Raw genomic sequence first — 106,357 nt, 5'->3', positions numbered from 1 at the left:
GGGGGGGGGGGGGGGCCCGCCCCCCCCCCCCCCCCCCCCCCCGGCCGGGGCGCCTTAGCCGTGCAGCTTGTCGTAAGCGGCGGTGTAGTGCTCGCGGCCGGACTCGCCGCCGTTGGTCTTCCAGGTCTCGACCATGTCGGGGATCGAGGAGAGCTCGGCGCGGCCGAACGCGATGTCGTTCTGCTGGTCCGTCAGCACCTGGCCGGCGGACTTGAAGTCGGCCGGGCCCTCGACGCGCATGCCCTCGAAGATGTTCACCTCGGCGAACTCCTTCAGGGAGGCGTTGTACTCGAAGCGGGCCTGGACCATGTCCGCAGACCCGGTCAGGAACTGCTGCACGTGGCCGGACATCGTCTTGTGGTTCACCGGGGCCTGGACGACGGTGGTGCCGACCTCGTTGAAGACCGGGAAGCCGTCGGGGCCGTAGGTGAAGTGCGTGCCTTCGACGCCGTAGTTGAGGAGCTCGTACTCCGTGGTGCCGTAAGGCGCCGAGCAGAAGTTGGCGAAGTCCAGGAACTCCTCGACCTGCTCCTGCGAGAGGTCCTTGCTCAGGAACGTCCAGCTGTCGACGCCGGTGTTGACGTGCACGAGGGGCTTGCGGCCCTTCGCGGCGAGCGCGCCGAGCGGGGCGATGGTGCCGCCGGTGCCCTCGGCGGTGGACTGGTCGATGAAGCCCTGCCACCACGAGATGCCGTCGAGCTGGAAGACGATCGTCCCGGCCTTGTGCAGGGCCTGGCCGTCGAGCGTGCCCGAGGGAATGTCCGGGTGGACCAGCTTCTCGTCCCACAGCAGGCGGCGGAACTCGAGCCACTCGGTGTACTCGGGGCGCTCGCAGTTGTGCACGAGCTTGCCGTCGATGTAGGCCCAGCCGTCGCCGCCGGCGAGGCCGAACCAGGACGGGGTGAGGTAGTCGAGGCCGCCGAAGGCCCAGCGGCCGTTGGCGTCGTCGCTGACGGCGCGGGCGACCTCGATGAGCTCCTCGACCGAGGTCGGCATGGTCTGGCCGGCCGCTTCGAGCAGGTCCGTGCGGGCGAACATCGCGTTGTTCGAACCGCCGGAGAAGGAGCCGGGGATGCCGAAGACGCGAGCGGTCTCCGGGTCCTCGGGGTCGGTCGACCAGACCGACTGGCCCCAGGAGGCGGTCGGGAGACCGGCGAGCAGCGGCCAGCGCTCGGAGATGTCGCCCTTGACGATGTCGGTCAGGTCGTAGAACGAGTTGACCACCGTCTCCTGGAAGTTCGGGTGGGCGTAGAGCATCCAGCTGAAGAGCATGATGCCGTCGCCGAACTCGTTCGCGTTGAGCCACTGCACGGAGGTCTCGGCGAAGGTGTTGCCGTCGGCCTGGCGCAGGTTCACCGTGGTGCCGCCGCTGGCGTCGGCGACCGCCTGGAAGTACGGGTCGTCGTTCGAGGGGGCCTCGCCCCACATCGGCACGGTGATCTCGAAGGTCCCGCTGTTGGAGGGGAGGTTCTCGATGGCCGGGGCGGGCTCGGGATAGGTGGTGAAGCCGGACGGGTGGTTCGGCGGCTCGCCGACCAGGTCGGGCTCGACCGGGAGGGGCCATTCCTTGTAGGTGGGCAGGAAGTCGAAGCCTTCAGTGGTCTGCGAGGTGCCGCTGCCCGATTCGATGTCGCTGCACGCGGCGATGAAGGGAAGGCCCGCGGCACCAGCCGCGCCGAGGCCGGCTGCCTTGAACAGGGAGCGGCGCCGGAAGATCGACCCGTCTGAGGGAGTAGCCACGTTGCTGTCCTTTCGGTCGTACTGCACTGTGAGGGTCTTATGGGGGGTCTGGCCGATAATTAGTTCGGCTATTCGATAAACTAAAGTAGCGCACGGTGACACCCGGCACAAGCCAGGGGTCAGGCGAAACGGACGCGGATTGGTCACGATTCGGGAACGGCCCTTGTGGTGAAACGCTTCGCTGCGCAACGGTCAGGGACCGGCCGGCGACCAGTTGTCGACATCCCCGACAATGTTGGGGACATGCACAGGAGGAACACATGGCGATGCGCATAGCGTCGAAGTCGGCCGGGACCGACGGCGAGGAAGCGCGGGTCCGGGCCAAGCGCGCCGACTTCACGGACGTGCGGGCCAACAACCTCGGCTTCGTGCTGCGCCAAGTGCGCGCCGAAGGCCGTTGCTCCCGTGCGGATCTCGCCGCGAAGACCGGCCTCAACAAGGCCACCGTCTCCTCACTCGTGGCCGAGTTGATCGAACGCCGCGTATTGCGCGAGTCCGGTTCGGTCATCGGCAACATCGGCCGCCCCGCAGTGCTTCTCAGCGTCGACACCGGCTACTACGCCTCACTCGGCGTGGAAGTCAATGTGGACTACATGACACTCGTCGCAGTGGACCTCGCCGGGAACCGCCTCCTGTCCTGGCGCCGCGCCCACGACGGCGCCGGCTCGACCCCCGGCCGCTCCGTCTCCGCCCTTGCGGGCCTCGCCAAGCGCGCGGTCGACAAGATGGACGCCGAGGGCCGCCAGATCCTCGGCCTCGCCGTCGCCGTCCCCGGCATGATCGACAACGACGGCGTCGTCCAGCGCGCCCCGATGCTCGGCTGGGAGGACTTCGACCTCACCGGCCGCCTCCGCCAGGCCATGCGCGACCCGAAGTACGCCGTGACCGCGGACAACGACGCCAACCTCGGCGCGGTCGCCGAGCAGCGCTTCGGCTCGTGGGCCGGAGTGTCCAACATGATCTACCTGACCGGTGAGATCGGCCTCGGCGCCGGCCTCATCGTGGACGGCGAACTGCGCCGCGGCGCAACGGGATTCGCCGGAGAGATCGGCAACCTCCTCATCGACGTGGACGGCCGCGTCGGCCGCGTCGAGGACCTCGCGGGCATCAGCGCGGTCCTGAAGGCACTGTCCGAATCGGAGGACATCGCGGGAGCCGAAGTCGAGGCCGAGGTCGAGGACGTGGTCACCCGCGCCCGCGCCGAGGAGCCCGGCGTCCTCGAGGCGCTGGACCGCATCGGCCGCTCGCTCGGCGCGGGCATCGCGCTCGCCGTCGACCTGCTCAACCCCGAAGCGGTGGTCCTCGGCGGCCACTACCAGGCGCTGAGTCCGTGGATCGGCCCGGCGGCCGAGCGCGAGCTGGCCGCCCGCACCCACGCCTCCGGTGCCGGCGGCGCCGAGATCGTCGTCTCGGCGCTCGGCCACGAGGCCCCCGCGCTGGGCGCGGCCACCGGCATCCTCAATGACATCGACGCCGGGAAGATGCCCACGCCGCTGGGCTCCTAGCGTCTGTTTCACGATTGTTACCCCGCCTGTTACCGCAGGTCAAAGACCTCCGGAACGGGTCAAACCCGTCAATTGCGTACGTTGTCGCACCTCACCCGCCTTGACTTGGGTCACGGCCAAGGTGTAGAAATCTTGCATCCTCAATCGAAGCGCTTCGACAAGACCATTTCCAGTTGCAGATCACGGACGTAACCTCCTGATCATCGAAGCGCTTCGACGGACGGACCCTCACACGACAGCGACGTCCAAGCAAGGAAGTCCACCCATGAGCGACATCGACCCGCGTCCCGCCTTCCGCGACCCGAACCTGCCGCGCGCCGAGCGCGTCGCCGATCTCCTCTCCCGTCTGACGCTCGACGAGAAGATCGGCCTGCTGCACCAGTACCACCGTCCGGTCGAACGCCTGGGCATGGGCCCCTTCAAAACCGGCACCGAAGCGCTGCACGGGCTCGCGTGGCTCGGCGAGGCCACCGTCTTCCCGCAGGTGGTCGCCCTGGGCGCGACCTGGAACCCCGAGCTCGTGGAGCAGGTCGGCGCGGCCGTCGCCGACGAGGTGCTCGCCTTCAACCACAACGACCCGGTCAAGGTCGGACGCAACGTGTGGGCCCCCACCGTGAACCCCCTGCGCGACCCCCGCTGGGGCCGTAACGAGGAGGGCTACTCGGAGGACGCGGGCATGACCGGGCTCATGGGCGCCGCGTACGCCCGGGGCCTCAAGGGCGACGGCCCCGTGTGGAAGACCGCGCCCTCCGTCAAGCACTTCCTGGCGTACGGCAACGAAGCCGACCGCTGCATCACCTCCTCGAACATGCCGCCCCGGGTGCTGCGCGAATACGAGTTCGCCGCCCACCGCCCCGCACTGGCGAACGGCGACGCGGTAGCGGTCATGCTCTCCTACAACCTCGTGAACGGCCGCCCGGCGCACGTGACGCCCCTGGTGAACGATGAACTGCGCACCTGGACCGACGACGAGGTGTTCATCGTCTCGGACGCTTACGCGCCCAACAACCTCGCCGAACTCCAGGGCTACTTCGAGGACCTCCCGACCGCCTACGCCGCGGCCTTGAAGGCCGGGCTCGACTCCTTCACGCAGGACGACGAGAACGCGCCCGGCGTCCTCGCCCACATCGAGACCGCGCTCGAGCGGGGCCTTCTCGACGAGGGCGACATCGACACGGCCGTGCGCCGCAACCTCCACGTGCGCTTCGGACTCGGCGAGTTCGACCCCGAGGACCCGTACGCGCACATCGGCGACGAGGTCGTCAACTCGCCCGAGCACCAGGCCCTCGCCCGCGAGGCCGCGACCCAGTCGATCACGTTGCTCGACAACGACGGCCTCCTCCCGCTCAAGGCCCCCAAGAAGATCGCGGTCATCGGCCCGCTCGCCGACGTCCAGATGCAGGACTGGTACTCCGGCACCCTGCCGTACGCGGTCACCGCCCGCCGGGCACTGAGCGAGCGCGCCGAGGTCGTCCACAGCGAAGGCGTCGACCGCATCCGCCTGCGCCACAAGACCGGCTACGTGACCGCGGTCGAGGACGGCAAGGCGCTCGAGCTCACCGACACCACCGGCGCCGCCGCCCAGTTCGACCTGTTCGACTGGGGCGGCTGGTCCTACATGGCCCGCAACGTCGCCACCGGCCTGTACGTGGACGGCCGCCTCGACGGCACGGTCGGCGCGGACTCGGTCGGCCCGCACGAGTTCGACGTGCACGAGACCTTCAAGATCGTGGAGGTCGAAGGCGGCAAGGTCGCCCTCCAGCAGATCCACCGGGCCGAAGGCACCGAGGAGAGCAAGTGGTTCGCACTCGAGGACGGCCGTATCACCTTGAGCGACAAGCGCACCGACGCCGTCGAACTCGACTTCGAGTACGTCGTCAAGGGCCGTGAAGTGGCCGCAGGCCTCGCGCGCGAGGCCGACGTCGTCATCGCCGTCCTCGGCGACCACCCGCTCGTCAACGGTCGTGAGACCGAGGACCGCAAGGACCTCTTCCTGCCGCAGTCACAGGAGCTCCTCCTGCGGCAGGTGATGGAGGCCAATCCGAATACCGTTCTGGTCATGTCGTCCTCATACCCGCTCTCGGTGAACTGGGACACGACGCGTCCGTCGGCCGTGGTGTGGTCGGGCCACGGGGGCCAGGAGTGGGGCAACGCCCTCGCCGACGTCCTCTACGGCGACCGCGACCCCGAGGGCCGCCTCCCGCAGACCTGGTACACCGACGCGGCCGAGCTGCCCGCGATGCTCGACTACGACATCGTGGCCTCCGACGCGACCTACCTCTACTACCTCGGCCAGCCGCTCTACCCGTTCGGCCACGGCCTCTCCTACGCGGACTTCAAGTACGGGAACCTGAAGACCGACAAGGCGAACGCCAGGCCCGGAGACGAGCTCACCGTCACCGTCGAGGTCACGAACGCGAGCGACCGCGACGGCGTCGAAGTGGTGCAGCTCTACACGCACCAGTGCGGCTCGCGCGTCAAGCAGCCGCTGCGCCAGCTCCGCCGCTTCGAGAAGGTCCGCCTGGCCGCGGGCGAGACCCGCACCGTCGCCTTCACGCTTCCCGTGGACGAACTCGCCCACTGGGACAACGTGACCGGGCGGATGGTCGTCGAGAAGTCCCGCCAGCGCCTCATGGTCGGCCGCTCCGCCGCGGACATCGTCCTCTCGGCCTCGGTGCGCGTCGACGGCGAGACCGTGGGCGCCCGCGACCTCTCGCAGCCCTTGGCCGCCACCGCGAACGACAGTTACGAGGGCGTGCTCTGGCGCGACGAGAACCGCACCTCCGGCGACGTGATCGCCGCGGAGGAGGCGGGCGGCTGGATCATGCTGGGCGACTGCGATTTCGGGCAGGGCGACCCGGAGTACTCCACTGTGACCGCCCGAGTCGCGGGCCGGGCCTCGCAGCTCACGCTGCGCGTGGACGACCCGCTCGACGGCGACGTGCTCGCCAAGATCGACACCCCGTCGACCGAAGGCGTGTACGACTACACCGATGTGACGGTCGAACTGGGCCGTATCGAGGGCGTCAAGGACCTGTACGTGTCCTTCGAGTCCGGTCCGGTCCGCCTGGCCTCGCTGACCTTCGGCGGGGAGTCGTAGTGGCCGGCCGGGGCGTCACGATCGCCGACGTCGCGGCACGCGCCGGGGTCGCCGCCAGTACCGTCTCGTATGTGCTGAGCGGGAAGCGGTCGATCTCCCCGGAGACGGCCGACCGCGTCATGGCGGCCGTGGCCGACCTCGGCTACCACCCGCACGCCGGGGCGCGCTCGCTCGCCTCCCGGCGGGCCGGGGTCGTCGCGATGATGTTCCCGATCCGCGACGGCATGCACCTGCCGGTGCTCATGCAGTTCGCGGCGGGGGCGGTCGCGGAGGCGCGCCGCCACGACCAGGACGTGCTGCTCATGACCGCCGACGAAGGGCCCGCGGGCCTGGCCCGCGTCGCCGCTTCAGCCATGGTGGACGGACTCATCCTCATGGACGTCGAAGTCCGGGACCCGCGGGTGGAGACCCTGCGCCGCCTGGGACTGCCGAACGTCCTGATCGGATTCCCCGCCGACTCCGAGGGGCTCACCTGCGTGGACCTCGACTTCACCGCGGCGGGCCGGGTCTGCGCCGACTACCTGGCCGAGCGCGGCTGCGGCGAGATCGCGCTGCTGGGCGCCGCCGAAGCGGTCTACGAGCGGCGCACGGGCTTCGCCGAGCGCGTGCGGGAGGGCTTCCTCAGCCGCCCCGGCCTGCGGGCGGAGGTCCAGCCCTGCCCGAACTACCCGACCGAGGTGCAGCGCACGGTGAAGGAGCTCCTGGCGGCGCGGCCGGAACTGACCGGTCTCGCCGTCCACAACGAGCCGGCCGTCGGCCATGTCATGCACGCCCTCGCCGACGCCGGCAAGCGCGTGGGGGAGGACTTCCACGTGGTCGTCATCGGCCCCGACGAGGTCGCCGAGCGGGTCCACCCGCAGCTGCCGTCCGTCCTCGTCCCGGCCGAGACCCTCGCGCAGACCGCCGTGCGCCACCTGATGCGCAAGCTCGACGGCCGCGACGTCCCCGACTCGACGCTCATCGAACCGCAGCTCACCCTGCGCTAGACGGAACAGGACGGCGGCCGCAGGGGAGATGCTGTGCATCTGCACGGCTCGCAAGCTTCGCCGTGGCCTGCGGCCGCCGCCGTCTATTCACTTGTAAGGAGAGAGAAAGGTCGTTGCGGCGTCAGCCGACGTCGACACCCTGCTTTTCGAGCCAGGCGAGCGAGTCGACCTTCTCGCCGTCGATGAGCACCTCGAAGTGCAGGTGAGGACCGGTCGAGCCGCCGGTGTTCCCGGAGATGATGACGGTGTCGCCCTTGGAGAGCTTGTCGCCGACGCTGACGGGGACCTCGGAGGCGTGCGCGTAGCGCGTCTGGATGCCGTCGCCGTGGTCGACGTAGGCCACGTTGCCGTAGCCGCCGGCCTCGTAGCCGACGTACGTCACGGTGCCGTCGCCGACGACCGGGATCTTGTCGCCCTCCCAGTTGGCGAAGTCGGTGCCGCCGTGCAGCCTGCCGTTGCGCATCCCGTAAAAGGACGTGACGGCCGCTTCAGAGGGCGCCATCCACGGGTTCGCGGCCTCGGCGGCCTCCGCGGCGGCCTCGGCCGCGGCGCGCTCCGCCTCTTCAGCGGCCACACGGGCCGCTTCCTCGGCGGCGGCCTTCTCAGCGGCCTCCTTCGCGGCCTGCTCGGCGGCGAGGCGCTTCGCCTCCTCGGCGGCGGCCTCCTCGGCCTTCTGGCGGGCGGTCTGCTCGGCCACCCACTCGGTCTCCATCCCGGCCAGGACGCTGTCGACCTGCCATTCGGATTGGACGACCGTGTCGTTCTGCTGCTCCTCGGCCTCTGCGGCCTGCGCCGCGGCGTTGTGGCCCGAAAGGGCCGCGAGTCCGGAGCCGACGAGGATCGCTGCGGCGAGCCCCGCGTTCACGAAACGCCAACTGTGACGTTCGCGATGAATGCGGCGGCGCCGGAGTACGGCCCGAAGTCGGCGGCTGGTCATTTCTCTGCCAGCGGATTCGCTGGTGTCGTCATGTTTGCCCATAGCGAGGGGAAACCTAACAGACCCGATTTGGACAACAAGCCCATGACCAGGCGATACAACGCCGGAACTGGTCCTCTTGCGGCAGAGGTCGGCACCTCGGGGCGGCCGCGCCTCCCCTGAACGGAGGAGGTCGAGCACGGAATGTGACCGCGTGCCTCCGCATCGTGGCACCGGCTATATCGACATGACCGTGACGTACGACGCCGCCTAAACTTGGAAAGTCTGCGGCAAAGGCGCTCGTACGACCTTGCCCGCCATCACCCGGTCGCCGATCTCCGGCCGCCATCGCCTGAAGGAGTCCCCACATGATCACTGCCACCGGTCTCGAGCTGCGCGCCGGTTCGCGCATCCTCCTGTCCGGGGCCGATCTGCGGATCCAGCCCGGCGACAGGATCGGCCTCGTGGGACGCAACGGCGCCGGCAAGACCACCACCATGAACGTCCTCGCCGGGCTCACCCAGCCCTATGCCGGCAAGATCGAGAACAGCGGCCCCTTCGGCTACCTCCCGCAGGACCCGCGCTTCGCCGACCTCACGCAGACCGCCGCCAACCGGGTCCTCTCCGCCCGCGGCCTCGACCAGCTCATCGCCGACCTCGCCAAGACCGAGGCCGCCCTGGCCGAGGTCGCCGACGACGCCAAACGCGACAAGCTCGTCAACCGCTACTCGCGCCTCGAAGAGCAGTTCTCCGCCCGCGGCGGCTACCAGGCCGAGTCCGAGGCCGCCCGCATCTGCTCCAAGCTCGGGCTCGAAGACCGCATCCTCGCCCAGCCGCTCTCCACGCTCTCCGGCGGCCAGCGCCGCCGCGTCGAGCTCGCCCGCATCCTCTTCTCCGACGACGGCGACGGCATCCTCCTCCTCGACGAGCCCACCAACCACCTCGACGCCGACTCCATCAACTGGCTCCGCGGCTTCCTCGCCAACCACAAGGGCGGCCTCGTCCTCATCACCCACGACGTCGAACTCCTCGACGAAGTGGTCAACACGGTGTGGTTCCTCGACCCGACCCGCTCCCTCATCGACATCTACAACCTCGGCTGGACCGCCTACCAGCGCCAGCGGGCCGAAGACGCCGAACGCCGCCGCCGCGAGCGCGCCAACGCCGAGAAGAAGGCCGCCACGCTCACCAAGCAGGCCGCCAAGCTCGGCGCCAAGGCCACCAAGGCCAAGGCCGCCAAGGGCATGATCCGCCGCGCCGAGGAGATGCTCGACAACCTCGAAGAGGACCTCCTCCAGGAGAAGGTCGCCGACGTGCGGCTCCCGCAGCCCGCCCCGTGCGGCAAGGTCCCGCTCACCGCCTCCGGGCTCTCGAAGTCGTACGGCTCGCTCGAGATCTTCACCGGCGTCGACCTCGCCATCGACCGCGGCTCCCGCGTCGTCATCCTCGGCCTCAACGGCGCCGGCAAGACCACGCTGCTGCGGATGCTCGCCGGGACCCTCGAACCCGACACCGGCCAGGTCGAACCCGGCTACGGCCTGCGCATCGGCTACTTCGCGCAGGAGCACGACACCCTCGACCACACCGGCACCGTGCTCGAGCAGATGCAGTCCGCCGCCTCCGACTCCGGCGCGGACCTGCCCGACGCCGACCTGCGGAAGATCCTCGGCGCGTTCCTCTTCCCCGGCGACGACGTGCACAAGCCGGTGCACGTGCTCTCGGGCGGCGAGAAGACGCGGCTGGCGCTGGCGAGCCTGGTGTGCTCGGGCGCGAACGTGCTGCTGCTCGACGAGCCCACGAACAACCTCGACCCGGCGAGCCGCCAGCAGGTGCTCGACGCGGTCGACGGCTTCACCGGCGCGATCGTGATGGTGACGCACGACCCGGGCGCGGTGGAGGCCCTGCGCCCCGAGCGCGCGATCCTGCTCCCCGACGGCGACGAGGACCTCTGGTCCGACGACCTGATGGAGCTCGTGGAACTCGCGTAGGCGAGCGCCGCGTTCCGCGGCCCGTCCCCTACGGACGCGCTGCCCCGCTCTTTCGGATGACACGAGGGCTGCGAGGCCGCCGTCGTGTCGTACCCGGGCGGGAAGGTTGGGGCGGTCCCTCGCTCCCCTCCAGTGGGGGCTTGTGGGCGGGGGCCGCGGGACCGCCTGGTCGAAGCCCCGGCTCAGCCGGAGTACATGAGCACGATCGCCGCGCAGGCGCCCGCTCCGGCGGTCATCAGCGGCGCGCGCACCGATCGCATGCGCTGCTCGCCGACCCTGCCGGTGCCGTGGGCGCCGTGGAGCCCCGGCGCGGTCGCGGCCACGATCAGCCACGGGCACAACGCGATCCAGCCGTACTCGGGCTGCTCGGGGTTCGATCCGCTCAGCGGCGCGATCATCAGCGCCAGCAGCGGGCCGATCATGAGGGGCCATGCCACGCTCGATCCGAAGCGCCGCAGGCTCTCGATGATCGCCGGGCCGCACGCCACGCACACCAGCGCGGGCATGAGCGCGAGCCACCACAGCTGGCCCGGGTGCGCCGCGATCTCGCCGATCGCCGCGTTGTAGGTGTCCACGAGCCCGTACGGCCACGAGTTTCCCAGGGCCGCGGCCATTCCCAGCACCGCCAGCGCGGCGGCCGCGGCGACGAGGATCTGCGCGGACCGTCGCCGGGCGAAGAAGAGGCAGAGCAGCGAGACCGCGAACCACGCCGCCCCATATGAAAGCAATGCCGCGATGCCGAGCAGGCCGCCCGCGGCCGCCGCGCCCCAGAACGCGTCCGCGCTCCGGACCTTCCGCTCCGAGACGACCGCGCCGCACGCGAGCACGGCCGCGCAGGCCGCCGCCGAGATCCCGTCGATGCCCAGGGTGGTCCAGGCCGCCCACGGCCCGAGGATGAGCACCGGCGAGAGTGCCCGCGCCGCAACGGGTCCGGCCACCGATTTGACGGCGACGAGCGTCAGCGGCACCGACAGGCACGAGATCGCGATCACCGTGATCGCCAGGCCCGCCTGTGAGCCGGTGTACGAGACCAGGAGCGCGATCGCCTGCCGCGCACCGGCGGTGGCGGTCGACATCGTCGTGGGGTCCACATTGGTGTGCAGCGCGCCCGACCAGGTGATCGAGGCCAGGTAGGAGAGCACCAGCAGCGTGTTCCAGGACATGCGGGCCGCCGCGGGCCGCGAGGCCGCCGCGAGCACGGCCGCGGCCGTCAGCGGCGCGACCACCATGCCGGCGGTGACGTGGAACTGGAGGTTCTGCGCGGGCCACCAGGGAAGCGTCGCCGGACCGACCACTTCGGACGTCTCGACCGCGATCGACGCGAGCGTCAAGGTCGCCACCAGCAGGGTGAGCCAGATGGCGATGTCACGCAGCCGCCCATGGCGCTGCCGGGCCGGGGCGAGGGTCTCGACCCGGTCGGTGAATGAGCTCTGCGGTGCGGTCACGTTACGAAACTATCGGGTATCCGACACAAGCGACCGCCGGGCGAGAAAACTCCGGCAAACTTCACAACGCACCTTCATTACCCTCCGTGCATAGGAAAGGACACATGGCACCAGAGGTTCCACCCCGCAGCAGTGGTGTTCCCGGCCTCCCCACGGCCGAGTCCACCAGGACCGACCCGAACCGGCAGGTGAGGGGCGATGAGCGCCGAGAACTCACCGAGTTCGTGAGCGTCGAGTACGAGCAGGGCAAGAGCATCCGGGACATCGCCTCAACCATAGGGCGCTCCTACGGCTTCGTGCACCGGCTCCTCGCCGAGTCCGGCATCGAGCTCCGGACCCGGGGAGGGGCCAGGAAAGGCCCGCGGAAATAAACCGGGCGGGGCCGGGCGTTGACGGTGTCGACTAGACAGCAGCTCGAGCTCCAGCCCAAGCCCGCCCGCTCCGCCTTGCAGGCAGACGACGAGCGCGGCCGACGAACGCACTTGGGCAATACCTGAACACAGGAGGCCCAGTGTCATCGATGGGACCCGCCGGATGGGACGCGATGCGCTCCATGCGGCGCGCCGACGACCTCAAAGGCGTCAAACTCTCCCGCGGCGTGAAGCGCCGCATCCTCCGCTTCGCGAGGCCCTACCGGCGCGACATCGGGTGGTTCATCGGGCTCGTGACGCTCATCGCCGCGATCGGCGTCGCCACCCCGGTGCTCGCCGGCGACATCGTCAACGAGCTCACGGGCGCGAACGGCACGCAGCGCGGCGTCGTCACGATCGCCGCGATCATCGCCGGGCTCGCCGCGGTCGAAGGCCTCCTCAACCTCGCGATGCGGTGGTACGGCGCGAAACTCGGCGAGGGCATCATCTTCGACCTGCGGCGGGTCGTGTTCGACCACGTGCAGTCGATGCCCGTGGCGTTCTTCACACGTTCGCAGACCGGCGCGCTCGTGTCGCGGCTGAACAACGACGTGATGGGCGCGCAGCGGGCGTTCACGAGCACCCTCTCGGGACTCGTCTCGAACGGCATCGCCGTCGCGCTCATCATCGGCGTCATGTTCTTCCAGTCCTGGCAGATCACGCTGCTCTCGCTCGTGCTCGTGCCCGTGTTCCTGGTGCCCGCCAAGTGGGTCGGCCGCAAGCTCGCGGCGCTCACGAAGGAGGGCTTCGACCTGAACGCGGCCATGAACACGCAGATGGCCGAGCGGTTCAACGTGGGCGGCGCGATGCTCGTGAAGCTCTTCGGCCGCCCCGCGACCGAGTCCTCCGACTTCGCCGACAAAGCCGACCGGGTGCGCGGCATCGGCATCACCACCGCGATGTACGCCCGCACGTTCATCGTCGCGCTCACCCTCGTCGCGGGCCTCTCGCAGGCCCTCGCGTACGGGCTCGGCGGCGCGCTCGTGTTCGCCGGGCAGCTCAGCGCCGGCACCGTCGTCACCCTGGCCCTGCTGCTCACCCGCCTGTACGGCCCGCTCACCGCCCTGTCGAACGTGCGCGTCGACGTGATGAGCGCGCTCGTCAGCTTCCAGCGCGTCTTCGAGGTCCTCGACCTCCAGCCGCTCATCCGCGAGAAGGACGACGCCCGCGAGCTCCCGCCGGGCGCCGCCTCGGTCAGCTTCCGCGACGTGCGGTTCCGCTACCCCGGCGCCGACGAGGTCTCACTCGCGAGCCTCGAGGACCTGGCCCGGCCCGACCGCTCGGACAACGGCCGCCAGATCCTCGACGGCGTCTCCTTCGACGTCGCCCCGGGCGAGCTCGTGGCCCTCGTCGGCCACTCCGGCGCCGGGAAGACCACCACGGCGACCCTGGTGCCGCGCCTCTACGACGTCACCGCAGGCGCGGTCGAGGTCGGCGGCGTCGACGTGCGCGACCTCAAGGCCGCCTCGCTCGCCGCCCACATCGGCATGGTCACCCAGGATGCGCACCTGTTCCACGACACCGTGCGCGAGAACCTCCGCTACGCCCGGCCCGAGGCCACCGACGAGCAGATCTGGGAGGCGCTCGACCGCGCCCAGATCGGCGACACCGTGCGCCGCCTCGAATCGGGGCTCGACACCGTCGTCGGCGAACGCGGCTACCGCTTCTCCGGCGGCGAGAAGCAGCGCCTCGCGATCGCCCGCGTCCTGCTGAAGGCCCCGCCGATCGTGATCCTCGACGAGGCCACCGCCCACCTGGACTCCGAGTCCGAGGCGGCCGTCCAGCGCGCCCTCGACTCGGCCCTCGAAGGCCGCACCTCCCTGGTCATCGCCCACCGCCTCTCGACGGTGCGGCGGGCCGACAAGATCGTGGTCCTCGAGGACGGGAGGGTCGCCGAGTCCGGCACCCACGACGAACTCGTGGACCGCGACGGCCTGTACGCCGAGCTGTACAAGACCCAGTTCGAAGGAGCCGGAGTAATGTAGGGTGCAGAAGCCGGTTCGGAGTATTTTTCGCCGAAGTGGTGAAAGGCCAGCAATGGCAGCACAGACAGGCCTTGCCGCCGCAAGTCGTGCCGGGTTTCCGGAGCGAGTGGACGGCAGGTCTGGAGATCAACATCGCAAGGAAACGCAGTAATGGCGCAAGGCACTGTTAAGTGGTTCAACTCCGACAAGGGCTTCGGCTTCATCGCTCCCGATGACAACGGACCCGACATCTTCGTTCACTTCTCCGCGATCACCGGCAGCGGCTACCGCTCGCTGGAGGAGAACCAGCGGGTCGAGTTCGACGTCGAGCAGGGGCAGAAGGGCCCGCAGGCCGCCAACCTGCGCGCGCTCTAAAAGCTGATCAGTCGAAGCCGCTGCCCTTCCGAGTGGAGGACAGCGGCTTCTGTGGTGTCCGGGACCTACCAGGGGTAGTAGGTCACCAGCTCCTCGACCTCCCCGGCGAAGTCGCCCGGCAGGTCCCGCTGGTCCACGACGTCCCCCTCGGCGTCGACGAGGTACTGCGTCGCGACCCCGTCGGCGTGGGACAGGATGAGCATCGTGCCGTCGTAGAGGAACGTGACCTGCCGGTTCTCGCCGTCGACGGGCAGCGTCAGCTCCTGCCCGGTCGCGGTGTCGACGTAGACGTCGCAGAACCGGCCCCGACCGTCACCCTGCGACTCCTCGAACTCGTCGAAGCACGCTTCGCCGCCGTCAGCCGAGATCCCCGCGTCGAGCCAGTTCTCGGTCTCGAGGCTCTCCGCGAGCGCCGGCAGCTCCTGCGCGACCGTGCCGTCGAGATTCAGGATCGCGGTCCGACCCGACCAGATGCGCTCGCTGTCGGCCAGCCACTCGCCAGCGCAGAACGCGTCACCCTGCGCCCGCGAGAGCTCGGTGAGTTCGCCGGAGCTCACATTGAGCACATACGTCTTGGCGTCCTCGAACACGGTGGGCTCGGTGAACAGGAGCTTGTCCGAATCCGGCGACCACGCGATCGGGCAGTGGACCGGCTCGATCGAGAACTCAACCGCGCCTTCGAAGTTCGAGTCGAACCCGATCTCGATGTAGGCGGCGCCGCAGCCGTCGGCGCGGTCCACCGCGACCACGCGGTTCCCGTCGGGGGCCGGGTAGTACTCGAAGTCGCCGGTGATGTCGATGCCCTCGATCTCGCCCGCGTCGGTGAACTGCCAGGTCGACTCACCGAACTCGTCATGCAGTACGCGGTAGCTCATCCGGTCCGGCAGCGCCCCTTCCAGGTCCCGCTCCGTCCCCGAGTCGCCCCGCTCCGGGATCTCGACGCCGTTGCCGGCCCAGTCCTGCGGGCGGGCCCCGCACCCGACCCACTCGCCGGTCTCCTCTTCGAAGGACTCGGTGTCCTCGACCGTGGTCGGGTCCCCGGCCGGTGGCGTGCCACCGTTGTCCCGGCCGTTGATCAGGCCGGCCGTTCCGGCTCCGGCCAAGGCGAGCGCGGTGACCGCGCCGATCGCCCCGGCCGCGAAGCGGCGGCGCCCGATGGAGCGGGCGCGGTTCACGGCGCCCGCCGCGAGGTCCCGCGAGGGCCCCGGGTCGTCGCCCCCGATGTCGTGCAGCAGCGTGCGAATCGACTCAGGCATGGCGTTCTCCTCTCTCGGCCTGGAACTCTCGCTCCCATTGGGCGAGTTGCACTTCGGGGTCCCCCTCGAGCACCAGCTCGGGCAGGGTGCTCCGGAGCCGCCGCAGGCCCCGCTGGACACGGGACCGCAGGGTCGTGACCGGGCAGTCCAGGATCGCCGCGGCCGCCGTCTCGGTCCGGTCCTCGAAGTAGCGCAGCACGATCGCCGCCCGCTGCGTCGCGGGCAGCGCCAGCAGCGCCGCGTGCACGGCGAGGCGCAGCGCGGTGTCCGCCTCGCCGCGGGTGTCGGCCCGGTCGGGCACCGCGTCGGTCGCGAACTCCGCGACCTTCTTGCGCCTCCAGAAGCTCACATGCAGGTGGTACATGGTCCTTCGCGTGTACGCCTCCGCGTTCGCGGTGCGGTGCAGGCGCTTCCACGAACGCCAGGTGCGCGCGAGCGCGTCCTGCACGAGGTCCTCGGCGAGGCCGCGGTCGCCGGTCAGCAGGTAGGCCGAGGCGCAGAGCGCCTTCGAACGGCCCCTGACGAAGTCCTCGAACTGCGTCCTAGGTGGAGGTTCCGGTGGTGCCCCTGACGGGTAGGTCGATCCGCTCACGGTCGGTTCCGTTTCTCTCGGGTGGATGCGGTGGAGATACCTGCTAAGACGGGAAAGCGAGCACCCTCCCGCATCCTACGAACGGTCAGCCGCACCTGACCGAATGGACGAGGCCCGAGCATCCACCGATATGCGATTGAGACCGTCGGTCCCGCACGGCACACTGTCCCAGTGGAAATCATCGAAATGAACCCCGAAGCCACCGACCTCGTCGAACAGGCCTTCACGGTGCTGGCCGCCGCCCACCGCGCGGACACCCCCGAGAACCCCGCACCCGTCGAACGCTTCTTCAAGACCCTCTTCACCCACGCCTTCCCCGGGCGCGAGAACCACTGGTTCGCCTGCGTCGAGGACGGCGCACTCCTCGGCCACACCCGCCTCACCTTCTTCACCGACGAGAACCGCGAACTCGCGATGCTCCGCTTCGGCGCCGTCCACCCCGACCACCGCGGCCGCGGCGTCGGCACCGCACTCCTCGACCACGTCGAGCGCTTCAGCGCCGAGCACGGCCGCACCACCGTCCTCACCGGAGCGCCCGTCTACTGGGAAGGCGGACCCGCGCGCCGCGAGGACTTCGCGCGGCTCCTCGAGGACCGCGGCTACGCCAAGGCCCTCACCACCGTCAACCGCCGCAGCCCCGTCGACCCCCTCGGGCCCGAACGCGAAGCCGAGGAGTACGCGAAGGCGCTGGCCGCCGCGGGAGACGCCTACGAAGTGCGCCAATGGATCGGCGCCGTTCCCGACGACCTCCTCGACACCATGTGCCGCATGGAGACCATGATCATCAGCGAGATCCCCTTGGGGGAGATCGAGATGGAGGTCGAGCAGATGACCCCCGAGAAGCTCCGCGGCCGCGAGGCCGTGTACGCCGCCGAAGGCCGGATCATCGCCCACTCCGTCGCGCTCGACCGCGCCGGCGAGATCGTCGCGTGGACCGAGGTCGGCGTCGACGAAGGCGACTACCGCGATGCCCACCAGGCCATCACCATCGTCGCCCCGGGCCACCGCGGCCACCGCCTCGGCCTGCTCCTCAAGCTCGCGAACCTGCGCCAGATCCGCGAGCGGTTCCCGCACGTCGAGTACATCTGGACGGACAACGCCGACGTCAACGCCCCGATGATCGCCATCAACGAACTCCTCGAGTACACCACTGTGGATGCCAGCGCCGAGTACCAGAGGAAACTGGAGGCCTGATGGCCGAGATCCGCCGCGTCCTCCCCGCCGACCGGGAGCTCCTGCGACAGGTCCACGAGGTCTTCGAGGCCGTGCGCGCCGCCGAGACCCCCGAACTCGCGCCGGTACCCGCCGAACGCTACGGCGGCACCCTCGAACACCCGCGGCCGAACTCCGAGTTCCGCTGCTATGCCGCCGTTGAAGACGGCGCCGTCCGAGGCCAGACCTGGGTCTACCTGCCGCACGACGAGAACGCGCACTACACGGAGGTCGAACTCGCGGTCCACCCCGGCCACCGCCGTCGAGGCCTCGGCGGCGCGCTCCTCGACCACCTCCTGCGACTCGCCCGCGACGAGCGGCGCAGCGAGATCGTCGTGACCGTCCGCACCGCCGTCGACGGCGGCCCTGACCGCCCCGACACCGGGGCGAGATTCCTCGAGCAGCGCGGCTTCACCGCCGCCCTCACCGAGATCCACCGCAGCCTCGACCTCGGTGAGGCCGACCTGGAGGCCGAATCGCGACTCTGGGACGAATCGATCACCTCGGCCGCCGACTACGAACTCGTCTCCTGGACCGGTCGCACTCCTGAGCACTACCTCGACGGCCTCGGCCGCATCGACTCGCAGATCTTCGCCGAGATCCCCCTCGGCGAGGTCGACCTGCGGCCGCGCGCCATCGACGCGGCGTACGTCCGCGCCCGCGAAGACCGCGCGGAAGCCCAGGGCCACACCATGGTCCGCACCCTCGCCGTCCACAAGCAGAGCGGCGACGTGGTGGCGAACACCCTCATCTACGTCCACGGTGAGGAACCGCACGCGAACCAGGCCATCACCATCGTCGACCCGGCCCACCGCGGCCACCGCCTCGGCCTGCTCGCCAAGCTCGCCAACCTCCGGCAACTGCGCGAGCACCACGGCGGCGTCACCACCATCTGGGCCGGCAACGCCGACACGAACGCCGGCATGGTCGCCATCAACGACCGTCTCGGGTTCCGCCCCGTCGACGCGCTCGTCTCCTACCGACTGAAGCTCGAAGCCTGACCGGCCCGCCCGTGCCGGAGGCCCCACCGGCACGGGCGACCGCATCGCCCTTGGCACCGGATCCGCGCGCAGGGAACCGAAATTCGGTTGCCGCACGTCACCGCCGATGTCCACACTGACGTCATGGAGATCATCGAACTCGACCCCGCGGACGGCGACCTCGTCTCCGGCGCATTCGACGTCATGCGCGCCACCCACGCGGCCGACACCCCCGAGAACCCCGCCCCGCACCGGGCCGCCTTCATCGCCGGTCTCGGCTACCCGCCGCCGGACGAGGACGAAGCCCACTTCGTCGCCGTCGAGGACGGCCGGGTCGTCGCCATGCTCGGCATCGGCATGCCCAACCGAGCGAACCTGCACTTCGCCTGGGCCTGGATCAACGTGCACCCCGACCACCGCCGCAAGGGCATCGGCTCGGCCCTCGTCGACCACTTCATCGCGTACGCGCGCGAGCGCGGCCGCACCGAACTCACCCTCGACACCCATATGAGCTGGGAAGGCGGCCTCGAGCGCTCCAAGGCCGGGCAGCTGTTCCTCGAAAGGCACGGCTTCAAACTCGCGCTCACCTGGATCAACCGCCGCTGCGCCGTCGACGCCCTCGACGCCGACACCGAGCAGGCCCTCCTCGAGAAGGCCCAGGCCGCCGCCGGCGACGAGTACGAGATCATCTCGTGGATCGGGCGCACCCCCGAGGAGCTCGTCGAGACGATGGCCCGCATCGACTCCACGATCCTCGCGGAAGTCCCGCTCGGCGACCTCGAACTCGAACCCGAGACCGTGGACGCAGAACTGAAGAACGCCAAGGCCGACCGCAATGAGGCCATGGGCATGAAGATGATCCAGACCGTCGCCCGCTACCGCGGCAGCGGCGAAGTCGTCGCCAACACGTGCGTGATCATCCACGACGACGGCGAGTTCCCGGACGCCTACCAGGGCATCACGATCGTGGACAAGGACCACCGCGGCCACCGTCTCGGCCTGCTCCTCAAGATCGTGAACCTGCGGCTCGTGCGCGAGAACTTCCCGCACATCCGAGCGATCTGGACGGACAACGCCGACGTCAACGCCCCGATGATCGACATCAACGTCACCCTCGGGTACGAGATCGTCGACGCCGGAGGCGAGTTCCAGCGCAAGTTCGAGGCCTGACCCCGCCGCGGGGCCGGTCCTCAAGAAGACGCGGCTTCGAAATGGTGTCTCTAGGCACAAGCCGGCCGTGAAGGTAGCGAGGTTCCTCCGCGGTCGGCTATTGTTCATAGCTGGCCCTCTTTGTGGCCCGATCAGGCGCGTCCCGCCCCATCACCGTCGGCTCATGGTGAACCAAATCTCCGCGGAACGTGCGTCACTTACGAAGTCGTTCTCGCGGAAGGCGAACCATGACCCTTGACAAAACTGTGCCGGATGCTGCCATCAGTCAATCTGACACGGCGCTCGAAACCCCCGAAACCACCGACGTCCAGGCCGCCGAGGCCGCTGCCGTGACCGAGGCCCCGGCCGAGGCCGCCGCTGCGAACCCGGTCGAGACCGGCGTCGACACCGCCGAGGCCGCCGCCGCGGAAGCGGCTCCCGCCGAGGAGTTCATCGTCGAGACCGACGAGGTCCCGGCCTACACCGGCCCGTCGTTCGACGAACTCGGCCTCTCCGAGAAGATCACCGCCGCGCTGGCCGAGCAGGGCATCGTCACGCCCTTCCCGATCCAGGCCGCGACGATCCCGGACGCCCTCGCCGGACGCGACATCCTCGGCCGCGGCCAGACCGGCTCGGGCAAGACCCTGGCCTTCGGCCTGCCGACCCTGTCGCGTCTCGCCGCCGGCGGCCGCACCCGCGCCAAGCGCCCCCGCGCGATCATCATGACCCCGACCCGCGAACTGGCCATCCAGGTCGCCGAGTCGCTGCAGACCTTCGGCGACGCCGTCGGCATCGACATGAAGGTCGTCTGCGGCGGCACCGCGTTCAACCGCCAGATCGACGCGCTCCGCAGCGGGGTCGACATGCTCGTCGCCACCCCGGGCCGCCTGCGCGACCTGATCCGCCGCGGCGAGTGCTCGCTCGAGGACGTCGAACTGGCGATCCTCGACGAGGCCGACCAGATGGCCGACATGGGCTTCCTGCCCGAGGTCGAGGAGCTGTTCGACCAGCTTCCCAAGGGCGGCCAGCGAATGCTGTTCTCGGCCACCCTGGAAGAGGAGATCGACGTTCTGGTGCGCAAGTACCTGAACGACCCGGTCACCCACTCGGTCGACCCGTCGGCTGGTTCGGTCACCACCATGACCCACCACCTGATGCTCATCGGCCCGCGAGACAAGGCCACGATGACCGCCGCCGTCGCGTCCCGTCCGGGCCTGACGATGGTGTTCGTCCGCACCCAGCTCGCCGTCGACCGCATCGCGGACGAACTGCGCGAGGCCGGCGTCAAGGCCGAGGGCCTGCACGGCGGCATGTCGCAGGTCGACCGCTCCAAGGTCCTGGACCGCTTCAAGAACGGCCGCCTGGACGCGCTGGTCTGCACCGACGTCGCGGCCCGCGGCATCCACGTGGACGGCGTCGACATGGTCCTCCACGTCGACCCGCCGAAGACCCACAAGGACTACCTGCACCGTGCCGGGCGCACGGCCCGCGCCGGCCAGTCCGGGCATGTGGCGACCCTGGTGCTCCCGCACCAGAACCGCAGCATGTTCAGCCTGATCGAGCGTGCGGGCGTGGAGGCCCAGCGCCACTACGTCAACGACAACTTCGACCCCGAGCTCACCAAGCTCATGGGCGCCCGCAACTTCACCGACCTGCGCGCGGTGGCGGCGGACCACCAGGCCTCGCAGAACGACGCGGAGGCGGCTCGTCTCGAGCAGCAGATCCAGCGTCTGAAGGAGGACGCCGAGGGCCTGCGCGCCCAGGCCGCCCGACTGCGCGAGCAGGCCGAGCGCGAGATCCTCGACCCGCCGAAGCGCCGCGACCGCGATGACCGCGGCCCGCGCCGCGAGCGCGACGACCGCGGTGGCGGCGAGCGTCGCGGCGGCTACCGAGGCAACCGCGAGGGCGGCTCCGGCGGCGGCTACCGGGGCAACCGCGAGGGCGGCTCCGGCGGTGGCTACCGGGGCAACCGCGAGGGCGGCTCCGGCGGCGGCTACCGGGGCAACCGTGAAGGCGGCTCTGGGGGCTACCAGGGCAACCGTGACGGCGGCGGCTACCGCGGGAACCGCGAAGGCGGCTCCGGGGGCTACCAGGGCAACCGTGACGGCGGCGGCTACCGAGGCAACCGCGAAGGCGGCTCCGGCGGCTACAGCGGTGGCGGCGAGCGTCGCAGCTACGGCGACCGCGACAACCGCGGCGGCGGCTTCCGAGGCGGCGACAACCGCAGCGGCGGCTACTCCGGTGGCGGCGAGCGTCGCAGCTACGGCGACCGCGACAACCGCGGCGGTGGCGGCTTCCGCAGCGACGACCGCGGCACCCGTGGTGGTTTCCGCGGCGACGACCGCGGCGAGCGCGGCGGCTTCCGAGGCGACCGCGAGCGTCGCGACCGCTGGTAGGCACCGAAGCACCGGTCAGCACTGACTGAGCAAGCGGTCCTGGGGAATGCATTCCCCAGGGCCGCTTTCGCATACCTGGGACGGCTTGACGGGCGTTACCGGGCGAGGTACCGGGTCGTCGCGGGGCCTCGGGCCTGCGGTGGACCCAGCGCCAGGTGTCGGGCGCCGAGCTCGCGGCGGGCGTCGGGCCGCGGCGGCGGCATAGGGGGGGGTCGACCCCCGATTCCTTGCCGCCGAAAGTGACCGATCGGCGCGTCGCCGCGCCCGAGTACGCTGGGGCGGTCCCGACTCCCCCTCCCAGAAAGCTCGGCATGGACTCCGCCCCTCGAACGGCAGCCGCGCTCGGCATCGACTTCGGCACCCACCACACGGTCGCCACCGTCCTGCGCGAAGACGGCCGCCGCCATCAGCTGCTCTTCGAAGGCACCCCACTCCTGCCTTCAGGGATATACATCGACTACGAGTCATCCATCCTCGTGGGACGCGACGCCGCGCGTGAGGGCCGCCGCCGTCCCGAGCGCTACGAGCGCAACCCGAAGCTGCGCCTCGACGCCGCCACGATCCTCCTCGGCGACCAGGAGATCCCCGTCCGCGACGCGGTCGCGGCGGTCCTGCGCCGGGCCATCGCCGATTGCGGCACCGCCGCCGGGGTGCCCCGGTCGGTCACCGTGACCGTCCCCGCTGGGTGGGGCCCGGCCCGCCGACACGTCATCGCCGACGCGGCCGGCGGCGCCGGAGCGGTGTCCCCGGTCCTGCTGCCCGAACCCGTCGCCGCCGCCCGCTACTTCGCCGACGTCCTCGGCCACGACCTCGCGTCCGGCCAGTCCCTCGTCGTCTTCGACCTCGGCGCGGGCACCTTTGACGCGAGTGCCGTGGCGCGCACCGATACCGGCTTCGAAGTGCTCGCCGTCGACGGCTCCGACCGCATCGGCGGGCACTACCTCGACCAGTCTCTCGTCGAGTACCTCGGCGGTCGCTTCGCCGGGTCCGAGGAGCGCGCCGAACAGTGGGCCGCACTCCTGGATCCCGACGCCGGATCCGAGCGGCTCCGCCAGCGCTTCGCGCTCTACGACGAAGTGCGCGAAGCGAAAGAGCGCTTGTCGCGTCGCACCAGCACCGAGATCGCGGTGCCCGGCTTCGCGGTCGAGGAACTGCTCACGCGTGCCGAGCTCGAACTCCTGGCCCGTCCGCTCATGACCCGGGCCGTCGCGATCACCCGGGCCGTGATCCGCGAGGCGGGGCTCGCGCCCGAGCAGCTCGCAGGGGTGTTCATGGTCGGCGGGGCGAGCCGGATGCCGTTGGCCGCCACCATGATCCACCAGGAACTCGGCGTCGCCCCGACGCTCATCGAGCAGCCTGAACTGGTCGTCAGCGAAGGGGCCGTAGCGATCCACGCCGCGCCGCCGGCTGCGCCGATGCCGCCGGTCGACCCTGCGATCGTGCCGTACACGCCGGGCCGGGCCGGGGCCGCCTCGCCGCACGCCTCGGTCCCGCAGCCGCCCGCCGTGAACGGCCTCCCGACTCCCGAAGCAGCCCAAGGACGCTCCAAGACACCGCTGACCGGCGCCCTGCCGCCGCCCACGCCCCGGCCGGTCAGGCGGTCCCCGCGCCCGCTCACCGTCTTCATCATCGCTCTGCTCGTCGCCCTCGTCATCGGAGCGGTCCTTTCCGAGCTCTTGAACCGCGACGACGACCCCAACGGAACCGGCGGGGAGGATCCGGCAGACGGCACCAGCGAAGACGTGAGCGCCGAATCGGCATCCGATGCCGCCCCAACCGATGCGGCCCTCCCGGACTGGCCCGGCGAGGTCGTCGAGGTCGTCGTCGGAGTCTCTTCGCTCACCGTCACCACCGACGCCGATCCGGAGTCGACCGGCTGTCGGGTCGATTACAGCGGTACCAGTGACCAGGGCTCGCTCGAGGACGTTTCGTGCGCCGGGTTCACCATCGAAGGCCTCAACGCCTCGGACACGTACTCCTTCTCGATCCACAGCCCCGCGACGGATATCGATCCGGTGACAGGTACCGGCCACACCACCACTGTGGTGGGAACCGTGCACTGGGACTGCCCGCAAACGCGCACCTACTGCCAGAACCAGGGCGGCAGGCCCGGCATCCGAGGCGTCCCGGATGATGCGAAGGCCGTCGACTACGCCGGCGTCGGCGAGCAGTTCGAGCTCGCCTGCTACACCGCCGCCGAGACCATCGACCCGAGAGGCTGGGAGGACGAGGGCTTCTGGGACTACCACCCCCACAAGGCCGCCTCGGACCTCATGGTCGAGGTGGAGCTCTCCGAGGGTCGCGGCTTCATACCGTTCGTGTGGCTCGTGATAGATCCGGACGACCTGAACTCCCTCGGCGGCCTCGCCGAATGCTGAACACCGGTCCTAGTCGGCCTTGAAGCCGAGCCGCGGGCCCGCGCCCTCCTCCGCCTTCGCGTCGGACAGGTTGTAGATCGCGCACTTGCTGATGGATAGGCAGCCGCAGCCGATGCATTCGTCGAGCTCCTGCTGCAGGCTCCGCAGGCGCGCGATGCGGTCCTCGATCCGCCGGCTCCACCCGGAGGAGAGCCGCTGCCAGTCGGCGCGGTCCGGGATCCGCCCGTCGGGCAGCCGGTCCAGCGACGCCTTGACCTCGTCGAGGGACAGTCCGATCGACCGGGCCGCCCGGATGAACGCGACCCGGCGCAGCTCGGCGCGCCGGTAGCGTCGCTGGTTGCCGCCGGTGCGAACAGCATGGATGAGGCCGAGCGATTCGTAGTAGCGCAGCGCCGAAGCGGTGACGCCGGCGCGGGCGGCGAAGTCGCCGATGCTCAGCAACGTCGCCGGATCATGAGAAGTCATGTGTCCCTGCTCACTTCAAGCTTTACTTCAAGTCGACTTGAAGTTACATGATCTGGGCGTGAACGACACCATCGAACAGGTCCGAGCGCTCGCGCAGCGCACCGTGACCGACGTGCGCTACCCGATCGTCAAGACCTACACGCTCGACGCGATCTGGGTCCTCTACGACCGGGTCCTGCGCGTGGACCCCAAGCGGCCCGACGACCCGGCACGGGACCGGTTCCTGCTCTCCAAGGGCCACGGGCCCAGCGCCTTCTACGCGGTCCTCGCCGCCAAAGGCTTCTTCCCCGTCGCATGGCTCGACCGGATCGCCACCCTCGAATCACCCCTCGGCTCCCACCCCGACGCGACCCTCGTCCCCGGTGCGGAGATGTCCGCCGGATCCCTCGGCCACGGCCTGCCCCTCGGCGTCGGTATCGCACACGGCCTGCGCGCCGACGGATTCCCCGACTCGCGAGTCTTCGTGCTCGTCGGCGACGCCGAACTCGACGAGGGCTCGAACCACGAGGCGATCGCCTACGCCGGGGCCGTCGGCCTCGCGAACCTCAACGTGATCGTGGCCGACAACGGCTCGGCCACCCACGGCTGGAACGGCGGCATCGCCTCCCGCTTCGAAGTGAACGGCTGGAGCGCCGCCCACGTCGACGCCCACGACCACGAGGCCCTGTACCGGTCCTTCACCACCTCCCACCCCGACAGGCCGCACGTCACCGTCGCCGCCCACCGACCCTGAACCGGAGGATCCCGATGGTGTTCATCGCCGACCCGCTGACCCACGAACGGCAGCCCCTGACCATGCGCGACGCCTGGGCCGCGCACCTCACCGACCTCGTGGACGCCGACCCGCGCCTCGCCGTCGTCCTCGCCGACATCTCCGCGGACATGTTCGACCAGGCCATGAAGGCCCATCCGGACCGCGTGATCAACGTGGGCATCCGCGAGCAGCTCCTCATCGGCGTCGCCGGGGGGCTGGCGCTGGCCGGGATGCGGCCGGTCGCCCACACGTATGCGCCGTTCCTGGTGGAGCGGGCGTTCGAGCAGGTGAAGCTCGACTTCGAGCACCAGGGCACGAGCGGCGTCCTGGTGAGCGTGGGCGCCTCGTACGACTGGGCCGAGGGCAGCTTCACGCATTTCAGCCCGCGCGACGTGGCGCTGTTCGACACGCTGCCGGGCTGGCGGGTCTTCGTACCGGGCCACGCCGCCGAGGTGCCGCCGCTGCTGGACCGCGCGGTGCGCGCCGACGGTGGCGTGTACCTGCGTCTCTCGCTGCAGCACAACGAGAATCCGCACGCCGTTCCGGACGATTCCCTGCTCGTCCTGCGCGAGGGCACTCGCGCGACGGTGGTCGTGGTCGGCCCGCTGCTCGACAACGTGCTGGAGGCGACGGCCGATCTCGACGTGACCGTGGCGTACACGAACACGCCGCGCCCGCTCGACACCACGGGTCTGCGCGAACTGGCGGCGGACACCGGTGACGCGATCGTCATGGTCGAGCCGTACCTGGAGGGGACCTCGGCCTGGCTCGTCTCGAAGGCGTACGAGGACCGGCCGCACCGGCTGCTGTCGATCGGTGTCGGCCGAGAGGAGCTGCGCCGCTACGGCACCGCGGTCGAGCACGAGCGTCTGCACGGGCTCGACGCGGAGGGCGTCCGCGCCCGCCTGCGGCGGTTCCTGGCGTGAACGGCCGGAGCCTCCGAGCGGGACCGCTCGGAGGCTCCGGGTGCCATCGGCACGCAGGCTAGGCCATGCTCTCTGCGGGCGCCGGTTCGTCGGACTTCTTGTCGCCCACTTTGTTCAGCCAGAGCTTGTCGACCGCGAGCGCGCCGCCGCCGGAGAATCCGATGGCGATCGAGAGCGCGGCCAGCAAGAGCACGTACTCGTAGCCGCCCTCCTGGGAGAAGAACGCGCCGTTGAGCGGGTGGACGAAGTACATCGCGCCGAGCATGACACTGGCGAGCCAGAGCCCCGCGAGCGGTAGGAGCGCTCCCACAATAAGCAGGGAACCGCCGATGATCTCGGCGCCGACCGTGAAGTAGGCCGACAGCGTGGGTGCCGGGATGCCCAAGCCCTCGAAGCCTTGCGCGGTCGCTTCCATGCCTTTCGCGTTGAACTTCTGCCATCCGTGTGCGATGAAGACGACGCCGAGGACGACGCGTCCGATGAGGAGTCCGATCGGTTGGAGTCGGGTGATCATTCATGCCCTCCAATAGGGGGTGCGGCGTCGCGACCGGCCCGCGAGCGGCACTGGAACGCGGTCGGTGGACCGCGCGGCGGAGGAGCCGGAGGCGACTGGTTGGCGATTCAACCAAAGGAAAGTTTAGCAAAATGTAATGATGAATGTAAATATCTGCTGGCTGGGAATGCCATGGGCGTCTTGTGTCGCGATGACGCAGTGGCTGATGCCGCGAGGGCGGGCATCATGCCCGCCTCCGGGGCACCGTTCGCCCCGCACGGCAATCGGGAGCGGTGATCCGAGCCCGCCGCTCGGCATACGGGAGAGGAGCGGGCTCGCGCCTATGCGCGGGATTCGCGATGCGCATCGATGGGCTCGTCGGCTGTCAGTGGCGGCGCACGGCCTCTTCCACGAGCCTGAGGATGCGGGTGATGTCGAGGTCGTCGCGGCCCGTCGCCAGATAGCGCACCAGGCCGTCGTACATCAGCTGCAGGAACCCTGCCAGGACCTCGATGTCGACGTCCGTGCGCAGCACCCCGATCTCGCGCTGGTGCTCGAGGCGCTCCCGGCTCGCCTCCGCGATCGCCTCGCGCCGCCGCCCCCAGGCCTCGGCGAACTCCGGGTCGGTGCGCAGTCGCCGCGCCACTTCCAGCTGCGTCCCGAGCCAGCCCGCGATCTCGGGCTTGTCCGCGCCCGTCGTCAGGTCCTGCATCACGCCCACCAGGCCACGTTCGGCCACCGTCGCCGCCATCTCCGCGGCGTCCACGGACGCCACGGCGAGGAACAGCGCGTCCTTGTCGCGGAAGTGGTGGAAGATCGCCCCGCGGGAGAGCCCCGTCGCCTCCTCCAGCCGCCGCACCGTCGCGCCCTCGTATCCGAACTTGGCGAAGCACGAGCGGGCGCCGTCGAGGATCTGCTGACGGCGGGAGTCGAGGTGTTCTTGGCTGACGCGAGGCACCCGGCAATCTTGCCACCTGCGGTTGGCCCCGACCCACGGAGTCGCCTACCGTTGTCCCCGTGGAACGGCGGGAACGGCGCACCGAAAGGTGCTGGAAGCGGGGGAGCGGCGCATGAAGCAGAGCGATTTCTGGGACCGGATGAACGAGACCTTCGGAGCCGCCTATGCCCGGTCGGTCGCCTCCGATCACTCGCTCGGGCAGCTCGGCGGTCGCACCATCGACCAGGCGCTCGCCGAGGGCGAGAACGCCAAGGCCGTGTGGATGGCCGTGTGCCGCGCCTGGCCCGAACGGATTCCGTCGCGACTGGTGCGCTGACGGACCTGCTGAACCGGGTTCACTGCCGCCCGCGACCTGACTCCGCCATCGCCGCGACCTGAGCCTCTGCCGCCTCTGCGAACGGTGCTTTCTTCATCTCTGCGAGATGTGCCCTGTTCGAACAAGCCGTTGTCCTAGGTTGTCGGTGGGTGCGACTACCGTAATCAGCATGGCTAAGCAGACAGGAACCAGGGGAGGCGGGATGAACTCCGCTCAGGACAAGTCGAAGGCGCTCGATCTCGCCTTGGCGCAGATTGACAAACAGTTCGGCAAGGGCTCGGTCATGCGGCTGGGCGAGAAGCCGAAGCAGAACGTCAAGACCATCTCGACCGGTTCGATCGCGCTCGACGTGGCGCTCGGCGTCGGCGGCCTGCCGCAGGGCCGCATCATCGAGATCTACGGTCCCGAGTCGAGCGGTAAGACCACCATCGCCCTGCACGCCATGGCGAACGTCCAGGCCGAGGGCGGGGTCGCGGCGATGATCGACGCCGAGCACGCGCTCGACCCGATCTACGCCGAGAAGCTCGGCGTCAACGTCGACGACCTCCTCGTCAGCCAGCCGGACACCGGCGAGCAGGCCCTGGAGATCGCGGACATGCTGGTCCGCTCCGGCGCCGTCGACCTCATCGTCATCGACTCGGTGGCCGCGCTCGTGCCGCGCGCCGAGATCGAGGGCGAGATGGGCGACTCCCACGTGGGCCTCCAGGCCCGGCTCATGAGCCAGGCCCTGCGCAAGATCACCGGCGGCCTGAACACCACCGGCACCACGATGATCTTCATCAACCAGCTGCGCGAGAAGATCGGCGTCATGTTCGGCTCGCCCGAGACCACCGCCGGTGGTAAGGCGCTCAAGTTCTACGCCTCGGTGCGCCTGGACATCCGCCGGATCGAGACGCTCAAGGACGGCGGCGAGGCCGTCGGCAACCGCACCCGCGTCAAGGTCGTCAAGAACAAGGTCGGCTCGCCGTTCCGCCAGGCCGAGTTCGACATCCTCTACGGGCACGGCGTGTCCAAGGAGGGCTCGCTCATCGACATGGGCGTCGAGCACGGCATCGTGAAGAAGTCGGGCGCCTGGTACACGTACGAGGGCGACCAGCTCGGCCAGGGCAAGGAGAAGGCCCGGACGAACCTCAAGGAGAACCCGGACCTGGCCCTGGAGATCGAGAAGAAGATCAAGGAGAAGCTCGGCGTCGACGCCGCCGCGGCAGACGCCCCGATCGAGGACGAGATTGAAGAACCCCCGGTCGACTTCTAAGCCGAACGACCCCGAGGCGGCCCGGCAGTACTGTCTCCAACTGCTGTCGGGCCGGCCCCGCACGCGCTCCGAACTCGGGGACTCGATGCGCCGCAAGGGCTTCGAGGAAGCGATCGTCACCGAGATCCTGGAGCGCTACGCCGAGGTCGGCCTCATCGACGACGCGGTCTTCGCCCGCGCCTGGGTCGAGTCCCGCCACCGCAGCCGGGGCCTTTCCAAGCGGAGCCTCGCGGGGGAGCTGCGCCGCAAAGGCGTCGACCCCGACTTCGTGGACGCGGCGGTGGAGCAGGTCAGCGACGACGACGAGCGCGAGGCCGCGCTCGAACTGGCGAGACGCCGCTACCGGTCCCTGGCGGGCCAGACCGACGACGCCGTGCTGCGCAAGCTCGTGGGGATGCTCGCCCGCAAGGGCTACGGCTCCGGCGTGGCGATCCCGGTCGTGAAGCAGGTCCTCGCCGAAGCGGAGAGCGACGCGGCGGAGCTCCTCGATGAGGACGCCCACTTCGAGTAGTCGCGCATTTTCGGCGATTGACTACCGATCGGGCATTCGTGGCATCCGCCGATTCCAGTGTGGCGCAAGGGTGCGACATGTCGGAGGAGCCGGCCGTCATCGAAACCGGGGGCGGTGACGACGCCGAGGCGAACTCGCGTCGCGATCGCGACGCGACGAGCGCCGCGGGGCTCACGGCCGGCGAGGCGACCTGCGGAACGCGAACGGTCGCGGGGCTCACGGAACGGGCGGCGACTCGTGAGGTGCGGGCTGTCCCGGGCGTGACCTGTGGGGCCTGACATGCGAGGGGTGTTCCATCATCCGGAACTTGGCAGGTCGGTAAGGCGTCGTTAACGCGTTCGACATACCATTGGCCGCGACGACGCAGCGCCGCGCCCGGTCCTCCGTCTCTCCTTACCTTTGCGAGGTATCCATGACCGAACCGAAACCCGTCGTGGTCATTGCCGACCCGCTCGCGCCCGCCGCGGTCGAGGTCCTTTCCGGTGACTTCGATGTCCGGGAGATCGACGGTACGAACGTGGAGTCCCTCCACGCCGCGCTGGTCGAGGCCGATGCCGTGATCGTCCGCTCCGCCACCACCATCGACGCCGCCGCTCTCGAGCACGCGCCGAAACTCAAGGTCATCGCCCGCGCCGGCGTCGGGCTCGACAACGTCGACCTGCCCGCCGCCACCGAGCGCGGTGTCATGGTCGTCAACGCGCCGACCTCCAACATCGTCTCCGCCGCCGAGCAGGCCATCACGCTGCTGCTCGCCAGCGCCCGCCACATCGCCCGCGCCGACGCGTCGCTGCGCGCGGGGCGTTGGGACCGCAAGAAGTTCACCGGTGTCGAGATCCAGGGCAAGACCCTCGGCGTCATCGGCTTCGGCAAGATCGGGCAGCTCGTCACGACCCGCATGCAGGCCTTCGACATGGACGTCGTCGCCTACGACCCGTACGCCCAGCCCGCGATCGCCGCGAAGCTCGGCGTGAAGCTCGTCGACCTCGACACGCTGCTCGCCTCCGCGGACTTCATCACGATCCACCTGCCGAAGACCCCCGAGACCGTCGGGATCCTCGGCGAGGACGCGTTCAACAAGGTCAAGCCCGGCGTGCGGATCGTCAACGCCGCGCGCGGCGGCCTCATCGACGAAGAGGCGCTCGCGGCGGCACTGCAGGACGGTCGCGTGGCCGCCGCCGGCCTCGACGTGTTCGTCAAGGAGCCGTGCACCGACTCGCCGCTGTTCGCCCTCGACAACGTGGTGGCGGCCCCGCACCTGGGCGCCTCCACCCGTGAGGCGCAGGACAACGCGGGTCTCGCGGTCGCCAAGAGCGTCCGCCTCGCCCTCTCCGGCGAGTTCGTACCGGACGCCGCGAACGTGCAGGCCGGGGGTGTCGTCCACGAGGACGTGCGCCCGCTGCTGCCGCTCGCCGAGCGCCTGGGCCGCACGTTCAACGCGCTCACCGGCGCGCCGGTGCAGTCGCTGACGGTCGAGGTCCGCGGCGACGTCGTCGACCACGACGTCACGGTGCTGCAGCTCGCTGCCACCAAGGGCCTGTTCGTGGACGTGGCCGACTCGGTCACCTACGTGAACGCCCCGCTCGTGGCCGACCAGCGCGGTGTCGAGGTCGGCCTGTTCGCCACCAAGGAATCGCCGGAGTACCAGACGCTGCTGACGCTGCGCGGCGCGCTCGTCGACGGCCGGAGCCTCACGGTGTCGGGCACGATCAGCCCCGGCCCGCACGGCGGCCTGCGCCTGACCGAGATCGACGGCTTCGAGCTCGACATCGACCTGGACGGTTCGCTGCTGTTCCTGCGCTACACCGACCGGCCCGGCGTCGTCGGCCTCATCGGCGGCGCGCTCGGCGACCTGGGCATCAACATCGCGGCGATGCAGGTGGCCCGCAAGGCCGCCGGCGGCGAAGCGGTCATGGCGATGGCCCTCGACGCCCCGGTGCCGTCCGAACTGCTCGGCCGCATCAAGGAATCGGTCGGCGCCAAGGGCGTCAAGACGGTGACCCTGCAGGACTAGGGCCTGTCCGGTGAGCAGGCCCTCGGGCCTCCCGGTGGCCGCTCCTGTGGCGTTCACCGGTCCGGTTCCACCTGCTGAGAGTCGTTCGTCGGAATGCGGGACGGGTGCGTTAAGGTGAACGCACTCGCCCGCATTCCGCGTTTCCCTGGGTAGAACCGGCCGAAGGGGAACGGGCCGGTCTGCGACCGGAAGCGGCGCACCAGTTCGCGTCAGCGACTGAGGACGAAATCAGAGAGGCAGCATGAGCAGGATCGCGGTCATCCCGGGCGACGGGATCGGGCAAGAGGTCATCGCCGAGGCGCAGAAGGTGCTCGCCGTGGCCCTTCCGGGCTACGAGTCGAACGAGTACGACCTGGGCGCCCGCCTGTACAACCGCACCGGTGAGGTCCTCCCCGAGAGTGTGCTGTCCGAACTGGACGGGCACGACGCGATCCTCCTGGGCGCCATCGGCGACCCGTCGGTCCCGCCGGGCGTCCTCGAGCGCGGCCTGCTGCTGAAGCTCCGCTTCGAGTTCGACCAGTACGTGAACCTGCGCCCCAGCCGCCTCTACCCGGGCGCGCCCACGCCGCTGGCCGACGTGAAGCCCGGCGACATCGACTTCGTGGTCGTCCGCGAGGGCACCGAGGGCCTGTACACCGGCGCCGGCGGCAACCTCCACACCGGTACGGCCGCCGAGATCGCCACCGAGGAGTCGCTCAACACGCGCTACGGCACCGAGCGGGTCATCCGCGACGCCTTCGAGCGCGCCAAGCGCCGCCGCGGCCACCTCACCCTGGTCCACAAGACCAACGTGCTCGTGCACGCCGGCGGGCTCTGGAAGCGCACCTTCGACGAGGTCGCCGCCGAGTACCCGGACATCACCACCGAGTACCAGCACGTCGACGCCGCCGCCATGTTCCTGGTGAACCGGCCGCACACGTTCGACGTCATCGTCACCGACAACCTGTTCGGCGACATCCTCACCGACATCGCGGCCGCGGTGACCGGCGGGATCGGCCTGGCCGCCACCGGTTCGATCAACCCCGACCACACGCACCCGTCGACGTTCGAGCCCGTGCACGGCTCGGCGCCCGACATCGCCGGTCAGGGCATCGCCGACCCGGTCGCCGCGATCTCCTCCACCGCGCTCCTGCTGGAGCACCTGGGCCGCACTGACGCCGCCATCGCGGTGAACGCCGCGGTCGAGCGCGAACTCGCCGGACGCGACTCCGGCGCCAAGATCCGCACCGGCGAGGTAGGCGACCGAGTAGCCGCCGACGTCGCCGGACAGCTCAGCTAGCAAACCCAGCTGCATCAAGCGCCCGGCGGGCCAGCGCTCCGACAAGAGCGCCTCGCCGGGCGTTTTTCCGTGTCGAAGCCCGACCGGCCCACGCGCCGCCCGACCACCTGAACGAGCGGTAAGTTAGGCATCAGGACCAAATACAGCACCGCACCCGAGCCACCTGCATTGAAGGACAGATCTATGACCAGCGACGGTCTTCCCGACCTGCGGCGCGAGCCGCACCCGAACCCGACCCCGGCCGCGGAGCGCGACCGCATCCTCGCGAACCCGGGTTTCGGCACCAACTTCACCGACCACATGTTCGAGATGACCTGGACCGAGGGCCGCGGCTGGCACAGCGCCACCGTCAAGCCCTACGGGCCCCTCACGCTCTCCCCGGCCGCGGCGGTCCTCCACTACGCCCAGGAGATCTTCGAGGGCCTCAAGGCCTACCGCTACCCCGACGGCGGCATCGGCCTGTTCCGCGCCGAGGCCAACGCCCACCGCCTCAACCTCTCGGCCGAGCGCATGGCCATGCCGCATCTGCCCGAGGAGTGGTTCCTCGCCTCGATCCGCGAGCTCCTCGCCGTCGACGGCGACTGGGTGCCCAGCCAGGAGGAGGCCAGCCTCTACCTGCGGCCGTACATGTTCGCCTCCGAGGCGTTCCTCGGCGTGCGCCCCGCCAAGGAGTACACGTACCTGGTCATCGCCTCCCCGGCCGCCGCGTACTTCAAGCACGGCCCCAAGCCGCTCACGCTGTGGGTCTCCGAGGAGTTCAACCGGGCCGGACCGGGCGGCACCGGCGCCGCCAAGTGCGGCGGGAACTACGCGGCGAGCCTGCTCCCGCAGGCCGAGGCCATCGAGCACGGCTGCGACCAGGTGGTCTTCCTCGACGCCGTGGAGTACAAGTACGTCGACGAACTCGGCGGCATGAACCTGTTCTTCGCCTACGAGAACGAACGCGTCCTGTACACGCCGAAGCTCGGCACGATCCTCCCCGGCATCACCCGCGACGCGATCTTCACGCTCGCCACCGAAGCGGGCTGGGAGGTCCGCGAGACCGACTACTCGCTCGCCCGCTGGCGCGAGGACGCGCAGTCCGGCGTGCTCTCCGAGGCCTTCGCGTGCGGCACCGCCGCCGTGATCACCCCGGTCGGCACCGTCAAGGGCCGCAGCGGCGAGTTCCAGGTCAACGGCGGCGAGGCCGGCAAGTTCACCATGCAACTGCGCCAGACCATCCTCGACCTCCAGCACGGCCGCGCCGAGGACACCCACGGCTGGGCCACCAAGGTCGTCTGAGCCCACCCTCCTTCCGCGACAGGGAGGTTGAACCGCCCCGTCGCCGGAAATCGGGGCCAATCCCGGTCCCCTTCCCGTACCTTGATATCCACGCGTGTCAAGGCTCGGGGAGGGGACTTTGGGCGAGGCCACCATCCGGTTGAACCGGTTCGGGGTCGAACACGGCCGCATGTGGCAGGCCGTGGTCGCGGCCCTCGCGATCGCACTGCCGCTGGTGTTCTGGATCGGCATCGAACGCGCCCTCGGCGACTCGGTGCAGGACATCGACAAGGGCGAGACCCTCTACCTCCAGTCCTACCCCGTCATCGGCGCCAAACTCGAGTTCAAGCTCCCCGGCGAAGGCTGGACCTCCCCGGGCATCCACATGGCCGACCAGCGCCAGGACTTCCGCCACGGCGCCCTGACCGCCACCGTCGAGGTCGACACCCACGTGGAGAGCCTCAAGAACCTCCTCATCCGCCGCGCCGACCCGATCACCGCCGAACGCGGCTACGCCTACAACAACGAACGGCCCTACGAGAACGCGGCCACCGGCCTCTCGGGCTACCGCGCCGACATCGTCGGCATCGACACCGCCGGGTCGATCACCGTCGTCGGCGAGGACGGCGGCGCCGCCGCGATCCTCATCCTCATCGCCCCCGGCGACGACCCGGCCAGCGCCACCGTCGACCCCGACCCCTTCATCGGCGCGTTCAAGCTGGAGGGCGAGTGATCGTCCGGACCGAACGCGTCGTCGTCGAGAGCCAGGGCGCGTTCGTCCGCATACGGCGCCCCGCCTACTGGCTCTTCGTCGCCTGCCTCGTCTACGGCCTGCTCGAACTCGGCCGCGTCCTCTCGCCCGACTACGGCGACATCGCCACCGCCCTGTGGGCCTCCATCGGCGTGAACGCGGTCCTCGCGTTCTTCTTCCTCGACATCCTCGCCCGCCTCGACCTCTTCGAACGCGAACCGCCCACCGTCCGCGCCGCGGCCATGTGCTGGGGCGGCCTCGCCGCCGTCCCCTTCGCCATGTTCGCCAACGACGCCGCGCTCGTCGTCCTCGCCGAGTTCACCGACACCCAATGGGCCCGCACCTGGGGCCCGCCCATCGCTGGGCCGCTCAACGAGGAATGGCTCAAGGCCATGGGCGTGGCCATGCTCGTCCTCATCGTGCGCGAGCACTTCGACCGGTCGATCGACGGCCTCATCTACGGCGCGCTCGTCGGACTGGGCTTCCAAGTGGTCGAGAACCTCACGTACGCCATCAAGTACGCGGTCATGAACCCCAACTCCGACCTCACCGGGGCGCTCACCGTGACGTTCACCCGGGTCCTCGTCGCCGGGCCCTGGTCCCACCCGCTGTACACCGGCGCGGCCGGGCTCGGCATCGCGTTCTTCGTGACCCAGACCAGGCGGCGTTTCAGCACCCGCCTCGGCGTCGCGGTCGGCCTGTACGCCCTGGCCCTCGCGATGCACGGCCTGTGGAACCTGCCGCTGCCGTCGAGCATGCCGCCCGCGCTGGGGATTCCGCTCAGCTACGGCAAGGGCCTGATCATTCTCGGGCTGTTCTTCGTGCTCTACCATTTCGCGGCCCGCGCGGAATGGCACTGGTTCGTGACCACGATGTCCGATCAGGACGAATCGGTGATCACGGCCGACGACCTCACGGAGATGCGGTCGCTGCGCAGCAGACGCAAGGCCCGGCAGCGCGCGCACAAGCGGTGGGGCAAGGAGGCCTCGCATCTGCTCGGGCAGTTGCACCGGGAGCTGGTGAACCTGGCGACGCTCGTCGCCCGCGACCAGCGGCGGGGCGAGACGGGCGAGGACGGGCCCGACGTGGCCGCCGTCAAGCGCAACATCGCCGCGATCAGGGCCGAGCTGGCCGATGAGAAGGCCTCGTAGCGCAGCACGCGGCGCGCGCCGTTCCCAGGACGTGGGGCCCGGGTCGGCGCGGCACCGGCAGCGCCATGAACGCCGCAGCGCTGCAACGCGATCAGGCGTCAGCCTCCGATGGGGCCCTTGCGGGGGGTCGGTGCCGTCGAGCCGCGCGGGGCCTGCTCCGCCGTCGGTTCGGAGGTCGTCTCCTGCGTGGGGCCCTCGCTCGTGGGCACCGAAGCGCTCGGCGTCGGTTCCTCGGTCGTGGGAGCGTCCGTCGTGGGCTCCTCCGTGGGCGTCTCGCTCGGCGCGCCGGTGGTCGGCTCGTCCGTCGGCTCCTCGGTGGGCTCCTGCGTCGGCGTCGGCGAGTGCTCCTCGACCGGGTCCGAGCCCTCCTCGCCGACCGGCACCAGTCCGGGCGCCTCACCGAGATTCGTGCCCCGCGCATCCGCCGCAGGCGACGAGGACGCGACCTCGGGATCGTCGGATTCCCTTGCAGCGGAAGGCGACTGCGAGGTCTCCTGCTCCGAGGACTCCGCGTCCTGACCGGTCGTGTCGGCACCCAGGCCGAACCAGCCCTCGGTGATGTCCGAGCCTTCGCCGCCGAGACCCTGAAGGCCCGGCACGGGCTCGCGCAGCAGCGCCCCCGTCGCGATCATGCCGCCGGCGACCGCCACCACCGCGATCGCACCGGCCCGCCGGAAGCGCCGCGACTGGCGCAGATCGTAACCGAGGGAACGGAACGCGCCCCTCGTCTCGCGCCCGATGGCGCCGAAGAGTCCCATGGTGTTCCACCGTCCATTTCAAGTCCTTCACTCGAATCAACGAGCGAGGGGACCGGTGGTAACCGTTGCGTCACCCGTGCGGGTGTGATTCAGCCCATTCGGGTGAACCGAAGCGACCGAAAGACACGAAATCCAACGTGGACGGCGGCTAGAAGTCCCGCTTCACGGCCTTGACCAGCAGGCCCGCGAACACCTGCAGCGCCGCCGGATCCACATCCGCACGCGAGTCCTCCAGCGCCGCTTCGGCTTCCGCCGCCAGAGCGCCGATTCGCTCCTCCGTGTCGGCCAGTGCCCCCGTGTCCATCAGGACCGCCCGCAGCCGCTCCACCCCCTCCGCGTCGAGGTTCGGATCGCCCAGACCCGAGTCCAGGGCCGCCCGCTGCGCCGCGTCCGCCGCCGCCGAAGCCCGCGCGATGAGGAACGTGTGCTTGCCCTCCCGCAGGTCGTCCCCGGCGGGCTTACCGGTCTGCACCGGGTCGCCGAACACGCCGAGCACGTCGTCGCGCAACTGGAACGCCTCGCCCAACGGGAGCCCGATCGCCGAATAATGCGCCCGGACCCGCTCGGGAGCGCCCGCCAGGGACGCGCCGATCAGCATCGGCCGCTCGATCGTGTACTTCGCCGACTTGTACCGCGCCACCTTCGCCGCCGTCGCCTCCGAGACGTCCCGGCGCACCTCCGAGAGCACGTCCAGATACTGCCCGGCGCTCACCTCGGTGCGCATCAGGTCGAAGTCGCCCCTCGCGGCCGCGACCGCCGCGAACGGCATCCCCGCCGAGCAGAACAGCTCGTCCGACCACGCCAGGCACAGGTCCCCGAGCAGGATCGCCGCCGCGGCCCCGAACCCGCCGGGCCGGCCCGACCAGCCCTCGGCCTCGTGCAGCGCCGCGAAACGCCGGTGGATCGACGGCATCCCCCGGCGCGTGTCCGAACCGTCGATGAGGTCGTCGTGCATGAGCGCCGACGCCTGCAGCAGCTCCAGCGAAGCCACGCACGCGACGAGCTCCGGGGAATCGGCGAGCCCCGCCCCCCGCGCGCCCCAATACGCGAACGCGGGACGCAGCCGCTTGCCGCCCCGCAGCACGAAATCGCGCACCGCGTCCGCATACGCGCCGAGACTGTCGTCGATCCCGCAGATCACGGCGGCCTGACGGTCGAGGAAGACGGTCAGGGCGGCGTCGATGCGGTCGTTGAGCTCCACGGACCGAACCCTAGGAGACCGGCGCTCCGTCCCAACTATTGGGTGGTCGCCAGTGCAGGTCAGAACACGTGTACCCGAGCCGTTACATTTGCAGGCATGACTCTCGGAGTGCCCAGCGTGATGCCGCAGAAGACCGCCAAGATCGGTGATCTGCTGCGCTCTGGCATGCCGAAGTTCTCCTTCGAGATGTTCCCGCCCCGCGACGAGCAGGCCGACTCGGTCCTCTGGCGCACCATCCGAGCCCTCGAGGGCCTGGGCGCCGACTACGTCTCCGTCACGTACGGCGCGGGCGGCTCCACCAGGCTGAAGACCGTGGAGACCACCGAGCGGATCAACTCCGAGACCACCCTCCTGACCATGGCCCACTGCACGGCCGTGAACCACTCGATCGCCGAACTGCGCAACCTCATCGGCCACTTCGCCAACGTCGGCGTGCGCAACATCCTCGCCGTGCGCGGCGACCCGCCGGGCGACCCGCGCGCCGACTGGGTCCAGCACCCCGAAGGCGTCCTCCACGCCCGCGAGCTCGTCGAACTCATCAAGGAGTCCGGCGATTTCAGCGTCGGCGTCGCCGCCTTCCCCGAAGGCCACCCGCGCGACCTCGACTGGGACACCGGCGTGCGCCACTTCGTCGAGAAATGCCGCGCCGGGGCCGACTTCGCGATCACCCAGATCTTCTACGACGTCGACGACTACCTCCGCCTGCGCGATGCCGTCGCGGCATCCGGATGCGACATTCCGATCGTCCCGGGCATCATGCCCGTCACCAACATCAAGCAGATCGAGCGCTTCGCCGTCCTCACCGGCATGAGCTTCCCCGAAGCGCTGGCCGAACGCCTCCGCGCCGTCGAGGACGACCGCGACGCCATCCGCGACATCGGCGTCGAAGTCGCCACCGACATGGGCGCCCGGCTCCTCGCCGAAGGCGCCCCGGGACTGCACTTCACGACCTTGAACCACTCCCGTTCCACCCGGCGCGTCTGGCAGAACCTCCGCCCTTAGGACTGTCGGCTACCCGATCGAGGGATTGCGGTCACCGCTCGGGCACGTAGAGTCCTCTTTTATGTTCGATGCTGCGAATGCGCGGTTGATGCCGTCTGCTACAACAACATCCATGCGCACCCGTGTGCCCGCCGACTCCCTTGTAGGCAGGGTCATCCTCTCCACCCGGTTCCAGCCCGGGGCCGTTGTCGGCGTCGGCCTCGTCGCCAGCCTCCTCATTCCCATATGCGTCCTCCTCGGGGGACCGATCATCCTGGTCTCCCTGCCGCTCATCGCGATCACCGCGCTGGCCGATTCCTCGTACGCGCTGCTCGCGGCGCGCTCGACGAGCCTCACCCGCCGGGTCCTGGTGTTCGAGCCGCTCGCCGCGCGCCTCTCCGAAGGGTCGTGGCTCCTCGCGCTGTGGTTCCTCGGCGCGCCCGGCTGGAGTGTCACGGTCACCGGCGCGTTGTGCTGGATGTACGTGCTCACCCGCAACCGGGCCCGGCAGGTCGGCCTGCGCGACCTCGGCATGACCACGATGGGGGAGCGGTCGGTCCGCGAACTCGTGGTCGCCCTCGGCTTCGGCGCGGCGGGCGTGATCGCCGTCGCCGGCGGTGGGCAGTACGAGCAGTGGATCGGCGGCGCGATCACGATCGCGGTGACCGCCTGGCTGCTGCTGGCCGCGCTGGGGCTGCTGCAGCTGGTGATCGTGGTCGCGACGGCGCTGCGCAACGACTGATCGCAGGGAATGATCCGAAGCGCGCCTGCGTTGTCCACGGCATGCGCTACGACGACATCACCGACGACCAGATCGCCGCTTTCATCGACTCCGACTCGCGTCCGCGCCAGATCCCGGAGGAGGTTCGGCGGCTGCGCGACGCCGAGGAGATGCTGGCCCTCAAGGACCCGCTCGGGGCCCTGCAGTTCCTCGCGCCGCTGTTGCGCGACCACCCGGACCACCCGGACGTCATGCTCGCGGCCGCGCGCGCGTACTTCAAGTCCGCGCAGCTGAACCGGGCGCTCGAGCTCTCCGAGAAGATGGTCGAGGCCAACCCGGCGGACTTCTACGCCCGCAGGCTGCTCGGCCGCACCTTGCAGCGGCTCGGCCGCGCCGACGAGGCGCGCGGCCACCTCCGCATGATCGACGAGATCGCCGAATAGACCGTTCGAACCGTCGGGCGGCTTAGCGCGGCCGCCCGGGTTCGTTCGAACAACAGGTGTGCCGCAGGCGAATTCCAGGAGCCGCGAACTGTAAGGTTCGCGGCCCTTTTCTGTTGTCGTGCAATGGGAATGCTGTCGGATGCACGACACTCCGTAGCCGTTCGCTGATTTCAGGCGACGATGGGGGTTGGAAATGTCGCACCTCTGTGGTTCCATATTTCTCGAACGCAAGTTCGAACAGGTTTAGGAGGCCCACGTCATGGCAGCTTCTCGACCCGCCGTAACTCGATCCGCCTCGCCCGTGGGAGCCCGCGGCGCGAGCGGGCCCCGACTGGTGCAGGCGGGCACCGTGCAGAACTCGCGCCTGCGCATTCCCGCCGACCAGCTTCCCAACCGCTCCCCGCTCCAACTCCTCGCCACCGCCCGCGTCGACCTTGACGACGCGGCGGAACGCACCCGCCCCGGCGAACGCTATGCGGAGGCTCACCTCGCGGCCCTCAGGGTGGCCGTGGCCGTCCTCGCCGTGCGGGCGGGCGACGCCACGGGCAGGCGGCGGCCCGGCCGCCCGTCGAGCACCTGGGAGCTCCTGCGGGGTGTGGCCCCGGAACTGGAGGAGTGGGCCTCGTACTTCGCCCGCACCGCCCGCAAGCGGGTCCTCGCGCAGGCAGGCATCCCCGACATCGTCACCCCTGAGGAGGCGGACGCGATCGTCGCCGACGCCCGCCGCTTCCTCGACGTGGTGGTGAGGCTGCTCGGCTTCAGTGCGCTCGCGCGCTGAAGCCGAGGCGCAGGAGCGCGCTCGCGGGCTGAAGTAGGAGCTGATCAGCGCGCTTGCGAGCAAGGATCGGCGGGCTAGCGCGCCTGCGCGCCGAAGAGAGCCACAGCGGCGCGTCGATGCAATGGCTTAGCAGCGCGCTCGCGCATCGAGGCGCGAGTGCGGCATGGTAGGTCGGCGTCGACGCTGAAGCGCTGCGGCTTTGCCGCACCTCTCGCTACCGACGAGTACACAGCGCGCGCAGCCGATGCGGCACCCGCTTCGGGAGGAAGCGCAGCCACCCGTTCGCGCGTCAGGCGACCGGCGCCTCCGTCGTCCAGACCTCGTCGCCGTCGGCTCATGGCGTGACCTGCGTGACGTCCGCCGTGGCGGGCGGCACGGCCGAGTCACTGCGCTGCGCGCGGTTATACGATTGCTGCTGGCACCGGATTCTCGAGAGAATGTCATCGTCCCCGGCCCGCGAAGCGGGCCTCGGCGCGGTATTTCGAACGAGCACCGCACGCCGCGAACCGGCTCCGCCGGTCCAATCGACCAACCGTTTCCTTCGAGGAGTTTTGAACCCGTGTATCGGACACACCTCGCCGGCACGTTGAGTGCCGCTGACGTCGACCAGCAAGTCACCCTCGCCGGATGGGTGGCGCGTCGCCGCGATCACGGCGGGGTGGAGTTCGTGGACCTGCGCGACGCCTCGGGCGTCGTCCAGGTCGTCTTCCGAGACTCGGAGGCCGCGGAGGCCGCCCAGAAACTCCGCAACGAGTACTGCGTCTCCGTCACCGGCACCGTCGCGCGCCGCCCCGAAGGCAACGAGAACCCGGACCTGCCGACCGGCCAGATCGAGATCACCGCGACCGGCCTCGAGGTGCTGTCCGAGGCCGCGCCGCTGCCGTTCCAGATCGACGACCACGTGGACGTCTCCGAGGACATCCGCCTGCGCCACCGCTACCTGGACCTGCGCCGCAGCGGCCCCAACGAGGCGATCCGCCTGCGCTCGAAGGCCAACCACATCGCCCGCAACCTCCTGGAGGAGGAGGGCTACGTCGAGATCGAGACTCCGACGCTGACCCGCTCCACCCCTGAGGGCGCCCGTGACTTCCTGGTGCCCGTGCGCCTCCAGCCCGGCACCTGGTACGCCCTCCCGCAGTCCCCGCAGCTGTTCAAGCAGCTCCTCATGGTCGGCGGATTCGAGAAGTACTACCAGATCGCCCGCTGCTACCGCGACGAGGACTTCCGCGCGGACCGCCAGCCCGAGTTCACGCAGCTCGACATCGAGGCCTCCTTCGTCACCGAGCAGGACGTCATCGGCCTCGGCGAGCGCATCGTCGGCGCCCTGTGGCGGGAACTCGCCGACTACGAACTGCCTGGTCCGCTGCCGAAGCTCACCTTCCGCGAGGCCATGGACCGCTACGGCTCCGACAAGCCCGACCTGCGCTTCGGCCAGGAGCTCGTCGAACTCACCGACTACCTGCGCGGCACCGAGTTCCGCGTCTTCGCGGGCGCGATCGACGCCGGCGGCTACGTCGGCGCGGTCGTCATGCCCGGCGGCGCCTCCCAGACCCGCAAGGAGCTCGACGGCTGGCAGGACTGGGCCAAGGCGCGCGGCGCCAAGGGCCTCGCCTACATCACCTTCAACGCCGAGACTGGGGAGCCGAAGGGCCCTGTCGCGAAGAACCTTTCCGAGGAACACTTGGCCGGTCTCGCCGACGCCGTGGGCGCCAAGGCCGGGGACGCGGTCTTCTTCGCGGCCTCCACCGACCGCCGCGAGGCCCAGGAGCTGCTCGGCGCGGCCCGCCTCGAAGTCGGCAAGCGCACAGGCCTCATCGATCCCAACGCCTGGGCGTTCTGCTGGGTCGTCGACTTCCCGATGTTCGAGCGCACCGACGAGGGCGGCTGGACCTCGCCGCACCACCCGTTCACCTCGCCGAACCCGGAATGGATCGACAAGTTCGAGACCGACCCTGAGAACGCGCTCACCTACGCCTACGACATCATCTGCAACGGCAACGAGCTCGGCGGCGGGTCGATCCGTATCCACGACAGCAGCGTGCAGAGCCGCGTCTTCGATTTCCTCGGCATCAGCCACGAAGAGGCCGAGGACAAGTTCGGCTTCCTCCTCGACGGCCTCAAGTACGGCGCCCCGCCGCACGGCGGCATCGCCCTCGGCTGGGACCGCGTCTGCATGCTGCTGGCCGGTTCCAGTTCCATCCGCGACGTCATCGCGTTCCCGAAGTCCGGCGGCGGCGCTGACCCGCTGACCTCGGCTCCGACGCCGATCACGCCCGAGCAGCGCGCCGAGGCCGGCATCGACTTCGTGCCCGAAGAGGAAGCGGGTACCGAGGCGGTTGCCGGTTAGCCCTACGATGTCGTAGTGGGCGGCCCGGGCCTGCGGCCCGGGCCGCCGTTCGTTCGATGCGTGCCCGGTTGCCCCTCAGCCAATTCCGACTGGCAGGAGTCCGTGAAGGCGGCCGCCGCGGACCGCTGACGGCTGCTATATGTAACATCCGGCCGATGCAGGAGTAAGAGGAGCGGGTTCGACGTGCAGAGCGGGACCTTGGTGGCGGGTCGCTATCGATTGGATGAGCGGATTGCCGCAGGCGGCATGGGGGAGGTCTGGAAGGGCACCGACACCCGGCTCGGCCGCTCCGTGGCCATCAAGATCCTCCATGCTGGACTGTCGAGCAACGACAAGTTCCGCACCCGCTTCCAGCTCGAGGCCCGCGCCGTCGCGGCCCTCCAGTCGCCCGGCATCGTCGCGCTCTACGACTACGGCGAAGAGACCAACGACGACGGCGAAGTCTCTTACCTCATCATGGAACTCGTGCGGGGCCGCTCGCTCGCCGAGATCCTCCGCGACCGCGGCACACTGCCCCCCGCGGAGGTCATGAGCATCGTCGCGGCCGCCGCAGACGCCCTCGAGACCGCGCACCGCCACGACATCATCCACCGCGACATCAAGCCCGCCAACCTCCTCGTCGACGAAGAGACCGGCGCGGCCAAGATCGTCGACTTCGGCATCTCCGCCGCCCGCGGCGCCTCCGGCCTCACCGAGACCGGCACCGTCATGGGCACGCTCGCTTACGCTTCTCCCGAGCAGCTCAACGGCGCCGAGCTGACCGGGGCCAGCGACCTCTACTCGCTCGGCATCGTCGCGTACGAAGCGCTCATGGGCCGCCCGCCGTTCGTCTCCGACACGCCCGTCGCGGTCATGAACGGCCACATGACCCAGGCCCCGCCGCCGCTCTCCCGCGAGATCCCGGCCGGGGTCGCCCAAGTCGTGCTCCAGGCCCTCCAGAAAGACCCGCGCGCCCGCTACACCTCGGCCGCCGAAATGGCCCGCTCGGCCCGCGAAGGCCGCGTCGTCACCGGCGGCATCCCCGTCTCGCCCACGACCCCGCCCGACGGCCAGCGGACCCAGTACTTCGGCTCGGACCAGACCGCCCTCCTCGGCGCCGGCGTCGGAGGCGGCGGCAACACCGCCGAGCAGCCCACCGGCGCGATGGCGCAGGAAGAGGAGAATCGAAGCGCCACACCATGGATCATCACCGCGGCGGTGATCATGATCCTGGCCATCATCGGTCTGCTCATCTGGCTCGACGACCGAAACGGCACTCCCAGCGTGGAGATCGACAGCCCCGAGCCGTCGTCCACATCCGTGCAGAGCTCAGAGTCGCCGTCGCCTACGGAAGACGAGACCTCCGAGGAAGACTACGACGACAACGACTGGCATCCCACCACCGAGGAGGAGACCTCCGAGACACCCAGCGAGACGCCTTCGGAGACTCCGACGACTGAGGAGCCGGCCACTGAGGAGCCGACCTCCGACCCGCCGACGTCCGAGGACCCTGAGCCGAGCACGGAAGGTCCGCCCACGACTGAAGGCAGTCCAGCCGCTGATTAACGGCAGCAACGATGTCGGGGTCCGGGATCTTCCCCGGGCCCCGTTCGTCAACGCATTGCGGGCGCTAGCCGCCGATCGGCCGGTATCGCACCACCTTGTCCTGGTCGCCGCCGTTCGAAGTGGTCACCCACAGCCAGCCGTCCGGGCCGAGCTCGACCGTGCGGATGCGGCCGAGCGCCGATTCCAGCACGGCCACAGGGTCACCGGCCTCGCCTCCCGCCACCGGCACCGTCCACAGGCGCTGGCCGCGCAGGGCTCCGACGTACATGGTGTCGCCGACGACCTCGCCCCCTGAAGGCGAGGCCTCGGCGGTGGTCCAGGTGACCAGCGGGTCGACGTACTCCGGATCGCCTCCCGTCCCCTCGACCTCGGGCCAGCCGTAGTTCGCCCCGGGTCGGATGTGGTTGAGTTCGTCCCAGGTGTTCTGGCCGAACTCGGTCGCGTACATCTCGCCGTCCGGGCCCCATGAGAGTCCCTGCACGTTCCGGTGCCCGTAGCTGTAGACCGGCGAGCCTGCGATCGGGTTGTCCTCGGGCACCGATCCGTCCGCGTTGACGCGCAGGATCTTGCCGCCGAGGCTCTCGAGGTCCTGCGAGTTCGCGGTGTCGTTCGCGTCGCCGGTGGTGATGTACAGCTTGTCGTCCGGGCCGAAGGCCAGGCGACCGCCGTTGTGGTTGAGCGCCGAGGGGATCCCGGTGAGGACCGGTTCGGGTTCGAATGTGTCGAGGTGGAAGCGCACCACCCGGTTGTCCTCGGCGGTCGAGAGATACGCGTACACCCAGCCGTCGGTCGCGAAGGTAGGCGAGATCGCCAGGCCCAGAAGCCCGCGTTCGTCGAACTGGCCCGCGCCGGCGACGACCTCGAGGTTCCCGAGGACCACCGGGTCGGCGTCGGTGCCGATCCGGAGCACGTCGCCGGAGTTGCGCTCGGCCACGATTCCGGATCCGTCGGGGAGGAAGCCGAGCCCCCACGGGATCGTGAGGCCGGTGGCGACCGTGTCGCCGGTTCTGAAGTCGAACTCGGGGTCCTGGAGGGGTTCGATCTCAGGGCCTTCCTGGGCTGATGCCGTGGCCGTGCCGACGGCCAGGGCGAGTCCCGCGAACGCCGCGCCGATGGCGGGCAGTCTGCGTCGCATGGCTGCTCCTTGTCTCTCTTGGTGCCGGGTGAAGAAAGCGAAGAAAATCTGATATAGAGGTATATCAATCTAATTGCCATCGTAAGCGCGGATGAGGACGGATGTCCAGGCGGCCGGAATCGTCGAAATCGATCGAGAATCGTGACATTGGAACGTTCGCTTATGCCGAGGGTCGGAATAAGCTGATCGCAGCCCCTGACGGTTACCGATCACGCAGGTTCCGACCTGCATGATCGTTTGAGCGAAGATTGGTTGGACAGTGACGTCTAAACGATTCATCGGCGCCCTCGCCGCCATTGCGGCAGTGGCGCTTCCGGCCTCGGCGGCGGTCGCCGCCCCATCCGACGGCCCGCTTCTCTGGTACCAGTTCGACGAGGCGAGCGGCTCCGTCGTCGCCGACGCCTCCGGGAACGGCCGCGACGGCGCCCTCGTCGGCGGCGGTACTTGGAACGAAGGCCTCCACCTCGACGGCGTCGACGATTACGTCGACCTGCCCGACGACCTCCTCGCCGGTCTCGACGCGATCACCGTGACGGCCGAGGTCTACATCGAGCCCGACCAGGCCAGCCCGTACTTCATCTACGGCCTCGGCAACTCGAGTGGCGACTGGGGCAGCGGCTACCTCTTCACCACCGGCAACGGCTACCGGACCTCGATCTCCACCTGCCACTGGACCTGCGAGCAGAACGCCTCGAGCGGCCAGAACCTCGCCCGCGGCACCTGGAACCACCTCGCCTACACGCTCGAAGGCGGCACGGCCGTCCTCTACCTCAACGGCCAGGAAGTGGCTCGCAACGAGGCCGTCACCATCACCCCCGGCGACATCGGCGCCGGTGCCACCACCGCGAACTACCTCGGCCGCTCCCTCTACAGGGGTGACCGCTACTTCAAGGGCGCGTTCGCGGACTTCCGGATCTACGACGGCGCGCTCTCCGGCGCCGAGATCGGCGAGCAGGCCGCCCACATCAGCGCCGAGAAGGCCGCCGAGGACGCCGCCGCGATCGACCTCGGCGACACGACGGCCGTCATCGCCGATCTCGACCTGCCGACGCGGGGCGCGAACGGCTCCCAGATCACTTGGGCCTCTAGCGATCCCGAGGTGATCGGCACTGACGGCTCGGTCACCCGTCCGGCGATGGACGCCGACGACGCGACGGTCACCCTAACGGCAACCGCTATCCTCGGTTCCGTGCAAGAACAACGCGACTTCACGGCGACCGTCCTCGCCGAATACGACGACGAAGAGGCCGTCGCCCTCGACGCCGCCGCCGTCTCGATCCCGAACCTCGACGACGTGCGCTCGGCGATCCACCTGCCCACCGAGGGCGCCAACGGCTCCACGATCGAATGGAAGTCCGACAACCGGGCGGTCATCGCGAACGACGGCCTGGTGCACCGCGCCGAGCCGGGCGGCGAGACCTACACCGTCAAGCTCAAGGCCACCGTCGAACGCGGCGGCGAGAAGCAGAAGCTCACCTTCATCGCCACCGTGCCGCCGCTCCCGGCCGAGGCCGACTACACCGGCTACTTCTTCACCTACTTCACCGGTGAGGGCACGCCCACCGGCGAGCAGGTCTACGGCGCGTTGAGCGACGGCGACAATCCGCTCAGCTTCACCGAACTGAACGACGCCAAGCCGATCCTCACCTCCGACCAGGGCGAGCAGGGCGTGCGCGACCCGTTCCTCATCCGCTCGCCCGAAGGCGACCGGTTCTTCCTCATAGCCACCGACCTCAAGATCAACGGCAACGGCGACTGGAACCGGGCCCAGCGCCACGGCAGCCTCAGCATCATGGTCTGGGAATCCGACGACCTCGTGAACTGGAGCGAAGGCCGCCTCGTCGAGGTCTCGCCCGAGAACGCCGGCGCCACTTGGGCTCCCGAGGCCTACTGGGACGCCGCCCAGAACGCCTACGTCGTCTACTGGGCCTCCCCGCTGTTCACCACCGAGGACCACTCCGAGGGCTTCTACCACCGCATGATGTACGCGACGACCCGCGACTTCGTGAACTTCTCCGAAGCGCAGGTGTGGGTCGACCAGGGCTACTCGACGATCGACTCGACGATGATCGAGTCCGACGGCGTGTACTACCGCTTCACCAAGGACGAGCGCTCGAATTCCGCCTCGACCCCGTGCGGCAAGTTCATCCTCGCCGAGACCGCCACTTCCCTCGCCGTCGACGCCGAATGGCAATTCCTCGCCGACTGCATCGGCTCCGGCGCCATCAGCGCAGGCGAAGGGCCGCTGGTCTTCAAGTCCAACACGGAGGACAGGTGGTACCTGTTCATCGACGAGTTCGGCGGGCGCGGCTACGTCCCGTTCGAGACCACCGACCTCGCCTCCGGCGAATGGACCCCCGTGGCCGACTTCGACCTGCCTTCGAGTCCGCGCCACGGCACGGTGCTGCCGATCACTGCCGCGGAATACGAACGGCTGCAACAAGCCTGGTAACCATTCTGTGATGGGAGGGCCTCTGCACCCGGTGGTGTGGAGGCCCTCCCTTATGCTCGGCAACGGAACTCAGATCTCCCCGAAACCCAGGAGCAACCATGTCCTCCCGTACCGCCACCCGTCTGATCGGCGCGCTCGCCGTCCCCGCCCTCGGTCTCGGACTGGCCGCCTGCGGCGCCGAAGAGCCCTCCGAAGAGGCGACCACCGCCGCTGAAGAAGGCGCGGCCGCCGCGCTCAGCCCCGCCGACGCCGTCCTCGCCTCGGTCGAGAACCTCAACGCCTCCTCGTACAAGATGGAGTCGACCATGACCATCGACGGCGTCGACTTCATGGCCATGACCGGCATGTACGAAGGCGAGAACTCCCAGGCCAGCGCCGACATCTTCATGGGCGCCATGATGGAGGCCTCGGGCGAGACGATGACCGCCGAGGAAGAGGCCATGATGGCCGGTCTGCTCGGCGACATGCACACCGAGACGGTCGTCGTCGACAAGGTCATGTACATGCAGATGAGCGGCGGCATGTTCGACGCCCTGTCCGAGAGCTTCGGCGAGGACGCCTGGTTCACGATGGACCTCACCTCGGACGAGCAGATGGCCCAGGTCTACGCCCAGTACGGCGGCATGGACCTCGCGCAGCAGACCGAGCTCATGCTCTCGGAGCTGGAGAACGTCGAGGAGACCGGCGACAACACCTTCACCGGCACGCTCAGCGCCGACTCCGAGGCCATGTCGGCCCTGTCCGGTTCCGCGATGGGCGGCGCGGACGCGGCCGCCGCGATCGACGGCACGGAGGTCACCGTGACCCTCGACGACGCCGGCCTGCTCAAGTCGATGAGCATGACGATGCCCGAGATGGAGGGCATGGTCATGGAGATGAACAGCGAGATCGTCGAGATCGGCGGCACCTACGACATCAAGGCCCCCGAGTCGACGAACCTGCACGACTTCGAGGAGCTCGCCGCCGGCCTCGGCGGCATGTAACCCCCGCATCGGGCAGGGCCGCCGCACCGGTTTCGGTGCGGCGGCCCTTTCGCCTATTCGGCGGCCGGTTCGGCGACCGGCTCGTCCTCTTCCGACGGGGCCGTGCGCGCAGGTCCCGGCCGGTCGTTCCAGGCGGCCGCGAGGCCGCGGGCGGCCTCGACGATCATCCAGAGCGCCAGCAGGAAGATGATCGCGTCGAGCGGAGCGAGCACCCATTCGCCCTGTTCGATGAAGCGGCCCAGGTTCTCGATGAGCGCCCAGGTCGTCATGCCCACCAGGAACACCAGCGGCACGAGGATCGCGATCGGGTTGGCGCGCCGCTTGGTCACCCACACCGCGATCACGGCGAGCGCGAGGCCCGCCAGGAGCTGGTTGGTGGTGCCGAACAGCTGCCACAGGACGCCGAACGCGTACCCGGCGTCCTCGCCGCCGGGCATGAGCGCCAAGGCGAGCGGGATGGCGACGGCGACGGCGGTGGCGAGCGTCAGGTGGTTCGCGACCTTCCGCCAGCCGGCCATCTCCGCGATCTCCTGCACCACATACCGCTGGAGCCGCACCCCGGTGTCCATGGTGGTCGCCGCGAAGGAGATCACCACGACCGCCGCGAAGATCGCGGCGATGTCGAGCGGGATGCCGAGGTTGTTCGCGAACACCGCGATGCCGTTCACGAAGTTCGAGGTCGCGCCGCCCGAAGCGGTCGCGAAGTCGGGGTAGAGCGACTGCCAGTCCGCTTGCGTCGCTGCGACACCGGCGCTGACCGCCAGGATCGAGCACAGCGCGAGGCTGCCTTCGCCGAGCGCGCCGCCGTAGCCGACGTACTTGGCGTCGGTCTCCTTGTCGAGCTGCTTCGAGGAGGTCCCGGAGGAGACGAGGCAGTGGAACCCGGAGATCGCGCCGCACGCGACGGTGATGAACAGGAACGGCCACATGCTCGGGCTGTCCTCGGGCACCGTGTTGAGCGCGGGCGCGACGATCGTGTTCCAGCCCACGCCGACGCCGAGGAGCACCAGCGCGAGTGCCACGAACAGCTGGTGGGAGTTGATGTAGTCCCTGGGCTGCAGCAGCACCCACACCGGGATGCGGGCGGCGACGAAGGTGTAGGCGAACAGGATCACGATCCACACGTTGCGCGGGTTGTCGATCCCGAGCCCTTCGGCGAGCGGGGTGATGTCGAGCGGCACCGCGTCGCCGATCCAGATGAGGACGTACAGGGCTGCGACGCCGAGGAGGCTCGGCACGAGGGCCGCACCGCGCCGCTTGTAGACGTAGTAGCCGATGGCGATCGCGATGGGGATCTCGCCGAAGATCGGGATCACGGCCCCGGGATAGGCCACCAGGAGGTTCCCGATGACCACGGCGAACACGGCGTTCACGAGGGTCAGCAGGAAGAAGATGATGATCAGGAACAGCGTGCCGGCGCGGCGGCCGACCACGTCCTTGGTGAGCGTGCCGATGCCTTTCGCCTTGTGGCGCACGGAGAGCACGAGGGCGCCCATGTCGTGGACGCCGGCGGCGACGATGGTGCCGACGACGATCCAGATGAGCGCGGGCAGCCAGCCCCAGTAGACGGCGATGGCCGGGCCGACGATGGGGGCGGCTCCGGCGACCGAGGTGAAATGGTGTCCGAACAGGACGTGCTTGTTGGTGGGGACGAAGTCGACCCCGTCGTTGAAGCGGTGGGCGGGGGTCACGTACTCCGGGTCGAGCCGGTAGACCTTCTGCGAGAGGTATCGGGCGTAGAAGAGGAATCCGCACGCGAAGAGCGCGAGGACCGCTATCGCCAGGACCATTGCGGGCATCATTGCCTCCCAATGTGAATGTGACGTGCGCTACTGAGGAATGTGTTCACCGTAGAGGTGCGCATTCGCACCTGTCAATGCCCGGACGATCAGGGCGCGAACACCCGCGCAGCCCCGTCCACCGCGACCGAAACCCGCTGCCCCGCAGCCGGAGCCCCGCCCAGCACCCTCGACCGCAACCGCACACCGCCCGCGAACGCCAACGTCACCAGCGCGTCGTGGCCGAAATACTCCACTTCGGATACCGTCGCATTGGGCTCGCCCTCGCCCAACCGCAGCTGCTCGGGCCGCAGCAGCAGACGAGCCGGACCGTCGGGGCCCTCGGCCGCGACCTCGCCGACCACGGTCGACGCCGCGCCCGCGGCCACGTCGCCGTCCAGCCAGACCGCATCGCCCACGAACGACGCCGTCCACGGATCGACCGGGAACCGGTACACCTCCGCCGGAGGAGCGAACTGGACGATACGGCCCTCGCGCATCACCGCCACCCGCTCGACCATGCTCAACGCCTCGTCCTGATCGTGCGTCACCAGCACCGCCGTCGCGCCGTCGGCCCGCAGCGCCGCGGCCACCTCACCCCGCACCGACTGCCGCAGACCGGCATCGAGCGCGCTGAACGGCTCGTCGAGCAGGATCAACTCGGGCCTGGGCGCCATCGCCCGCGCCAGCGCCACCCGCTGCCGCTGCCCCCCCGACAGCTCATGCGGCATCCGACGCTCGTACCCGCCCAGGCCCACCAGCTCCAGCACCTCGGCGACCCGCCCCGCACGGCCCGACCCCCGCAACCCGTAGCCGACATTGCGGCCCACCGACAGATGCGGGAACAGCGCACCCTCCTGCGGCACCACGCCGACCCGCCGCGCCTGCGGAGGCAGGTGATCGATCCGCCTGCCCGCCATCGCGATCGAACCGGCGTCGGGCCGTTCGAACCCGGCCACGCAACGCAGCAGCGTGGTCTTCCCGCAACCCGAGGGCCCCAGCACGGCGACCAGCTCGCCCTCGGCGACCGTCAGGTCCGCGCCGTCGACGGCGACGGTGTCGCCGAATGTCTTGCGCAGGCCTTCGATACGCAGTTCGCTCATGGCCGGAGCCTCCCGATTCTTCTGCCCAGCAACCAGATCGGCACCGCCGAGACCACGACGATCAGCGTGGCGTACGGCGCGGCCGCGGAGAAGGCGGCGATGTCGGTGTACGTCCACAGACGCGTCGCCAGGGTCTCTGTCCCGGCCGGACGCAGCAGCAGCGTCGCCGGAAGCTCTTTCATCGCCGTCAGGAACACCAGCGCCGCACCGGCGGCGATGCCCGGCGCCGTCAGCGGCAGCGTGATCGTCGCGAGCCGCCGGACCGGACCCGCGCCGAGCGACGCCGCGACCTGCCCCAGCTGCGGGGACGCCTGCGCCGCGCTGGCCTTGACCGCACCGGCTCCCAGCGGCAGCAGCATCACGGCGTAGCCGAACACCAGGAGCGGGGCCGACTGGTAGAAGCGCTCGTAGATCCAATCGACATTGATCGCCAGGAACACCAGCGACAGGCCGATGACCACTCCCGGCAGGGCGTATCCGAGGTAGACGACGCGTTCGGTGGCGGCGGCGAGGACGCTCCGGTGCCGGGCGGCGTAGAGCCCGACGGGGACGACGAGCGCGACGGTGAGGGCCGCCGCGGCGGCCGACAGGCTGAGTGAGGTCCACGCCGCGGCCCACACTTCGGCCGGATCGGCGGTGGAGACGCCGTCGAGGGTCCAGCGGACGAGGCTCCAGGCGGGGACGCCCAGCGAGAGCGCGGTGAGACCGGCGAGGGCGAGGTAGGCGAGCGGAGCGGTGCGCCTGAGGCGCAGCCGGGTCGGCTCGCGCCCGGAGGCGCTGTCGCGCCGGGCCCGCCTGCCCGGTGCGGCGGCGGCCCATTCCGCGGTGAGGAGGACCAGCGCCAGCGCCGCGAGCGCGGTGGACAGGACCAGTGCGCCGGTGCGGTCGAATCCGAGCTTCCAGGCCGAGTAGATCGCGGTCGTGAACGTCTCGTAGCGGAGGATCGAGACCGCGCCGAAGTCGTGGAACACGTAGAGGGCGCACAGCAGCGCTCCGGCCACCGCGGCCGGGGCGATCTGGCGGAGGGTCACCTTGAAGAAGGTCCGCCAGGGCCCGTCGCCGAGGATCCGGGACTGCTCCTCCAGGGCCGGGTCGGTGCGCATGAGCGCCGCGGCGACCGGCAGGTGGACGTACGGGAAGCTGGAGACGGTCAGCACGAGCGCGGAGATCCAGAACCCGTCGGCGTCCGGGAACGCCGCCCGCCATGCGAAGGCGGCGACGTAGGTGGGGACGGCGAGCGGCAGCGAGGCCGCGAGGTGGACCGCCGTTCGGGCGCGCAGATCGGTCCGCGAGACCAGGTAGGCCGTGGTGGTACCGATGACCAGGCAACTGATCGTGACGGCCCCGGACAGCAGCAGCGTGTTCAGGGTCATCTGGGCCAGGCGCGGGCGCGCCAGCTGCTCGAGGACCGCCGCGCCCCCGGCTTCGGCGGTGCGCCAGGTCAGGTAGACCAGCGGCACCAGCGCGGCGGCGACGGCGGGCAGGCACCACAGCCACGCGGCGGCCGACCCGGCCCGGCGCAGGAGCGCCCGGCCGGGCGGGCTGGTCGCCGCGCGGTCGCGGTGAGCGGTCGAGGTCATGCGCATGCCGCTTCGATTGTCGGTGCCGGGTCCTACGCGAGCCCGGCTTCCTGGATCATCTGGACCGTGGTCTCGAGGTCGTCGAGGTCGTTCAGGTCGATCGCGGGGCCGGCGAGCTCGGTGAGCGCGGGCTGTCCCGCGGGACCGGCCACGCCCTCGATGAGCGGGTACTCGAAGGTCGTCTCGGCGAAGTAGGTCTGCGCGTCGGTCGCCAGCAGGTAGTCCAGCAGTGCGGCGACGTTCGCGTTCTCGGCCGAGTCGCCGAGCGCGCCGATGCCGGAGACGTTGACCAGACCACCGGGGTCGCCGGGGGCGAAGTAGTGGAGCGCCGGTCCGTACTCCTCGACCGGGACGCCGGCTTCGGCGGCCTTCTCGTAGATGTAGTAGTGGTTCACCAGGCCCGCTTCGAGCTCACCGGAGGCGACGCCCTCGACGATGGGGCCGTTCTTCTCCTTCTGGGGGGCGTCGGCCATGCCCTCGAGCCATGCGGCCGCGGCCTCGTCGCCGCCGGTGACGCGCAGCGCGGTCACGAACGCCTGGAAGGAGCCGTTGAGCGGGGCGATGGCGACGCGGCCGTCCCACTCCTCGCCGGTGAGGTCCCAGACCGACGCGGGCAGTTCGGCCGCGGTGATCTTGGCGGGGTCGTAGACCATGACCCGGGAGCGGCCGGTCAGGCCGACCCAGGTGCCGTCGGACGCCCGGTAGGCCTCCGGGACGCGCTCGAGCAGCCCGCCGTCGAGTTCGGTGAGCAGCCCGGCCTTCGCGACCGCGCCGAGCGCGCCCGCGTCCTGGGAGAGGAACAGGTGGGCGGGGCTGCGGTCGCCCTCTTCGAGCAGCAGGCCGGCGGCCTCCGCGGAGTCGAAGTAGCGGACGTCCACTTCGACGCCGGTGGCCTCGGTGAACTGGTCGAGCAGGGGCTGGATCAGTTCTTCGTTGCGGCCGCTGTAGAGGACCACGGGCTGGTCCTCGGCGGCGCTCTCCTCGCCCGCGGGGGTGTCGTCGGAGCCGCACGCCGCCAAGGGGGCGGCGAGGGCGGTGGCACCGAGGAGGGCGAATCCTCGACGGGTGATCAGTGCTGACATGGCCGGGCCTTTCACAGAAATGAGCCATGCATGTTCGCGGTCCGAACAGGCCAGGCAAGCCTAACCTAAGTTCAATTCAAGATTCAAGCAACCCCTCGTGATTCGATGACCACTCGCAGATGGCTTACGCTGGTTGGGTTATGGACGCACCTGGGTTGTTCGATACGGCCGCGCCGCCGGAGCCGCAGAGCTCGGGCATCCTCGGCACCGGCTCCGCTTCCGGCGACGAGCCCCTCGCCGTGCGGATGCGACCGCGCGTGCTCGACGAGCTCGTCGGGCAGGACCACCTCCTCGGTGCCGGGTCGCCGCTGCGCCAGGTCGTGGAGGGCCGCCAGCCGCTGTCGGTGATCCTGTGGGGCCCGCCCGGCTCCGGCAAGACCACCATCGCGCACCTCGTCGCCCAGGCCGGTGACCGGCGCTTCCGCGCCATGTCCGCGCTGAACTCCGGCGTGAAGGACGTGCGCGCCGCGATCGACGAGGCCCGCCGCGTCCGCCGCACCGGCGGACCGCAGACCATCCTCTTCATCGACGAGGTGCACCGCTTCACCAAGACCCAGCAGGACTCCCTGCTCGGCGCGGTCGAGGACCGCACCGTCACACTCCTGGCCGCCACCACCGAGAACCCGTACTTCTCGGTGGTCGCCCCGCTCGTGAGCCGCTGCGTCCTCCTCACCCTCCGCGAACTCGACGCCACCGACATCGGCGAGCTCGTCGACCGCGCCGTCGAGGACGAACGCGGACTGAACGGCGAGGTCACCCTGGAGCAGGAGGCCCGCGACCACCTCGTGCGCACCGCCGCCGGGGACGCGCGGAAGGCCTTGACGGCCCTGGAGGCCGCCGCGCTCACCGCCGGGAGCGAACCCGAGATCACCGTCGCGATCGTCGAGGCCGCGATCGACACCGCCGCGGTCCGCTACGACCGCGACGGCGACGGCCACTACGACGTGGCCAGCGCCTTCATCAAGAGCCTCCGCGGATCCGACGTCGACGCCGCGATGCACTACCTGGCGCGGATGCTCGTGGCGGGGGAGGATCCGCGGTTCATCGCCCGCCGCCTGGTCATCTTCGCCTCCGAGGACGTCGGCATGGCCGACCCGACCGCGCTCCTGGCAGCCACGGCCGCCTCCACGGCGGTCGAGCGCATCGGCCTGCCCGAGGCCCGCATCAACCTCGCCCAGGCGGTCGCGCACCTCGCCACGGCCCCGAAGTCGAACGCGGTCATCACCGCGATCGACGAGGCGATGCGCGATGTGCGCCAAGGGAAGATCGGCCCCGTCCCGGCCGACCTCCGCGACGCCCACTATCAGGGCTCCTCTTCCCTCGGGCACGGCAAGGCGTACGTCTACCCGCACTCCGACCCGCGCGGTGTGGTCCCGCAGCGGTACGCGCCCGACGTCGTGGCCGGGCGCGACTACTACCGCCCGACCCGACACGGCCTGGAGGCCGAGATCGGCGAGCGCCTCGAGAAGCTGCGCCGGATCGTGCGCAGACCGGCCGATGGCGACTGACCCGCCGCGCCGCGACGGGCGCGCCTCGGACCGCCTCGCCGCCGACCTGGAGCGCTCCGGGGCGCGGATCGAGCGCCTGCGCATGACGGTGGCGGTGATCGCAGTCCTCGCGGTGCTCCTGGTCGCGGCCGTCCTGTGGCTGGGCCGGGCCCTCAGCGTCGACCCGACGCGCCGGGCGGTCGACGAACTCGCGGTGCCGGGCTGGGCCGCGGTGAGCGTGCACGACGAGACGTATGGCAGCCGCTGGTGCCTGGGGGAGTGCCGGGTCCGGATGCGCACGTGGACTTCTGAAGGCACAGTGGACGACACGGCGAACGAGTACTGGCAGGCGGTCCTGAACGCGGGCTGGATTCCGGCCGACCCGGAGGAGTGCGTGGGCGGCTTCGGCGAGGAGGGCTGCTACGTCCGGGACGAGCTGTACCTAGAGCTGTGGGTCGTCCCGGTCGACTGCGGCGACCGCTACGAGCTGTGCGTCGGCGCCGAGGTCACCGCCGTGGTCGCCGCGCAGGCGGCCCTGCCGCGCCTCGCCGAGGAGCGCATGTCGACCTAGCGAGCACTGGCTTGTGGACTGACCGCCCCGTTGCGCCGGATGTCCGATCCCGCAAGGTAAGGTCGACACCGCGCCGCTCCTGCGTGAGAGCCCGGCTTCGCCGACGGCACCGTACGGCCGGCGCGTTCGGGCTCGAAAGGGCCGAGACCACACACTGCATCGCCGGGTCACAGCACCGGCGGTATCGCGACACAGGGGGAAACCGTGCCTGAGGAGACCTTGGCGGCAGGATGGACCGGGAGCGTCTGGGAGCTGGGGGTCCTGCTCGCAGGGCTCGGCTTCTTCCTCCTGTGCGTGATGCTCGCCTTCCGCCTCATCAACAAGGCCACCGCGACCCTCAATCGCGTCAACAAGACGCTCGACAAGGTCGATCACGAGATCGGCCCGATCCTGCGGAACGTGAACACCACCCTCGACAACGTCAACGGCTCCCTCACCCAGGTCGAGGGCGAGCTGGAGAAGGTCGGCACGATCACCGGGAACGCAGCGCACATCTCCTCGAACGTCGCCAACATCACGAGCCTGGTCGTCTCGGCCGTCGGCTCCCCGCTGGTGAAGGCCGCCGCGTTCGGGTTCGGCCTGCGCACGGCCGTCAAGAAGCGCCACCAGGACGTGGACGAGCAGCAGGTGCGGCGCATGGTCGAGGCTTCGCGCCAGACCAAGCGCCAGGCGAAGCGGGCCGCGAAGGCCCGCCGGAAGTCCGGCGAGTAGACCGCACGCGACAAAACGGCTTGAGGAGTACCCGTGTTGAAACGGATGATCTGGGTAGGCATCGGTATCGCGGTCGGCGTGATCGTGGTCCGCAAGGTCACGAAGGCGGCGGAGTCGGTCACTCCCGGCGGGGTCGCCGAGCGTGTGGGCGACGCCGGTGCTGAAATGAGGGCATCGTTCAAAGCGTTCTGGGCGGACGTCTCTGAGGCCAAGCAGGCCAAGGAGGCCGAGCTGTTCGAAGCGATCGAGCGCGGCGAGGACATCACGCCGCTCCTCACTGAAGACGAAGAAGAGGGCGACCCGGCCCGCGGCCGGTCGTTCTAGCAGTTTCGAGCCCTTGAAGGAGGTGCCCCATGGAGACCGCTGAAATCCAACGCCGGTTTCTGAAGTTCTTCGAGTCCAACGGCCATACGGTGGTCCCCAGCGCACCGCTGCCGGCCTTCGAGGACCCGAACCTGCTGTTCGTGCCCGCGGGCATGGTCCCGTTCGTGCCCTACTTCCTGGGCCAGGCGACCCCTGAGTGGAGCCGCGCCACGTCGGTGCAGAAGTGCATCCGCACGCCCGACATCGACGAGGTCGGCAAGACCTCCCGCCACGGCACGTTCTTCCAGATGAACGGCAACTTCTCCTTCGGGGACTACTTCAAGGAGCAGGCGATCCGCTACGCCTGGGACCTCACCACCGGCTCCATCGAGTCCGGCGGCCTCGGCCTCGACGGCGACAAGATCTGGGCCACGGTCTACCTCGACGACGACGAGGCGATCGACATCTGGCACCGGCAGATCGGGCTGCCGCTCGACCGCATCGTGCGCCGCGGACAGGCCGACAACATGTGGTCGATGGGCATCCCCGGCCCTTGCGGCCCCTGCTCCGAGCTGTACTACGACCGCGGCCCCGACTACGGCCCCGAAGGCGGCCCGGAGGTCGACGAGGACCGCTACCTCGAGTTCTGGAACCTCGTGTTCATGCAGAACATCCGCGGCGGCGGCCCCGCCAAGGAGGGCTACGAGATCACCGGCGACCTGCCGAAGAAGAACATCGACACCGGCATGGGCATGGAGCGCATGGCCGCGCTCCTCCAGGGCGTCGACAACATGTACGAGACCGACCAGGTCCGGCCGATCATCGACAAGGCCTCGGAACTGACCGGCAAGCGCTACGGCGTCTCGACCTCGCACACCGCCTCCGAGTCCCACCCGGACGACATCCGCTTCCGGGTGATCGGCGACCACGTGCGCTCCTCGCTGATGCTCATCGGCGACGGCGTCGTGCCCTCCAACGAGGGCCGCGGCTACGTGCTGCGCCGCCTCATGCGCCGCGCGATCCGCGCCGTGCGCCTCCTCGGCTACGACAAGCCCGCGATGCCGGAGCTGCTGCCGGTCGCCATGGAGCGCATGTCCGCCGCGTACCCGGAGCTCCGCACCGACTTCGAGCGGATCTCCTCCTACGCGTACGGCGAGGAAGAGGCCTTCCTCAAGACCCTCAAGCACGGCACGACGATCCTCGACACCGCCGTGTCCGAGACCAAGTCCGAGGGCGGCAAGACCCTCTCCGGCTCCAAGGCGTTCGAGCTGCACGACACGTACGGCTTCCCGATCGACCTGACCCTGGAGATGGCCGAGGAGCAGGGCCTCTCGGTCGACCAGGAGGGCTTCCGCAAGCTCATGACCGAGCAGCGCCAGCGCGCGAAGGCGGACGCGGCGGCCCGCAAGACCGGCCACGCGGACCTGTCGGCGTACTGGCAGCTTCTCCAGGAGCAGGGCCCCACCGACTGGAAGGCCTACGAGACCCTCGACACCGAGTCGCGCGTCATCGGCGTCCTCAAGGACGGCCAGCCGATCCCGCTCGCCAAGGCCGGGGACATCGTCGAGGTCGTGCTCGACCGGACCCCGTTCTACGCCGAGTCCGGCGGCCAGCACGCCGACGCCGGCAAGCTCGTCGGCCCGAGCCTGTTCGCCGAGGTCCTCGACGTGCAGCGCCCGGTCAAGAAGCTCGTGGTCCACAAGGTCCGCGTCCTCGAAGGCGAGCTCGTCCTGGACGACAAGGTCGAGGCCTCGGTCGACCCCGAGTGGCGTCTCGGTGCGCGCCAAGCGCACTCCGGCACGCACGTGGTCCACGCGGCCCTGCGCGAGGTGCTCGGCCCGACCGCGCTCCAGTCCGGTTCGTTCAACCGGCCCGGCTACCTGCGCCTCGACTTCTCGTGGCGCTCGAAGCTCTCCGACGAGACGAAGAGCGAGATCGAAGAGGTCTCCAACCGCGCCGTCCGCGACGACCTGCCGGTCGCCGTCCAGTACATGACGCTCCCGGAGGCCAAGGACTTCGGCGCGGTCGCGCTGTTCGGCGAGACCTACGACGAGACCGTGCGCGTCGTCGAGATCGGCGGCCCCTGGTCGCGCGAGCTCTGCGGTGGCACGCACGTGTCGCGCTCGGCCCAGATCGGCCCGCTCGTCCTGACCGCCGAGTCCTCGGTCGGCTCCGGCCAGCGCCGCGTCGAGGCCGCCACCGGCATGGAGGCCTACAAGTACCTGGCGCGCGAACGCGACCTCGTCACGCAGATCGCCGAAGAGATCGGCGCCCAGCGAGGCGACGTGCTCGAACGCGTGCGCGCCATCCTGCAGCGCACCAAGGACGCCGAGCGCGAGCTGGCGAACCTCCAGGCGAAGGCCGTCTCCGGCCGCGCCGCCGAGTTCGCCGCCGCCGCGAAGCAGGTCGGGGCCGTCAAGGTCGCGGCCGTGCAGGCGCCCGAGGGCACCAAGGGCGGCGACGTCCGCAACCTCGCCATGCAGATCCGCGGGCACCTGCCCGAGGACCAGCCCGGCGTCGCCGCGGTCGTGGCGACCGCCGGCGGCAAGGCCAGCATCGTCGTAGCGGCCAACAAGGCCGCGCAGGCGCAGCACGTCTCGGCGCAGGCGCTCGTGAAGGCCGCGCTGTCCGGCAAGGGCGGCGGCAACGACGAGGTCGCCCAGGGCGGCGGCGTCCCGGCCGACCAGGCCCCGCAGTTGCTCGCGGCCGTCACCGGCGCGATCAACGCCTAGATGAACGACACAGCGAACGGCCCCGCACCCGTGCAATGGGTGCGGGGCCGCCGTCTCGGCATCGATCTGGGCAAAGCGCGTATCGGTGTCGCCGTGTGCGACCCGGACGGACTCCTCGCCACTCCAGTCGCGACAGTTCGTCGCGACCTCAAAACCGCTGGTGAGGACATTCCCAGCGATATCCGGGAAATCGCCGAAACGGCCCGCGAGTACGAGGTTGTCGAAATCGTCGTTGGCCTACCCGTTACTCTTTCGGGTGAGGAGGGGCCGGCCGCCGCTCACACCCGAGCCTGGGTGCAGCGATTCGCCGACCACGTCTCACCCGTTCCGGTGACCCTGACCGATGAGCGCATGACCACCGCCGTCGCGACCCGCAGACTCAATGAGGGCGGCGTGCGCGGCAAGCGGAAGCGCTCCATCGTCGATCAGGCGGCGGCGGTGGAGATCCTCCAGCATTGGTTGGACCAGCGGCGGAGGTAGAGAACAGGATGCTCGGCGATTTTAGGACCGAGGACGAGCGGGCGGATGCTCCCAGGAGCCACCGCCGCAAGGACTCCGGCAAGTCCGTGATCGCCATGACCCTGGTCGTGGCCCTGTTCGCGATCATCGGCGTCGGCGGCTGGTGGGCGTACGACAACGTCATCAAGGACTACTTCGTCGCCGAGGACTACTCCGGCGATGGGAACGGCACCGAGGTCACCATCACCGTCGAGGACGGTTGGTTCGTCTCCGACATCGCGAACCACCTCCAAGAGGAAGGCGTCGTCGCCTCCGCGAAGGCGTTCCTCAACGCCTCCGAGGACGACGGCAACTCGGGCCAGGAGATCCAGCCGGGCACCTACACCATGCAAGCGGAGATGTCGGCCGCCTCAGCGCTGGCCTACCTCCTCGACGAGGCCAACCGCATGACCAACGCGGTCACCATCCCCGAGGGATTCCGCATCTTCGAGGTCTTCGCGAGGCTCTCCGAGCACACCGGCGTCCCAGTCGAGGACTTCGAGGCGTTGGCCGGGGACCCGGAGGCGCTCGGCGTCGACCCCATCTGGTTCGAGGGCTTCGGCGACCGCCAGGTGAAGTCCGTCGAGGGGTTCCTGTTCCCCTCCACGTACGAGTTCGACGAGACTTGGACCGCCGAGGACATGCTGAAGGCCATGATCGAGCGGTTCAACACCGAGATCGCGGAGATCGGCTTCCTCGAGGACATCCAGAACATCCCCGACCCCGACCCCGGCTTCGACCCCAGCACCCTCCCCGAGCAGACGTTCAACCCGCCCACCAACGGGGAGTTCAAGATCTACCCGTGGATGGCGCTCCAGATCGCCTCGATCGTCCAGTCGGAGTCCGGCATCGCCGAGGACGACGCGAAGATCGCACGGGTCATGTACAACAAGCTCTACCTCAGCTGGATCGATCACGGTCAGACGAACTGCAACTGCTTCGAGTCCGAGGCGATCTGGAACTACGGTCGCCTCTACGACGGTGAAGAGGCGATCACCTCTCACGAGGACATCAACTGGTTCGAGGTCATGCGCGACCCCGACAACCCATGGGCGGCGAGCGCCCGGGAGAACGCCGGATACATGCCGACCCCCATCTCGAACCCCGGCGCGGCCGTGCTCGAAGCCGCCGCCAACCCCGTCGACGGCGACTGGCTCTTCTTCGTGACCGCCTACGAGGACGGCAGGGCCCTGTTCGCGCACGACCACGACGATCATGAGGACAACACCGCGATCGCCCGCGAGAACGGTATGGCCTGATGCGCGCCGCCGTCCTCGGGAAGCCCATCGAGCACTCGCTGTCCCCGGTCATCCACAACGCCGGGTACCTCGCGGCGGGCCTGCACGACTGGACCTACACGCGCCACGAATGCGACGAGCCGGCGCTCGCCCGCTTCGTCGACTCGCTCGACGAGACCTGGGCCGGGCTCTCGCTCACCATGCCGCTCAAGGAGATCGCCCTCACCGTCGCCGATGAGGCCACGCCGGTGGCCGAGGCGATCGGCGCGGCCAACACGCTCGTGCTGCGCGGCGGGCGGCGCCTCGCCGACAACACCGACGCGCCCGGGATGGTGGACGCGCTGGCCGAGATCGGACTGCGCGAGGCCGAAGAGGTCGCCGTGCTCGGCGCGGGCGGTTCGGCCCGCGCGGCGCTGGCCGCCGCCCACCAGCTCGGTGCGGGCGCCGTCCAGGTCTACGCCCGCCGCCGCGAGGCGATCATCGAGCTCGAACCGGTCGCCTCCGCACTCGGGCTGCGGCTCGAGGCCCGCAGCTGGGAGGAGGCCGTGCACGTCGGCGACGCCGACCTGGTGATCGCCACCGTCCCGAAGGGCGTCACGGACACCCTGCGCCTGAAGTGGAAGCCCGGCGCGGTCCTGTTCGACATCCTCTACGACCCGTGGCCGACCCCGCTCGCCGCCGAGGCCGAGAACCAGGGCGTGCGGGTCCTCGACGGGCTCGCGCTGCTGCTCGCGCAGGCCGTGCGGCAGTGGACCCAGTTCACCGGACTCGACGAGGCCCCGGTCACGGCGATGCGCGAGGCGCTCTACGGAGCGGTACCGTCGAGAAGGACCTCATGACCCCGCTCCCCTTGACCGAACGCTGAATCGAGACCGGCATGGACCACACCTTCCTCTACGACGGGGACTGCGCGTTCTGCACCAAGGCCGCCCAGTTCATGGAGAAGCACATCCGCACCACCGCCGAGATCACCCCTTGGCAGTGGGCCGACCTCGACGGGCTCGACGTGACCCAGGCCGAGGCCGAGGAGGCGGTGATGTGGATCGAGTCCAACTTCCAGAAGTCCGGGCCGGACGCGATCGCCGTGGTCCTGCGCCGCGCCCAGTGGTACTGGAAGCCCTTCGGCTGGGTCCTCTCGTTCGGATGGGTCTCGAAGCTCGCCTGGCCGGTCTACCGGCTCATCGCCCGCAACCGCCACCGGCTCCCCGGCGGCACCGCCGCGTGCTCGCTGCCACAGGCCGAACGGGACCGCCTCCAAGGCAACTGACATTCCGTCCCAAGCTGGTTGACCCGGATATGGCATACTCGCCCGGTGCCGAACGTCGCCGCCGAGCCACCGCTGACGCGCCGAGGGAAGCTCGCGCGGATCGCGGCGACCCTCGCGATGACCCTCGCGCTCATGGAGACCTCACTGTGGGGCACCGATGACTTCTTCCCCTTCGCGCCGTTCAAGATGTACTCGCACGCGCACGACCCCGACGGCTGGGCGAACAGCACGAGCCTCATCCTCACCGACGCCACCGGGCGCAGCTTCCCCATCGGCGACAACGACACCGGTTTCCGCCGCGCCGAACTCGAAGGCCAGCTGAGCCGCTTCCGCGAGGACCCCGCCCTCCTGGCGCTCGTGGCCGAGGCCTACGAGGACGCCCACCCGGGCAGCCCCGAAATCGTCGCCGCCGAAGTGCGCATCGTCCACTACGAGCTCAAAGACGGCGAGCGCACCGGCGCCGAGCGGACCGAGATCGCCGCGGTCTGGACCGAAGGGCCCGATGCGCCGTGACCCGCTACGTGAACGGCTTCTTCTTCACGCCCGTGGCCCTCGGCCGCGTCGCCGCGATGCGCTTCCTCGCCGGGCTCTTCGTCTGGATCGAATGGTGGGCCTACAAGCCGTTCATCATCCAGCACCGCTTCCTCCCCGAAGACCTGTACCAGCCGCTCCTCGTCGGCAGAGTGCTGCCGATCCCCGCCCCGAACTACTGGATCGTCACCGGCACCCTCGTCGTCATGCTCGCGGCCGCGCTGCCGGTGATGTTCGGCTACCGCCCGCGCCTGTTCGGGTGGATCCTCTTCATCGCCTACTTCGAGTGGATGCTCATCTACAACTCGTACGGCAAGGTCGACCACGCGAGCTTCGGGTTCATGGTGCTCCTGCTCGTGCTCTGCATGATGCCCGACCAAGCCCGCTGGGGCGACCGCGTGCACGTCTCCGAACGCGTCGGGTGGGGCTTCAACCTGGTGCAGATCGCCGTCGTGTGCACCTACTTCCTCTCGACCTGGTCCAAGTTCCGCTACGGCGGCTTCGACTGGGCCAACTCCGGGGTCTTCACCTGGGCGATCATCCGCCGCGGCACGGTCTTCTCCGACTGGCTGCTCGACTTCCCGCAGCTCCTCATCGCCGCCCAGTGGGGCATGATCGCGTTCGAACTGCTCACCCCGCTCGTGCTCTTCGTCTACCCCTGGAAGCGGATCCAGTACTCGATCATCGCGTTCTTCTACGTGTTCCACGTCGGGATCTTCGCCGCGCTCACGATCAGCTTCCTCCCGCACCTGTTCGCCATGGCCTGCTTCCTGCCGCTCGAACGGATCGACCCGAAGCGCTTCGTCCGCCGCGTCCGCTCGGGACGCAAAGGCCGCGAAGGGGATCCGAAGCCACGCGATCGCGACGAACCGGACCCCGAACTCACCGCCACCGGCTGACTCGGGGAAGTCCCCTGTGGCACACCCGTGCCATACTCTTGCCGTGGATACCCAGTACGCGAAGGTCCGACCGCTCGGGCGGGCGGTGCGGGTCACGATCACCATGGTCGTGCTCGCCCTCGTCACCGCCACCACCTTCTGGGGCGGCGACGACTTCTTCCCCTTCGCGCCCTTCAAGATGTACTCGTTCTCGAAAGAACTCGACGGCTGGGCCGGATCGACCCGCGTCGAAGCCGTCAACGAGCTGGGCGAGCGCTTCAGCCTCACCGAGGCCGCCACCGGCTTCCGCCGCGCCGAGGTCGAGGGCCAGAAGAGCCGCTTCGTCGAGGACCCGAGCCTGCTCGAGTACCTCGCCCAGGCGTACGAGAACACCAACCCCGACAAGCCCGAGATCGTCACCGTCGAGATCATCGAACGCCGCTACCGCCTCGAGGACGGCCACCAGACCGGCGAGGTCACCGAGGTCGTCGAGGCCAGCTACACCCGCGAAGGAGCCGACGCGTGACCCCGCTGACCACCAGGGCCGCCGGCTGGTTCTTCCAGCCCGTCGCGCTCGGCCGCGTCGCCGCGATGCGCTTCCTCGCCGGAGCGTTCATCTGGGTCGACTGGTGGTGGTACATGCCGTGGATCCTCGGCCACCGCCACGTCCCCGGCGAGCTCTACCAGCCGCTCTTCATCGCCCGCGTGCTCCCCGTCTTCCCGGTCCCCACCTACGAGATCGTCGTAGGCACCCTCGTCGTGCTCCTCGCGGCCTCGATCCCCATGATGTTCAACAAGGCCCCGCGCCTCTTCGGGTGGATCTGCGCGGTCGCCTACTTCGAGTGGATGATCATCGCGATGTCCTACGGGAAGGTCGACCACGGCAAGTTCGCCTTCCTCATCCTCCTGTTCCTCCTGCCCACCATGCCGAAAGCCCGCTGGGGCGACCGCCGGAACCTCTCCGAGCACGTCGGCTGGGGCTTCAACCTCGTCCAGATCGGCGTGGTCTGCACCTACTTCTTCGCGGCCTGGGCCAAGATCCGCTACGGCGGCTGGGAATGGGTCAACTCCGCGACCATGACCTGGGCGATCATCCGCCGCGGCACCGAGTTCTCGACCTGGCTCCTCGACTACCCGTGGCTGCTGCGCCTCTCCCAATGGGGGATGGTCGGGTTCGAGCTGCTCAGCCCCATCGTGATGTTCGCGGCCGCCAAACGCCTCAGATACGGCATCGTCGCCTTCTTCTACTGCTTCCATCTCACGGTCTTCCTCGCCGTCGAGATCAGCTTCCTGCCCCATATGGTCGCCATGGCCTGCTTCCTCCCGCTGGAGCGCATCGATCCGCGTGAGCTGATTCGCAAAGTGCCGCGGCTCCCCGGCCGGATCCGCCGCAAACTCCAGGCCCGCAAGGCGATACCAGCGCAGACGACTTCCGGGACGACGACGCGGGAGCCCGAACCGACGTCCTGACCCGCGGAAAACGAGTGGCCCGCTCCCACCGAATCTTCCTACGGTGGGAGCATGCCGATTCTCGAAGCCCGATCCCTCACCAAGACCTTCCGCAGGCCTGACAAGGCCTCAGGGTTCAAGGGCGCCGTCAAACACCTGATGCAGCGCAAATTCAAGAACTACACCGCCGTCGACGGGATCGACCTCTCGATCGACGCGGGCGAATCGGTGGCCTACGTGGGGCCCAACGGTGCCGGCAAGTCCACCACCGTCAAGCTCCTCACCGGCATCCTCCGGCCCTCCGAAGGCACCGTTCGGGTGATGGGCCGCGACCCGCACACCGAGCGCATCGCCAACGCCCACGACATCGGCGTTCTTTTTGGCCAGCGCACCCAGCTCTGGTGGGACCTGCCCGTCGAAGAGTCCCTCAAACTCCTCAAGCACATGTACGGCGTCTCCGACGCCGACTACCAACGCCGCATCGCCAAGTTCGACGAGCTGCTCGACCTGAACGAGTTCATGCCCGCGCTCGCCCGCACCCTCTCCCTCGGCCAGCGGATGCGGGCCGACCTCGCGTGCGCGCTCATCCACGACCCGAAGATGGTCTACCTCGACGAGCCCACCATCGGCCTCGACATCTCCGTGAAGGACCGCCTTCGCGCGTTCCTGCGCGAACTCGTCAACGACGGCACCACGCTCCTTCTTACCAGCCACGACCTGGCCGACATCGAGGAGGTGTGCGAGCGGATCGTCGTGATCGACAAGGGCGCCATCGCCTACGACGGCTCCATCGAGCGACTCAAGGCCCACTACATCACCACCAAGGCCGTGAACCTCTACCTCGAGGGCACCGCGGACGTCCCGGCCCTGGCCGAGAAGTTCCCCGACTACGAGTGGACCGCCGGCGAAGCGCCCTCCGAGGTCACCGTCACCTACGAGTCGGGCCGCTTCACCACCGCCGAGGTCCTCGGCTCGCTCACCGCCCAGCTCTCCCCGCGGGACCTGTCGCTCTCCGAGCCGTCCATCGAGGACGTCATCCGCCGCCTGTACGCGGGGGAGCTCACCAAGTGAGCCGTATGCGCCGCACCGCCCGACCGCACGACGCACCGAACCGGAGCAGACGAAGATGACCCACGCCCTCGCGGTCGACCGCGCGCTCGTGGTCATCGCGTTCAAGCGCCGACTCGCCTACAAATCCGGCTGGATCTTCGGCCTCGCCCTCGGCGGCGGCTCCATGCTCATCTCGCTCACCATGTGGCAGAACCTGCTCGGCGACGGATCGCTGAACGGCTACGACTGGGCGTCGATGCGCGCGTACACGATCATCGGCTTCATCGCCGCCACCATGGTCTTCGGCGCCGCCGACTACCAGATCGCCGACCGCATCCTCGACGGCCACATCGCGGTCGACATGACCAAACCCGTCGACTTCCAGCGGGCCCGCGCCGCCGAGTACATCGGCTCGATGATCTCCACCGCCCCGACCGCCGCGCTCGGCGTCCTCGGGGCCTGGCTGCTGTTCGATCCGCCCGGACCGGTCACGCCGACGGCGGGCCTGCTCACCGCTCTCAGCTTCGTCCTCCTGTTCCCCCTGGCCTTCGGCATCACCTACCTCTCGGTCCTGGTGTGCTTCTGGACCAAGCGGTACCTGGGGATCATGTGGCTGCGCGAGGCCCTGCTCAGCTTCTTCTCCGGACTCATGATCCCGCTCGCGTTCATGCCGGGCTGGCTCCAGGCCGCGGCCTGGGCCCTGCCGTTCCCGCACTTCACGACCACCCCGTCCGCGATCTACCTGGGCCGGGTCGACACCGCGGGCGCGCTCGGCCTCATCGCCGCCGAGGCCGCCTGGGTCGTGGGCCTCTGGTACGCGGGCCGGCTCGTCTTCCGCTTCGCGGTCAGGAAAGTGACGGTGCACGGTGGCTGACGTCTCGTCCATCAGCAGGACGGTGCCGATCCGGCACGCCTCCGGCGTCTACTGGCGCGCGCTGGCGGCGCATGTCCGCTCCGTCATCGAATACCCGGCCGACCTGTGGATCATGGCCACGGCAGGAGCGGTGTGGAACGTCCTGCAGTTCGCGTTCCTCGCCGTGCTGTTCGCCAACGTCCCGCACATCGAAGGCTGGGGCTTCCACGAGATGCTCATGCTCTCGGGCCTCCTGAGCATCGCCGGCGGCGCGAACGCGCTGTGCTTCGACGGCGCCTGGAACACCGGCAGCATGGTCATCAAGGGCGACATCGACTACCGGATCACCCGGCCCGCCCCGGTGATCCTCCAGGTCGGGTCCTCGCACATCGGACTCCAGTCGTTCGGCGAGCTGGCTCTGGGCTTCGCGATGCTGGTCTACGGCTGGATCGGCGCCGGAGTCGGCATGGCGTGGATTCCGGTCGGCGCGCTGGCGATCGTCTGCGCGGCCCTCATCCAGACGGCGCTCGTGACCGCGTTCTGCGCCGTGAACTTCTGGATCAAGAGCCCCATGTCGATCTTCGCGTTCCTCCTGATCCAGCTCCAGGGCGGCGCGATGAAGCTGCCGCTCGGCGTCTTCCCGGCAGCGGTCAGGGTCGTCGCGCTGTTCATCGTGCCGGTCGCGTTCATCAACGTCGTTCCCGTCGCGGTCTTCACCGGCCACATGACCGCCTGGTGGCTGGTCGGCGTGCCGCTCGCCGCGGTGGCGGCGGTGGCGCTGGCCGCGGGCGTCTACCGGCTCGGCCTGCGCGCCTACGACTCGGCGGGACACTGACATGGCGAACCTGGACGTCGCGCTCGCGACCATCTCGTTCAAACGCAAGATCGCGTACAAGTCCACCTGGTTCTTCTCCGTCCTCTTCGGAGAGTGGTCGCTCCTGGCGGGCCTGGCCGTGTGGAACCACCTCATCGGCGACGGTGAGATCGGCGGCTACGACTGGGACGCCATGAAGGCGTACCTGATCATCGGCTTCCTCACCGGGACGCTCGCCTGGGCCGGGTCCGACTGGGAGATGGCCGGTCGCATCCTCGACGGCATGGTCGCGATCGACCTGACCAAACCGGTCGACTTCCAGCGGGCGCGCGCCGCGGAGTACATCGGCGGCATGACGGCCTCGATCCCCTCCGCGATCCTCGGGACCGCCGCCGCGGCGCTGCTCTTCCGGCCCGCGGGCCCGGTCTCGCCGCTCGCGGCGGCGCTGACCGCGTTCAGCCTGCTGTTCATCTTCCCGCTGGCCTTCGGCATCAGCTACCTCGCGACGCTCGCCTGCTTTCTGACGCAGCGGTTCCTCGGCATCCAGTGGGCCAAGGACAGCATGGTCGCGTTCTTCTCCGGGATGATGATCCCGGTCGCGCTCATGCCCGTCTGGCTCCAGGGCGTCGCCTGGGCGCTGCCGTTCGTCCACTTCACCACCACGCCCGCTTCGATCTACCTGGGCCGGGTCGACACCGCGGGCGCACTCGGCCTCATCGCCGCCGAAGCCGCCTGGGCCGTCGGCCTCTGGGTGATCGGGCGCCTCATCTGGCGCCGGCTCGTCAAGAAGGTGACCGTCCATGGCGGATAAGGGAACTGCCGCTCTCCACGCCGCGGGCGTCTACCGCCGCTCCATCGGCGCCTACCTCCGGTCGATCGGGGAGTACCCGGCGGACTTCTGGGTCATGACCGTCTCGGGGACCTTCTGGCAGAGCATGCTGTTCGCGTTCTTGAGCATCCTGTTCGCGAACGTCCAGGCCATCGCCGGATGGGACTACCACGAGATGCTCGTCCTCGCGGGTTTCCTCGCCACCTCCTGGTCGGCCACCTCGCTGCTGTGGGACGGGATCTGGGACACCGGCAAGATGGTCGTCGAAGGGGACATGGACTACCGGATCACCCGGCCCGCGCCCGTGCTCGTCCAGGTCGGCTCGAAGCACGTCGGCATGCAGGTCTTCGGCGAGGTGACCATGGGCCTGGTGATGCTCGTGATCGGCTGGACCGGCGCCGGGCTCGGCCTCGCGGCGATCCCGGTGGGGCTCTTCCTCCTCGCGTGCGCGATCGTCATCCAGGCGTCGCTGCTGACCATCGCGAACGCCGTGAACTTCTGGATGAAGGGGCGCACGCCGGTCATCGCGTTCGCGCTGACCGAACTGCAGAACGAGGCCCTGCGCTTCCCGCTGACGATCTTCCCGGCCGCGGTGCGCCTGGCCCTGACCTTCGGTCTGCCGCTCGCGTTCGCCAGTTTCATCCCGGCCCAGATCCTCACCGGCAGGCTCTCCGAATGGTGGCTCCTCACCGCTCCGATCGCAGCGGCGGCGACCGTGGCCATCGCGATCGGGACCTTCCGGGCGGGCCTGAAGGCCTACGACTCCGCCGGCCACTGATCGCCATGAGCATGCGATGCGCATGCTAACCTGGAGTCATGGTGTTCATCCAGGTCAGAAACGTTGAGGAGGAGCTCCGCGAGGCCGCGAAGCGACGCGCAGCAGAGCTCGGGGTCGATCTGTCGACCTACGTCAGGAATCTGATTCGGCGCGACGTCAACCAACCGAGCATGGCCTCATGGCTTGAGGACGTGACGGCCGACCCGATCGGGCAGCCGTTCAACGCGGCGGAGGCGATCACCGAAGCTCGCGCTGAACGCGACGAGCAGATCCGCCGGAACCTGGGGGACGCGGGGTGATCGTGGTCGACGCCAGCGTCGTCCTCGCGCTGCTGACCGGCAATGCGGCTACGACTACGATCGCCGAGCAATTGCACCGCGATTCGGACGTGATCGCCCCGGCGCATCTGGATGCGGAGGTGCTGTCAGCGCTCCGGGGCCGGATGCTCGGTAGGCATCTCACCATGGGGGACCTGCGAATCGCAGCGGCCCGGCTCGCCGCCGCCCCGATCCGGCGAATCCCGCTGGAGAGTCCGAGGCTGCTGCTGGAGGCCGTGCGCTGGTTCCACAACCTCTCGGCTTACGACGCCTGCTATGCGGCGCTTGCCAAAGAGTTCGACGCGACGCTGCTGACGGGCGACAAGGGCCTGGCGGACACGGCGATCCGTGCACAGATCGACTGCCTGCACATCGACTGCTCCTGAGGCGGATCCGAGCAGGATCGAGGGCCTGCGACCTCGCCGGCCACCGACCCGAGCACCCGGCAGGGGTCAGGAAGGCGAGGCGACGTTGATGCCGTTGAGGTTCGCGACTTCGAGGAGTCGCTTGTCGTAGACCAGCATCCAATCGATCTCCTTGCGGAACTCCATTACGGATGCCAGGTGGATTGCGTCGAGTGATCGCAGAAGCGGCGGTTGGCACGTGGGCGCGTAGAGCAGGATGCCGTCCGAAAGCGGGACTCGGACCATGCGGGTGATGAGCTGCTGGGCTTGCAGCAGCGCCATGGGCTGCCTGCGCATCACACCGCGGAGCAGTTCAACTCGCGTCAGATCGCTTGTGGCCCAAGGCTGCTCCGGATGGCCATCCAACCACGCTTCGAGGGCGGCCGTCTCGTCCTCGGTGACCACGAGTTTCATCAGTGCCGAGGTGTCGAAGTAGATCAAAACCGGTCCTCGCGCAGTTCGTCGAGGATTTCCTGGCTTGAAGCGGCGCCAGAGGCGGCGGGGATGCTCTTGATGTCCCGCTATGCGACGGCCGCGGACGGGATCGACAAGGCCCGTGCCGTGATCCGGTCGTTGGAATTGGCTTTGACTCGGCAACCCCTTGCAGTGCAAGCTGGTCTACCGCCTCCCCCTGATCCCTGGATGCACCTTGACCGCAATCCCCGTCCGAGCGCGCCCCCGCGCGTTCTCCGTCGACCTCGCGCTGGCCGTCGTGGCCCTGAAACGGCGCCTCGCCTACCGCTTGAACTGGATCTTCAGCGTCGTGCTCGGCGGCGGCGAACTCCTCGTCTCCCTCACGCTCTGGGGCACCATCCTCGCCGAGCAGGGATCGGTCGCCGGCTACGACTGGGACGCCATGCGCACCTACTACGTGATCGGCTTCGTCACCGGCACCTTCGTCTTCAGCGGCTCCGACACCGCCCAGCGCATTCTCGACGGCAGCGTCGCGATCGACCTGCTCAAGCCCGTCGACTTCCAGCGGGCCCGCGCCGCCGAGTTCTACGGCGGCCTCGCCGGCTCGCTCCCGACGATGGCCGTCGGGCTCACGATCGCCCTGATCTTCTTCACGCCGCTGCCGCCGGCCTCCGTCGCCGCGGGACTGCTCACCCTCGTCAGCATCGCCCTGATCGCCCCGATCGCGTTCAGCGTCGTGTACCTGTCCACCATGCTGTGCTTCTGGACCCGCAGCTACCACGGCATCATGTGGGCCCGGCAGACCGTCGTGGCGTTCTTCTCGGGGGCGATGGTGCCCTTGGCGATCATGCCTGGCCCGCTGCAGGTCCTCGCCTGGTGCCTGCCGTTCGTCCACTTCACGACCACTCCGTCCCAGATCTACCTCGGCCGGGTCGACGCCCTCGGCGCGCTCGGGCTCATCGCGGCCCAGGCCGCATGGGCGGTCGCCCTCTGGTTCCTCGGGCGCTGGCTGTGGAGCCGCGCGGTCCGGGCCGTCACCATCCATGGAGGCTGACATGCGCCATACCGCCGCCGTCTACACCCGCCTGATCACCGCGCAGTTCCGCTCCATCACCGAGTACCCGGCCGACTTCTGGACGATGATCTCGGTCGCGCTGGTCCAGCAGGCCGCGCAGCTCGCCTTCATCGCGGTGATCTTCGCGCAGATCACGACCCTCGACGGCTGGGGCTTCCCGGAGATGCTCCTGCTCATCGGCTTCATGGTCCTGACCGATTCGGTGACCGAGGTCGGCTGGGACGGCATGTGGCGGGTCGGCCGCATGATCGTCGACGGCGGCCTCGACTACGCCGTCGTCCGGCCGGCCCCGGTGATGATGCAGATCGGCGCCAGCGCCATCGGCATGCAGTCGGCGGCGAACCTGGCCACCGGCGCGACGATGATCGCCATCGGCTGGAGCGGCGCGGGCATCGCGCCGTCGATGATCCCCGCGGCGATCCTGCTCTTCCTCTGCGCCGTCGTAGTGCAGCTGACGATCATCACGACGATGAACTGCGCGAACTTCTGGCTCAAGGGCCCGAGCCCGATCTTCGCCTGGCTGACCGCGCAGACCCAGGAGACCGCGACGCGCTTTCCGCTGACGATCTACCCCAGGGCGGTCCGCGCCCTGCTCACCTGGGCCGTGCCGCTCGCCTTCGTCAACTACATCCCGGTCCGGATCCTCACCGGCGCTCTCCCCGCGTGGTGGCTGGCGATCCCGCCGATGGTCGCCCTGGTCCTCTTCGGCGCCGCCGTCCTGGTGGCCAAGGCGGGCCTGCGCCGATACGAATCCGCGGGACACTGACGTGTCGCGGCTCACGCGAAAAAACCAGTTGCGCGGTTCCGGGGCGGTCCGCTAGGGTTCTCGCTGTTGCCCGAGGCGTGTCGCCTTGGGACTCTTGAGGATTGGAGGTGTCACTGATGGCTGTCGTCGTCCGCGTTCATGCCTTGAAACTCAGTTCACCTCCCGTCGGCTCGCGCTGATTCCGCAGCGAGCGACGGACCTTCCTCCAGGAGCTCGCCACCTTGGCACGCAAGTCTGACTTTTCCGAATCCTTCCAATCCATCAAAAGCCGCAAGTCCAAGAACCGCCAGGTCTTCTCAGCGGAGGACCACGCGCGGTTCGAGGAGATGCGCACCGAGTTCGACGAGACGCCGCAGGACGACGGCCCGCCCGCCGGCGACCGGTGGTCGATCTGGTGGGACTCCGAGCCGCTGCAGCGCGGCCCCGAACCCCGCCCGGACTGGGTCATCACCGACCACGGGGCCGTCGACTACGAACTCGGGGTCCTCAAGACCGGCAAGGAAGCCGACGTCTTCCTCATCGAACGCGTCGTCCCCGGCACCGACCGGGCCGTGATCCTCGCGTCGAAGCGCTACCGCAGCGCCGAGCACACCCAGTTCAACCGGGCCGGGGACTACATGGCCGGGCGCGGCGCGAAACGCTCACGCGACGCCCGCGCCATGGCCAAGCGCACCACGTTCGGCCTCGAGCAGGCCGCGGGCCGCTGGGCCGCCGCCGAGTTCGACGCGCTCAAGACCATGTACAACGCCGGCGTCCCGGTCCCGTACCCGGTCCAGATCCTCGGCCGAGAGGTCGTCATGGAGTTCATCGGCGAGGGCCGCACGGCCGCGCCGCGGCTCGCCGAGACCAGACCGGACGAGGTCGAGCTCGAGAACCTGTGGGAGCAGGCAGCCGAGGCGCTGCGGCGCATGACCGAGCTCGGCTTCGCCCACGGCGACCTCTCGTCCTACAACACGGTCGTGCAGGACGGGCGGCTCGTCGTCCTCGACCTCCCGCAGGTCGTGGACCTGTACGCGAATCCGCTGGGCTTCGACTTCCTCACCAGGGACGTCGAGAACCTCGGGTCGTGGTTCACCGGGCGCGGCATCGCCCGTGACGAGGTCGACGACCTCCAAGCGGAGCTGAAGGCCTTGGCCGCCATGCCGTAGTCACGGGTGTGTCGGGGGCGGGTCATATCCTTGTGGTGTGGCAGTTGATTACCGTCCCGCCCCCGGCACCATCCCGACCGAGCCGGGCGTCTACCGCTTCCGGGACCGCGACCGGCGCGTCATCTACGTGGGCAAGGCCAAGAACCTCCGCAACCGGTTGAACTCGTACTTCGCCGACGAGTCGCGGCTGCACGAGCGCACCCGCCGCATGGTCAACACCGCCCGCAGCGTCGAGTGGACCGTGGTCGCCACCGAGGTCGAGGCCCTCCAACTGGAGTGGACCTGGATCAAGGAGTACGACCCGCGCTTCAACGTCATGTTCAAGGACGACAAGTCCTACCCGTGGCTGGCCGTCACCGTGGGGGAGGAGTTCCCGCGCGCCCAGGTCATGCGCGGCGCCCGACGCAAGGGCGTGCGCTACTTCGGACCGTTCGGCTCCGCGTGGGCCATCCGCCAGACCCTCGACCTCCTCACCCGGGTCTTCCCGATCCGCACCTGCTCCGACTCGGAGTTCAAGCGCTGCAACCGGATCGGCCGTCCCAACCTCCTCGCCGACATCGGCAAATGCTCCGCCCCCTGCGTCGGCCGCATCTCCGCCGAGGACTACCGCGAACTCGTGAACGGCTTCTGCGCCTTCATGTCCGGCGACCACGCCCCCGTGCGCCGTCGGCTCCTCAAGGAGATGCAGGAGGCCTCCGAAGCCCTCGAATTCGAGAAGGCCGCGCGCCTGCGCGACGACATCGGCGCACTCGACAAGGTCCTCGAACAGCAGGTCGTGGTCCTCGCCGAAGACGTCGACTGCGACGTCATGGCCGTCGCCGACGACGAGCTCGAAGCGGCCGTCCAGGTCTTCCACGTCCGCAACGGCAGGATCCGCGGCCAGCGCGGCTGGGTCATCGACAAGGCCGAACCGGTCGACCTTCCCGGGATCGTGGAGGCCTTCTGCCTTCAGTTCTACGGCGAGCAGAACGAGGTCGTGCCCCGCGAGGTGCTCGTCCCGGCCCTCCCCGGCGACGCCGAGGCCCTCGCCGAACTCCTCTCCGAACGGCGCGGCGCCAAGGTCGACCTGCGCGTGCCCCGCCGCGGCGACAAGCGCGCGCTCGCCGAGACCGTCGAGAAGAACGCCATCGAGAACCTGCAGCGCCACAAGCTCAAGCGCGCCGGCGACCTCACCGCCCGCTCGAAGGCCCTCGAAGAGCTCGCGGACGCCCTCGACCTGCCCGAGGCGCCGCTGCGGATCGAATGCTACGACGTCTCGCAGTCCCAAGGGGAGGACGTGGTCGCGTCTATGGTCGTCTTCGAGGACGGCCTGCCGCGCAAGAGCGAGTACCGCCGCTTCGTCATCAAAGGCGAGCGCAAGGACGACCTCGCGAGCCTCCAGGAGACCCTGCGCCGCCGCCTCGCGAAGCTCGCCGACCAGCCGACCGGCTCGCCCACCGAGGAGGACGAGGAGCCCAAGCGCGGCTTCCACTACCCGCCGCAACTGCTCGTCGTCGACGGCGGCCAGCCGCAGGTCGCCGCGGCCGAGGCCGTGTTCGCCGAACTCGGCATCGACACGATCAACCTCGCCGGGCTCGCCAAGCGCCTCGAGGAGATCTGGCTCCCCGGCGAGGACTACCCGGTGATCCTCTCGCGCACCTCCGAGGCCCTGTACCTCATGCAGCGCGTCCGCGACGAGGCCCACCGCTTCGCGATCTCCCTGCACCGCACCAGGAGGCGCAAGAGCCTCATCAACTCGGCCCTCGACGGCGTGCCGGGGCTCGGCGAGTCCAAGCGCAAGGCCCTCCTCAAGCAGTTCGGCTCCGTCAAGCGCATCCGCGAAGCCGAACTGTCCGATTTGGAAGCGGTTCCGGGGATCGGCCCCAAACTGGCCGTGGCTTTGCAGACACATCTGCGTAATCCCGACGACAACGGGGCTTGAGAAGCGGTAGGTAGTAATACGCTTGTCAGTTCGGCAAGCACGTCGAAGCCGTGTCACCACGGCGGCAGGAACGAACTCGGGGATACTGGACTTATGGGTGTGGCAGCAGTGCAAGCGGACGGGACCGACCGCAGCGAATTGGACCTGGTGATCGTCACCGGCATCTCCGGAGGCGGCCGCTCGACGGTGGCGCGCGCACTGGAGAACGTCGGCTACTACGTCATCGACAACCTCCCCGAATCGCTCGTCGGCCAGGCCGCCGAGCTGGCCGCGGCCGGGGGAGCGGAGGTGCGGCGCACCGCGATGGTCCTCGACGTGCGCTCACGCGCGTTCATGACCGACCTCGTGGGCGTCATCGAAGACCTCCGCAAAGGCGGCTTCAAACCCCACCTCGTGTTCGTCGACGCCGACGACGACATCATCATCCGCCGTTTCGAGAAGGTCCGCCGCGCCCACCCGCTCCAAGGCGACGGCATGCTCGCCGACGGCATCGCCGCCGAGCGCCGCATCCTCGAACCGGCCCGCGGTTCGGCCGACACCCTCTTCGACACCACGCACATGAACGAGAACCAGCTGCGCTCCCGCGTCGAGGAGGCCTTCCTCGCGCCCTCCACCCCGGGACTCCAGTTCACCTGCATGTCCTTCGGGTTCAAGTACGGCATCCCGCGCGATGCGGACTACGTGGCCGACGTAAGATTCCTTCCCAACCCGTACTGGGTTCCCACCCTGCGCGAGCACACCGGGACCGACCAGGACGTCTCCGACTACGTCCTCGGTCAGGACGGCGCCGAGGAATTCGTCGCCGCCTACGCCTCCCTGCTGCTCGGCACCACCCAAGGGTTCGAACGGGAAGGCAAGCGCTACATGACGATCGCCATCGGCTGCACCGGCGGCAAGCACCGCTCCGTCGCCATCGCCGAATCGCTCGCGAAGCGCCTCAACGCCGCCGGGTTCCCCGCCAACACCCACCACCGCGACCGGGGCAACGAGTGACCGACGCGCCCGCAGGACCCGGCCGCAACGGCCACGCCGCCCACACGGGTCCTCCGGACGCCCTTCGTCCCCGCCCCGAACGCCCCACACCCGAGGTGACCGCATGACCAGAGTCGTCGCGTTCGGCGGCGGTCGGGGCCTCTCGGCCGCGCTCCGCGCCCTCACCAGGCTCGACGTCGACCTCACCGCCGTGGTCACCGTGGCGGACGACGGCGGCTCCACCGGCGACATCCGCGCCACCCGGCCCGTCCTGCCCCCCGGCGACCTGCGCAAAGCCCTCGTCGCCACCGCGGACCCCGCCAAATCCGAGACCGCCCGCCTCTTCTCCCACCGCTTCGGCGGCCACGACTTCCTCACCGGCCACCCCGTCGGCAACGTCGTCCTCACCGGCCTCCTCGAACTCCACGACAACCCCGTGGACGCCCTCGACTTCGCCGCCCGCCTCCTCGGCTCACGCGCCCGCGTCCTCCCCATGTCCCGCACCCCGCTCGACATCGAGGCCGACCTCGAAGAGGGCCCCGGCACCCGCACCATCGTCGGCCAGCACGACGTCGCCGTCGCCGACGGCAACGTCATGGACGTGCGGCTCCTCCCCGCCGACGCCACCGCCTGCCCCGAGACCCTCGAAGCCGTCGCCGAAGCCGACTGGCACGTCTTCGGCCCCGGCTCCTGGTACACCTCCGTCATCCCGCACCTCCTCCTCCCCGATCTCCGCGAGGCCGTCGGCGCCTCCAAAGCCCGCCGCATCGTCGTGCTCAACCTCTCCGAGGAGAAGGAGACCGACGGCCTCACCCTCGCGGGACATCTCGACACGCTGCGCCGATACGCGGAAGGTGTCCGGTTTCACTACGTCGTCTCGGGCGACACCCGAACCCTCGCCGACCCCGGATCGTTGAACAGTGCGGCACAATCGTTGGAGGCCCAGCTCGTGGCGGCGGATCTCGCCTCCGACGGCGTGACGCACGATGTCGCCGCGCTGGCTGCCGTATTGGGAAACCTGCTGGTCGAAGATGGTGGTTTACGAATGGCGATGACCTCGGAGGTCAAGGACGAACTCAGTCGCATCGAGGTGACGAAATCCTGCTGCCAGCGCGCCGAACTGGGCTCGCTCTTCCGGTTCGCCGGAGGCCTCCACCTCGTCGGCCAGGGCAACGTCGTCGTCGAGGCCGAGGTCGACGCCGGCAACGTCGCCCGCCGCGCCAAGCGCATGATCGACCAGCTCTACCACTACGAGTCCGAGATCCACGTGCTCGTGGCCGCGGGGCTGCGCCGCAACAACCACTACCTGCTGCGCGTCATGGCCGACGGCCAGGCCTTCTCCAAGCAGATCGGCCTCACCGACCAGCGCGGCTACCCCGTCCGGGGGCTGCCCAACCACGTCGTCGGCGCCTACCCGTGCTGCGCCGAGGCCGCTTGGCGCGGGGCCTTCCTCGCCCGCGGCTCCCTCACCGAGCCCGGCCGCTCCTCCTCGCTCGAGGTCACCTGCCCCGGCCCCGAATCGGCGCTGGCGCTCGTCGGCGCCGCCCGCAGGCTCGGCATCGCCGCCAAGTCCCGCGACGTGCGCGGCGTCGACCGCGTCGTCATCCGCGACGGCGACGCCATCGGCGAACTGCTCACCCGCCTCGGCGCCCACTCCTCGGTCCTCACTTGGGAGGAGCGGCGCGTCCGCCGCGAAGTGCGGGCCACCGCCAACCGCCTCGCCAACTTCGACGACGCCAACCTGCGCCGCTCCGCGCGCGCCGCCGTCGCCGCCGCCGCGAAGGTCACCCGCGCCCTCGAAGTCCTCGGCGACGACGTCCCCGAGCACCTCGCCTCCGCCGGGCGCCTGCGCCTCGACCACCGCCAGGCCTCCCTCGAGGAACTCGGCGCCCTCGCCGACCCGCCCCTGACCAAGGACGCCATCGCCGGCCGCATCCGCCGCCTCATCAACATGGCGACCAAGCGCGCCCAGGAGCACGGCATCCCCGGCCCCGACGACGTTGTCGCGGAAGAGGAAATGCTCGTCGCCTGACGCGTGCACGACCTGCCCGTCCTTGGGCGCGGTAACCCGAACCGACGGCCGATCAACCTATACGCTTAACCGCGATGTCACACCTCTGTTCCGGGTGTGACATGATCGGGGGGAACCGGCCGCGAATGGTTCAGGAACCGCAGCGGTAGGGTCAAAGAGTGCTCGGCGACGAGGCCGAACAGCGATCTGTTCCACCGTCGCTATTCGGCTGAACGGATCGCGTACGAGACCGCTCCCGGTCTCAGTCAAATATTCGATCCTGTTCAAGCGAGGAGATGGCCACGTGACCATCCGTGTGGGCGTCAACGGCTTCGGCCGAATTGGGCGCAACTTCTTCCGGGCGGTTCTCGCCTCCGGCGCCGATGTCGAAATCGTCGCCTTCAACGACCTCGGCGACCTCAACACGATCGCCAACCTGCTCAAGTACGACTCGATCCTCGGCCGTCTGCCGTACGAGGTCAAGATCGGCGACGGTGAGCTCACCGTCAACGGCAAGACCATCAAGGCGTTCAGCGAGCGCGACCCGAAGAACCTCCCCTGGGGCGAGATCGGCGCGGACGTCGTCATCGAGTCCACGGGCTTCTTCACCGACGGCACGAAGGCCTCGGCCCACCTCGAAGGCGGCGCCAAGAAGGTCATCATCTCCGCTCTGGCGAAGAACGAGGACATCACGATCGTGATGGGCGTCAACCACGACAAGTACGACGCCGAGAAGCACAACATCATCTCGAACGCGTCCTGCACCACCAACTGCCTGGCCCCGATGGCCAAGGTCCTCAACGAGTCCGTGGGCATCGAAAAGGGTCTGATGACCACGATCCACGCCTACACCCAGGACCAGATGCTGCAGGACGGCCCGCACAAGGACCCGCGCCGGGCCCGTGCCGCCGGCCTCAACGTCGTGCCCACCACGACCGGTGCCGCCAAGGCCGTCGGCGTGGTGCTGCCCGAGCTCAACGGCAAGCTCGACGGCTACTCGCTGCGCGTCCCGATCGCGACCGGCTCGATCACCGACCTCACCTTCGAGGCGTCGCGCAACGTGACGGCCGAAGAGGTCAACGCCGCGCTCAAGGCCGCCGCCGAGGGCCCGCTCAAGGGCATCCTGTACTACACCGAGGACCCGATCGTCTCCAAGGACATCGAGACCGACCCGCACTCGTGCATCATCGACGGCCTCCTGACCAAGGTCATCGACAACCAGGTCAAGGTCTTCGGCTGGTACGACAACGAGTGGGGCTTCTCGAACCGCCTCGTCGACCTCGTCAAGCTGGTCGGCTAGCGGTCTGATGCAGACGCTCGACGAACTCCTGCAGGAGGGCGTCAACGGTCGGCGCGTACTCGTACGCGCCGACCTCAACGTCCCTCTCGACGGGAAGAACATCACCGACGACGGCCGCATCCGCGCCGTCGCGCCCACCGTCAAGGCGCTCGCCGAAGCCGGCGCCCGTGTCGTGGTGTGCTCGCACCTGGGCCGCCCGAAGGGCGAGCCCGACCCCGCCTTCTCGCTGGCCCCCGTGGCCCAGCGCCTCGGCGAGGTCCTCGGCCGCGAGGTCGCCTTCGCGACCGACACCGTCGGGACGGACGCCGAGACCAAGGCCGTCGCCCAGAGCGACGGCGACGTCCTCCTGCTGGAGAACCTGCGCTTCAACAAGGGCGAGACCAGCAAGGACGACACCCAGCGGGCCGAGTTCGCCGGCCAACTGGCCGCGTTCGGCGACGTGTACGTGGACGACGCCTTCGGCGCCGTGCACCGGGGGCACGCCTCCGTCTACGACGTCGCGAAGCTGCTCCCGCACTACGCGGGCTGGCTCATCGCCAAGGAGGTCGAGGTCCTCTCGAAGCTCACCGGCAAGCCTGAGCAGCCGTACGTCGTCATCCTCGGCGGCGCGAAGGTCTCCGACAAGCTCGCGGTCATCGACAACCTGCTCGACAAGGTCGACACCCTCATCGTCGGCGGCGGCATGATGTTCACCTTCCTCGCCGCCAAGGGCTTCGAGGTCGGCTCCTCGCTGCTCGAGAAGGACCAGATCGAGGTCTGCAAGACCTACCTCGAGCGCGCCGAGGAACTCGGCGTCGAACTGCTGCTGCCGGTCGACACGACCACCGCGGCCGAGTTCGCCGCCGACGCCGAGCCGCTCACGGTGGGCGTGGACGCGATCCCGGCCGACCGGATGGGCCTCGACATCGGCCCCGAGTCCGCGAAGCTCTTCGCCGAGCGGATCGCCGGAGCCAAGACCGTGTTCTGGAACGGCCCCATGGGCGTCTTCGAATTCCCCGACTACGCCGCCGGCACCAAGACCGTCGCGCGGGCGCTCGTGGACTCCGAGGCGTTCTCGGTGGTCGGCGGCGGCGACTCCGCCGCCGCGGTCCGCACCCTCGGCCTGCCCGAGGACGGCTTCGGCCACATCTCGACCGGCGGAGGAGCGAGCCTCGAGTACCTCGAGGGCAAGACCCTGCCCGGCCTGGACGCACTGGAGAATTGAAGATGACTGAGACCCGCAAGCCGCTCATCGCCGGCAACTGGAAGATGAACCTCAACCACCTCGAAGCGATCGGACTGGTGCAGAAGCTCGCCTTCAGCCTCACCCGTGAGCAGCTCGAAGCGGTCGAGACGGTCGTCCTGCCGCCGTTCGTCGACATCCGCAGCGTGCAGACGCTCGTCGACGGCGACAAGCTGACCATCGGCTTCGGCGCCCAGGACCTGTCGGCGCACCCGTCGGGCGCCTACACCGGCGAGATCGCCGGCTCGATGCTCGCGAAGCTCGGCTGCTCCTACGTGGCCGTCGGCCACTCCGAGCGCCGCCAGTACCACGATGAGGGCGACGAACTGGTGGCCGCCAAGGTCCGCCAGGCCCTCAACAACGGCATCAGCCCGATCCTCTGCGTCGGCGAGGCCCTCGACGTGCGCGAGGCCGGCAACCACATCGAGCACTCCGTCAGCCAGCTCATCGCTGCCGTTGACGGCCTCACCGAGGACGAGCTCGCCAAGGTCGTCGTGGCCTACGAGCCCGTCTGGGCCATCGGCACCGGCCGCACGGCCAGCGCCGAGGACGCCCAAGAGGTCATCGGAGCCCTGCGCCGCGCGCTCGCCGACAAGTTCGGCGCGGTCGCGGAGCGGGTCCGGATCCTCTACGGCGGTTCGGTCAAGTCCTCGAACGTCGCCCAGATCATGGCCAAGCCCGACATCGACGGCGCCCTCGTGGGTGGCGCGAGCCTCGACGCTGAGGAGTTCGCCAAGATCGTGCGCTTCCCCGAACACGCGGGAGCGTAAGCAGGTTCGGTCCGCGGCGCCGCAAGGCGTCGCGGACTTCATGCAGGGCCGCCGTACAGCGTTGTACGGCGGCTCCTTCGCGTTCAGGCCCGCGTTGCTCGCTGTCGGCACCCTTGGAAAGGCGTCGCGAGGTCGAGACACCGGTTGTCCCGAGGTCGGGACAACCGGCTAGACTCGGACCCGGCCCGCGCCCCATAACGGGCCAGAATTGCTGAGAGGACACCCGATCACCGATGATGACGGTTCTGAGTTACGCCCTGCTGATCCTGCTGCTGCTCTCCAGCGCGGTCCTGATCCTCATGGTGCTGCTGCACAAGGGCAAGGGCGGCGGTCTGTCGAGCATGTTCGGCGGCGGCATGTCCTCGGTGGCCTCGGGTTCCTCGGTGGCGGAGAAGAACCTCACCCGGATCACGATCGGCGTCGGGGTCATCTGGTTCGCCTGCATCGTGGCCTACGGGCTGCTCCTGCGCACCCTCGTCTAGACGGCAGACAGACTTCGACGTAGGCCCCGACCGTGATGCGGTCGGGGCCTTCGTCGTGCCCTGCGGGTCAGGAGTCCTCGTATCGCTCCAGGCGAGCGCGGGTTTCGCCGAGCTCCGCCCGCAGGCGCTGGTTCTCCACTTCCATCTCCAGCACGAGCTTGATGCCGGCCAGGTTCAGTCCGATCTCCAGAAGTTCGTTGATGTGCTGGATGCGGCCGAGGTCGTCGTCGCTGTACCGACGGGTGCCGCCGGACGTCCGGGTGGGCTCGATCAGGCCCCGGGCCTCGTAGACGCGCAGTGTCTGCGGCGCGAGGTTCATCAGTTCGGCCGCGACCGAGATGCCGTACACGGCCTGGTCGGGCGCGTACCTGCCGAACGGCGGCGGTGCTCCCTCGGGCTTGCGGACCACGTGTGTACCTCCAACTCGATGTCTTCGGATACCAGTTTACCTATAGGCTTCGAGTAGACAAAATCTCAATCCTGCGCTATATATTTTCATGTCGGTTGGTTTTGAAGGTCTCATACAGGAGGTGACCTGCAATGCTGATGCGCACGGACCCGTTCCGCGAGTTCGACCGTCTCGCTCAGCAGTTGTTCTCCCGCGACGGCTCTCAGCTCATGATGCCGATGGACGCGTGGAAGGAGGGCCACGAGTTCACGGTGGAGCTCGATCTGCCGGGCGTGCGGGAAGAGGACATCGACCTCGAGGTCGAACGGAACGTCCTCACCGTCAGGGCCGAACGCCGTCAGGTGGAGCTCGGCGACCGCGAGGTCGTCCACGCCGAGCGACCCGCCGGCGAGTTCATGCGCCAGATCTTCCTCAGCGACGCGCTCGACACCGAGCAGGTCGAGGCGTCGTATAAGGACGGTGTGCTCCGCCTGCGGATCCCGATGGCCGAGGAGGCCAAACCCCGCAAGGTGCTCATCAGCGCAGGGAAGCGCGAGATCGAGCGGTAGCGACCGTACCCGGATGATCGGGGCGCCCGGCCCTGGGCGGTGCCGGGCGCCCCCCTGAGGGAGCGAACCAGCATGAGTGGAGAGTGCTACAGCCACTTCAACGGCGGCATTGAGTACGAGCTGCGCTGCGACCGGTGCGGAACGCTGTTCCGATGCGGCGACGACTCCTATTTCAGTTGGCGGGTGTTGTGCGCGGCCGCTGAGGCCGAGGGGTGGCGTGTCGGGCCTGATCTCGAAGGCGAACACGACTGCGACGAATGCGCGGGGTCCCGTCGGGCCGGGAGCGACCGCCGCCAGTTCGCCGCAGCGTGACGCCTGCCGTCTCGGCCTCCGCCGGGCTCGTTCCCGGCGGAGGCCGAGAGGGCACGGGTGCGGTGCGGGCCGTTTCGGCGTCCCGGCTGCCGATTCGTGGTGGGATGCCACATATGAAGGCAGTGGTATTGCCCCGATACGGCGGGGCCGACGAACTCGAAGTCATCGATCTTCCTCGACCGCCTTGCGGGGCCGGGGAAGTGCTCGTGGAACTCAGGGCGACCTCGGTCAACCCTGTCGATTGGAAGGTCGGGGCCGGGTATCTCGACGCCGCGATCCCGGGGCAGTTCCCGCTCGTTCCCGGATGGGACGCCGCCGGTGTCATCACCGAGGTGGGCCCAGAGGTCGCGGAGTTCGCGGTCGGCGATGAGGTGTTCGGCTACGTGCGCCGCCCGATCGCCAAGTGGGGGACCTACGCGGAGTACACGATCGCCGAGCCCGGCATGATCGCCAGGAAGCCCGCGAACCTCGACTGGGGTTCCGCCGCGGGGCTTCCCCTCGTCGGTCTGACGGCGCTGCAATGCCTCGATACCGTGCGGGTCAAGGAAGGCGACACCGTGCTCGTCCACGCCGCCGCGGGCGGTGTCGGGACGATGGCGGTCCAGATCGCGAAGTCCCGCGGTGCCCGCGTCATCGGTACCGCCAGCGCCCGCAACCATGACCACCTCGTCGCGTTCGGGGCCGAGCCGGTCGAATACGGTCCCGGTCTCCTCGAGCGCGTTCGCTGGCTGGTGCCGGACGGGCCGGACGCGGCTCTTGACGCGGCCGGCGGCGATGCGATCGAGCTGTCGATCGAGGCCGGGACCGATCCTTCGCGGGTCGTCTCGATCATGGACCCCGCGATCAGGGATCATGGCGGGGAGTACGTGTTCGTGAGCGCGGATTCGGAAGATCTGCGGCAGCTCGCCGCGCTCACCGAGACGCGCGAGCTGGTCGTGCCGATCTCGGAGACGTATCCGCTGGAACAGGCGGCCGATGCGTGGCGGGCGAGTCAGACCGGCCGGACCAGGGGCAAGATCGTTCTGCGTATCTCCTAGGGACGGACGGATTCGCGAAGGGGCCGTGCGTGATTGCGCGGCCCCCGCCTTTATGTGAAACCATTTCGTCATCGTCTTTACAGTGTGTGCTTCACGTCATAGAATTGCTGAGGGCGGTGCCCCAGCCGCTCCGATCGGTGACTCCACGGCGACGCTGAGGGGAGTCGCGCGGTCTCTTCCCCGCATACTCCTCCCGTGGCCGTGTCCGGTTGATATCCACAGAAGATCCCCCGTCTGTGAGGAGCGATCACACATATGTCCAACGGACAGGCCATCCGAGGCACCCGCATAGGCGCCACCCCGGGCCTTCACTCGGAACGCGGCGAGCCGGTGCCCCGGCAGCACATCAAGTACTGGTGCGCCAACGGACACGAGACCGCACTGTCGTTCGCGCTCTACGTCGAGGTCCCGCAGGAGTGGGACTGCACCTGCTGCGGCTGGCCCGCCAGCCCCGACCAGGACAACCCTCCGGAACGCCGCACCGCCAAGCCGTACAAGTCCCATCTCACCTATGTACGCGAGCGCCGCAGCGAGGAGGAGGCGGAAGACCTCCTCGCCGAAGCCCTCGCCGCACGCGCCGCCGCCCGCGGCGAGCGTTCACTGTTCTAGAAGGCACAGCCAAGAGGCGCACCGGGCAAGCGGCCCCGCATCGCAAGGTTGGGCGATGCGCCGCCGACGTGATCGAGGGCCCAGCTCCGCTCCTGTTTCAGGAACGGAGCCGGGCCCTCGCGTCCGCCTAGAACTCCAAGTGCTTCAGCTGCGAAGCCGCGTCCTTGTCGATGAGCCACCTGGTGTGGCCCGTCGCCTTCACACGACCCGCGGGAAGCTCGCCCTTCGACAAGGCCTCGTCGACTGCTGACGCCTTGCCCTCGCCCGAGGCGATGATCCATGCGGCCGTGGCCGAATTGATCGCGCTCATCGTCAGCGAGACGCGCTCCGGCGGCGGCTTGGGGGAGTGACGCACCCCCACGACCGCGACGCCGTCGACGTCGAGCGCCGGGTTCCCCGGGAACAGCGACGCGACGTGCCCGTCCTCGCCGATGCCCAAGAGCAGCAGGTCGAACGCCGGTACTTCCGAGCCCAGCTCGGCCGCGTACCGCTCCGCCGCCTCTTCGGGCGTGCCGACCGCATCGGAGGCCGCCATCGGGTGCACGCGCTTCGGGTCCACCGGCAGGTGGTCCAGGAACGCCTCCCGGGCCTGCGTCTCGTTCCGCTCCGGGTCGCCCGACGGCAGGAACCGCTCGTCGCCCCACCAGAAGTCGACCTTCGACCAGTCCACGACCGTGCGGATCGGCGAGCCCAGGATGTTCTGGTACACCTTCGCCGCGATCCGCCCGCCCGTCAGCACGATCGACGCCTCGCCGCGGTGCGCTTGCGCGTCCGCGAGCCGGTTGAGCAGCCGCGACGCGACCGCCTCCGCCAGCACGTCGGCGTCGTTGTGGACGATCACCGCACCCGTACGGCTCATGCGCTCGCCCGCTCGGCCGCGTACTGCTCCTGGAAGGTGTCGAGCACCTTCCGGTACGCGGTGTCGGGGTCGATGTGCCGCAGCTCCTCGGCGAGCAGCTGACCGAGCGTACGGCCCTGCAGCGTCTGGCGGCGCTTCGGCAGCCCCGCCTGGAGCAGCACCGTGGTGCCGTCGGCCTGCCGCTCGACCTCCATGGTCTCGCCGCCGGCCATCGTGAACGCCACGGAGGCGATCGCGGGCAGGTGCTCGGAGTTGCGTTCCACCTCGGTGTCGACGATCTCCGGCGCGACGCCCAGGCGCGTCTTGAGCCACGCGGCCATGAGCTGCGCCGACGGGTCGTCGTCGTTCGCCTTGATGACGATCTTCTCGACCGCGTGCGTCACCCCGTCGAAGGCGCTCGCGATGAGCGAGCGCCACAGGCTGATGCGGGTCCAGCAGATGTCGGTGTCACCGGCCGCGTAGGACTCGGCGCGGCGGTAGAGCGACTGCACCGGGTCGGCCGCGCGGGCCGAATAGGTGATACGGCGGTCCGCGAAACTCCGCAGCTCCTGCTCGAGCCCGTAGCGGACGGGGTCGAGCAGCCACCAGGTGACGACCGGGATGTCCGAGGCCAGCATGGGCAGGACGATCGAGGTCAGGTGGGAGGCGGCGGGGCCGTCGAGCCGCAGGATGATCGCCTCGGCGGAGCCGAGCCGTTCGCCCACGGTCACTTCGGCGTCGATGCGCGGCTCGGTGGCGTCCAGGTCGCGCGGGATCGCCATGATGAGCCGGTACGGGTGCTCCTGCGCGGCGAACGAGGCGGCCTTCTCGACCTCCTCGCGCTCGTCCTCAGTGGTCAGCGCGACCAGGTTGAGGGCGAGACCGGAGGCCCCGCCGACCTCGTGCAGCAGCTTCGACAGCGACTTCATGATGTCGCCGGTGGTGGTGTCCTTCAGATGCACTTCCAGACTCCCCTTCTAGGCCCGGCGCCAGCGGCGGCCGGACGATTGCAGCATGAGATCGGCACCGGTCGGACCCCAGGTGCCCGACTCGTACGGTTCGGGCTTGGTGCCCGCCCAGAACTCCTCGAGCGGGTCGACGACGGCCCAGGAGGCGTCGACTTCCTGAGCGTCGGGGAACAGGGTCTTGTCGCCCAGGAGCACGTCCAGGATGAGCCGCTCGTAGGCCTCGGGGCTGGACTCGGTGAAGGTCTCGCCGTAGCCGAAGCCCATCGAGATGTCCCGCAGCTCCATGCCGGTGCCGGGGACCTTCGAGCCGAACTTCACCGTGATGCCCTCGTCCGGTTGGACGCGGATCACGAGCTGGTTGTGGCCGAGCGTCTTGGTGTCATAGTCGGCGAAGGGCATGTGCGGGGCCTCCTTGAAGACCACCGCGATCTCGGTGACCCGCTTGGGGAGCCGCTTGCCGGTGCGCAGGTAGAACGGGACGCCGTTCCAGCGCCGGTTCTGGATGCCGAGCTGGACCGCCGCGTAGGTCTCGGTGGTCGAGGTCTGCGGGATGTTCTCCTCCGACAGGTAGCCCTGGACGGGACGCCCCTGGACCCAGCCGTCCGCGTACTGGCCGCGGATGGCGGTGGCCTCCAGATCGTCGTGGAGCTTGATGGCCCGCAGGACCTTCAGCTTCTCGGTGCGGATCTCCTCGGCCTCGAACCCGTTGGGCTGCTCCATGGCCGCGATGGCCAGGAGCTGCAGCACGTGGTTCTGGAGGACGTCGCGGGCCGCGCCGTTGTCGTCGTAGAACCCGGCGCGGGAGCCGATGCCGACGTCCTCGGCCATGGTGATCTGGACGTGGTCCACGTAGTTGGAGTTCCAGATCGGCTCGAACATGGCGTTCGCGAAGCGCAGCGCGAAGATGTTCTGCACCGTCTCCTTGCCGAGGTAGTGGTCGATGCGGAACACGTCGTTCGCGGTGAACACGTCGTCGACGAGCTTGTTCAGCTCGGCCGCGGAGGGGCGGTCCTCGCCGAACGGCTTCTCGACCACGACGCGGCGCCAGCCGCCGCCGTCCTGGCGGTTGTCCGACATGCCGGTCCGCTTGAGCTGCTTGAGCACCGTGGGGAACGCCAGCGGCGGGATCGAGAAGTAGAACGCCGCATTGCCGACGATGCCGTGCGTCTCGCGCAGCTCGTCGACCGTGGCGTCGAGGCGGTCGAAGGCCTCGTCGTCGTCGAACGTGCCGGGCACGAACTTGAAGCTGCCGGCCAGGCGGGCCCAGACCTCTTCGCGCCACGGCGTGCGGGCGTGCGACTTGGCGGCCTCGCGGGCCATCTCCTCGAACGTCTCGTCGCCCCAGTCGCGGCGCGCGAAGCCGACGATCACGAACGACGCCGGGAGCAGGCCCCGGTTCGCGAGGTCGTAGACCGCCGGGATCAGCTTCTTCTTCGCGAGGTCGCCGGTGACGCCGAAGATCACCAGGGCGCACGGCTCGGGGATCCGCGGCAGCCGCCGGTCGGCGGGGTCGCGGAGCGGGTTGATGGAATGCAGGGTCTCGCCCATCTAGCTCAGCTCCCTCACGGCGTGGAGCAGCTGGTTGACGCCGCGCTTGCGGTCGGTCAGGTGCAGGCGAACGAGCGGGCGCTCGCGCGACTCGAGGGCCTGGCGGTCCCCGGCGGCCTGCGCGGCCTGGAGCCCGGCGAACGTGTAGTCGCGGCCAGGGATCTCGAGGTCCTGCCCGACTTCGCCGGTGATCTGCACGAACACGCCGGTCTGGCGGCCGCCCTTGTGGAACTGGCCGGTGGAGTGCAGGAACCGCGGTCCCCAGCCCCACGTGACGGGCGCGCCGGTGCGGTCGGCCAGCTCGGCGCGGAGCTTCGCCACGTCGGCGTCGTCGATCCGGTCCAGGTAGGCCAGGACCGCGATGTACGCGTCCTCGCGGTCGGCGTCGGTGAGCACCTCGCCGAGCGCGCCGGCGACGGTCTCGGCGTGCGAGCCGTAGATCTCCACCGATCCGTCGACGGCGTGCGGGCGCTCGTCCGGCAGCCCGTCCTTCAGGATGCGGTTGGTGTTGTTCTTCGACTCGGTCACGTTGGGCTGGTTGAACGGGTCGATGCCGATCAGGTAGCCCGCGTACGCGGTCGCGAGTTCCCACGCGAGGAACTGGGCGCCCAAGGGGCCGTTGACGACCACGTCGGGCATCGCCAGCGCCGAACCCGAGGACGGCAGGCCCGTCGAGGAGCCGCCGACGGTGGCGTACACGCGGTCCGAGCCGCGAGCGCCCGCCGCGGCGGGTCCTTCGAGGACGACCGGGAGCGTGCCCTTGCCGTCCTTGCCGAGGGACTCGGCGATGAGCTGCTCGGCCCAGTCGCCCAGGCCGACGATGCCGGTGCCGTCGTCGGCGATGGTGATCGTCGGCTTGGCCGCGATGACCGCGCCGAGCACGACCGCCGGGTCGTCGTCTTCGGAGCCGATGGTGGCCGCGAAGGCCTCGGCCTGCTCGATCAGCTCGGCCGCATCGGCGCCCGCGAGCGCGGTCGGCACGAGGCCGAACGCGGTGAGCGCGGAGTACCGGCCGCCCACGGTGGCGTCGGCGAGGAACAGGTGCGAGCCCTGCTTCGTCGCCAGCGCCTCGAGCGCGGAGCCGGGGTCGGTGACGAACACGAAGCGGCCCGCGTGCTCGGTGATCCCGATGTCCTCGAACGCCTTCTCGAACGCGCGGCGCTGGGAGTCGGTCTCCACGGTGGACCCGGACTTGGAGGACACGACGACGGCGGTGCGCCGCAGCTTGGCCTCGCCGAACTCGGTCAGGATCTGGCCGGGGTCGGTGGTGTCGAGGATGCTGATGCCCAGGTCCAGGGTGCGGGAGATGACCTCGGGGGCGAGCGAGGAGCCGCCCATGCCGGCGAGGGCGATGTGGTCGATGCCCTGCCCGTTCAGCTCGGCGCGGAGCTTCGCGAGCGGCGCGAGGAGCTCCTTCGACTTGACGAAGGTGTCGACCCAGCCGAGCCGGATCGCGGCCTCTTCTTCAGCTTCGGGGCCCCACAGGGTGGCGTCCTTGGCGGCGACCTTGGCCGGGATGCCTTCGGCCCGGAGCCGTTCGACGGCCCCGTTCACGTCGACGCCCGTGGTCACGGCGAGGCCGCCGGCGGCTTCCATCTTTCCCATCGGATCGCTCACTTCTATTCTCCGCTCTCACTGAGCTTGGATTCGATCTGGTCCAGAAGCTGCTTCCAGCTGACGATGAACTTCTCCACGCCCTCGTCCTCGAGCACCTGCACGACGTCGTCGTAGTCGATGCCGACCTCCTTGAGGCGCAGCAGGACCGTGGCGGCGTCGTCGTAGAACGGGCGCACCGTGTCGGGCTCGGTCTCGCCGTGGTCGGCGTAGGCGCGGAGGGTGCCCTCGGGCATCGTGTTCACGGTGCCGGGGGCGACGAGGTCCTCGACGTAGAGCACGTCGCGGTACTCGGGGTTCTTGACCGACGTCGAGGCCCACAGCGGCCGCTGCGGGTGGGCGCCGGCCGCGGCCAGGGCCTCCCAGCGCGGGGACGCGGTGACGTTCTCGAACGCCTGGTACGCCAAGCGCGCGTTGGCGACCGCCGCCTTGCCCTTGAGGGAGACGGCGAGCTCGGTGCCGATGCCGTCGAGCCGCTTGTCGATCTCCGCGTCCACACGGGACACGAAGAAGGAGGCGACGGAGCGGATCGTGGAGAGGTCGATCCCGGCGGCCTTCGCGGACTCCAGGCCCGCCATGTAGGCGTCCATGACCTCGCGGTAGCGCTCGAGCGAGAAGATCAGCGTCACGTTGACGCTGATGCCCGCCGCGATCGCGGCCGTGATGGCGGGGAGCCCTGCCCGGGTGGCGGGGATCTTGATCAGCGTGTTCGGCCGGTCCACGGCCCACCACAGGGCCTTGGCCTCGGCGATGGTCGCCTGCGTCTCGTTGGCGAGGCGCGGGGCGCCCTCGATGGCCACGCGGCCGTCCTGGCCCCCGGGGGTGTCTAAGCCCGGGGCCAGGACGTCCGCCGCCCAGCGGATGTCGAAGGTGGTGATGGCGCGAGCGGCCTCGTCGACGCTCACTTTGCGGACCGCCAGGTCGGCGATCTGCTCGTCGTACGCGTCGCCCTTGGACAGGGCCGCCGCGAAAATGGACGGGTTCGAGGTGACGCCCACGACGGACGACCCGGCGATGAGGTCCTTCAGATTGCCCGTCTCCAGGCGTTCACGCGAGATGTCGTCCAACCAAATGGACACTCCCGCCGCCGACAGTCCGGCGAGGTTCTCGTTCGCGCTCATCGGTGTTCCTCCAGCTTTCCAGCTAGTTCTTCGACGTTGCTACTGCTGTGCCTTCTTGATGGAGGAGCGGGCCGCGTCCGCCACGGCGGCGGCGGTGATGCCGAACTCCTCGTACAGCTTCTGGAACGGCGCGGAGGCACCGAAGTGTTCCAGGGAGACACTGACTCCCGCGTCACCCACGAGGTCGCGCCAGGACAGTCCGATGCCGGCCTCGACTGAGACGCGGGCCTTGACCGCCTTGGGCAGCACCGACTCGCGGTAGTCCTCGTCCTGCTCGTCGAACCACTCGATCGACGGCACGGACACGACGCGGGCCTTGACGCCCTCGCCCGCGAGGGACTCGGCGGCCTCGACCGCGAGCTGCACCTCGGAGCCGGAGCCCATCAGGATCACGTCGGGGGTGCCCTCGGTGTCGAGGAGCGTGTAGGCGCCCTTCGCGGCGCCCTCGGCCGAAGCGAACTTCGTGCGGTCCCACACCGGGATGTTCTGGCGGGTCAGCGCCAGCGCGGCCGGTCGGTCGGTCTTGCCCAGCAGGGTCTTCCAGACCACGGCGGTCTCGTTCGCGTCGCCGGGGCGGATGACGTCCAGGCCCGGGATGGCGCGGAGCGAGGCGAGGTGCTCGACCGGCTGGTGGGTCGGACCGTCCTCGCCGAGGCCGATCGAGTCGTGCGTCCACACGTAGACCACGGGGGTCTTCATGAGGGCCGCGAGGCGCACCGCGCCGCGCATGTAGTCGGAGAACACGAGGAACGTGCCGCCGTACGGGCGGGTCGGGCCGTGGAGCTTGATGCCGTTGAGGATCGTGCCCATCGCGAACTCGCGGATGCCGAAGTGGAGGGTGCGGCCGTACGGGTTGCCCGGGTAGGCCTTCGTCTGGCGCGACAGCGGCAGGAACGACGGCTCGCCGTCCATCGTGGTGTTGTTCGAGCCTGCGAGGTCGGCCGAGCCGCCCCACAGCTCGGGCAGGACCGGCGCGAGCGCCGAGAGGACCTTCCCGGATGCCGAACGGGTCGCGACGCCCTTCGCGGACGGCTCGAACACGGGGAACGCGTCCTCGAAGCCCTCGGGGAACTCGCCCGCCCACAGGCGGTCGTGCAGCGCCTTGTTCGCGGGGTTCTCGGCGGCCCAGTTGTTGAACGCGGTCTGCCACGCCGAGCGCTCGGCCTGGCCGCGCTCGATCGAGCCGCGGGTGTACTCGAGGACGTCCTCGGGCACGTTGAACGACACGGCCGGGTCGAAGCCGAGCAGCTCCTTGGTCGCGGCGATCTCCTCGGCGCCCAGCGCGGAGCCGTGCGCGGCGTACGAGTTCTGCTTCTTCGGCGCGGGCCAGCCGATGATGGTCTTCAGGCGGATCAGCGAGGGCTTGTCGGTGACGGCCTTGGCCTGCTCGATGGCCTCGAAGAGGGCCTTCGGGTCCTCCTCGTACTCCGAGCCGGACTTCCAGTCGACGGTCTGGACGTGCCAGCCGTAGGCCTCGTAGCGCTGGGCGACATCCTCGCCCAGGGCGATCTTGGTGTCGTCCTCGATGGAGATCTCGTTGTCGTCGTAGACGACGACGAGGTTGCCGAGCTCCTGCACACCCGCGATCGCGGAGGCCTCGTGGGTCACGCCCTCCTCGATGTCGCCGTCGGACGCGATCACATAGACGAAGTGGTCGAACAGGCTCTCGCCCACGGCCGGCTCGGGATCGAACAGGCCGCGCTCGCGGCGGGCGGCCATCGCCATGCCCACGGCGGTCGCCAGGCCCTGGCCGAGCGGCCCGGTGGTGGTCTCAACGCCGGCGGTGTGGCCCACTTCGGGGTGGCCCGGGGTCAGCGAACCCCACTGGCGCAGGCTCTGCAGGTCCTCAAGCTCAAGGCCGTAGCCCTGGAGGTACAGCTGCACGTACAGCGTCAGGCTGGAGTGGCCGCACGAGAGCACGAAGCGGTCGCGGCCTTCCCAGTCGGGGGCGCTCGGGTCGTGGCGCATGACCTTCTGGAACAGGGTGTGCGCGACCGGGGCGAGGCTCATGGCGGTGCCAGGGTGTCCGTTGCCGGCCTTCTCCACCGCGTCGGCGGCGAGCAGCCGCGCCGTGTCGACCGCCTTCTGGTCGAGTACGGTCCACTCGAACTGTGCCACTGGGATACTCCTTGGATACTCGTCGTATTTGGGCCATTGACGTGTGCCTTCTGACCCTACCTACACAGGCTGAACTTTATGCGCGGTCTCTCGGAGGACGGAATTCGACGGCTTGTGAGCCCGCCCACGAGCAATCCTCCCATCCGAAACCCCCAGGTAGGGGCCCTTGCCCCAGGCCCAGGTCACCTCCTCACTGCCCGTATGGTGAGCGGTGATGAACGAGGACCCGACCCGCGCCCTGGCCGACCGCCCCCGGCCCCAGGCCCGCAAGCGAATCGAACTGCCCGCGCCCGGCGCCGAGGCCCCTGCCAGGCCCTCCCTGCGGACGCTCATCGGAGCCTATGTCTCCCTGACGAAACCGCGCATCGTCGAGCTGCTCCTCATCACCACGATCCCGGCGATGCTCGTGGCCGCGCGCATGGACTACAACGGCCTGCCGACGCTCAAGGCGGTCCTCGCGACTCTCATCGGCGGCGCCCTCGCCGCCGGATCCGCGAACGCGATCAACTGCTACATCGACCGCGACATCGACCAGCTCATGGCCCGCACCTCGCGGCGCCCGCTCGCCAAGCACCAGATCCCGCCGCGCAACGCGCTGATCTTCGGCCTCGTCATCGGCGCGATCGCGGTCGTCGGCATGGGCTTCCTGGTGAACTGGCTCGCCGCGCTCCTCACCTTCGGTGCCATCGTCTACTACGACGTGGTCTACACGATCTGGCTCAAGCGCACCACCCCCTACAACACGGTCTGGGGCGGCGCCTGCGGCGCTGCCCCCGTGCTCATCGGCTGGGCCGCGGTCACCGGCCACATGTCCTGGATGGCCTGGGTCCTCTTCGCCGTCGTCTTCCTCTGGCAGCCCCCGCACTTCTACGTGCTCGCCATGAAGTTCAAGGACGACTACGCCGCCGCGGGCATCCCGATGCTCCCCGTCGTCGCCCCCGCCAGGCGCGTCGCGATCGAATCCGTGGTCTACGGCTGGGCGATGCTCGCCGTCTCCCTCGTGCCCTTGCTCCTCCGGCCCGGCGCGACCTGGCTCTACGGCATCGTCGCCCTCGTCACCGGCGGCCTGTTCGTGCTGGAGTGCCACAAGCTCCTCGGCCGCGTCAACCGCGGCGAGGACCCCAAGCCGATGCGCCTCTTCCACTGGTCCACCAGCTACCTGACGCTGCTGTTCCTCGCAGTGGCGGTGGACTCCTTCCTGATGTGACTTACCCTCCGCCCGGGGCCGGGCGACGTTTCGGTCCGGGTTCAAGCTGCCGGCGACGGGAGTGCGGGGTGGCGCTGGAGGCTTGGTGTCCGGGGCCGGGCGGCACTTCGGTCCGGGCTCAAACCGGCAGCGACGACGTGGTGGGCGGTGGTCCGGGGTTGGGTCGCCGGGGCGGGGCCGGTGGCCGCTGCTGGCAGAGCCGATGAGGCCGGGCCGGTGGTCGCTGCTGGCCGGGCCGGGTGGGTCCGGCCTGGTGCCGCAGCGGCGGGGCGGTTGGCGGCACGGGAGCCGTCAGCCGCCGAGTTCGGCTCGGTTGCGCTCTTGTCCATGTCCGTGTGCATGGTCGTGGTCCTCATGCGCCTGTGTCGCCTCCTTCCCGCTGTTCTACTTGCTTCCCTCGCTGGCCCTGCTGGCCCTGCTGGCCCTGTTGGTCTTGCTTGGGCTTCCGGTTCCGGCCCTTCGGCTTTCGCCTGGTCGCGCGCTCCTGCCGGGGGCGGGTGCTGGTGCTTGCCGTCCCTGAGGGAGTGGTGCGGCCGCCCGGTGGATGCCGGTGGCGGGTTCGCCTCCCGAGGATCGCTTGCCGTTCCTCGGGGTCCGTCCCGTAGGCGCGCGGGCTTGCGGGCGCGGCGCTGCCGGGACGGGGTGGTGCTCGCCATGGACGTGCTGGTGCTGCCCGGGCCGAGTCCTGTAATGCTCGGTCTGGCTTCGCCCCTCACGCTGACGGGTCTTGCTCGAATCGCGTATGCCGTCGTGTACGGCATCGCCTGCTGGTTGGGGTGATCCCAACTAGGATCGTCCACCCAGTCACGGCCCATCGGGGGCGCGGACAGCTGCGGGCGATAGCACGGGGGTGAGATCGGACGCCTCCAGTGGAGGAGCACCCTGGCTTACCGGGTCGTCGCCTCGAAACAAGTCGGTTTGTCGGATCGGCCAGAGGCTTGTCGTAGTCTGCATGCACCTACCCCGACACCTGTACCAGTTTCCTGTCCCTGTACGTACCTCAAGTATCCCCCATACAGCCCCCACTGTCATCACCCACACGATGCGAAACCATTCACGTTCCCCCACCAAACCGACTGGGCCGCAACCGAACCGCGCCATCGCACCCCGCGCTCGGGCGTGTCGCCCCGCCACTCAACCCCGCACCCGCCATCCGACCCCGCCCCGCCACCCACCTCGTCGTCGCTGACCGGTTTGAACGCAACCCACACCACAGCAGAAGGTCGCTCGACAACCACCCAACCCACTCACTCCGCGGCGACGAAGTAGCGCTGACCCGAGGCCCAACAGTCCTCGCGGTGGGCTGTCGAGCAGGCAGCTGAGTCACTTTCGAACGGCGCGCTGTCGCACCCGCCTCCTATGCTCGGCACCGACATTCCCGGTCCCACGGAAGCTCACGATGCCTGAATACGTTGCACCCCAAGAAGTCCAGCTCGAACTTCCCGCCGCTTGGAACGCCCGCCTGCTGCCGTGGCGCGGCAGACGGGAGGGGACGCCGGTCGAGCTCGCCGACCCGGCGTGGCTCGGACGGTGGCAGCGGGGGATCGCGAAGCGGGAGAGGCAGCTGCGGGCCGCGCTATCGGTCCGCGGCAACGCGCGGTACGCGGAGGCCGCGGACGCGTACCTCGACGGGAAGGCCGACCCCCGCGGCGCCGCCGCGATCGCGACGCTGATCCTCGACTACGACGGGCGCGCCGATGCCTCGTGGCTCCGCCCGGAGTTCGACTGTTGGCTCTACGAGCACGGTCTGGCCTTCGCGGCGGCCGCGGCCGTCGAACGCCTCGCCGTCGCACCGGTCACCGACGGGGAGTTCGGCGGTTACTACGGCGGTTCGGCCATCGCGAAGCGAAGGGTCTCCGAACACGAGGTCGCGCACCCCGAGACGTGCCACCACGAACTGACCCATGGCGGGATCGCCTCGGTGCGGTCGATCCTGGCCGCCGCCTCGGACGAGGCGTACGCCGAAGTCGTCGCCGCGGTCGCGGTGCACCGCGACACCGCCCCGAAACGCATGGCCGCCATGCTCCTGCTCCCCACCGAGACCACATGGGTCCACGAAGCCTGCGCCGACTACGGGAAGGCCCGGTACTGGTCCTCTGCCGACCTGGTCGTCGCGCATGCCGCCAGCCGCCCCGAGCACCTGACCGCCGCGGGCATCACCCGGATCGACGACTACATCGCGGACACCGCGATCATCGCGGTCCTGCTCGGCGGCCTCGGCATCGACGCGCTCCCGGTCCTGCTCGAGACCGAGCAGACCCGCCGGCACTTCGACGACGACTTCAGGAGGCAGCTCTACCTGGCGATCGCCCTGATGCCCCGCGACGACGCCACGGCGTTCGTCTTCGAACGCCTTGACAAGCCGAATGTGTGGGGGGCCGCGACCGAGGCCGCCGCCCGCTTCCCCGTCCGCGCACTCCGCACCGCCGTGCGACTCGCCCCGACGGCGAACACCGACGTGCGCCTCTGGACCACCGCCATCGCGCACCTCATCGACCCCGGACTGCACGTCCGCTTGAGCGAAGCGGACCGGGCGGTCCTCGCCGACCTGCTGAAGGGCGACGGCCGCGTTCCCGAAGCCGCCCCCGAGGACCTGCCGCCGCTGCTGGTCGCCCCGCCGTGGACCCGCAAGCGGCCCAAGGCCGAACCGGTCGTCATCGAAGGCCTCGAGCCGCCCGCCGAATCGCACGTGGCGTGGACTGAAACCGAGAAGGCCCGATGGGATCGCGGGCCCCGCTACTACCGCGACGAGCAGTTCTGGGTCGACGCTCCGGACACCGAGCCCGACGATTACGAATTCGCCAACGCCGTGGCGTACGCGGCGCCTGAGCGGGCCGAAGCGCTCCTGAAGCGCTGGAACGGCGAGGCGGACGCAGGCTATCCGCACGACCTTCTGCGCATCCTCGCCCGCTACGGCGAGCGCGTGATCGACCGGGTGCTCAAGGTCCCCGCCGTCGATCACCGCTGCCAGATTCTCCCCGGGCCGATCCTGAACCTGGCCGCCGCGCGCATCGCGGCCGAGCGGCTGGAGCGGCTCAAATCCGCCAGGGACAGCGCGGTCCAGTGGTTCGAGCTCCACGGGCTCGCCGCAGTGCCGTTCCTGGTACCCGACGCACTCGGGTCCGACAGGCGACTCCGACGATACGCCGAGTTCGCGCTGGCCCACCTCGCCTCGCTGCACGGCAACGAAGCCGTCGCGGCCGGGGCCGCCGCATACGGCACCGAAGCGGCCGAAGCGGTCACTGCGATGCTCGAGGTCGACCCGCTGATACCGCGCGTCAAGGTCCCGCGGCTCGGCGACTGGGTCCTCCCGCCGATCCTGCCGCAGATCCTCCTCAGGGGCGGTGAGCGGGCGCTGCCCGCCGCATCGGTGCGGCATCTGGTCACCGTGCTGGCCTTGGGAACCCCGGAGGCCCCCTACGCCGGAGTCGCGGCGGTCGCCGAAGCCTGCGACCGCGCCTCCCTAACCCGTTTCAGCCGGTCCCTGTTCGAACGGTGGATCGCGATCGGCGCCCCCGCGAAGGACGACTGGGCGCTGAAGCAGCTCATCCATTTCGCCGACGATACGACCGTGTGGGCGCTCGCTCCGCGCATCGGCGACTGGCCCGGCCAGAGCCTGCACAAGCGGGCCGTCGCCGGCCTGGAGGTGCTGGGCGCGATCGGCTCCGAGGAGGCCCTGCGGGCCGTCCAGGCCATCGCCGACAAGGCGAATTTCAAGGCGCTCAAGGCAGCAGCCAGTCGTCAGATCGCCCGCATCGCAGCGGAGCTCGGACTGAGTCGCGAGCAGCTCGCCGACCGGCTCGTGCCCGACTTCGGGCTCGGCGAGGCTGACGCGCTCGTCTTCGACTACGGGCCGCGCTCGTTCACCGTTTCGTTCGACGAGCAGCTCAATCCGCTCGTCACCGACGACAAAGGCAAGCCCCGCAAGAGCCTCCCCAGGCCCGGTGAGAAGGACGACCCCGAGCTCGCCGAGGACGCCTACCAGCGTTTCGCCGCCTTGAGGAAGGAGCTGCGCAAGGTCGCCGCCGACCAGGTCCGCCGCATGGAGGCCGCGATGGTCACCGAACGCGACTGGTCCGCGGACGAGTTCCGTCGCTACTTCGCCGAGCACCCGCTCACCGGGCAACTCGCGCGCCGCCTCGTGTGGCTGACCGGGGACGCCGGGTTCCGCATCGCCGAGGACGGCTCGTTCAGCGATGCCGACGACGAGGCGTTCGAACTCGCCGACGACGCGACCGTGCGGCTCGCCCACCCCGTCCACTTGGGGCACCGGCTCGCCGACTGGGCCCGGCTCTTCGCCGACTACGAGATCCTGCAACCGTTCCCGCAGCTCGCCCGACCCGCCCTCGCCTTCACCGAGGACGACCTGGCGACCGGCCGACTCCAGCGCTTCGAAGGAGCCACAGTGGAGGTCGGCCGGATCCTCGGCATGACCCGCCGCGGCTGGCGGCGCGCCGAACCCCGCACCGGCGGCATGTGCCCCGGGGTCGCCTTCCCCTTGCCGGGCGGCGGCTTCGCCACCGTCGCAGTCGAACCCGGCATCGACGTCGGCTATCCGGCCGAGTACCCGCAGCAGACCGTGCGCGGCGTCCACCTCGTCTCCACAGAGGCCTATCCGTGGCACGGCGACCCGGTTCCGGAGCCGCCCAAGGACATCGACGCCGTCACCGCCTCCGAAATCCTCACCGCGCTCGCCCGGCTCACCGCCGCCTGAACCGAACCGACCGACACGAGGGACTCCCGTCCCGAGCCCTAGGCTCGGGGCGGAACCCCTCACGCCCTCCAAAGGAACCCGATGACGACACCCGAACCCCGCGAGGACGAGCTCGTGCTCCCCGAAAGCTGGACCGAATACCTGCTGCCCAAGCGCGGCAAACGGATCGGCGAACCCGTCGCGCTCGACCCCGAAGCGCCGAACAAGGTCCGCGTGCGCACCGCGCGCTACGAGAACGGCCTCCGCGCCGCGATGGCCAACCCCCTCAACAAGGCCGTCGCCCCCTCGGTCCTGCGCCACCTCGACGGGGAAGCGGACGCGTTCGGCGCGGGGGCAATCGCTTCCCTGCTGAGCACCGAGAAGCACGGGTCCGGGCACCTCCTGCGCCCCGAAATCGACGCCTGGACCATCGAGCACGGCATTCCGTTCGCCGTTCGCGCCTCGATCGTCAAACTCTCGCTCAACCCCTGGTCAGGGGACTACTGGACCCGCGCCAACGGCCTCGCGGACCGCCAGCTCCAGGAGGGCTCCGTCGGGAATCTCGGCAGGATCGTCCGGGAGATCCCCGACGGCATGGGCGTCGTGCGAGGCCTCCTCGCCGCCGCCTCCGAAACCGAGTACGACCAGGCGCTGGCCGGGGCCGCGAACCTCCGGACCACCCCGGTGCAGCGGTTCGTGGCCACCGCCCTCTTCCCCGAGCGGGAGGACTGGGCCGCGGAGATCTGCGCCGAGTACGGCACCGCGGGCTCGTTCGAGTTCGACGCGTTCCTCTGGCACGTCATCGACCGCCCCGACCTCATCGCCACCGCCCGCCTCTCCAAACCCGACCCCTACTGGGTCAGCCCGAAGCTCGTCGCCGCGATCGTCGACAACCTCGGCACCGCAGCCCTTCCGTACCTGACCGCGACCCTTCGCAACGAGAACGACCCCGACCGGCGGCGGGCCCTCCTCGACGGCATTGCCGTCCTCCCGAGCGACGAGGCCATGGCCCACCTCGTCGGCAACCTCATCGAACCGCAGGTCTTCCCGGCGGCGGCCGACGCGGCCGCGCGCTTTCCGCGCCGCGCGATCCGTGCGATCGCCGCGGCGGCCGAAACGACCGTGCCCGAGCTGCGGCCCCGCCTCGCCGCCCTCGCGGCGGTCGTCCCGGCGGCACTCCGCGGACAAGCGACCGTCGACGCCGGACAGGTACCGGAGGCCCCTGCCGGAGCCCTCCCGCCACTGCTCGCCGACCCGCCGTGGACGCGGAAGCGCCCCAAACGCAAAGCCGTCGTCATCACGGGCCTCCAAACCGCGACCGAGACCCGGATCGTCTGGGCCGAAGGCGAACGGGAACGCTGGACGACCCCCGCTGAGCCGTACTACAGCCGCCTCACCGACGAGGAATGGGCGCACCGCGCCCGCAGCCTCGGGTCCCGCGACCACGACCGGATGCTCGCCGCGATCCTCGTCCACGCCCCCGACGCCGTCGCGGCGACGGTCGTCGACCGCTGGGATGGCGACCTCCCCCGGTACACCGCGGACTACGGCAAGACCATCCTCGCCCGCTTCGGCGCGCAAGTCGCGGACCGCCTGGTCGAATCCCTGCGCAGCGACCCTCTCGAGCACGCGGCCCTCCCGCCGATCCTCAGCGTCGAAGCGGCCCGCCTCGCCGCCGACTGGCTCGACCGCCTGAAGACCGCCCGGGCCAGCGCCATCGCCTGGTTCGATCGGCACGGCACCGAAGGCGCCCGCCTGCTCGTCCCGGACGCCTTGGGGGAGGACAAGAAAGCCCGCCGTCTCGCTGAGAACGCCCTGGTGTTCCTGGCGCTGCGCCACGGCCCCGACCTCGTCACCCGCGCGGTCGAACCGTTCGGACCCGAGGCCGCGGTGGTGGTCGCCGCCCTCCTCGACGGCGACCCGCTCGAACCGCGGGGAGTGAAAGTCCCGAAGCCCGGCTCCTGGATCGACCCGGCGCTGCTGCCGCAGGTCCTCCTGGCGGGCGGCGAGCAGGCGCTCCCCGCGGATGCGTTGCCGCACTTGATCACCGTGCTCGCGCTGGCCACCCCCGACTATCCGTACCCGGGCCTGGACGTGGTCGCCGCGACTTGCGACCGGGCTTCGCTGACGCGTTTCAGCAGGGCGTTGTTCCAGTTGTGGCTGGCCGAGGGCGCACCCGCGAAGGAGGGTTGGGCGCTGACCCAGCTGGCCCACTTCGCCGATGACGAGACGGTGCGGCTGCTCGCCGCGAAGGTCCGTGAATGGCCCGGTCAAGCCCATCACAAGCGGGCTGTCAGCGGGCTCGGCGTGCTGGGCGCGATCGGCTCAGAGACGGCACTGCGAGCCATCCAGGGCATCTCGGAGAAAGTGAAGTTCAAGGCGCTCAAAGCCGAAGCCGGTGTCCAGATCGGACTGATCGCCGCCGGGCTCGGTCTGAGTCCCGCGCAGTTGGCCGACCGCCTCGTCCCCGACTTCGGGCTCGGCGCGGATCCGCTGGTGCTCGACTACGGTCCGCGCCGGTTCACCGTGGCTTTCGACGAGCAGCTGCGGCCGTACGTCACCGACGACACCGGGAAGCCCCGCAAGACGCTGCCGAAGCCGGGCGCGAAGGACGACGCCGCGATCGCCGAAGCCTCCTACCAGCGGTTCGCGCTGCTCAAGAAGGAGCTGCGCACCGCGGCAGCCGATCAGGTGGCCCGGCTCGAATCGTCCATGGCGGGCGACCGCACCTGGTCCCTTGAGGAGTTCCAGACGTTCTTCGTGGAGCACCCGCTCGTCAAGCACCTGGCGCGCCGGCTGGTCTGGCTGGCCGGCGGCACCGGATTCCGCATCGCCGAGGACGGCACCTTCAGCGACGCGAACGACGAGTCGGTGCTGCTCCCGGACGACGCCGTCATCCGGCTCGCGCACCCGGTCCACCTGGAGCCCAAGGAGATCGACGCCTGGGCGGAGATCCTGTCCGACTACGAGATCCTGCAGCCCTTCGAGCAGCTCTCGAGACCGGTCCTGGCGTTCACCGATGAGGAACTCGCCACCGGGCACCTGGCCCGCTTCGATGACGCCGACGTCGAGATCGGGCGCCTCCTGGCGCTCACCAAGCGCGGCTGGCGCCGCGCCGCACCCGAGGACGCCGGAGTCGAACCGGGCATCTACTACCCGCTGCCGGGAGGCGGCTACGTCACGATCGCCCTCGACCCGGGCATCTGGGTCGGCATGATCGCCGAGAACCCGATCCAGCGCCTGAACGGCGTCTACCTCTCCGACCGCCTGGAGTTCTGGCGACCGGGCTGGCAAGGCGCGGGCGAAGGCCACCCCCACGACATCGACCCCGTCACCGCCTCAGAGGTACTGGGCGCCCTCAACAGCCTGAACGGAGTGCACCGTGGTCAGTGAGCCGACCCTGGACCTGCCCGACGAGGACCGCCTCGTCTTCCCCGGTACCTGGAAGCGCTTCGTGCAGCCCCGCCGCGGCGCGGCCAAGCGCAAGGTCAAGCTCAACCCGGAGGCCGGACGCGCCCAGCTCGCCGAGTACCGCGACCAGGTGCGCGACCGCCTCGCCAAGGGCGCTGGCGACGAGCTGGCCGCCGCCGGGTCGGCCTTCCTCGACGGCACAGCGGATGCGGGCGGCGCGGGCGTCGTCATGGTGCTCTCCAACGCCACCCTCGGCATCCGCAACCCCGGGTACCGCCCGGTGTTCGACCTGATCGCGGCCGAGCACGGCCTGCCGTTCGCCGCGACCGCGCTCGCCTACGCGTACGCCCTCGACTTCGACCGGAACCCCCAGCGGCTCGGCCTCTCGTGGCGGCCGCTGTCCCAAGGCGGCTGGTCGAAGTTCCACGACAGCACCGAGGTCCGCCAGGTCCGCGCGCTCATCGCCGCGGACGCCGGCTACGACGCGATCACGGCGGCCCTCGCCGAGCACCGCACCCGCCCCGAACTGCGGCTGGCGGTGAGCATCCTCGTGCCCGACGAAGAGGCCTGGCTGACGCAGGTCTGCGAGGAGTACCGGGTCGCGCCCTCGCCCCGCGGCTACGCGAAACTGCTGCTCGAACTGGTGGCCACGGAGGCGCAGCTGGAACTGATCGAAGTGGACGCGAGCCGTTTCTACGGGCTCCTGGCCGCCGAAACGGCCGATCTCCTGCACCGCGTCGGGGCCGCGGCACTGCCCGTCCTCCTGGGGTACCTCGGCGGCTGCATCGACCCCGGCGAGCGGAAGACCGTGTACCGGGCGCTTGCGGCGATGCCCGGCGACGAGGCCATGACCGCCCTGCTCGACCAGCTCGACCAGCCGGACGCCATGGGCTTCGCCATGGAGGCGGCCGCGAACTTCCCCAGGCGCGCAATGCGACTGATCGCCCGTCGCCTCCCGTCCGCCGACGCCGACGAGCGCAGGCAGCTCTCGACGCTGCTCCACTCCGACCCGATCCTGCTCGACACCGTGCTGCCGCTCATGGACGAGGCCGCGCAGGCGGCCGTCGCGCCGCTCATCACTGGCGGCCGACGCGTCCCCGAAGCCCCGGCCGAGGCCGTCCCCGCCCTGCTCGACGCCCCGCCCTGGGCCGCCGCCGGCTCCGCGCGCGACGCGGTCGTCCTCAAAGGCCTGGAACCGGCGCCGATCAACCGCATGACCTGGGCCGCAGGCGAACGCGAGGCGTGGGCCGCACTCGACCACCACCGGTTCGCCCCGTACGGCGAGTCCGCCGACTGGAGCCGCACCCGCTGGGAGTACGAGACGCGGGAGTTCGACGCCAGGGACGCCCACCAGCAGGCCGTCATGCTCGCCCTCGCGCACCCGGAGGTCGCCGCCGAACTCCTGCCGCGCTGGAAGACCGCGAACAACTACTTCAACATCCAGGTCATGCAGCGCATCCTCGTGAACCTCGGCGCCGCGGCGGCCCCGCAGATCATGGCCGCCACCTCGTACGACACCGAGTACCGGCGGGTCCTGTTCCCGCCGATCGCGAACCTCGCCATCGCCCGGTACGCCGCGGACGCGCTGGTGCGCTTGAAGACCATGCGGTCCATCGCGGTCGAATGGCTCGACCGGCACGGTGCCGACGCCGCCGCTCTGCTCATCCCGGACGCGCTCGGCAGGGCCAAGAAGCTCCGCGCCGCCGCCGAGGCCGCACTGCGCT

The 106,357-nt window shown here is 69.6% G+C and carries 91 protein-coding genes and 1 pseudogene (1 of these 92 running past the window's edge); 69 read left to right on the top strand and 23 right to left on the bottom strand.

Going from position 1 to position 106,357, the window contains the following annotated elements; all coding sequences use genetic code 11:
* Positions 1-54 precede the first annotated feature (54 nt).
* Positions 55-1,740 (bottom strand): extracellular solute-binding protein, encoded by a 1,686-nt coding sequence (locus JHY01_RS11530; RefSeq protein WP_205325775.1) that lies wholly within the window; start codon positions 1,738-1,740, stop codon positions 55-57.
* A gap of 260 nt (positions 1,741-2,000) precedes the next feature.
* On the opposite strand from JHY01_RS11530, the gene JHY01_RS11525 reads away from it, so the two are divergent.
* The 3 genes from JHY01_RS11525 (at position 2,001) to JHY01_RS27735 (ending at position 7,331) form a co-directional block, all read left to right on the top strand.
* Positions 2,001-3,245, top strand: a complete 1,245-nt coding sequence (locus JHY01_RS11525; RefSeq protein WP_205325774.1) for an ROK family transcriptional regulator — start codon at positions 2,001-2,003, stop codon at positions 3,243-3,245.
* A gap of 265 nt (positions 3,246-3,510) precedes the next feature.
* Complete coding sequence (locus JHY01_RS11520) at positions 3,511-6,345, top strand: glycoside hydrolase family 3 protein (RefSeq protein WP_205325773.1); 2,835 nt, start codon at positions 3,511-3,513, stop codon at positions 6,343-6,345.
* On the top strand, positions 6,345-7,331 hold the full coding sequence (locus JHY01_RS27735; RefSeq protein WP_205325772.1) for a LacI family DNA-binding transcriptional regulator: 987 nt from the start codon (positions 6,345-6,347) through the stop codon (positions 7,329-7,331). Before JHY01_RS11520 ends, JHY01_RS27735 begins: the two co-directional genes overlap by 1 nt.
* A gap of 121 nt (positions 7,332-7,452) precedes the next feature.
* Here the strand turns inward: JHY01_RS27735 and JHY01_RS27730 are convergent, their stop codons facing one another.
* Positions 7,453-8,196: a M23 family metallopeptidase gene (locus JHY01_RS27730; protein WP_205325771.1), complete on the bottom strand. Its 744-nt coding sequence runs from the start codon at positions 8,194-8,196 to the stop codon at positions 7,453-7,455.
* 419 nt (positions 8,197-8,615) lie between these two features.
* Here JHY01_RS27730 and JHY01_RS11505 point away from each other — a divergent pair, with 419 nt between their 5' ends.
* Positions 8,616-10,235 carry an ABC-F family ATP-binding cassette domain-containing protein gene (locus JHY01_RS11505; RefSeq protein ID WP_205325770.1) on the top strand — a complete coding sequence of 540 codons (1,620 nt, stop codon included), beginning with the start codon at positions 8,616-8,618 and terminating at the stop codon, positions 10,233-10,235.
* A 182-nt stretch (positions 10,236-10,417) separates the two neighbouring features.
* Here JHY01_RS11505 and JHY01_RS11500 read toward each other — a convergent pair whose 3' ends face one another.
* Positions 10,418-11,680, bottom strand: coding sequence for a hypothetical protein (locus tag JHY01_RS11500; RefSeq protein WP_205325769.1), 1,263 nt, complete (start codon positions 11,678-11,680; stop codon positions 10,418-10,420).
* Between the two features lie 104 nt (positions 11,681-11,784).
* Here JHY01_RS11500 and JHY01_RS11495 point away from each other — a divergent pair, with 104 nt between their 5' ends.
* The 3 genes from JHY01_RS11495 (at position 11,785) to JHY01_RS11485 (ending at position 14,429) form a co-directional block, all read left to right on the top strand.
* Positions 11,785-12,051, top strand: a complete 267-nt coding sequence (locus JHY01_RS11495) for a helix-turn-helix domain-containing protein (RefSeq protein ID WP_205325768.1) — start codon at positions 11,785-11,787, stop codon at positions 12,049-12,051.
* 149 nt (positions 12,052-12,200) lie between these two features.
* A complete protein-coding gene (locus JHY01_RS11490) occupies positions 12,201-14,075 on the top strand; it encodes an ABC transporter ATP-binding protein (RefSeq protein WP_240192670.1) in 1,875 nt (624 codons plus the stop codon).
* A 150-nt stretch (positions 14,076-14,225) separates the two neighbouring features.
* Positions 14,226-14,429, top strand: coding sequence for a cold-shock protein (locus JHY01_RS11485; protein ID WP_205325767.1), 204 nt, complete (start codon positions 14,226-14,228; stop codon positions 14,427-14,429).
* Positions 14,430-14,494: 65 nt separating this feature from the next.
* On the opposite strand, the gene JHY01_RS11480 is transcribed toward JHY01_RS11485, so the two are convergent.
* Both JHY01_RS11480 and JHY01_RS11475 read right to left on the bottom strand, forming a co-directional pair.
* Positions 14,495-15,685, bottom strand: a complete 1,191-nt coding sequence (locus JHY01_RS11480; protein ID WP_205325766.1) for a hypothetical protein — start codon at positions 15,683-15,685, stop codon at positions 14,495-14,497.
* Positions 15,678-16,277, bottom strand: coding sequence for a SigE family RNA polymerase sigma factor (locus JHY01_RS11475; RefSeq protein ID WP_205325765.1), 600 nt, complete (start codon positions 16,275-16,277; stop codon positions 15,678-15,680). The genes JHY01_RS11480 and JHY01_RS11475 overlap by 8 nt, the downstream gene beginning before the upstream one ends.
* Before the next feature lie 171 nt (positions 16,278-16,448).
* Between JHY01_RS11475 and JHY01_RS11470 the strand changes: the two genes are divergently transcribed.
* The 5 genes from JHY01_RS11470 (at position 16,449) to JHY01_RS11450 (ending at position 24,392) form a co-directional block, all read left to right on the top strand.
* Positions 16,449-17,471, top strand: coding sequence for a GNAT family N-acetyltransferase (locus JHY01_RS11470; RefSeq protein ID WP_205325764.1), 1,023 nt, complete (start codon positions 16,449-16,451; stop codon positions 17,469-17,471).
* Positions 17,471-18,490 (top strand): GNAT family N-acetyltransferase, encoded by a 1,020-nt coding sequence (locus tag JHY01_RS11465; RefSeq protein ID WP_205325763.1) that lies wholly within the window; start codon positions 17,471-17,473, stop codon positions 18,488-18,490. The genes JHY01_RS11470 and JHY01_RS11465 overlap by 1 nt, the downstream gene beginning before the upstream one ends.
* Positions 18,491-18,613: 123 nt before the next feature.
* Complete coding sequence (locus JHY01_RS11460; protein WP_205325762.1) at positions 18,614-19,639, top strand: GNAT family N-acetyltransferase; 1,026 nt, start codon at positions 18,614-18,616, stop codon at positions 19,637-19,639.
* Between the two features lie 227 nt (positions 19,640-19,866).
* Positions 19,867-22,014 carry a DEAD/DEAH box helicase gene (locus tag JHY01_RS11455; RefSeq protein WP_205325761.1) on the top strand — a complete coding sequence of 716 codons (2,148 nt, stop codon included), beginning with the start codon at positions 19,867-19,869 and terminating at the stop codon, positions 22,012-22,014.
* 311 nt (positions 22,015-22,325) lie between these two features.
* A complete protein-coding gene (locus tag JHY01_RS11450) occupies positions 22,326-24,392 on the top strand; it encodes an Hsp70 family protein (protein ID WP_205325760.1) in 2,067 nt (688 codons plus the stop codon).
* 9 nt (positions 24,393-24,401) lie between these two features.
* Here the strand turns inward: JHY01_RS11450 and soxR are convergent, their stop codons facing one another.
* Complete coding sequence (gene soxR, locus JHY01_RS11445) at positions 24,402-24,857, bottom strand: redox-sensitive transcriptional activator SoxR (RefSeq protein ID WP_205325759.1); 456 nt, start codon at positions 24,855-24,857, stop codon at positions 24,402-24,404.
* Between soxR and JHY01_RS11440 the strand changes: the two genes are divergently transcribed.
* Both JHY01_RS11440 and JHY01_RS11435 read left to right on the top strand, forming a co-directional pair.
* Positions 24,856-25,590 carry a transketolase gene (locus tag JHY01_RS11440; RefSeq protein WP_205325758.1) on the top strand — a complete coding sequence of 245 codons (735 nt, stop codon included), beginning with the start codon at positions 24,856-24,858 and terminating at the stop codon, positions 25,588-25,590. The genes soxR and JHY01_RS11440 overlap by 2 nt on opposite strands.
* 62 nt (positions 25,591-25,652) lie before the next feature.
* A complete protein-coding gene (locus JHY01_RS11435; RefSeq protein ID WP_205325793.1) occupies positions 25,653-26,537 on the top strand; it encodes a transketolase C-terminal domain-containing protein in 885 nt (294 codons plus the stop codon).
* A gap of 58 nt (positions 26,538-26,595) precedes the next feature.
* Here the strand turns inward: JHY01_RS11435 and JHY01_RS11430 are convergent, their stop codons facing one another.
* Both JHY01_RS11430 and JHY01_RS11425 read right to left on the bottom strand, forming a co-directional pair.
* Entirely contained in the window at positions 26,596-27,051 is a 456-nt protein-coding gene (locus JHY01_RS11430) for a DoxX family protein (protein ID WP_205325757.1), read from the bottom strand.
* Positions 27,052-27,415: 364 nt separating this feature from the next.
* Positions 27,416-27,988 carry a TetR/AcrR family transcriptional regulator gene (locus JHY01_RS11425; RefSeq protein WP_205325756.1) on the bottom strand — a complete coding sequence of 191 codons (573 nt, stop codon included), beginning with the start codon at positions 27,986-27,988 and terminating at the stop codon, positions 27,416-27,418.
* A 112-nt stretch (positions 27,989-28,100) separates the two neighbouring features.
* Between JHY01_RS11425 and JHY01_RS11420 the strand changes: the two genes are divergently transcribed.
* From JHY01_RS11420 to JHY01_RS11385, 8 genes are all read left to right on the top strand, one after another.
* The gene (locus tag JHY01_RS11420; protein ID WP_205325755.1) at positions 28,101-28,304 is read left to right on the top strand and encodes a DUF3046 domain-containing protein; all 204 of its coding nucleotides are present in this window, start codon (positions 28,101-28,103) and stop codon (positions 28,302-28,304) included.
* A gap of 202 nt (positions 28,305-28,506) precedes the next feature.
* Positions 28,507-29,559: a recombinase RecA gene (gene recA, locus JHY01_RS11415; RefSeq protein WP_205325792.1), complete on the top strand. Its 1,053-nt coding sequence runs from the start codon at positions 28,507-28,509 to the stop codon at positions 29,557-29,559.
* The gene (locus tag JHY01_RS11410) at positions 29,534-30,070 is read left to right on the top strand and encodes a regulatory protein RecX (protein WP_205325754.1); all 537 of its coding nucleotides are present in this window, start codon (positions 29,534-29,536) and stop codon (positions 30,068-30,070) included. The genes recA and JHY01_RS11410 overlap by 26 nt, the downstream gene beginning before the upstream one ends.
* A 412-nt stretch (positions 30,071-30,482) precedes the next feature.
* Positions 30,483-32,081 carry a phosphoglycerate dehydrogenase gene (gene serA, locus JHY01_RS11405; protein WP_205325753.1) on the top strand — a complete coding sequence of 533 codons (1,599 nt, stop codon included), beginning with the start codon at positions 30,483-30,485 and terminating at the stop codon, positions 32,079-32,081.
* Between the two features lie 241 nt (positions 32,082-32,322).
* Positions 32,323-33,360, top strand: coding sequence for a 3-isopropylmalate dehydrogenase (locus tag JHY01_RS11400; RefSeq protein WP_205325752.1), 1,038 nt, complete (start codon positions 32,323-32,325; stop codon positions 33,358-33,360).
* A 183-nt stretch (positions 33,361-33,543) separates the two neighbouring features.
* On the top strand, positions 33,544-34,641 hold the full coding sequence (locus JHY01_RS11395; protein WP_205325751.1) for a branched-chain amino acid aminotransferase: 1,098 nt from the start codon (positions 33,544-33,546) through the stop codon (positions 34,639-34,641).
* Positions 34,642-34,759: 118 nt separating this feature from the next.
* Positions 34,760-35,353, top strand: coding sequence for a hypothetical protein (locus JHY01_RS11390; protein ID WP_205325750.1), 594 nt, complete (start codon positions 34,760-34,762; stop codon positions 35,351-35,353).
* The gene (locus JHY01_RS11385) at positions 35,350-36,522 is read left to right on the top strand and encodes a PrsW family intramembrane metalloprotease (protein ID WP_205325749.1); all 1,173 of its coding nucleotides are present in this window, start codon (positions 35,350-35,352) and stop codon (positions 36,520-36,522) included. Before JHY01_RS11390 ends, JHY01_RS11385 begins: the two co-directional genes overlap by 4 nt.
* A gap of 98 nt (positions 36,523-36,620) precedes the next feature.
* On the opposite strand, the gene JHY01_RS11380 is transcribed toward JHY01_RS11385, so the two are convergent.
* Both JHY01_RS11380 and JHY01_RS26610 read right to left on the bottom strand, forming a co-directional pair.
* Complete coding sequence (locus JHY01_RS11380) at positions 36,621-37,280, bottom strand: hypothetical protein (protein ID WP_205325748.1); 660 nt, start codon at positions 37,278-37,280, stop codon at positions 36,621-36,623.
* Positions 37,281-37,428: 148 nt separating this feature from the next.
* Positions 37,429-38,481: a polyprenyl synthetase family protein gene (locus JHY01_RS26610; RefSeq protein WP_205325747.1), complete on the bottom strand. Its 1,053-nt coding sequence runs from the start codon at positions 38,479-38,481 to the stop codon at positions 37,429-37,431.
* A 96-nt stretch (positions 38,482-38,577) separates the two neighbouring features.
* Between JHY01_RS26610 and metF the strand changes: the two genes are divergently transcribed.
* From metF to JHY01_RS11345, 6 genes are all read left to right on the top strand, one after another.
* On the top strand, positions 38,578-39,483 hold the full coding sequence (gene metF / locus JHY01_RS11370; protein ID WP_240192635.1) for a methylenetetrahydrofolate reductase [NAD(P)H]: 906 nt from the start codon (positions 38,578-38,580) through the stop codon (positions 39,481-39,483).
* Between the two features lie 112 nt (positions 39,484-39,595).
* Positions 39,596-40,204, top strand: coding sequence for a hypothetical protein (locus tag JHY01_RS11365; RefSeq protein WP_205325746.1), 609 nt, complete (start codon positions 39,596-39,598; stop codon positions 40,202-40,204).
* Positions 40,205-40,245: 41 nt separating this feature from the next.
* Positions 40,246-40,626, top strand: coding sequence for a tetratricopeptide repeat protein (locus JHY01_RS11360; RefSeq protein WP_205325745.1), 381 nt, complete (start codon positions 40,246-40,248; stop codon positions 40,624-40,626).
* A 259-nt stretch (positions 40,627-40,885) separates the two neighbouring features.
* Entirely contained in the window at positions 40,886-41,404 is a 519-nt protein-coding gene (locus tag JHY01_RS11355) for an SAV_6107 family HEPN domain-containing protein (protein ID WP_205325744.1), read from the top strand.
* A gap of 559 nt (positions 41,405-41,963) precedes the next feature.
* Positions 41,964-43,751, top strand: a complete 1,788-nt coding sequence (gene aspS, locus JHY01_RS11350; protein ID WP_307814389.1) for an aspartate--tRNA ligase — start codon at positions 41,964-41,966, stop codon at positions 43,749-43,751.
* 219 nt (positions 43,752-43,970) lie between these two features.
* Positions 43,971-45,296 carry a serine/threonine-protein kinase gene (locus tag JHY01_RS11345; protein WP_205325742.1) on the top strand — a complete coding sequence of 442 codons (1,326 nt, stop codon included), beginning with the start codon at positions 43,971-43,973 and terminating at the stop codon, positions 45,294-45,296.
* Between the two features lie 64 nt (positions 45,297-45,360).
* Here JHY01_RS11345 and JHY01_RS11340 read toward each other — a convergent pair whose 3' ends face one another.
* Positions 45,361-46,431, bottom strand: a complete 1,071-nt coding sequence (locus JHY01_RS11340; protein ID WP_205325741.1) for a sorbosone dehydrogenase family protein — start codon at positions 46,429-46,431, stop codon at positions 45,361-45,363.
* Between the two features lie 259 nt (positions 46,432-46,690).
* Here JHY01_RS11340 and JHY01_RS11335 point away from each other — a divergent pair, with 259 nt between their 5' ends.
* The gene (locus JHY01_RS11335) at positions 46,691-48,883 is read left to right on the top strand and encodes an immunoglobulin-like domain-containing protein (protein ID WP_205325740.1); all 2,193 of its coding nucleotides are present in this window, start codon (positions 46,691-46,693) and stop codon (positions 48,881-48,883) included.
* A 98-nt stretch (positions 48,884-48,981) separates the two neighbouring features.
* Complete coding sequence (locus tag JHY01_RS11330) at positions 48,982-49,866, top strand: hypothetical protein (RefSeq protein WP_205325739.1); 885 nt, start codon at positions 48,982-48,984, stop codon at positions 49,864-49,866.
* Between the two features lie 53 nt (positions 49,867-49,919).
* On the opposite strand, the gene JHY01_RS11325 is transcribed toward JHY01_RS11330, so the two are convergent.
* The 4 genes from JHY01_RS11325 to JHY01_RS11310 all read right to left on the bottom strand — a co-directional run bounded on the left by JHY01_RS11325 (position 49,920) and on the right by JHY01_RS11310 (position 55,409).
* On the bottom strand, positions 49,920-51,665 hold the full coding sequence (locus tag JHY01_RS11325) for a carbon starvation protein A (RefSeq protein ID WP_205325738.1): 1,746 nt from the start codon (positions 51,663-51,665) through the stop codon (positions 49,920-49,922).
* Between the two features lie 89 nt (positions 51,666-51,754).
* Positions 51,755-52,747 carry an ABC transporter ATP-binding protein gene (locus JHY01_RS11320; RefSeq protein WP_205325737.1) on the bottom strand — a complete coding sequence of 331 codons (993 nt, stop codon included), beginning with the start codon at positions 52,745-52,747 and terminating at the stop codon, positions 51,755-51,757.
* The gene (locus tag JHY01_RS11315) at positions 52,744-54,327 is read right to left on the bottom strand and encodes an iron ABC transporter permease (protein ID WP_205325736.1); all 1,584 of its coding nucleotides are present in this window, start codon (positions 54,325-54,327) and stop codon (positions 52,744-52,746) included. Before JHY01_RS11315 ends, JHY01_RS11320 begins: the two co-directional genes overlap by 4 nt.
* Positions 54,328-54,359: 32 nt before the next feature.
* Positions 54,360-55,409, bottom strand: coding sequence for an iron ABC transporter substrate-binding protein (locus tag JHY01_RS11310; protein WP_205325735.1), 1,050 nt, complete (start codon positions 55,407-55,409; stop codon positions 54,360-54,362).
* Positions 55,410-55,549: 140 nt separating this feature from the next.
* On the opposite strand from JHY01_RS11310, the gene JHY01_RS11305 reads away from it, so the two are divergent.
* From JHY01_RS11305 to JHY01_RS11210, 20 genes are all read left to right on the top strand, one after another.
* Positions 55,550-56,917 carry a replication-associated recombination protein A gene (locus JHY01_RS11305; RefSeq protein ID WP_205325734.1) on the top strand — a complete coding sequence of 456 codons (1,368 nt, stop codon included), beginning with the start codon at positions 55,550-55,552 and terminating at the stop codon, positions 56,915-56,917.
* Positions 56,907-57,467: a hypothetical protein gene (locus tag JHY01_RS11300; RefSeq protein ID WP_205325733.1), complete on the top strand. Its 561-nt coding sequence runs from the start codon at positions 56,907-56,909 to the stop codon at positions 57,465-57,467. The genes JHY01_RS11305 and JHY01_RS11300 overlap by 11 nt, the downstream gene beginning before the upstream one ends.
* A 204-nt stretch (positions 57,468-57,671) precedes the next feature.
* Positions 57,672-58,178 (top strand): DUF948 domain-containing protein, encoded by a 507-nt coding sequence (locus JHY01_RS11295; RefSeq protein WP_205325732.1) that lies wholly within the window; start codon positions 57,672-57,674, stop codon positions 58,176-58,178.
* A 33-nt stretch (positions 58,179-58,211) separates the two neighbouring features.
* Positions 58,212-58,502, top strand: coding sequence for a hypothetical protein (locus tag JHY01_RS11290; protein ID WP_205325731.1), 291 nt, complete (start codon positions 58,212-58,214; stop codon positions 58,500-58,502).
* A gap of 29 nt (positions 58,503-58,531) precedes the next feature.
* Positions 58,532-61,213 carry an alanine--tRNA ligase gene (alaS, locus tag JHY01_RS11285; RefSeq protein ID WP_205325730.1) on the top strand — a complete coding sequence of 894 codons (2,682 nt, stop codon included), beginning with the start codon at positions 58,532-58,534 and terminating at the stop codon, positions 61,211-61,213.
* Positions 61,214-61,693 carry a Holliday junction resolvase RuvX gene (gene ruvX / locus JHY01_RS11280; RefSeq protein ID WP_205325729.1) on the top strand — a complete coding sequence of 160 codons (480 nt, stop codon included), beginning with the start codon at positions 61,214-61,216 and terminating at the stop codon, positions 61,691-61,693.
* Complete coding sequence (gene mltG / locus JHY01_RS11275) at positions 61,669-62,970, top strand: endolytic transglycosylase MltG (RefSeq protein WP_205325728.1); 1,302 nt, start codon at positions 61,669-61,671, stop codon at positions 62,968-62,970. The genes ruvX and mltG overlap by 25 nt, the downstream gene beginning before the upstream one ends.
* Positions 62,970-63,788 (top strand): shikimate dehydrogenase, encoded by an 819-nt coding sequence (locus JHY01_RS11270; RefSeq protein ID WP_205325727.1) that lies wholly within the window; start codon positions 62,970-62,972, stop codon positions 63,786-63,788. Before mltG ends, JHY01_RS11270 begins: the two co-directional genes overlap by 1 nt.
* A 38-nt stretch (positions 63,789-63,826) precedes the next feature.
* Positions 63,827-64,216 carry a thiol-disulfide oxidoreductase DCC family protein gene (locus tag JHY01_RS11265; RefSeq protein WP_205325726.1) on the top strand — a complete coding sequence of 130 codons (390 nt, stop codon included), beginning with the start codon at positions 63,827-63,829 and terminating at the stop codon, positions 64,214-64,216.
* Between the two features lie 45 nt (positions 64,217-64,261).
* Positions 64,262-64,729, top strand: a complete 468-nt coding sequence (locus JHY01_RS11260; RefSeq protein WP_205325725.1) for a hypothetical protein — start codon at positions 64,262-64,264, stop codon at positions 64,727-64,729.
* Complete coding sequence (locus JHY01_RS11255; RefSeq protein WP_205325724.1) at positions 64,726-65,646, top strand: hypothetical protein; 921 nt, start codon at positions 64,726-64,728, stop codon at positions 65,644-65,646. The genes JHY01_RS11260 and JHY01_RS11255 overlap by 4 nt, the downstream gene beginning before the upstream one ends.
* A gap of 43 nt (positions 65,647-65,689) precedes the next feature.
* A complete protein-coding gene (locus JHY01_RS11250) occupies positions 65,690-66,151 on the top strand; it encodes a hypothetical protein (RefSeq protein WP_205325723.1) in 462 nt (153 codons plus the stop codon).
* Entirely contained in the window at positions 66,148-67,095 is a 948-nt protein-coding gene (locus JHY01_RS11245) for a hypothetical protein (RefSeq protein ID WP_205325722.1), read from the top strand. Before JHY01_RS11250 ends, JHY01_RS11245 begins: the two co-directional genes overlap by 4 nt.
* A 51-nt stretch (positions 67,096-67,146) precedes the next feature.
* Positions 67,147-68,145: an ATP-binding cassette domain-containing protein gene (locus JHY01_RS11240; RefSeq protein WP_205325721.1), complete on the top strand. Its 999-nt coding sequence runs from the start codon at positions 67,147-67,149 to the stop codon at positions 68,143-68,145.
* Positions 68,146-68,200: 55 nt separating this feature from the next.
* Complete coding sequence (locus tag JHY01_RS11235) at positions 68,201-68,998, top strand: ABC-2 family transporter protein (protein WP_205325720.1); 798 nt, start codon at positions 68,201-68,203, stop codon at positions 68,996-68,998.
* Complete coding sequence (locus JHY01_RS11230; protein ID WP_205325719.1) at positions 68,991-69,812, top strand: ABC transporter permease; 822 nt, start codon at positions 68,991-68,993, stop codon at positions 69,810-69,812. Before JHY01_RS11235 ends, JHY01_RS11230 begins: the two co-directional genes overlap by 8 nt.
* A 1-nt stretch (position 69,813) precedes the next feature.
* The gene (locus JHY01_RS11225) at positions 69,814-70,602 is read left to right on the top strand and encodes an ABC-2 family transporter protein (RefSeq protein WP_205325718.1); all 789 of its coding nucleotides are present in this window, start codon (positions 69,814-69,816) and stop codon (positions 70,600-70,602) included.
* On the top strand, positions 70,592-71,398 hold the full coding sequence (locus JHY01_RS11220) for an ABC transporter permease (RefSeq protein ID WP_205325717.1): 807 nt from the start codon (positions 70,592-70,594) through the stop codon (positions 71,396-71,398). The genes JHY01_RS11225 and JHY01_RS11220 overlap by 11 nt, the downstream gene beginning before the upstream one ends.
* Positions 71,399-71,436: 38 nt before the next feature.
* Positions 71,437-71,697: a hypothetical protein gene (locus JHY01_RS11215; protein ID WP_205325716.1), complete on the top strand. Its 261-nt coding sequence runs from the start codon at positions 71,437-71,439 to the stop codon at positions 71,695-71,697.
* A complete protein-coding gene (locus JHY01_RS11210; RefSeq protein WP_205325715.1) occupies positions 71,694-72,101 on the top strand; it encodes a type II toxin-antitoxin system VapC family toxin in 408 nt (135 codons plus the stop codon). Before JHY01_RS11215 ends, JHY01_RS11210 begins: the two co-directional genes overlap by 4 nt.
* Positions 72,102-72,167: 66 nt before the next feature.
* Here the strand turns inward: JHY01_RS11210 and JHY01_RS11205 are convergent, their stop codons facing one another.
* Entirely contained in the window at positions 72,168-72,560 is a 393-nt protein-coding gene (locus JHY01_RS11205; RefSeq protein WP_205325714.1) for a type II toxin-antitoxin system VapC family toxin, read from the bottom strand.
* A gap of 208 nt (positions 72,561-72,768) precedes the next feature.
* On the opposite strand from JHY01_RS11205, the gene JHY01_RS11200 reads away from it, so the two are divergent.
* The 11 genes and pseudogenes from JHY01_RS11200 to secG all read left to right on the top strand — a co-directional run bounded on the left by JHY01_RS11200 (position 72,769) and on the right by secG (position 84,200).
* Entirely contained in the window at positions 72,769-73,587 is an 819-nt protein-coding gene (locus tag JHY01_RS11200; RefSeq protein ID WP_205325713.1) for an ABC-2 family transporter protein, read from the top strand.
* A gap of 1 nt (position 73,588) precedes the next feature.
* Positions 73,589-74,374 (top strand): ABC transporter permease, encoded by a 786-nt coding sequence (locus JHY01_RS11195; RefSeq protein ID WP_205325712.1) that lies wholly within the window; start codon positions 73,589-73,591, stop codon positions 74,372-74,374.
* 221 nt (positions 74,375-74,595) lie between these two features.
* Positions 74,596-75,522, top strand: coding sequence for a serine protein kinase RIO (locus JHY01_RS11190; RefSeq protein WP_240192634.1), 927 nt, complete (start codon positions 74,596-74,598; stop codon positions 75,520-75,522).
* Positions 75,523-75,559: 37 nt separating this feature from the next.
* Positions 75,560-77,443 (top strand): excinuclease ABC subunit UvrC, encoded by a 1,884-nt coding sequence (gene uvrC, locus JHY01_RS11185; protein ID WP_205325711.1) that lies wholly within the window; start codon positions 75,560-75,562, stop codon positions 77,441-77,443.
* A gap of 93 nt (positions 77,444-77,536) precedes the next feature.
* Entirely contained in the window at positions 77,537-78,436 is a 900-nt protein-coding gene (rapZ, locus tag JHY01_RS11180; RefSeq protein WP_374199522.1) for an RNase adapter RapZ, read from the top strand.
* A 103-nt stretch (positions 78,437-78,539) separates the two neighbouring features.
* Positions 78,540-79,301, top strand: a pseudogene (yvcK, locus tag JHY01_RS28120) (uridine diphosphate-N-acetylglucosamine-binding protein YvcK); the annotation flags it as partial.
* A gap of 159 nt (positions 79,302-79,460) precedes the next feature.
* Positions 79,461-80,447 carry a DNA-binding protein WhiA gene (whiA, locus tag JHY01_RS28115; RefSeq protein WP_275889753.1) on the top strand — a complete coding sequence of 329 codons (987 nt, stop codon included), beginning with the start codon at positions 79,461-79,463 and terminating at the stop codon, positions 80,445-80,447.
* A 283-nt stretch (positions 80,448-80,730) separates the two neighbouring features.
* Complete coding sequence (gene gap, locus JHY01_RS11170; RefSeq protein WP_205325709.1) at positions 80,731-81,726, top strand: type I glyceraldehyde-3-phosphate dehydrogenase; 996 nt, start codon at positions 80,731-80,733, stop codon at positions 81,724-81,726.
* Positions 81,727-81,733: 7 nt separating this feature from the next.
* Positions 81,734-82,930: a phosphoglycerate kinase gene (gene pgk, locus JHY01_RS11165; protein WP_205325708.1), complete on the top strand. Its 1,197-nt coding sequence runs from the start codon at positions 81,734-81,736 to the stop codon at positions 82,928-82,930.
* 2 nt (positions 82,931-82,932) lie between these two features.
* Positions 82,933-83,718 carry a triose-phosphate isomerase gene (tpiA, locus tag JHY01_RS11160; RefSeq protein WP_205325707.1) on the top strand — a complete coding sequence of 262 codons (786 nt, stop codon included), beginning with the start codon at positions 82,933-82,935 and terminating at the stop codon, positions 83,716-83,718.
* Positions 83,719-83,954: 236 nt separating this feature from the next.
* Entirely contained in the window at positions 83,955-84,200 is a 246-nt protein-coding gene (secG, locus tag JHY01_RS11155; RefSeq protein WP_275889748.1) for a preprotein translocase subunit SecG, read from the top strand.
* Between the two features lie 67 nt (positions 84,201-84,267).
* On the opposite strand, the gene JHY01_RS11150 is transcribed toward secG, so the two are convergent.
* On the bottom strand, positions 84,268-84,609 hold the full coding sequence (locus tag JHY01_RS11150; RefSeq protein ID WP_205325706.1) for a MerR family transcriptional regulator: 342 nt from the start codon (positions 84,607-84,609) through the stop codon (positions 84,268-84,270).
* A 131-nt stretch (positions 84,610-84,740) separates the two neighbouring features.
* On the opposite strand from JHY01_RS11150, the gene JHY01_RS11145 reads away from it, so the two are divergent.
* The 4 genes from JHY01_RS11145 (at position 84,741) to JHY01_RS11130 (ending at position 87,115) form a co-directional block, all read left to right on the top strand.
* A complete protein-coding gene (locus tag JHY01_RS11145; RefSeq protein ID WP_205325705.1) occupies positions 84,741-85,157 on the top strand; it encodes an Hsp20/alpha crystallin family protein in 417 nt (138 codons plus the stop codon).
* Positions 85,158-85,229: 72 nt separating this feature from the next.
* Positions 85,230-85,469: a hypothetical protein gene (locus JHY01_RS11140; protein WP_205325704.1), complete on the top strand. Its 240-nt coding sequence runs from the start codon at positions 85,230-85,232 to the stop codon at positions 85,467-85,469.
* A gap of 113 nt (positions 85,470-85,582) precedes the next feature.
* The gene (locus JHY01_RS11135) at positions 85,583-86,506 is read left to right on the top strand and encodes an NADP-dependent oxidoreductase (RefSeq protein WP_205325703.1); all 924 of its coding nucleotides are present in this window, start codon (positions 85,583-85,585) and stop codon (positions 86,504-86,506) included.
* A 255-nt stretch (positions 86,507-86,761) separates the two neighbouring features.
* A complete protein-coding gene (locus tag JHY01_RS11130) occupies positions 86,762-87,115 on the top strand; it encodes an RNA polymerase-binding protein RbpA (protein WP_205325702.1) in 354 nt (117 codons plus the stop codon).
* A gap of 127 nt (positions 87,116-87,242) precedes the next feature.
* Here the strand turns inward: JHY01_RS11130 and pgl are convergent, their stop codons facing one another.
* Genes pgl through tkt form a run of 6 tightly spaced genes read right to left on the bottom strand, consistent with a single transcriptional unit; the run spans position 87,243 to position 95,322 of the window.
* Positions 87,243-87,974, bottom strand: coding sequence for a 6-phosphogluconolactonase (pgl, locus tag JHY01_RS11125; RefSeq protein ID WP_205325701.1), 732 nt, complete (start codon positions 87,972-87,974; stop codon positions 87,243-87,245).
* The gene (locus JHY01_RS11120) at positions 87,971-88,915 is read right to left on the bottom strand and encodes a glucose-6-phosphate dehydrogenase assembly protein OpcA (RefSeq protein WP_205325700.1); all 945 of its coding nucleotides are present in this window, start codon (positions 88,913-88,915) and stop codon (positions 87,971-87,973) included. Before JHY01_RS11120 ends, pgl begins: the two co-directional genes overlap by 4 nt.
* 15 nt (positions 88,916-88,930) lie before the next feature.
* Entirely contained in the window at positions 88,931-90,469 is a 1,539-nt protein-coding gene (gene zwf, locus JHY01_RS11115) for a glucose-6-phosphate dehydrogenase (protein WP_205325699.1), read from the bottom strand.
* Positions 90,470-92,086: a glucose-6-phosphate isomerase gene (locus tag JHY01_RS11110; protein WP_307814382.1), complete on the bottom strand. Its 1,617-nt coding sequence runs from the start codon at positions 92,084-92,086 to the stop codon at positions 90,470-90,472.
* 2 nt (positions 92,087-92,088) lie between these two features.
* The gene (gene tal, locus JHY01_RS11105) at positions 92,089-93,204 is read right to left on the bottom strand and encodes a transaldolase (protein WP_205325698.1); all 1,116 of its coding nucleotides are present in this window, start codon (positions 93,202-93,204) and stop codon (positions 92,089-92,091) included.
* 39 nt (positions 93,205-93,243) lie between these two features.
* Positions 93,244-95,322 (bottom strand): transketolase, encoded by a 2,079-nt coding sequence (gene tkt / locus JHY01_RS11100; RefSeq protein ID WP_307814381.1) that lies wholly within the window; start codon positions 95,320-95,322, stop codon positions 93,244-93,246.
* 214 nt (positions 95,323-95,536) lie between these two features.
* On the opposite strand from tkt, the gene JHY01_RS11095 reads away from it, so the two are divergent.
* The 4 genes from JHY01_RS11095 to JHY01_RS27720 all read left to right on the top strand — a co-directional run.
* A complete protein-coding gene (locus tag JHY01_RS11095) occupies positions 95,537-96,529 on the top strand; it encodes a heme o synthase (RefSeq protein WP_205325697.1) in 993 nt (330 codons plus the stop codon).
* Between the two features lie 1,399 nt (positions 96,530-97,928).
* Positions 97,929-101,243, top strand: a complete 3,315-nt coding sequence (locus JHY01_RS11090) for a DUF4132 domain-containing protein (RefSeq protein WP_205325696.1) — start codon at positions 97,929-97,931, stop codon at positions 101,241-101,243.
* Between the two features lie 81 nt (positions 101,244-101,324).
* Positions 101,325-104,615 (top strand): DUF4132 domain-containing protein, encoded by a 3,291-nt coding sequence (locus tag JHY01_RS11085; protein WP_205325695.1) that lies wholly within the window; start codon positions 101,325-101,327, stop codon positions 104,613-104,615.
* Positions 104,605-106,357: the 5' portion of a DUF4132 domain-containing protein gene (locus JHY01_RS27720; protein ID WP_205325694.1), read on the top strand. The gene runs 1,568 nt beyond the window's last position; the window shows 1,753 of its 3,321 coding nt (coding positions 1-1,753); the start codon lies at positions 104,605-104,607; its stop codon lies beyond the right edge, outside the window. The genes JHY01_RS11085 and JHY01_RS27720 overlap by 11 nt, the downstream gene beginning before the upstream one ends.

The organism is Glycomyces sp. YM15 (genome assembly GCF_016918015.1).
In the GTDB taxonomy this organism is placed as follows: Bacteria; Actinomycetota; Actinomycetes; order Mycobacteriales; family Micromonosporaceae; genus Glycomyces.
The sequence above is the reverse complement of the archived record's forward strand: the minus strand, read 5'-3'. Positions and strand labels throughout refer to the sequence as shown.

Bases quoted from the DNA above. Each gene is read 5' to 3' on its own strand.
- JHY01_RS11525 (WP_205325774.1), top strand. From the start codon at position 2,001: ATGGCGATGCGCATAGCGTCGAAGTCGGCCGGGACCGACGGCGAGGAA.
- JHY01_RS11520 (WP_205325773.1), top strand. From the start codon at position 3,511: ATGAGCGACATCGACCCGCGTCCCGCCTTCCGCGACCCGAACCTGCCG.
- JHY01_RS11505 (WP_205325770.1), top strand. From the start codon at position 8,616: ATGATCACTGCCACCGGTCTCGAGCTGCGCGCCGGTTCGCGCATCCTC.
- JHY01_RS11495 (WP_205325768.1), top strand. From the start codon at position 11,785: ATGGCACCAGAGGTTCCACCCCGCAGCAGTGGTGTTCCCGGCCTCCCC.
- JHY01_RS11490 (WP_240192670.1), top strand. From the start codon at position 12,201: ATGGGACCCGCCGGATGGGACGCGATGCGCTCCATGCGGCGCGCCGAC.
- JHY01_RS11485 (WP_205325767.1), top strand. From the start codon at position 14,226: ATGGCGCAAGGCACTGTTAAGTGGTTCAACTCCGACAAGGGCTTCGGC.
- JHY01_RS11480 (WP_205325766.1), bottom strand. From the start codon at position 15,685: ATGCCTGAGTCGATTCGCACGCTGCTGCACGACATCGGGGGCGACGAC.
- JHY01_RS11465 (WP_205325763.1), top strand. From the start codon at position 17,471: ATGGCCGAGATCCGCCGCGTCCTCCCCGCCGACCGGGAGCTCCTGCGA.
- JHY01_RS11460 (WP_205325762.1), top strand. From the start codon at position 18,614: ATGGAGATCATCGAACTCGACCCCGCGGACGGCGACCTCGTCTCCGGC.
- JHY01_RS11455 (WP_205325761.1), top strand. From the start codon at position 19,867: ATGACCCTTGACAAAACTGTGCCGGATGCTGCCATCAGTCAATCTGAC.
- JHY01_RS11450 (WP_205325760.1), top strand. From the start codon at position 22,326: ATGGACTCCGCCCCTCGAACGGCAGCCGCGCTCGGCATCGACTTCGGC.
- JHY01_RS11440 (WP_205325758.1), top strand. From the start codon at position 24,856: ATGTGTCCCTGCTCACTTCAAGCTTTACTTCAAGTCGACTTGAAGTTA.
- soxR (WP_205325759.1), bottom strand. From the start codon at position 24,857: ATGACTTCTCATGATCCGGCGACGTTGCTGAGCATCGGCGACTTCGCC.
- JHY01_RS11435 (WP_205325793.1), top strand. From the start codon at position 25,653: ATGCGCGACGCCTGGGCCGCGCACCTCACCGACCTCGTGGACGCCGAC.
- JHY01_RS11430 (WP_205325757.1), bottom strand. From the start codon at position 27,051: ATGATCACCCGACTCCAACCGATCGGACTCCTCATCGGACGCGTCGTC.
- JHY01_RS11420 (WP_205325755.1), top strand. From the start codon at position 28,101: ATGAAGCAGAGCGATTTCTGGGACCGGATGAACGAGACCTTCGGAGCC.
- recA (WP_205325792.1), top strand. From the start codon at position 28,507: ATGAACTCCGCTCAGGACAAGTCGAAGGCGCTCGATCTCGCCTTGGCG.
- serA (WP_205325753.1), top strand. From the start codon at position 30,483: ATGACCGAACCGAAACCCGTCGTGGTCATTGCCGACCCGCTCGCGCCC.
- JHY01_RS11400 (WP_205325752.1), top strand. From the start codon at position 32,323: ATGAGCAGGATCGCGGTCATCCCGGGCGACGGGATCGGGCAAGAGGTC.
- JHY01_RS11395 (WP_205325751.1), top strand. From the start codon at position 33,544: ATGACCAGCGACGGTCTTCCCGACCTGCGGCGCGAGCCGCACCCGAAC.
- JHY01_RS11380 (WP_205325748.1), bottom strand. From the start codon at position 37,280: ATGGGACTCTTCGGCGCCATCGGGCGCGAGACGAGGGGCGCGTTCCGT.
- metF (WP_240192635.1), top strand. From the start codon at position 38,578: ATGACTCTCGGAGTGCCCAGCGTGATGCCGCAGAAGACCGCCAAGATC.
- JHY01_RS11365 (WP_205325746.1), top strand. From the start codon at position 39,596: ATGCGCACCCGTGTGCCCGCCGACTCCCTTGTAGGCAGGGTCATCCTC.
- JHY01_RS11360 (WP_205325745.1), top strand. From the start codon at position 40,246: ATGCGCTACGACGACATCACCGACGACCAGATCGCCGCTTTCATCGAC.
- JHY01_RS11355 (WP_205325744.1), top strand. From the start codon at position 40,886: ATGGCAGCTTCTCGACCCGCCGTAACTCGATCCGCCTCGCCCGTGGGA.
- JHY01_RS11340 (WP_205325741.1), bottom strand. From the start codon at position 46,431: ATGCGACGCAGACTGCCCGCCATCGGCGCGGCGTTCGCGGGACTCGCC.
- JHY01_RS11330 (WP_205325739.1), top strand. From the start codon at position 48,982: ATGTCCTCCCGTACCGCCACCCGTCTGATCGGCGCGCTCGCCGTCCCC.
- JHY01_RS11325 (WP_205325738.1), bottom strand. From the start codon at position 51,665: ATGCCCGCAATGGTCCTGGCGATAGCGGTCCTCGCGCTCTTCGCGTGC.
- JHY01_RS11320 (WP_205325737.1), bottom strand. From the start codon at position 52,747: ATGAGCGAACTGCGTATCGAAGGCCTGCGCAAGACATTCGGCGACACC.
- JHY01_RS11315 (WP_205325736.1), bottom strand. From the start codon at position 54,327: ATGACCTCGACCGCTCACCGCGACCGCGCGGCGACCAGCCCGCCCGGC.
- JHY01_RS11310 (WP_205325735.1), bottom strand. From the start codon at position 55,409: ATGTCAGCACTGATCACCCGTCGAGGATTCGCCCTCCTCGGTGCCACC.
- JHY01_RS11305 (WP_205325734.1), top strand. From the start codon at position 55,550: ATGGACGCACCTGGGTTGTTCGATACGGCCGCGCCGCCGGAGCCGCAG.
- JHY01_RS11300 (WP_205325733.1), top strand. From the start codon at position 56,907: ATGGCGACTGACCCGCCGCGCCGCGACGGGCGCGCCTCGGACCGCCTC.
- alaS (WP_205325730.1), top strand. From the start codon at position 58,532: ATGGAGACCGCTGAAATCCAACGCCGGTTTCTGAAGTTCTTCGAGTCC.
- ruvX (WP_205325729.1), top strand. From the start codon at position 61,214: ATGAACGACACAGCGAACGGCCCCGCACCCGTGCAATGGGTGCGGGGC.
- JHY01_RS11270 (WP_205325727.1), top strand. From the start codon at position 62,970: ATGCGCGCCGCCGTCCTCGGGAAGCCCATCGAGCACTCGCTGTCCCCG.
- JHY01_RS11265 (WP_205325726.1), top strand. From the start codon at position 63,827: ATGGACCACACCTTCCTCTACGACGGGGACTGCGCGTTCTGCACCAAG.
- JHY01_RS11240 (WP_205325721.1), top strand. From the start codon at position 67,147: ATGCCGATTCTCGAAGCCCGATCCCTCACCAAGACCTTCCGCAGGCCT.
- JHY01_RS11235 (WP_205325720.1), top strand. From the start codon at position 68,201: ATGACCCACGCCCTCGCGGTCGACCGCGCGCTCGTGGTCATCGCGTTC.
- JHY01_RS11225 (WP_205325718.1), top strand. From the start codon at position 69,814: ATGGCGAACCTGGACGTCGCGCTCGCGACCATCTCGTTCAAACGCAAG.
- JHY01_RS11220 (WP_205325717.1), top strand. From the start codon at position 70,592: ATGGCGGATAAGGGAACTGCCGCTCTCCACGCCGCGGGCGTCTACCGC.
- JHY01_RS11215 (WP_205325716.1), top strand. From the start codon at position 71,437: ATGGTGTTCATCCAGGTCAGAAACGTTGAGGAGGAGCTCCGCGAGGCC.
- JHY01_RS11195 (WP_205325712.1), top strand. From the start codon at position 73,589: ATGCGCCATACCGCCGCCGTCTACACCCGCCTGATCACCGCGCAGTTC.
- rapZ (WP_374199522.1), top strand. From the start codon at position 77,537: ATGGGTGTGGCAGCAGTGCAAGCGGACGGGACCGACCGCAGCGAATTG.
- whiA (WP_275889753.1), top strand. From the start codon at position 79,461: ATGGCGATGACCTCGGAGGTCAAGGACGAACTCAGTCGCATCGAGGTG.
- pgk (WP_205325708.1), top strand. From the start codon at position 81,734: ATGCAGACGCTCGACGAACTCCTGCAGGAGGGCGTCAACGGTCGGCGC.
- tpiA (WP_205325707.1), top strand. From the start codon at position 82,933: ATGACTGAGACCCGCAAGCCGCTCATCGCCGGCAACTGGAAGATGAAC.
- secG (WP_275889748.1), top strand. From the start codon at position 83,955: ATGACGGTTCTGAGTTACGCCCTGCTGATCCTGCTGCTGCTCTCCAGC.
- JHY01_RS11145 (WP_205325705.1), top strand. From the start codon at position 84,741: ATGCTGATGCGCACGGACCCGTTCCGCGAGTTCGACCGTCTCGCTCAG.
- JHY01_RS11140 (WP_205325704.1), top strand. From the start codon at position 85,230: ATGAGTGGAGAGTGCTACAGCCACTTCAACGGCGGCATTGAGTACGAG.
- JHY01_RS11135 (WP_205325703.1), top strand. From the start codon at position 85,583: ATGAAGGCAGTGGTATTGCCCCGATACGGCGGGGCCGACGAACTCGAA.
- JHY01_RS11130 (WP_205325702.1), top strand. From the start codon at position 86,762: ATGTCCAACGGACAGGCCATCCGAGGCACCCGCATAGGCGCCACCCCG.
- pgl (WP_205325701.1), bottom strand. From the start codon at position 87,974: ATGAGCCGTACGGGTGCGGTGATCGTCCACAACGACGCCGACGTGCTG.
- zwf (WP_205325699.1), bottom strand. From the start codon at position 90,469: ATGGGCGAGACCCTGCATTCCATCAACCCGCTCCGCGACCCCGCCGAC.
- tal (WP_205325698.1), bottom strand. From the start codon at position 93,204: ATGAGCGCGAACGAGAACCTCGCCGGACTGTCGGCGGCGGGAGTGTCC.
- JHY01_RS11095 (WP_205325697.1), top strand. From the start codon at position 95,537: ATGAACGAGGACCCGACCCGCGCCCTGGCCGACCGCCCCCGGCCCCAG.
- JHY01_RS11090 (WP_205325696.1), top strand. From the start codon at position 97,929: ATGCCTGAATACGTTGCACCCCAAGAAGTCCAGCTCGAACTTCCCGCC.
- JHY01_RS11085 (WP_205325695.1), top strand. From the start codon at position 101,325: ATGACGACACCCGAACCCCGCGAGGACGAGCTCGTGCTCCCCGAAAGC.